The organism is Pseudomonas sp. NPDC090752, from assembly GCF_055584805.1.
Window position 1 is genome coordinate 1 of record NZ_JBVJLI010000018.1, and the last position, 109,537, is coordinate 109,537.

The window sequence follows — 109,537 nt, forward strand, 5'->3', positions numbered from 1 at the left end:
CGGGATAGAGGCTTTCCAAGGTTTTGTTGATCAGCATGGCCACCAGGTTGCGGTGGTGGAAATCGCGACTTTTGGGGCTCAGTTGTTGCACATCCAGCCCGTAGCACATGGGCACTTCGGCCTGCTCGGTACTCTGCAGCGGCTTGGTGTGTTCCAGTTGCTCGGCCGGTATCAGGTCGCGCAGCTGATGCTGGTAGGCCGAGACCGACAGGCTGAGGTCCAGAGCCATGCCTTCGGCGTCGCTGAGCACCACCACGGCAGGGATTTTTGGCTGGGTGCTGGGGTAATGCCGCGCCATGGCGCCAAGCCTGCCGATTGGCAAGATCTCGGTACGCGGCTGGCTGCTCCAGGCCAGCGACATGCGCTGATGTTCCGGTTTGAAGTCCTCGACCCAGCTCTTCAAAGCGCTGACCGGCAGTACATGGGGCTGGGAGGAGGGTGCCTGGTTGCCTGCCACCAGTTCGGCCATGTCGAGCCTACGCATGTGCCGCTGGCGCAGCGCGGCGGAGGCGGTGATGCGGGCGGTCATGGCATTGGTCCACAAATGCGGGCTGTAGCCGATCCAGACTTCCTGGGCGGTGTCCGAGCAGGTGTCGGCCCAGACCCAGCCCATCGACGGGCCGGACAGGTAGCCGTCGCGCTGCTGGTAGTTCTCCAGCCCCCGATAGCGCAATTGCTTGTAGCGGCCTTCGCCGTCGTGCTCGTGAATGACCAGCTTTTCGCCGTGGGTGCCTTGCATGAACACGTAGACGTAACCTGGGCGCAGGGCACGCAAGGTGTAGGACGAGTGCTGCAGCGGGGAGAAGCCTTGTTCCAGGTCGAAGCCCGAGTCGGCGTAGCGGCAGGCCGGCGCATCGGCCAGGCGCGGCACGATGGCATAGCGAATCGGCAGGATGGGCACGCGGGCACTGCAGGCAGGGATGGAGGTGGCGCGGCTCACGAAGGCGTCAGTCATGGGGCGTTCCTTGCTGTTGATCAGTGCTTGGTCTTCTTGCGCACTGATTGGTCTTTGCGCTTTCGAGGTGGAGCGGCTCCTTCCTCGTAAGCTTCTGGGGGCGGAGGTGCAGCGCGAACATTAAACAGGCGACAGATGGCGTACCAAGCGATGGCGACGGTCAGGTTGTAGGGGAACAGCACAGCCCAAACCGGTAAAAGCCAGTTTTTCTTGCCCTGCATTTCACCGGGCTCGCCGGTTCGCCACGGGGCGTAGTGCTGCCAGGCCTGTGCTGGGGTCAGGCAGATCTCGTGGAGGGGGCGGTAGAGCCAGTTGGGCTCGCCTGGGGGCGGTAGCTTGTCCGGGCCGTGGTCCATGAAGTGACGGAGGTATTCCCAGACTTCGGCGACGTACTGGATATCGGGTTCGGTGGGTTCGTTGCTGTCGATCCAGAGGCAGTCTTTTTGGTGGAGTGTGCCATCTTCGCGGCGAGGGGCGAATGCAAGGGCATAGCTGGTACTGAAAGAGGAACCGCCGAATTCAGTGCGTTTAAATAGGCCTCCAGTGACATTGTTCCAATCGAAGGTAATTAAGGTTTTCCCTTTCTGAAAGTAAACTTTCTTGGTTGCTCGGTTGAGGTAGAGACTTGATAGGCTTCTGATGCAATAAATTCGATAGGCTAGAAATGGGGTGAATATTAATGGGCTGATCAGATATTGAAATAAGGAGTGTGCATCCGATGTAAGTATATAGTAATATTCCATGTCTAGGGCGTCAGGGTATAATAACGTTGCAAAGCTTAGTGTTATTGCTGTATAAAGCTTCCCCATGAATACGGAATCGCTCACCCAAGGGTTGCGTAAGATTAAGTTGGTCTGTGTTACGCTTGTGGCTTGAGCTCTTATGCTTGGGCTATAATTGGTTTTTTGTTGTCGGGAAAATATCCATGCAGTTGCCATGCTTATTACTCAAGAGTGAATATGTTAAAAAGTTCAGCTTCTTGGTCTAATCCAATGGCTGGGCGATATTTGACCTCAAGGATTGCTTTATCACATTTCCCTATTTCGGCTTTAATATTAATTAGTAGTCCGCCTTGGAGCTTGTGGCAGGTTGGTGTTGGTAATGGGATGGCTTGGGGCTTGCTATCCAGTGCAGCGCTTAAAGTTGCATGCCATTCACTTTCCCCAATTATAAACTCCTTTAAGAAAAACGTGAATTCGGCAACTCTAGGCTTTAATTTAAGCTGTTGGCTAGTGATGGTGTTCCAATTGGGAGGTAGCCATGATCCGCTTGTCGTTAATTTGCTGTCATATTGGTTTAGTCCTAAGCTTCTTACAGTTTCAGATGATAGAAGCAAAGGGGAATAGTGATCGGCGTGCCAAGCTTTGACCTCCTGTGTGAGGTTTGTAAATGGCGGAAGCTTTTTTTCATAGTCTAGTTGTATCTCTTTCCTGTATTCCCCATCATTCAAACGGTTACCGAAAATTGATCTTGCGGCCCAAAGCTCTATTGGGTTATGTATGCGAGCAGCCGCCTTCGCGTGTAGATACAGCCCCCCGATAATCAACGCAGCGCCTACTAACACAATGGCCGCTGCGGCCAATCCTGCAAAAGAAATGAACAACGTCCGGCCGGCAATGGCTAGACTGCCCTCTAGCATTAAAATAGATCCAATGCCGGTTGAGCTGCCACCATAAAAGGTTAGATCGGCGGCTGCATTGCTGCCGTGTAATTTTTGTCGCCTGGATTTATTTAAGTCAGAGTATGCGCTTAGAACTATTGCAGGGTATCCCGATAGCCGCGCAAATAAATTACTACTTAGGAACTTTATAAGTCCATTGCCAAATGCCATCCCCGGCGCTGTAGAACTCAGCCGCAACATCACCGCCTTCTGCGTAGCCCGCACCCCCACCAACGTCGCAGCCGAAGCCCCAATCACGCCAAATATCGAGGCGGCAAACCCTGCCGTATATTCCGGCGCATGACTCTTCTGCAAATTGTTATAAGCCGATTTAAGTGCAATCACGTTGAACCACAGCATCCCGGCGTTCAAACCCGTCCCGCCGCCTGAGGTGAGCAATGCTTTGGGCTTGGGCATCACCCGTGTGGTCGTAGTCAACTCGACCGACACCGTTCGGCTCCCAGTAACCCTGAGCAGTTTCATCTCCTCGACCTGTGCCATCCCGGTCTTCAAGTAGTGCTCCACCTCCTGGCTAAACGGATTCCCCCGCACGCTCTGATCGGTGATCTGGTAACGCGCCGCCAACAGCCCGAGCGCTTTCTCGGCATTGGCCTCCTGCGCCGCCAGCAACACTTGCTGGCGCAGGTTATGACTGGCATCCCAGCGCGTGTGCCCACGCATGCGCTTGAGCACCACGGTGTTGACTGACTGGGCGGTGAGGTCAGTGATGTCGGCGATCGCCGGGAAGCGCCCGTACAGCCCTTCGATCACATTATCTGTGCCGCCCAAGAGTGTGCCGACCGCATCGGCCTTGTCCCTGAACGGATTGAACGGCGCCAGCGCCACGTACAGCGGGCTGTCGTGCTGGTCCAGCCACTGCTCCAGACGCTGGAGGCGGCGGTCGTCGTCTTCGGTGCCGGGCGCCGGCTGGCCCATCGGGTGAATCATCAGGGCCAGGGATATTTCCAGGCCACGGGCCGAGGTGCAGTCGTTGCGGTCATAGCAGGCCAAGGCCGCCGCCAGGCTGTAGGGGTCATCGATGTGCTGGGGTTCGGCGGTGGCCAGCCAGGCGTCGTGATCGTTGCTGGCTTGCAGAGCAAGCTCGCGCAGGGCGGCGATGCGTTTTTCCAGCGCCTCGCGCTCCTCGAGAAACTGCAGGTATTTGGCCGTGTCGAGCCGCTGCCCCAGGCGTGCACCGTTGGGGGAATAGTATTCATGGGTGAGCGCTCGAAAGCGTGCCGCAGCCGGGGATAGCATCGGGCTGCCAGCAGGCATGCTCAGGCGTTGCGCCGCCTGGCCCAGCGGGCGAGCGTCTGCGGGATAGAGGCTTTCCAAGGTTTTGTTGATCAGCATGGCCACCAGGTTGCGGCGGTGGAAGTCGCGGCTCTTGGGGCTCAGTTGTTGCACATCCAGCCCGTAGCACATGGGCACTTCGGCCTGCTCGGTACTCTGCAGCGGCTTGGTGTGTTCCAGTTGCTCGGCCGGTATCAGGTCGCGCAGCTGATGCTGGTAGGCCGAGACCGACAGGCTGAGGTCCAGGGCCATGCCTTCGGCGTCGCTGAGCACCACCACGGCAGGGATTTTCGGCTGGGTGCTGGGGTAATGCCGCGCCATGGCGCCAAGCCTGCCGATCGGCAAGATCTCGGTACGCGGCTGGCTGCTCCAGGCCAGCGACATGCGCTGATGTTCCGGCTTGAAGTCCTCGACCCAGGTTTTCAACGCACTGACCGGCAGTAAATGGGGCTGGGAGGAGGGCATCTGAGTACCGGCCACCAGCTCGGCCATGTCGAGCCGGCGCATGTGCCGCTGGCGCAGCGCGGCGGAGGTGGTGATGCGGGCGGTCATGGCATTGGTCCACAAATGCGGGCTGTAGCCGATCCAGACTTCCTGGGCTGTGTCCGAGCAGGTGTCGGCCCAGACCCAGCCCATCGACGTGCCGGACAGGTAGCCGTCGCGCTGCTGGTAGTTCTCCAGCCCCCGGTAGCGCAATTGCTTGTAGCGGCCTTCGCCGTCGTGCTCGTGAACGACCAGCTTTTCGCCGTGGGTACCTCGCATGAACACGTAGACGTAACCTGGGCGCAGGGCGCGCAAGGTGTAGGACGAGTGCTGCAGCGGGGAGAAGCCTTGTTCCAGGTCGAAGCCCGAATCGGCATAGCGGCAGGCCGGCGTATCGGCCAGGCGCGGCACGATGGCGTAGCGGATCGGCAGGATGGGCACGCGGGCGCTGCAGGCAGGGATGGAGGTGGCGCGGCTCACGGAGGCGTCAGTCATGGTTGGATTCCTTGCTGGCGATCAGCGCTTGCAAATCACGAAGTCTGCTTTGTGGCGAAGTTTGGAGGTTGGTGTAGATAGTCCCCGCCTCGTCACTGCTCATCAGCCACATGTGTTCTGCCGCCAGCAGAATGAATTGCCCTGCGACCTCTTCGTCATGGAAATTGAGCGTTTTCAGTTGGGGCAGCAGTTCCTCGATCCATTGACGGATTTCAGCCAGATTCCGTGGGGTATGCAGGGGCATGGCCAACACCTCATGGGTTAGGCTAAGTACGAAGTGCTCATGTATGCCGGCTTGCAACCGGAAAATTTCATCCTGTTGAATAGCAAGGGGTGCATCCGACCTTGAACGAAGCACAGTCGGGCTGCGCTCAAGCTGCTGCCACTCATGGGCAGGCCCCCATTTGACACGCCATATCAGCCGCGACATCGGTCCAAGCCAGGCTGTGCGATGGTCTTCATCGAGTGCCTCCAGCCACGCACCAAGGTGATCAGGTTTGAGCTGATGGGTCGCCGGCTGTTGGTCCTCAAGCGTGACTTCCACCAAGCTGGTGAAGTGCTCGGACAGCGCTGCAAGGCTGACATCGGCATCCAGCGCGATGACCGCTCCGATGGGCGCCCAATTCGTCAGGGCGTGGCGCTGCAGATCAGGAGCGTTGGTGATATCTACGAGCAAGGGACCGAACTCATGTTCGTCATCCATGGCTGTGTCTTTCCACACCCACGCATGTTCAATCCTGCCTGTAACCTCATCCATGAGTTCCAGGAGAGAAGGGGCATAGGCGGGTACCGGATGACCTCCCTGTGGTATCGGTCGGAATGCCCAGTGTTCGATTTCGCGGGCCATCAGCAACAGGAAGCGACTCTGGTAGAGCGCACTGGGCGGCCGGTGTTGGCTGGCAGGTGTCGATCCGTCCACATTCATAGTTCACGCCCTCGCAGGCAGCGACAGTCAGCCAAGGCGCAGCTGCCATCGGGACGGCGTCCGCAGAGACGATCCAATGGTTCGCCGCAGATTGGTGCGCTATTGATAGTGAAGGGGTTGCCTGCTCCGTCCGCATTCTTGAGCAAGTCGCCATTGACGCGGATAGTCGAGCCGTCCAGGGTGATGCCGGTCTTATCGATGCGGATGGATCCTCCAGGCCCTTGGATGACCAGCGCGTCTGCGACGCGAAGTTCGTAGCGGCTTGTGCGCCTGCGAATCTGTGCGCGAGCTTCCAGCGTTGCGTGGCCTTCGACTTGCTGTTCCAGGTTTCCGCCAATCGTTATCGAGTGATTGGCGGTAATCTGATCCTGGCGATGGTTGCCTACCGTCTCGACGCGGTCCTTGGCTATGTGGAGAGTCTGGTTACGCCCCACGTTGAGAAAGGCGTCCTGGCCGATGGTGACCCGTTCATCGTTGCCGACCGTTTCCCTACGGTCGTGACCGATGGTGATCGTCTCGTCATGATCGACGTTTTCACTGCGATCATTGCCAACCTGTGTGGTCTCATCGTGCTTGACCACATTGTTCTGGTCTCGCTCGGCATGGATAAACACCTCCTGCCTGCCCAGTTCATCCTCAAAACGCAGCTCATTAAAACCATTGCCCTTGTGGGTCTGGCTCTTGATAGTCATCCGCGTCTTGTGGTCAGGCAGGTCGTAGGGCGGCAGTTGGTTCCCGCAATAGGTGCGCCCGGTAATCAGCGGTTGATCGGGGTCACCGTTGACATACTGGATGATCACGTCCTGGCCAATACGAGGGATGGCCATCGAGCCCCAGCTTCCACCTGCCCAGCCCTGCGATACCCGCAACCAGCAGGAGCTGAACTCGTTGTTCTGGCTCTCGCGGTCCCAGGGGAAACTGACTTTGACCCTGCCCCACTCGTCGCAATAAATCTCTTCACCCGGTGGGCCGACAACGGTAGCCATGTGCGGCCCATCGACGCGTGGCTTTGCCAAAGGCGCAGGGCGCCATTCCGTTCTGCCGGGTACGAGTTGTGTGGTATGGGTATAACGTGTGCTCTGGTCGACGCCAGCGGCTTCCTCTTGCAGGCTGGTGAATTGGCTGCCTTCGTGAATAACCGTATTCACTCGCCAATGCACATTGAGGTCATCCCTAGGGTGACCTACAAGCGTGAAGCTGAGCCCAGGTTGCAGGCGAGTATCATCACCCTTGACCTCGGCGACACGCGCATCATGGCGTAGAGCGGTAATTCGGTTTTCGGTGAACGGCTTGCCCACGGCATCACGTTTGTAGCGGCCAGGGTAGTCGAAGCGTTCGTAGTCTTTGGATTGGTGCTCCAGATGCGGACCCGGGGCTCTGTGCTCCTGGCGGTAAGCCGGGTTGGTGAAGGTATGGTCGCGCTGAACTTGCCATGCTGTACGCACCTGTTCGCTGTAGCGCAAACGCCACAAGCAGGATCTGGCCTGGTCGCCTCCGCTGTTGGCCTGATATAGGACGTTGTTGGGGCCGATCAGCTCGTCAGCATCGACAAATCCCTCGTCTTCATCCTCGGTTTTGAGAGCACCTTGGCTGATTAGGCCGAATGATTGCAGTCGGTCAGTGATGATCAGTTTGTGGCGCTTTTCACTGTGTTCGAAGCGGTAGATGAAGCCTTCTTCTGCCGCCAGACGGGAGATGAACTCCAGGTCTGTCTCGCCGGCTTGCACGCAGAACTCGCGGACCTGGTGGTCCATGCTGGCGCGCAGTTCAAACTGGGTAATGCCTTGGCGCTTGAGCATCAGCTCGATTATTTGTGGGACGGTCTTGTGCTGGAAGATGCGCCAGTTCGAACGCAGCTTGGCACGGGCCAGTTGCGGTTCGACCACGGCGTGGTAATAGGTGCGGTAGAAACCGCTTTCGGCCTGGCTGAAGCTGCTGACCAGGCCGTGTACATAACGTACCGGACGCTCGTCCTCCCAGAGGGTGAACAGCACAGGTTTGTCGAGCAGATGGCCGAAGTCGATGTTGTTGTCGAAGCTGATCAGCTTAAGGTCCAGTTCGAAAGGCGTGCTGATGCCTTCCTTGAGCGTGAACGACACGACTTCGAACTGAGCGTTGCCCACCAGCGGCTGGAAGCTGTAACGCAGGTCAGATTGGCTAGGCATAAAATATCCTTTTCCGCCGTCTGAGTATTCGAAGCGCCCAGGCAGAAGCGGCCTGCCTGGGACGTTTCAGTTAGATCAGACGATCGGTTTACGCCAGTCGTCAGAGCCTTCGGTACCCGCAGTCACGTGGGTCCAGGAGATCTTGCGGTACGACATCGCCACCTCGACCAGTTGCGTGTAGTTCGCGTTCTTCGCATTCTGGGCGTGGGGCAGGACGGTGTTGATATCGACGATGGTGGCGTCTTCAAGCTTGGTGGTGAAGAAGTGCTCTTGCTTGCCCTCTACCGAAGTGCGATACCAGTTCACTTCAACGGTTGGCAACATTTCGCCGCTGGCCAGCGCTTGGTACATCAGCGGCGTGGCCTTGTTCAGCGAGCTGGTGAAAATGAACGGTTTGTGCACCCGTTGCCCGGCCGGTTGGCCGCTTTGCGGGTCGGTCGGAACGGTGACCTGGTGCTTGACTTCCTGTACCAGGATTTCGTCTTCATGGCCTTCGACAAACACGTTTCCGACCGAGTCGGAGGTGAAGGCACCGGCGGTGATGTTGCCTTGGGTTTGGCCTTCGATCTTGATGTAAGCGGGTGTTGGCATTGCAGTTACTCCTGCGTCCATGTGGGAAAAACACGCGCACCACAGGTGGCGTGGCCATCGGAAGCGATGGGCTTGTTAACGAGGCGATACCTCGATAATTCGTTGCATTCAGTGGTACCCGGTGTGGGCTGTTTATTGCTGCAAGATGACGTTGAGCGACTCCAGCACCTCGGTGGTAAGCAGGTGCAGGCGGTAGCTGTAGATCCCGTAGGCGACCGCCATGGCGATGGCTGATATGACTAACGGACTCCACCAAGGCCATATCCGGGTCATGCGGTAGTTGCGCGGGGCGACGTTGGTATAGGGGTCGCAGACTTCTTCGGGCGTGGGGCCGCGAAGTTCACGGATGATCCCGTGAAGCTGGTGGATCAGTGCATTCAGGGACTCTTCGCCCTTGGGGGCGATGGCGTACTTGCCCTTCAAGCCCAGGCAAAGCGCGAAGTACATGAACTCCAGCACGTCCTTGTACCGCTTGGGCTCCTGCATCAGCCGAGAAAGCACGGTGAAGAATTTCTCACCACCCCAGGTTTCATCGTGGAAGATGCTGAGCAGGGGCTCATGGCTCCAGCAACTGTTCTTGCCCCAGGGCCGCTCCATGACCGCTTCATCGATGTACAGGCACAGGCCGTAGGAGTACGCCAACAGGTGAGCGGGCTCATAGCCGTGCTGGCGTATTTCTTCGCGGATGTTGTCGATCTGATTGCGCACTTGTTGGTGCACGTCCTTGATGTTGGGCAGCGCATCCAATGTGCGTAGGCGCATGACCAAACCGAAAAGCGGCATTGCGGCATCCAGCATCAGGTTGGTGAGGCCGCCTCGTAGTTGAAAGTCTGGATCAGCTGGGTAACCTTCATAAAGGGGCGCAGGCTCTGGCTTCTCTGCGGGTTCTCCAGACGGTACGGCTGCGTTAGGGGCTTTTCCACGAAGCGTCGAGTTCAACGGTCGGGTCCCAGCACTCTGAGCATCGGTGAGCCCTGTTTTATTCTGATCCATGTCACTCACCCCTAATCGCCCAGAACTGCAGTTCAAGCCCTGGGAATTCACCCGCAACATGGAAGCCGAAGCCATTGGCCGACTTCATGCACGCCCAGGCCGGGTCGCGCTTGTCCAGCTCGAAATAGCTGAAGCCTGCATGGAACGGCAGGTCGCGTGGTGCGACAGGCAGGGGTAACAGCGGGATGCCAGGTAGTTGCAAAGGCACCAGGTCATTCAATGACTCAAGTGAGGTGACCTTGGCTTTCTGAATGAACATCTGACGCAACGTCTGCGGCGGCAGGTTGGCACGCACGGCGACGATGAAGTCGGCTTCGTCGGTCAGGCGACGGTCATCCAGCGTGGTCTTCATCACGCCATAGTCCAGCGTCTCCAGCGGCAACGACATGGCGCGTGGTTGCAGGACTGTGCTCAGTGCCCGACGCAGGGTGTCTTCCAGGGGCTTGAACGAGGTACGCAGGGCGGTGTGGTGATAGGCCGGGTATTCTTGCGGCAGTCGGTTCTCGTCGGTGAAGGTGACGAACTCACCGCAGGCCTGGCTCATGGACAGGTACAACTGTTCAGGATGCGTTTGCCCTTGCCTGGCCAGGTGGTTGAAGCAGGGCCACCAGCGGTTCATGGCCTGCAGCAGGTTGAAGTCGCGGATGTCAGCAATGCCGGACTGGCCCGATGCGCCAATGCGGACGGCAAGATTGCGTGCACGCTCGCGTAGGGTGTTGGTGATTTCTTCGAGGAAGCGTTGAAGCGCCGGCACGGCTCGCACCGAGACGCTGGTGGGGTAGAACGTTTCGTCCAGTTGCAGGCTGCCGTCGGGACGTCGTTCCAGGATGCGTGCCAGGGCCAGGCGGGTGTAGGCGCTGCTGTCCTCGGCTTTGCGTTTGAGCTGCAAGTTGGGCATGGCCAGGTCGACCTGCACCAGGTCACCGTCGGCGCTGTGGGTATCCTTGATTTCCTCCGCCTGGGCGTTGTAGCGGAAGTTGGCGGCATTGTCGGGCCAGCTGACTTCTCGGCCCCCCTCGGTACGCAGCGGCAGGCACAGAAATATCTCGCTGTCTTTCGAACCGTCGTCCTCGATTTCCAGGGGCGGCGGTGGTGGCAGATCGGCTGGAATGTCGAATACCGTGCCATCGGGCATGATGCCGCGTGCCTTGGTGATGGCGATCTTGCCCAGGCTCAGGTACTCATCGTTCAACTGCAGTTCGCTGAAGCCGTAGAACGCCGCGTTGAGGCTGCCAAGGCGTTGATGAAAGGCTGCTTCACTGGCACGTGCGGCTTGTTGGAAGTGCTGCGGTTTGACGAACAGGCCTTCGGGCCACAGGACGGGGTTACGTGAACTCATGAGCGCTCCGTGTCAGCGTGAGTAAGGGGGGAAGGGTGGAGAGGCGCTGTCATTCCTCCTCCTTGAGCAAGATCTGAGCGTCGTTGACCAGCACTGAAAGAATGATCTGGTGGCCGCGTGGCGGAATTCGCAGCACCTGCTGCCAGGTCGCGTTTTGCTGGTTTCGGTAGTCACCAATCACCGCGACGAAGCGGGTTTCGGGCTCGATGGGTTCAAGCGGAATGAACTTGAACTGGCCTGGGTTCAGCAGGTAATCGTCATCGCGGATGTAGGTACTGCGCAGGGTCTTGGCGGGGTCAGCGTCAAGCAGTTGGTACACGCTGTTGCGCAGCAGCGAGTCATCGCGCAGTTGCAGGATCTTGATTGCAATCGGTGTGGCGATAGGCGCGCTAGCTGCAGTCATGCTGTTTGGCAGCGTGAGGACCACCGTTGGGTCGTCATAGCTGCCGGGGGTGCTTTCTTCCATAGGGGAGCGAGCCAGGTCACCGTCGTCACCCTCGTCGGTCTCCACAGGTGACATCGCGGGGAATTGCGTCTGCAGGTACTCGAACAAGGTCCCGACTTTGTCGGTCAGCGTGTGTGGGTCTGCGGCGCTCAAGGTCACCGCGTAAGGGCTTGCTTCCAAGCTGCTCTCAGGTATGGCCGCTACGTCGACGCTGTTCGGATTGCCGTTGAGCGTTGGGCTGACGTTGATGCTGAACGCGACTTGAGTCGGGTGGTCCTTGGGCGGCCCGATCGGTAATGAATGATCCCTGATCACTTGAGTGGCTCTGTTCCAAGAGGTGCAGCCGGAAAGCCCAAGCAGCATGATCAGCAGTGGAGCAGTCAAGAAAGGTAGGCGGCTCATAGGCGTTCTCCCGCCGTCAGATGTTGCAGCGGATCCGCTGTTGATGGCGCTGCATCAGCCAGGGCGTCGAAGGCCGCCATTGGGTCTTTGCCCATGCACGGATCGAAGACGGAGCAAATCTCGATAACGAACTCGGGGCCAGGCGGCCTGTGCTGCCAAGCGTGGGCTGGTACTTCGGCAATCAGCCTATCGAGCACCCTGGAGTCTGGGTGGAACAGGTCTTCCAGCGAACGCGGGTGTGCGTGCTCATGGGCGTAATTGGCCAGCAGCTGATACGCACCGATTCGCAGCCGGTCACCTTCCAACAGACGCCGAGGGGGTAGCGACCCCAGGCAATCAATCCCATCGTTTACATAGGTATGGTGACAGTGATCGATCACGCAGAAGCTGCCCTCGATCCAGCGGATTTCGCAATGGACCGGCGCAACGCTGTAGTGCCGGTCGTTGATCACCCAGCTGGCACCTTCGCTGCCGATGGTGCCGCCCGTGCGGTCGAACCGATGACGCAGGGTGACGGTGTGGTGCACCTGGTCGAGATTGATGATGCTCAAGGTCAATGTGCTCATGACCGCCCCCGGAAGCGAACAACAGGACTAATTTCGCCATCGCGGTCATCGACAAAGCTGGTCCAGCCCAGGTAGGCGCCTTGGCTGCGGTGTAGGCAGAACGGCGATAGCGCGTTTTGCTTCAGGTGCAGCTCCAGGTCGTACGCCAGGCCATCGCGCAGCAGAAAGTCGATCAGCGCCCGCAAGCGACCAAAGTTGATGCCACTGGGCAGCAAGGCACGCAGTTGCGCCTGGTCGAGTTCGCTGATGACGATGGTGAATTTGCTGCTGCGGGTACGGGTGCGGCTGCCGACCATGAACGTGCTCCCCAGCTCGCCGTTACTGCGCCCAAGGCTTACCAGCTGTTTGCTTTTCGTCGGTACTGAGCGCGTTTCGAATTCGCGAATTCGCACATGCGTCAGGTCGAAGCAGTGGGCGATGATGCCGGCGACGGTTCCCGGTGCGCGGCTGCGGCTGGCGATAACTCCGGCAAAGCTGAGCAGTCGGCTCCAAGGCAGTGTCGTATCGCCGCGCAGCTGTTTGTCGTTCAGCCCTAGCAATGCAAACATGTACTGGGAGAACCCATCGCTGGCACCGGGTTGAAAACGGATGTAGTAGCGGTACTTGCGCCAGATCCGGTGCAGCAGGCTGAGCACGTAATGGTTGAAGAAATCGAAGAAGGCCGGCCGCACGCCTACACCCTGGGCATGCTCATAAGCCACCTGCTCCAGGTAGTAGGTTGGCAGCGGCGAGTCGGTGCCGTGCAACCCCATGAATGTGGTGCATACGCGATAGCGCTCGTCTTCCCCGGGCATACGCTCGGCTTTGTACACATCCGATACGGGAAAAGTCAGCCGTGGGTCGCTTGCCAGACGCACGCGCAGCCGGGTGGCCTCGTCCGGCCAGCGCGGTTCCAGGTCATCGCCATGCAGGCCATGCAGCCGCTCCAGCAACTGGAAGAAGTTGTACTGGTGGGCGTTGGCCATCAGCTTGTCGGCTAGATCAGCGGTTGCTTGCCGGTCTGGATGGGCCATGTGTAATGCTCGTTGTTGGTGGTGTTGATCACTTCCAGTTGATGGAAGGAGTTGATGCTGGCGTAGAGGGCGAAGAAGTGCGCGAGCACGCAGCCGAACAGGTACAGGTCGCCCTCGCAGATGAAGGCCGCCTGATCCAGCTTCAGCCGGGTGTGCAGGCCGCGAATGGGTTGCCCCTTGATCAACCAGTCCATGGGCTGCGTCTGTATTTCGCGGATCCCGTCGAGGCGTTTGCGGGTAGTGCGCGCTTGCTGGATGTCGTGCAAGGCGGCGAAGTCGTAGGCACGAATCACCGCCTTGAGCGGCTCCACCGAAAGCAGCGACAGGTAGTTGAGCGACATGTTGGAAATCAAGGCCCAATGCAACTGGCCGTCCAACACGGGTCGATAGGGGCGAGTGGGCGCGCAGATGTTGGTATAGGTCGCCAGGGGGGGCGTGACCTCAGTGAGGACGTTGATGTCATCCACGCCCAACGCGAGTGGTAAATCCCGATTGGTGCAGGTCAGGTCGATGGACGCTGTTTCCAGTTCGCCTATATAGCTGTTGGCATCGGCACGCACGAAGGCAATGCGGTGAGTGACGCCATCGCCGCGCAAGGATTCTTCGAGCTGGTAACGGTAGTAGAGTGCCGTGCGGCCCTGGACATGTTCGATTTCGTGGGCGAATGACTCAAAAGGGCGGAAAGTGCGCAAGTGCTCGCCCGTACTTCCGTCAGTGGTCGTTTGGGTGCTGATAACCTCATCGACGCTGAAGATTTCATAGGCGTACTGCTCTTCGCTTCTTGGCTTCAGCTCTACCTGAGCAGCCTCGCTGGCCAAATCGATGGGCTCGGCACTGTGCTTGAACAGGTTGACTGCCGGGGTGCAGAACAGGCTGAAATCTTCTGTGCCAACGCGCAGCGGTTCTGGCAATTGACGCGTGAAATGGAATTCAATGCCCACCTGCTGGCAGTCTTTTGCCGGCCAGAGCTTCTCCAGACCTTTAATGCTGAAGAAGTGGAAACGTTTCGGGAACACGAAGTATTCCTGCAGAATCCGGTAGCCATCGAAGACGTTCTGCGGGTAGGGGAGCAAGGCTTCGTCAGGGCTGAAACCTGGGAAGGCGATGCTGCTGGCCGGTAGCCGGCGCACCTCACCCTCTATCGTCACGCTGATGTGTTTGATGTACTGGGAAATCCATAGATAGAGCGTGCGGGCGGTGCGGTTATCGCCGCTCAGGTGAAAGTCCAGGCTGGAGCACCCCAACGTGTTCAGTGGCCGCTCGACCAAAGTTTGCAAGCCGATGCGAACCATCGAACTGTCGAGTGTCTGAGTTGCACTCACGGCATCGATTTCGAACGGATGAATGTTCACTGATGTGCAGGTGCGAAACTCACAGGGCACACCGTCCACGGGTTTCGAGAACAACCTTGCACCTTTGGGAATGCGCTGTGATTGGCTGAGCGATTGTTGGCGTGGCGTGAACTGTATGATCGTGGCACTGGGCAGCGGCCGCAGGTAGTTGGGCCACAGCAGCTGCAGCATGGGGTGCGTCAATTCCGGCAGGTCATCTTCCAGCTTCAACCGAAGTTTGGCCGTCAAGAACGCAAAGGCTTCCATCAGCCGCTCGACATCGGGATCGCTTCCCGCCTTGCCCAGCAGTCGAGCAAGTTGTGGGTTGTCCTTGGCGAAGTCGTTTCCCAACTCGTGCAGGTAACGCAGTTCTTCGCTGAATCTGTCCTTTAGTGACATGGTTCATCTCACTCGGGTATAGCGGTTGTGCCCGTTGACCAGCAGCTCCAGTTGCAACTGCTCCGCGTGGTTGTTGACCTGTACGTGGCAGTCCAGACGAAAATGCAACTCCAGCGGAGCGTGGCAATCGGGAACCGCTTTGAGCGCACGCACGTGGATGCGTGGCTCGAAGCGCTGAAGGGTGCGGCGGATATCGGCGCTCACTTGCTGCAGCAGGTCGCCACTGCTCACGTCATGCCCGTTGAAGTCGCGCAGGCCCAGCTCAGGGCTGCTCTGGGAGCAACCTTGGCGGGCATTCAGCAGCGTTTCGAGGTGGCGCTTGATGGCGGCGAACTTGTGCGAAGCGTTCTCCTGGCGAGACGGCTCCCGGACGGCAGACTGATCCGCCATCAAACGATCGAAAAACCCACTCATTGCGTGTCGAGCCGACCTACCAGAGAGATCTCGAAGTTGGCACCCATGTACTTGAAGTGCGGACGCACGGCGAGCGAGACCTGGTACCAGCCCGGATCACCGGCCACATCCGAGACCTCAACCTTGGCAGCACGCAGCGGCCGACGACTGCGCACGTCAGCCGAAGGGTTTTCCTGATCGGCGACGTATTGCTTGATCCATTTGTTGAGTTCGGACTCAAGGTCGCGGCGCTCCTTCCAGCTGCCGATCTGCTCGCGCTGCAGCACTTTGATGTAGTGGGCCAGGCGGTTGACGATGAACAGGTAAGGCAGCTGGGTGCCAAGCTTGTAGTTGGTCTGCGCCTGCAGGCCTTCGGGCGTCTTGGGGAAGTTTTTCGGCTTCTGCACCGAGTTGGCCGAGAAGAACGCGGCGTTGTCGCTGTCTTTGCGCATGGTCAGGGCAATGAAGCCCTCTTCGGCCAACTCGAATTCCTTGCGGTCGGAGATCAGCACCTCGGTAGGAATCTTGGCTTGCAGCTGCCCCAGGGATTCGTACAGATGCACTGGCAGGTCTTCAACGGCGCCCCCGGATTGCGGGCCGATGATATTCGGGCACCAGCGGTAGCGGGCAAAGCTCTCGTTGATGCAGCTGGCCAACAGGAAGGCCGAGCTGCCCCACAGGTAGTTCTCGTGCCGACCGTTGATGTTCTCATCGTAATTGAAGCTGCTGATCGGCTGATCCTGGTGGTGGTAGGCGGAGCGCAGCATGAAGCGCGGCCCGGTCAGGGCGGCATGGCGGGCATCTTCACTTTCGCGGAACGCGCGCCATTTGGCATGACGGGGGCCTGCAAAAATGTCTTTGATTTCCTTCAGATTGGGCAGCTCTTCAAAGCTGCTCAGGTTGAAGAACTCCGGGGAAGGCGCTGCAATGAACGGGGCATGTGACATGGCGCCCACAGATGCCATGTAGCTCAGCAATTTGATATCAGGCGAAGAGGGCCCGAAGTTGTAGTTGCCGACCATGGCGGCAACGGGCTCGCCACCAAATTGGCCGTAACCGGCGGTGTAGACATGTTTGTAAATGCCGCTGCAAGTGATATCTGCCGCGTTCTCGAAGTCGTCGAGCAACTCTTCTTTGCTGACATGCAAGACTTCAAGTTTGATGTTCTCGCGAAAGTCCGTGCGGTCGACCAGAAGTTTGAGGCTGCGCCACGAGGATTCGAGCTGCTGGAACTCAGGCTGATGCAGGATGGCATCCATCTGTTTGCTCAGTACCCGATCCAGCTCGGCGATCATCTGATCGACGCGGTGCTTGTTGATGAGTTGATCTGGGTCATTACTTTTGAGGATTTCGGCTATGAAGGCGGATACACCCTGCCGGGCAACTTGGTAACCCTCTTGCGCGGGAACCAATTTGGTTTCCGCCATGATCTGATCGAGCAAGGTGGCATTGTTCAACGTTTCGGACGTTGTTTCGACAGTGACGGTTGTGCTGCTTGGCTTTGGCATGGGGACGCTCCGTTGTCTCAGTCTTCTTTGGGCGCTTCAAGCACCAAGTCCAGCTCTTGGGCGAGTTGCTTGCGGGCATGCTCGTCGTTCAACAGATGTTGCAGCTGTTTGCGGAAGGTAGGCACGTTGCCCAGCGGGCCTTTCAGGGCGACCAGCGCTTCACGCAACTCCAGCAGCTTGTGCAGCTCGGGCACCTGGCGGGCGATGCGATCCGGCCCGAAATCCTGGATGGACTTGAATTGCAGGTTGACTGCCAGCTCGGCATCCGGGGTCGCGCTGAGCGCGGAGGGCACCGACATGCCCAGGCTGACATCGGCGTCGTTCAACACGTTGTTGAAGGTGTGTTTATCGATGCGCATGACCTGGCGGTCTTCGAGGGAGCGGCTGTCATCAAGGCCAAAGTCACCCAACACCAGCATCTTGTGCGGCAGTTCTACTTCGGCCTGCTCGTCACCGGTGGCGGGCACATATTTGATGTTTATACGCTCTTTTGGTGCGACGGAACCTGTGCTCTTTGACATCGAGAAATGTCTCCCTGTTGTAGGAAATATCCATTAAGTTGGTTGCGTTGCAAGTTACACTTGTAGGACTTTTCTCTAATATGTGTGCGACTAGTGTAAGTTGCTTGTCTGTTTGGACTCTCCTAAAAACCATGCATTGATTAGTGCTAAGTGGTCGAGCGCGAAAGTGTAATAAAATATTTATTTGTTATTTTTGATTTTAGTGGGCTAGTCTCTTGTCGGTTTTCGGCGATCAATTACCTGGTGGTGTTGAAAGCCTGTGGAATATTGAATGGAAACTTACAAGCGATGATGGGTAGAAATACGTATTGCGTAGGACTATCGCTGATGTTCTGCTGTTTGCCGATATCCGCGAACGCTGGTCAAGACTGCTCGAAAATCGAGTCGAATCTAGTGCGCTTGGCATGCTTCGATCAGGCTGCGGGCACTCCAGCGCATGTGAAGAGACGTCAGTGGTCAGCGCAGGAGCAGGACGCGCCGACAGTGTTACGCGTAATGGCCAATGAGGCCGCGCGGGCGGCTGATGATTTGACGTTTCGTATCGGCAATCCTGGTGACGGCAGTGCAGCTACACATGACCTTGTGATTTCGGCACCCGCGATCGCATCAATCGACGATCGCGCTTACCTGGCAATCAGTTGCATACAGAACATATCTCGCTTGCAGTTGATTGCCAGTCGGCCCATCGAGGGGAGTCGGGTTAACGTACGTTTGACGGGGGAGGGCGGTTCTACCAGCCAAACTCCCTGGCAAGTGATGGAGAACGGCCAAGTACTGGACGCTGGGCGCGGCCTTCCAGCGATCGAGCAAATCAAGAAACTGATCGGCGCTCAGCGCATACAGGTGCTCAGCGACAGCCCCGAGATTGATGGCCTGACGTTCGACGCCCAGGGCCTGGACCTGTTGATTCGCCAGGCACGAGGTATCTGCCGGTGGTAGCGCAGGTGTCAGGGGAAGACATCAATAGGCTGCTCGCACCGATTGACCCGGCAGCCCCTGCCGGACTGTTCGACGTCGAAGACGAAACCTACCAGGCCATTGACCAGGAGATGGTCAAGCTAGGCGGGCTGCAGGAGGCTTCAATCGACTGGAGCTATATCGAAGAAGCGTCTCGCCAGTACCTGGGCCAGCAGTGCAAACACTTGCGAATCGTCGCGCACCTGAGTGTCGCCTGGCTGCGCAGTGGTTGCTGGGAGCGCTGGGGGTTCACCTTGGCGCTGCTGGGTGGATTGATCGAAGGCTATTGGGAAACCGCTCATCCCAAGCCTGGCCCGAAAGGCTTCCTGGCCAAGCGCAAGCTCGTTGGCCTAGTGCTCAATCGCTTGATCGATGCGCTGCCTCGTCTTGATCGTTTCACGTATACACCAGCACACGCCTCAGCGGCGAACAGTGCGTTGGTTCGTTTGGCACATCAGCAGGAAGCCGCGCATCTTGACGCGGCTGTTCTGAATGAACTGGAGCGGCTGCTGCGCAAACACACCGATCTTGCCAATGGCGTTGGCGAGCCTTGCGCACCTGAAGAGACGGCCATCAAGCCTGCGCCGCTGGCGGATATCATCGCCTCGCCCAAGCCGCACGTGTTGGTCGGTAACGAGCGCGAGACGCGGCGGGCCGTACTGAGCATGGCCGAACTGATCAACCAGCAGGATCCCTACGACCCAACCGGTTATCAACTACGTCGCTTCGGCCTGTGGGCCCACATTCAAGCCGCACCGCAAACCCAGCAGGGCAACCGTACAGAGTTGATGGCGGTGCCACGGGATATTGCCTCTGACTACGAGGACGCCATCGCCGGCACGGTGATTGATGCGGTGTTGCTCCAGCGTATCGAAAAAAGTGTGACTGCCTGTCCCTACTGGATTCGCGGCAGCTTCCTCGCAGCCACTGCCGCCTCGCGGTTGGCGATGGGCGAAGTGGCTGAAGCCATCCGTGCGGCGACTGCTCGGTTCGTTCAGCGCATGCCAGCGCTGCAGCAGCTTTGTTTCAGCGACGGTCGGGTGTTTGTCGACGACCAATGCCTTGCCTGGCTCAAGGGAGCAGACGGGCAATCCGGGCAAGGCGTCGCCTCCCAAGAATTCGCCAACCTGCGCGAAGAGCTGGTCAGCCAGCTGGAAACCGCCGGCGTAGAACCAGTCTTGCTAAGGCTGCAAGGGATGCAGGCGGATTTTCGTGCCCCCCGCGAGCGCTGCCATACCACAGTCATCGCGGCTGACCTGCTGGCAGCACGGGGCGTGTCCTGGTTGGCCCATGACCTGTGCGCTGGGGTAGCGCGAACGATGCAGCAAACCACCGCCAGCGACTGGGAGCCCGAGGTCTTTCAGCGGCTTCAGCAATATGCGTCACCCCACGTGCTGGCCGACCGGAACAAGGAGCAGGAGCGTCGATGAATCAACTCTGGAAGTACCTCAAACGTTGGGGCTGGCCGCTGATGACCCGCATCGGTCTGGCGATGCCGCTGCTGCTCGGGCTTGGCGCTACACTGATGCTAGTTGCCATCTGGTGGCTCGGCCCGCAATGGACCTGGCGCGAGCAGCAGCCACTGGCCAGCGTGGCGCATCGCAGTGTGGCGAGCCTGGTACTCGTTCTGGTGCCGCTGTTGTGTTGGCTGTTTGTTTTGCGAGCACGCTTTCGCCGATTGCAAGCGGAACGTCAGCAGGCGGTGGCCGCTGAGATGGACCCCGCGCTGCCGTTTGTCCATGCGCAAGAAACGGCATTGAGCCAAGGGCTTGCACGCTACCTGGACAACGCTGGTGGGCGTCGGGCTTTGTACCGACTCCCGTGGTACCTGGTACTGGGCAGTGAACAGGCCGGTAAGAGCAGCTTTATCGATTGTACCGATCAAAGTTTTTCCCTGACCCGTATCGACAAGGTCCAGACACGAGGCCGACAAGCCCTAGCGCTTGCCTACCCAGTGGGATGGTGGATCAGTAATGATGCGGTGATCATCGACCCGCCCGGTGCCTTTATCAACCAAGACACCCCGGCAGGCTCGCCGAGCAGTGATTCAGCTGACGCTGAACCCTCCGTACCCTCTGGAACCCACGCGAAATTGTGGCAGCATCTGTTGGATTGGCTGCAGCGCAATCGAAGTCAGAGAGTCCTTAACGGCCTGGTGCTGGTTGTGGATCTACCCGCGCTGCTGCACGGTACCGCCGAGCAACGCACCGCACTTGCCCACGTGCTGCGCGCACGCCTTTACGAGGCGAGCAGCCAGCTGGGCTCGCGCTTGCCGCTGTATGTCGTATTGAGCAAATTCGATCTGCTGGATGGCTTCGAGCAGTTCTACGCCAAGCTCTCAGCCGCCAAGCGCAACAGCCTGTTGGGATTCACGTTCAAGCTGGATGCAGTCGACACCTTCGACGCTTGGCTAGACGAGTACGGTGAACACTACGATCGGTTGCTGAACCAGTTATTCGAGCAGGTGATTGATCAGCTGGACATGCAGAGTAGCCCTGCGTCGCGTTCACGTCTCTGCTCACTGCATGGGCAGTTGCTCGGGTTGCGTCCGATACTGTTGAACTTCCTGCGTGAGACCTTGGCAAGTGATCGTTTCACCACCCCGGCGCTCGTGCGCGGCGTGTATTGGTCGTCAGTCGTACAGCAAGGCGACATGCGCAATGCTTTTGTCCGCGAGGCTGCACAAGCTTACAAGACCAAACTCCCCTTGCTGGAAGGCAAGGCGCAAGGCAAGGCGTTGACCTATTTCATTCAGCAGGTCTTTGGGCGGGTCATCTACAAAGAGGCGGGCCTTGCCGGCGACAATGTCACGGTGGCACGCAGCAAGCGCCAATTGTTGTGGGTAGGTTCATCTGTCGGCATCCTGGCCTTCTGCGTCGCCATCGCCAGCTGGCATCGTTACTTCGACATCAATGGCATCAAAGCAGCAGGCGTGCTTGCCAAGAGCCGAGAGTACAGCCACTACGAAGTGGACCAGCGTCTGGACTCGACCGGGCGCAACTTGCTGGAGCCCCTGGACCAGATCCGCGCTGCGGTCGCAGTGTTTGGCGACTACCGCTCTGCCTGGCCGGGGGTTGCTGATCTGGGCCTGTACCAGGGGCGTGCCATTGGCCCAACGGTGGATGAAGCGTACCTGAGCTTGTTGTCCAAGCGCTTTTTGCCCGCCCTGGCCAGCGGCGTAGTCGATGCCATGAATGCGGCACCTCCGGGCAGCGAGCAGCAAATGGCTGCGCTCCGGGTTTACCGGATGCTCGAAGATCGCCAGAACCGCCGGCCGGAATGGGTCGAGGACTGGATGGCGCGGCAGTGGCAACAGGCCTTCCCCGGCGAAGGGCAGCTGCAACGTGATCTCATGCAGCACCTGAAATATGCCTTGGCCTATGCCGATACCGATCTGCCGCAGTATCGCCAGCGTGTCAACGACGTGCAGCAGTCGTTGCGCAAGGTACCGCTGCCACAGCGGGTGTATGCAGGCCTCAAGCAACAGGCCGAGGAACAACTGCACACAGGGTTGGATCTACGTCACCAGGTCGGCCCTGCTTTCGATGTCGTCTATCAGCCGTCTTCCGGATCAAACCAAGGAGACAATGGCATCTTGTTGGCCCCAATGCTGACCGCCAAAGGCTTCAACGAGTACTTTGAGCCGCGTAGCCGGCGCTTCGCCGAAATGGCAATGATTGACCAGTGGGCACTGGGGGAGCGGGCACAACTGGATTACTCCGATGCCGACCAGGCGGCGCTGACCGAGCGGCTGCACAACCTGTACAGCGCTGACTACATCGACAGTTGGCGGCGTGCCTTGAGTGCATTCTCCGTGGCCGACTTTCGTGATCTCGAACATGGGGTCGCGGTCCTGGAACAGTTGACTGGCCCTGCAGCGCCGTTGCACCGATTGTTGGAGACGGTTCGCGACAACAGTTCGCTGTTATCACCGGTGAACGTTGGCGCGGGGGATGAGACTGCCTCGCTTGTATCGGTCACCAGCAAGCCCGAACAACAACATGCGCTAGCGATTCAGCGAGCGTTTGCAGGCCTGAGCGCAATGCTGCAAGCCGCTGGTGAAAAGCCCAGTTACTACGATGAAACGCACGCGGCCATGGCCGCCGTGCATGACTATGCCAAGGCGGTGCAGGACAGCCCGGATCGAGGCAAGGCCGCCCTGCAAGCTGTGCATCAGCGCTTTTCAATGACAGGCCACGATCCAATCGCTACCTTGCAACGCGTGGCCAGGGGTTTGCCAGCGCCTATCAATCATCAGGTCAGAAAGGTGGCAGATCAAACGGCGCAAGTAATCAAGGTTGAGGCGCTGCGCGAGCTGGAGCGACGTTGGGATACTCAAGTCTACAGCTTCTTCCAGCAACGCCTGGCCGGGCGCTATCCCTTCGTAGTCAGAGCGCCCGATGCTTCGCTGGAGGACTTTGAAGCGTTCTTCGGGCCCAAAGGGCGACTGCAGCAATTTCAGGAACAGTACCTGGATGTCTTCCTCAAGGACAATCTCGAAGCCTTGCAGTCCGGTCTGCAAGGGCGTTCTCTGGTCCGTGGTGATGTGATCGAGCAGTTGGTGCTGGCCGATCGCATCCGCGAAACCTTCTTTGACCAGCGCGGCAACCTCAGCGTGCAATTCAGTATCGAGCCATTGGGGCTCAGTGCGAATCAACGCACCAGCCTGCTGGATCTAGATGGCCAGCTGATTTCCTATACCCACGGCCCAAGCCAGATCACCGGTATCGTCTGGCCCAATACCTTGGGGCAGCACGTGCGCAGCAACCTCACCCTGCTCAGGCAGAACGGCAACAGCAGCAGCCTGGAGTACCGAGGCCCGTGGTCGATGTTCAGGCTGCTTAGCCGCGGGTCGCTCAATGGGCGTACTGCAACTAGCGTGGACCTGAGCTTCCGGACCGGTGAGGGCGTGATGCGCTACCGGCTGAACGCGGAAAAGGCCTTCAACCCAATTACACAACAACCTTTCAAGGATTTCCGGTTGCCGCGAGGTTTGTTACAGCATTCATCCAAGATTGATCACGCCGGGCATCTGACCACTCAGGCATCTTCTGTCCGTTGATGACGTCACGCGCCTGTCACGCCCAGCTGCTACCGTCCGCGCTCCATTTCCCAGCACAAGGTGTGCAACAAGGTGTCTCCCAGCCCCACCCGCAAACCCTTCATGCTCCGGTCCGATAACATGCGCAGCGACGATTTCGCTGCGCTGTTCACCCAACTGCACGGCAACCTCTACGCCGACATGCCGAAGCTGGGTGAGGGCATCGTCATCGGCGGTGTCTACGGCCGCTTCGAAGGCATGAGCGTGCGGCGCATGCATTACCAGGGCGACTTCACCATCGCCTTGCCCGCGCCGCAGGACGAAATCACCTTCGTGCTGCCCACGGCGGGTAAGATCATCTTCGATCACCGTGGCGAGTCGATCGGCGGTGCTCAGGTCGGGCTGGCGGTCGACAAGCTGGACATCCGTTCGGTGCGCTTCGCCGAGGGCCATTCCCAGTGCGGCATGTCGATCCGCCGGGGGTTGTTTGCCGAGCGCCTGTCGGCATTGCTGGGGCGGCCGTTGGCAGCGCCAATCCGCTTTGCCCCGGTGGTGGACCTCAATGTGGCAGCCTTTAAAGGTATTCGCGCCTTGCTCGAAATGGCCACCGGCGCCGGGTTCGACCCACTGATCAATAGCGGCTTGCTGATGCCGGTGCGACTGCAGGAGATGTTGGTCGATGCCGTACTGGAAACCTGGCCGCACAATTACTGCGAGGCCTTGCGCAGCCCAGTTCCTTCGATTGCACCGAGGCATGTCAAGGCGGCGATGGCTCACATTCGCGAACAGCCCCTCAGCGTGATCAGTGGCAGCGAGCTGGCCGGGCGAGTGAATGTCAGCTTGCGTGCGCTGCAGGACGGCTTTCGGCGGTTTGCCGGTACTTCGATCGTCGGGTATCAGCGCCAGGTACGCCTGGAGCAGGCGCGGCAGGTGTTGGCGAAGGGCGAGGGTGGCTCGGTGGCCGAAGTGGCCTTGCAGCATGGGTTCAGCAATGCCGGGCGATTTGCTCAGTACTTTAAGCACGCATTTGGGTTGAACCCCGCCGATGTGCGGCGGGGCCCCCTTAACGTTTAAATGCTCAACCCAGTGCGCCGCTCAGACAACCGCCACGCTGGCTTCGCGGTTTGCAGGCGCTAATGCCCAGTCGCGCGATGCCAGTTGCTGCAACTGGTTAAAATGGGTGCAGATCGCTCCGAGCAGTGCTGCGTCAGCCTTCGAGTCCATGCCGGGGTAAGGCTTGCCGTGGTAGTCGCCCGAATAGGTAAGCACCGCTTCGACACTGCCTTCGCTGTCTTTGTACAGCTGCTTTATCCGCTGCGCTTCCCGGTCTTTGCCGTCAGCGCAAGCGAGCGCATAGTGAATGGCCAGGGCGGCGCCGAAGGCCAGGGCAGGCGTTTGGATGCCATGCTTGCGTGCCAGGTCGATGCTGCTGAAGATGCGCTCGTTGCGCTGAAGCTTGCGCAACGGGTCGCGCCCCACTCGGCTGCACGGGTCCTTGAACGACGTTTTGCAGCGTTCCAGAAAGGTTGCCGCAAACCCGTTGATGACGTCTGTCATCTGTGGGTTCTCCGCCGTCAGGGCCGGCGCGACCTCCTGGTTGATCAAGCGCTTGGCTAGCGCAGCCACCCGCGCATCGCCCATGCCCTGGCCTACCCAGTCATACCCCAGCAGGCTTGCGTACCAGGCGATGATGGCGTGCGGGCCATTCCACAGCCGATTCTTGATCAGCTGGATCTGCGCGATGTCAGTGACGGTTTTCACCTGGCGCAGGCGTTCCAGCAGGTCGCTGCCGCGCTCGACGTACAGCGGCATGTCGGGTTCGCTGTTGAACAGGATCAGGTGCAATTGGCTCATCGCGCTACTGGATTGCGCAAAAGGCCTGAACCGCCCGATCAGACGTTCGTACTCTGGTACCGGCGCGGAAGGTTTGCGGGCGAGCTCAGGCTCGCTTTCCAGGCTGTTCTGGAACATCTGCGACTTGATCCGCAGCTGTCTGAGCAACGCATCGTTGCTGATCTTCGAAACGATACGGCTGACCACGGTCTCAGCGAAGTGGGTCTTTTCCAGAATCTGTTGGCTGATCGCCTGCGGGCACAGTAATTCAAGCTCCGCTTGCACGTGCAGGCGCACGAACGCGGCGCCGCCGATCTTGTTCAGCACGGTCAGAATGGTCAGGGCGCGGCCACGGCGTTCGAAGCGACGCAGCAGACCCTTGGCGATCACCTTGGCCTGTTTGCGGATGGCCTGCTCAGGCAAGCTCAAACCGATGATTTCAGCGGCGGTGTACATCTCGATCAGCGCATCGTCATCGTCCATATCGATCATGCGCACGTTTTCGATGGTCTGGTCGAACGAGGTGGCGCCATAGCGCACGCTGTAACTGCCAAAGGCGCTGACAGTTTCCCTCAGCATGCGCGAGCGGGTGGCGGCGATGATCTCGCAAGGGCGGGTGTAACCATCCCAATGGGAGAACACCTGGGTCAGGTAGCCGCCGCCGATGGCCCCAAACCCATGGATGCCGACGCGGAACTGATTGAGTGAGGCAGGGAAGGGCTCATTCACCGCTGGCGTGCCCAGGTGCGGTACGCACTCGCTCAAGTCGGCCAGGAATTCGTGCATGCTGCGGTAGGCCTTGAACGCACCCGCCTTCACCTCGGGCGCGGGCGGCTTGATGTCTTCGATCAGAATCCCTTGCCCTTCGGCGCGTATGGCCGAGAGCAGACCATTTTCCGAGTCTTCGACCATGAAGCATTTGCTCGGCTCGGTATTGAGCGCACTGGCCGCGCGCAGGAATATTTCGGGGTGGGGCTTGCCTTGGCTGACTTCGTCGCCACAGACGGTTACGTCGAAGTATTTGAGCACGTTGGCGTTGATGAGGTACTCCTCGGCAATGGCTCGGCGGCTGGACGTGGCGACTGCCATCGTCAGGCCCGATTTGCGCAGGCGCTCCAGCACTTCCAACAAGCCAGCCTTGATCGGGACGCCGTGATTGCGTACGTACTCCAGCTCAAGCTGGTCAGCGCGCTGGCGAATCTGCGCATACGGGAAGCCTTCACCGTTGTGCGCCTTGGCCAGTGCCTCGGCCTTTTTCGCGCTGAGGCCCAGTGAGCCTATCAACGTCTGTTCGCTCAACGCCTTGCCGAAAATCTCCATGGAGGCTTGTTTCAGCGTTTTGAAACGCAAGCGCTCGGTGTCGAACATGGTGCCGTCCATGTCGAAGATGGCGCTGAAAATACGTTTGCCCTGAAAGAAAATCATGAGGTATGGTTATCCCTTTTATCCTGTGAACCCTGCCGCTTTGCCAATGGGCACAAGCGATGACTACGGAAAACTGCAGTGAGGTCCGTCAGGTGGGAGGTACACGATCGACAAGGGGGCGCTCAGGGGTGACGCAGAGGTAGGGTGGGACGGAGCGGGGTTTACAGAGGAGGGCTGCAAGCTTTGCTGTGAGGCGGGCTTTGCCTTTGATTTCACGCCCACTGGCTGCAGTTCGATGTGCAGGCAGTGAGCGCAAGTAGCGATGGATACGTGTGATTCCTAGCATGAGGTGAAGTGCTTCCTGTTCAGTAACGGGTAGTCCTTTTTCAGCCTTGCATGTATGCGTGATGACATGCAAGGCCTGGTCATGAATCAGAAGGCGTAGCTGGCCTTGAGGCTGCCGCTCGCGCCATGGCTGCCGCTGCCACCCAAGGCGGCCACTTCAGCGCCGACACTCAGGGCGCCGAGGCTGGCCATCAGGTTCGCGCCGACATTGAACTGGTCGCGGTTGTCGAAGGCTGAACGCTGATCGATGCTCAGTCCCAGCAAGTGGCCCTCGCTGTCGACCTGATGGTCGCCCAGGGCATGGTCGTAGCCCATTTCGACACCCGGCACCAGCTGCCAGCTGCCCATGGCGAGCGGGGCGAACGAGGCCTTGAGGTTGGCCACCGCGCTGCGCCGGGTGTCCTGCAGGTCGTCCACCTGCAGCGCCAGTTCGCTGCCTTTTTCGGTGAACCCGGACAGGTCGACACGGCTGACCCGCATACCCAGGCTTGGCTCCAGCACCACGCCACCGGCGTTCAAGCGATAGCCCAGCGCCAGGCTGCCACTGGCCAGGGTGCCGTGACTGTCACCCTTGGCGGTGCCCAGCCCACTCCCGAGTTCGCGTTTGCTGGTGTAGTCGAGGTAACCGGCACTGGCATCGGCGGCGATGAACAGGCCCTGTTCCAGGCTGCCTGGGGCGAAGCGGGCGCCGAGGCTGAGGAAGGTCAGGTCGGTGTCCGCTTCGCCCCCTGCGCCACCGACGTTGCCGTTGCTGTAGCCGAAGCCGGCATGGGCGCTGAGTTGTTCGGAGAAGCGCTGGGTCATGCCGATCATCAATCCTTGGCTGTGCTCATTGCTGCTGGCGGCGTGGGCCGAGCCGTCGGTGCCCAGATAGCTGGCCAGCGCGGTGCTCCACAGGCGCGACTGGCCGACCTTGAGGTCAATGCCGTCGGCGAACGGGGCGGCCGCGCGGTCGATCATCGCGCCCTGGCGCAGCAGATAGCTGGCGGCGTCTGCATGCACCTGGCCACCCACGGTCGACTCCACGCCACCCAGGGTGCCGGCGTCGATGGCCGACTGCAGGTAATAGTTGTAGGCGCTGTAGCTACCCGAAAGTGAAGTGTCCTGCAGCTGCCGGAGCAGTTGTGCACCCGCGGCGGCGTTGCCCACGAGGCCGACTTCACCCGGTAGCGTGCCGTAGCGCACCATCTTGCCGCGCAGCACGTAGAGCGTTTCCTGGCTTAGCCCGAGGCCTTGCTTGAGGTAGTTGTCCATGCTGCCGTATGCGGCCGTGACCTCGTCCAGGCCTGCCTGCAGGTAGCTGGCTTCGACGCCCAGCAGCGGCGCGTAGACCTCGGCCATACCTGCCGGCATGGCGGCCAGGGTCTCGGCGACGCGGGCGGCGGTGTAGTCGTTGGTGGCCAGGTAGTTGCTCATGATCGTCGCGTCGTCGACACCGGCGATGCTCAGCAGTACGGCGGCGGTCCAGCCGGTTCGGTCCTTGCCGGCGGTGCAGTGGAACAGGGCGGCACCGTCGGCGCTGGCCAGTTCGTTGAACAACAGCGAAAACTGCCCGCGCATGCCGGCATCGCTGACGAAGGCACGGTTGGTTTGCTGCATCATGGCCCGCGCTTGGGCGGCGCTGGAAAACGAGATGCTGGTGATGTTCGAGCCCGAGGTGGTGCTGCCGATGATGTCGATGTTGGTGTAGCTGGCACCGGCTGGCAGGGTGTCGGGCGTGGCGGCGATCTCGCTTGGCGTGCGCAGGTCGTAGACGTCGCTGATGCCCAGGCCGTTGAGCACGGCCAAGTCGCTGGCAGTCGGGGTGAGGGCATTGGCGCGATAGAACACCCCGGCACGCATCACGCCATCGTGATGGGTGGAATAGGCCGTGGTGGTGCCGGCGATGTCGCGGAAGTTGTCCATGCCGGCCAGGCGCGGGGTGTCGAGCGCGTCAGCGGCATGGGCGGCAGAGATGGCGAGGGTAAGCAGGGAGAGGGAGCAGAGCAGACGTTGCAACACGGAAATGGCCTCGGTGAAGTGCGTTGGTCTGGCCACTCTCCGGGGGCAAGATGAAACTCTGTGTTACATATTTCTTGGTGGCGCAAAAGCCAGCGGGAACTGTCCGCTGGCTGCGTTTTCTGTCTCTGGCGGTGAATTCCTTGGCCGGTTGTAGTGCCGTCGGATGACTGCTGGCGCGACTGGGGCATTTGTCAGCCGAATGTTTCAGCCGACGGCGAACCGCGCAACCCGCGCTGCTGCTGCTATGCCTAAAGATGACGCATTCACTTGCTCTCGGCCTCGGTGCCCCAAGGGTAAGCGTAACGCACAGGTACCGAGCGACTGGGAGGTGCCACATGCTGTTCATCATTCACTGGACCATCGCCCCGGAAAACCGCAACGCCGCCATGGCCCGTTTCGCCAAGACCGGCGGCGTTGCGCCAGCGGGCCTGAAAGTCGTGGGCCGCTGGCACGCTGTGGGGCAATTGATGGGTTTCGCCGTGGTTGAAAGCGATGACCTCAATCCCGTGTTGCAATGGACGCTGGACTGGAGCGACTTGATGCAGATGCATGTCTACCCGGCGATGACCGACGAACAGACAGGGCCACTGCTGATTGCCGCTGTTAGCAAGATGACCCTCTGACATGACCTGAGGATCATCAGCCAGTCGTGCCTGTCCTCGCCATCCACTTCAGCAGCGTTGCGATGGGTACCCGACGGTGCACTTCGTGACGCTGCACGTAGTTGCTGTCGCCATACTTTTCACGATAGCGGCTAACGATCAGGTGCTGGCCATCGTCCGAGACCCGGGCCTCAAGTTCGTGAAGCAGTTGTTGCTGGGCGTCCCCCTCCAGACGTCTGAATAGCACGACAGGGGCCTGGGGTTCACTCACCGGCGTGCTCCCCTGGGCAGCTCGTCGGCCGCTTGCCTAGCGCGCCAGTCTTGCCCTCGACTACCCGATCCGCACGTTGTTGGGCGGTGAAGTCGCGCACGGCTCGATAGTAATCGGGCTGGGTGCGCAACCTGTCAGTAATCGGCAACGCGTCGGCGCGGCCATCCACCACGCCGCCAGCTGTGGCCACGTTGCCCAGGGTGTCGACGGTGTCGCTGTTGTCGCCAAACGGGTCGAGCGCCATGCCCAGCAGCGTGCCACCTGCGTCGCGCAGGTTGTGGCTGCCCAGCAGCGGCAGCTCGACGATCGGGCCATCGGCGACGTTCCACACGGCGAAGGTCTGGCCGAAGTCCGAGGTGTGCCGGGCCAGTCCCATCTTCCCGGAGACATCGACCAGGCCTGCCACGCCCAGGGTGGTGTTGAAAATGAAGCGCGTCAGGCTGGTCATCGCCCGCTCGCCATTGCCTTGGAGCACATCGTTGACAAAAACTTTTGGCTCGCCGAAGTTAGCGGCGAAGTTGTGCACGCCTTGTCGCGCGAAATCAGGCAAGGCGCTATAGCCTCGCGCGACCGGCGCGAGCAAGTAGTCGTCGACACTGCGGTTCAAAGCGAACACGGCGCGGTTGGCGGGTTCGGCCGGGTCGCTGAGCTGATAGGTCACTGGGCCACAGGCACTGGCAGGTGGTCGCTGACTACAGCCTCCGGCAGCGAGCAGGGACAGGGCGAGCAGCGCGTTGCGGGCGGAGCACCAGGCAAAGGGAGGGGTAGGCATGAGCACATTCCTGACATGAACTGGCGCCGATGGTGCGGGTGCTTGTTTGCCTGGAAATGTCCGGTTTACTTCGCGGCTGACACTTTGTTTCCGTATTGAAATATATGACTGCAACCTAGGAATGGACTTACAGTTAGCGCTAATCGAACCTTAGTACGCGGTATCCAGGTGTGAGCCATTTGCTGATCGTCGACGATGATGTCGAAGTCCTTGACCTGTTGCAGAAATTTCTCCGGCAGCACGGCTACGAAGTCGATGTGGCCAGTGACGGAAAAGGGCTTTGGCAGGCCCTCGAACGGCGCGTACCGGATCTGGTGATTCTTGACGTGATGCTGCCCGGCGACAGCGGCCTGGTGCTCTGCCAGCGCTTGCGCGCCGAGTTTCCGGTGGCGGTGATCATGCTGACAGCCATGGGTGAACTGAGCGACCGTGTGGTCGGCCTGGAGCTGGGTGCGGACGACTACCTCACCAAGCCTTTCGCCGCTCGTGAGCTGCTGGCCCGGGTACGTGCAGTACTGCGCCGGGCAGGCGAGGCCGCAAGTGCCGAGGTCGCCAGCCCGCGGTCGATCCTTGAGTTCTCGGGCTGGCAGCTGGAGGTGGCACGGCGTGAACTACGTTCGCCCGAAGGTGTGATGATCCCCTTGTCCAACGGTGAGTTCGAGCTGCTGCTGGTGTTTGCCGAGCACCCGCGGCGAGTGCTCAGCCGCCAGCAGTTGCTGGACCTGGCGCGTGGTGAAGCGCACGAAGCTTTTGATCGCAGCATCGATGTGCAGGTGAGCCGGTTGCGTCGCAAGCTGGAAGCCGATGATGGCACTGAGCCGCTGATCCGTACCTTGCGCAATGTCGGCTACCTGTTCACCGCCACCGTGAACCGGAGATGAGCCTGCTCGCCTGGGCGCGCAGGGCCCTGCCACGGCCCCGCGTCACTATCGCCCGGTGGATCGCGCTCACCACCCTGGCAGCCATGCTCGGCCTGTTGCTGCTCAAATGGCTGTTCAGTTCGTTGCTGAGCGTGTGGGCGCAGCCGCCCTTGCTGGAAAGTGGTCTGATTGAGAAAACCGCTGCGGTCGCTCGCATCATCGATGCCGCGCCTGTGGCACAGCGGCCGAACCTCGCCAGTGCGGCAGGTGATGCATCGTACAGTGTGCAATGGCTGCGCCGGCATGAAGATTCGGGTTTGCCACGGCTGGTCGATAGCGAATTTCGCGAGGGCGCGCCAAAGATGCGTGCGTTGTTGAATCGCCCGGATGCGCAAATTGAGGTGTTCGAGCCTGCCGACCTGGCTGTCCAGGCGTCGCCGCGCGGTTACGCCCTGCTGGTCGAATTGACGGACAAGTCGTGGCTGCTGTATCGCGCCACCGACCGCAGTTGGGGGCTGGACGAGCTGCCGCGCAGCTTGATCATCCTGGCGCTGATGATCGTCTCCAGCCTGGCCGTTGCACTGTTCGCCACACGCTATCTCGCCCGCCCACTTGAGCGTTTTGCCGAGGGTGCGCGGCGCTTTGGCAAGGACTTCGATGCACCGCCTATTCAGGTGGTTGGCCCTTACGACCTTCGTCAGGCGATTCTCGCGTTCAACGCCACCCAGGCCCAACTCAAGCACTTTCTCAAAGACCGCACGCAGATGCTGGCGGCGATCTCCCATGACCTGCGTGCGCCATTGACGCGTATGCGTCTGCGGGGCGAATTCATCGAGGATGCTGAGCTGCAGGCCAAGCTGTTCAAGGACGTGGACGAAATGCAGGCAATGGTCGATGCGGCTTTGCAGTTCTTTCGAGATGACGCGCGGCTGGAGCCGGCCACGGCGTTCGACCTGGGCGAGTTGTTGATGACTGTGGTTGATGACTTCAAGGATGCGGGGGTTAGCATCGGTCTCAGTGGACCACACCGCTGTGTCTATGTTGGCCGGCCTATTGGCGTCAAGCGTGTGGTGGTCAATCTGATCGAGAATGCGGCCAAGTATGGCCGTGAGCCAGCGGTGCAGCTGGAGGTCGCTGCCGAACAGCTCGTCATTCGTGTACTGGATCGTGGTCCAGGTATCCCGGAGTCGTTGCAGGAACGGGTTTTCGAACCGTTCTACCGCATCGAAGGCTCGCGCAACAAGCAGACCGGTGGTGTGGGGCTTGGATTGCCAGCGGCGCGAGCCATCGTCCTCGAGCAGGGCGGTAGCGTGACCTTGAACAACCGCCCGGAAGGGGGGCTGGAGGTCAAGGTCACACTGCCTGTCGTTTGATCAGAGCCCCAGGTCACTCAGCCCAGGGTGGTCATCCGGGCGACGGCCCAGGGGCCAATGGAACTTGCGGTCCGCTTCGGCGATGGGCTGCTCGTTGATGCTCGAATGACGGTTCTGCATCAGCCCATCCTCGGCAAACTCCCAATTCTCGTTGCCGTAGGCGCGGAACCACTGGCCGCTGTCATCGTGGTATTCGTAGGCATAGCGCACGGCGATGCGGTTGCCGGTGAATGCCCAGAGCTCCTTGATCAGGCGGTATTCCAGTTCATGGTTCCATTTGCGGGTCAGAAAGGCCTGCACCTGGTCGCGCCCACGGGGGAACTCGACGCGGTTGCGCCAGACGGTATCGGGGGTGTAGGCAAGCGCCACTCTGGCAGCGTCGCGGCTGTTCCAGCCATCTTCGGCCAGGCGGACTTTTTCGAGGGCGGTTTCGCGGGTGAAGGGGGGTAATGGGGGGCGGGACATCGGCGTACTCCTCGTCGGTGATGGGCGTGAAACAGAGTAGTACGTCGCGGCATTTTGCAGAATGGCGGCATCCGGCAATTCATAATTGCGCTGGGTGGAAGCAAGGTCTCAGGCAGCCCTGCAACAGCGTTTCAGGGTAAGAGCCAACAGGGTCCTGTTGCTTTTTTACCTTTCTGTATAGGCCTTTTCTGAATCGTCCTTCTGCTGCGAATTTCCGCTTGGTGCTCGGCCTGGGCGGGAATAGTTTCATTGATTTCCCCGAGATAGCGAGTATGTGCAGAACGACATTCAGCATCCTGCTGTGCGCAAGCCTTGCCGCCACTGCGGCGGCTGGCGAGAGCGAGGATGACTACTGGTATGTGCAGACCAGTGTCCACACCGTGCACTGGAATTCCGACCCTGAGCACAACAACCGTCAGCAATTGATCGGCCTCGAGCGGGTGAATGCCGGTGGGCTGTTATGGGGTGGGGCCACCTTCAAAAACTCCTTCCACCAGCGCTCCCACTATGCCTACCTGGGCAAAGTCTGGGAAAACGAACGCTATCCGGTATACGCCAAACTCAGTGCCGGGTTGCTTCACGGCTACAAGGGGGAGTATGCCGATAGAATTCCGCTCAATGGCCTGGGCGTGGCACCGGTGATCATCCCCTCGTTCGGTGCTCATTGGGGACCAGTGGGGGCGGAGCTTGTCGTGCTCGGGACGGCGGCGGTCATGCTCAACATGGGGGTGAGGTTGTGAGGCGGGCGGCATTAGAACCTCTGCGTCCAGGCCGCGCCAGCCAGGCCCATGATCAGCCGATGGAAGATCAGTCCCAGGCTGGAGCCAAGCCATCCGGGCTGACTTCACGGCCACTGCGCTCGAGTGTGGCGATTCGCGCCATGTCGTCGGCATCCAGGCGCAGATCGCGGGCGAGCAGGTTGCTGGCCAGGTTCTCGCGCTTGGTCGAGGACGGAATCACTGCGTAGCCCAGCTGCATGGCCCAAGCCAGCGCCACCTGGGCAACCGTTGCCTTGTGCTTGGCGGCGATTTCGGCCAACACCGGGTCCTTCAGCACCTTGCCGTAGGCCAGGGTCATGTAGGAAGTAACGGCGATGCCCTGCTCCTTGAGGAAAGCAGCCAGCGTGCCGTTCTGCAGGTAGGGGCTGAGTTCGATCTGGTTGGTGGCGATCTCGCCTTTGCCGACCACGTCGATGGCCTGACGGGTCAGCTCGATGTTGAAGTTGGACACACCGATCTGGCGGGTCAGGCCGAGTTTCTTGGCTTCAGCCAAGGCGGTAATGTATTCGCTGAGCTCAACGCCATTGCCCGGCGCGGGCCAGTGAATCAGCAGCAGGTCGACATGATCGGTGCGCAGTTTGCCCAGGCTTTCGCGCAGGCTGGGGATCAGTTTGTCGGCAGCGTAGTTGTCCACCCAGATCTTGGTGGTGATGAACAGCTCGCTGCGCGGGACGCCGCTTTCGGCAATGGCCTGGCCGACCTCGGCTTCGTTCTTGTAGATCTGCGCAGTGTCAATGACCCGATAGCCCAAGGCCAGGGCGGACTTGACCGAGTCGATGACGGCCTGGCCGGTGAGGCGGAAGGTGCCGAGGCCGAAGGATGGAATGCTCATGGGGTTGCTCCTGCTGGATGATTGAGGGGACCAAGCACTTAGGCTATGTACGAAATCGCTTGAAACTTGGTTATGCTGCGTTGAAAAACTTGCTCGGAATGCTCATTGACAACCAGTCAACTCCGCTTCCTCGCCGGTTTTCGCCTTGCCTAATCTGCGTTTCAAACTATTTCGTACACAGCCTAGGTGGGCTTGTTCCAGACTCGTTCGAGTGCGGAGCAGTGTGAGGGTTTCGCAAGCGTTGATTAAGAGGGGGTGGGGCGAAGGTCCTTTGCCCTGAAATCACGAGTCCAGGCTTGGCTCGTGATTCCAGGCAAAGCCATGCAAATTACGCGGTAATCTGCCCCGGAACCGACTGCAGCAGCCACAGGTGGCGCAACCCCTGCAACTGGTCGTCCAACGTGGACTCAGCGCCTGCGCGGCGTGCTGCTCTATCCTGGTCAAGCAAGACATCGAGCATGTTTAGCAAGTCGCGCGACTGGTCCGCTGAAGCGTGGTTGGTCACATCCGTTTGCAGCTCACCCTTCTGATAAGTCCGCACGCGTTCCTGCTGGCTGGCCTCCTGGGTGGCGCTTGCTTCCACCAGCGAGTGGTTGGAGAAGCCCAGGCGGGTGGTACTGCGTGAGTAATCTTCGACCTCGTGATAGCGGTAGTTCTGCGATTCACTGTCACGTGTCAGTAACAAGTCCACCAAGGGGTTGGCGCCCTTGTGCCAGGCTGCCTTAAGGTTGGCCTGCTGGTCCTGCTGCAGCGTCAGGTTCGCGGCGCTGCCCTTGCGGGTGGTCGATTGCGAAACCTTGTAGTCGAAATGGTCGACTTCCTCGGGCCGCAGTGGATTGATCTTCTGCACGGCCTGGGTGATCGAGGCATCGAAATCCGCCAGGCCGCTCAACAGCAGGCGGCTGACTGTGCTCTGCGCGGTGTCATGGTGTGCAGGGCGGAGGCTGACGTCGTCGACACTGTTGAGTTGTCTGAAGGCATCCTTGAACAGTGCCATCAGCTGCTCATCCCCTTGACCGCGCTTCTGGGCGGCATCGAATTGGGTCAGATAGTTGGCAACCGCAGCCTGGCGCTGGGTCTGGCTGCCGAGAAGGGCGCCGCCCTGGGTATCGAAGTTCATCTTCACTTCGCCGCTCGGGCCTTGCAATGTCAGGCTGCGGGTATCCTGGTTCAGTTGCAGGTCGAAGGTTTGCTGTGCGCCGCTGGCGGTGTCCAGCCTGGCGTTCAATTGCAGGCCGGTGAACAGGCTCGGGTCAAGCTTGACCAGCGCGCCCAGTTGCAGGCGGGGAGGTTCCTGGGTCAGGCCATTGAGCGCGGACTGGAAGCTGTCCGCGAGTGCTGCCAGGCCCTTGAGCTCGTCGCGGGTCAACGTGCCGCCCTGTACGTCGGCGTCCACGGCCAGGCCTGCGTCGCTGCTGTACAAACCCAGCGTCACGGTGGCCCCCGAAGCACTGGTGAGGTTGAAAGTCACGCTATTGGTCGCATGCTCGCGCAACCGGGCTTGCTGCAGGCTCAACAGCAAGGGGTCGGTCGCGGGGCCATCGCTGATCGCCAACCCCGATTGAGCGATTCGCTGGCCGCCGGTGGCTGCCAGCTGCTCCAGCAAGGCCGCCCCCAGCCCCTGTAAGCGCACGCCAGTGGAGGATGACGGGATGGCGCTTGCCATGTACAGGCTGAGCTTGTCGAGGCCCTTGTGCTCCCACACGTACTGGCTTTGCGTCTCGGCGGTGCCTTTGGCGGTGTAGGTCTGGATGTCGGTGGTGGTCTGCTGGCCCAGGCTGACCACTGTGCTGGGGCGCACCGTAGACGGCTGCGGCTGGCGGGTGATGCCGACCTCTGGCGCGCGGGTGGCGACTGGTGCGATGGGCGTCAGGCGAAGCGCTGATGTGATAGTGGTCATTGCCAGCTTCCATACTGGGTACAGGTAGTGTCCTGGTTATCGGCAGGGCAGCCTCGAACCTGAATGTTGGCGCGGCTCGCCTTAATTGACTTAGTTAGTGCTGCGGGGCAGGCGAAGGCTGATTGACTCTGGGTTGGCTTAACCGGAGAACGTGCCAATGACCGCCCCATCGCTTCAACCCATTCTGGTGGACAGCCTGATCGCGAGCCGTTTGCCCACGTGGCTATCCGCCGCTTCAGTGGGATGCAGAACCAAGCTGCGAGAAAGTCTACTGGAACAGCAGCGCGCGCAGTACCGACTGTCCGGGCTGCTTTCCTACATTTTGCCACTGGATAGCTTTGCCCAAACGCTCCTCAACGAGGCATTGGCGGACCGCCAACTGCCTGCGCTGGATGTACGTCAGGTCAAATTACGGCGTACCACGCTCCTCCCCCTGGCCGGGGTGGCCCCTGGTGGCGCGGGCAGCTCGGTCAGCGATGTCAGCGAAGTGACGTTGCTGACCGCTGCGCTGCACAATTTTTCCGAGCAAGAAGCGTCGCCCGCCGGTGGCTGGCAAACCCGGGTAATCGTTGATGCCCGGGGAGAGCCCGAGACACTGAGCCCGGAGGCATTCATATCGCTGTGCCGCAGCGTGGATGTGGGCGGTCGCTATCAGCGTCATCTTGAATCGATCCTGCTGGTACCCGGGGGCGATGGCCAGCAGGTGTCATCACTGCTAGAGGAGAGCGCGAGCGCCAATCTGCGGGCCGATGTGTACGTTGCAGCGCTCAAGGGCGAAATAGACGAGCACACCTTTTCGCAGTTCCTGCCGTTGATCGCGCCAGCGCCCGGGATGGCATCCGATGCTGCCCAGTTGCTGCCATTCGACCTTCGCCTGCTAGGCAAGCGTCTGCATGGAGCGGTGGCATTCGAGGCGCGCGGTGATGGGCAGTCCCACGCGACGGTGGAGGCCGTGGTGCTGTGGATGCCTGACGACACCCATGGCCGGGTGCAGCGCTTCGCCAGCTGGGATGCGCTGTGGCAGAACCTCGGCTTGCGCTGCCGGTCAGCGGGTTACCCCGCCTACCTGCAACGCTTTATCAGTGAGGCTGACCGCTACGCCTTCACCCAGACGCTCGGGCGGTTGCTCCAGGCGGACGCGAGTGACGTGGCCATCCCGCTCGATGGTCGCCAACAGGCCATCACAGAACCGTTGTTCCAGCATCTGCGCAAAGACCGCCTGGCCACGATGATGGACGACGCGCGCGTACTGGCCGTACCGACCACCCAGGCAGAACAGGCCGAACGCGAAAGACGCATGAGCGGCTATGCCAGCGCAGGGCTTACCCTGCTCGGGCTGGCCAGCCTCTTCGCTCCCGCGCTTGCCCTGCCGATGTTGGGGATTACGGCCTTGCAGATTGCCGATGAGGTGTATGAAGGTTACGCCGACTGGCAGCTCGGCGATCGCGAAGGCGCGCTGAACCACCTGTGCAGCGTGGCTGAGAACCTGGCTGCTGGTAGTGCCTTGCTGGTCGTCGGTGCTGCAGTGGGCCGTATCCAGCGCTATGACTACGTGGATACGTTGGTACCGGTGCTGAACCAACAGGGTGAATTGCGCCTGATCGACCCGGCGCTGCCGGGATATGCAGTGCCCGACCAAGGCTTGGCGGTGGGCGAGTGGGGCCAGCGGGCCGACCAGGTCATCCTGCGCACGCATTTGGCGACTTACGCGGTCAGTGAAGACAGCCAGGGGATAGGCTTGCGCATCCGCCATCCACAGCGGCCAGAGGCCTATGCGCCTGTGATTGAAGACAATGGCGAGGGCGGCTGGCGCCACCAGCTGGAAACCCCGCAGCACTGGCAAGGTACTGCCAATCTGATGCAGCGGCTAAGCAGTACGTGGGCGGAGCTCGACGCAGAGCCAGCCGAGCGCACGCTGCACATCACGGGGTTGGATGAGCAGCAGTTACGCCGCCTGCACATTGAGCATGCGCCCGCGCCGGCACGGCTGCAGGATGCACTGGAGCGTTATCAACTGCATGCGCAGCAGCCGGCATTGCTCGATAGCGCCTTCGAACAGCACCTGCTCGGCCTGCAGCGCCCGTCGACACCCGCGGAGCAGTTGTTGCGCCGGGATTTTCCCAGCCTGACGAGTCGCTGTGCTCGGGAGATCATCGCGCATGCCCAGCCTGCATTGATCGAAGCGCTGCTGGCCAGCCAGCGGGTCCCTGTTGGTCTGGCCACCGAAGTACGCTGGCTGCTGCGCGACTGCCGCCTCGACCGTGCGTGCGCGGGGTTCTACCAGGCGACGGCGGTCAATGCCGACACCGAGCGGCTGGCGTTGGGGTTATTGGGTGATGCGGCCCCTTGGCCGAGCAGCCTGCGTGTCGAGTTGCGTAACGAAAGCCGGAGCGGTGTCTTGCTCGGGCACTTCGGCGGTGACTCCGCCCCGCAGCGTGCCTGTATCCTCAAGGGTGGCCAAGGCTACCAGGCGCTCTCAGCATCGGGCGAGGCACAGGCTGGGTCTGACGCGAGCGACAGCCTGTTCCAGGCCTTGTGGTTGCAGCTCGATGACGCGCAGCGCCGGGCCTTGGGCGCCCCTGGCCTGACCGCCGATGGCCTGGGGCCCGCCTTGGCCGTACGTGCCAGTGCTCAGCGCGAGCGCGCCGCGACCTTGCTGGGCATGGTCGCCAAACCAGGTGAAATACGCCCACCGGTACGCCTTGGCGATGGCCGTGTGGGCTACCCACTGAGTGGTGGTGAACCTCTCAGCCCGATTGGCGGCCAGGTAATGAGCACCGAGGACCTGCATGCCCGGCAATCGATTCGAGCAGGTTTGGTCCAGCTGTTCCCCCACCTGTCGGCGCGAGATGTGCTGTGGCTGGCATCGCAGTTGTCGCAGAGGCCCGGCCGCACGGTCTGGACCGCCTTCAGTGAGTTGGCCAGGCAGGTCGAGCAACTCGATGCCAGCCTGCGCACCTGGCGAGGCGTATCTACATGCTCCGCCTATCGCAGCCGGCGCCGCACCGCGCAGCTGTTTCGCGAGGCCTGGCAGCCCGACTACTTTGGCCCAGGTGGTGTGGCCGAGCTGGTGATACAAGGTGAGTCTGTCGACACGTTGCCCGCGCTTGCGCCTGGCATTCACTTCGGGCACCTGCGGCATCTTGGCTTGAGCAACTTGCGTCTGACTTCCCTGAACAGTGATTTTCTTGGTCGCTTCAGCAACCTGAGGTATTTGCAGCTCAGTGGCAACCGGTTGACCACGATCGAAGGGTTGCAGCACCTGTCGTCGTTAACCCAACTGGTGGCCCATGACAATGCACTCACCACGCTCCCAGAGCTGGAGACGTTGACCCGCCTTACACGCCTCGACCTGCAGCGTAACCGCCTGACGTCGGCTGAGGGGATACATCGGCTGACTTCGCTGACGCATCTGGACCTCAGCGACAACCAGCTGGAAACGGTACCGGCGGGCCTCGGACAACTGACAGCCTTGACGCAGCTGAATCTGGCAAGCAATCGTCTTCGCGACCTCCCCGAGGCCTTGCGCGGGCTGACCCGTTTGCTGCAGTTGCAATTATCGGACAACCAACTGAGCACGGTGCCTGCGGCTGTCGGCGACATGAGCGGCTTGCGCATCCTCAAACTGCGTGGCAACCAGCTTACGGTGATACCTACAGGCCTGGAGCGGCTGCGAGCGTTGCTCGAACTCTACCTGGAGGACAATCAGATTGTCGTCGACGTGCCCGGTGGGCAGCGGCTGGAAGCATTCAGTGCGCTGCGCACGTTGAACCTGCAAGGCAATCCGATCACGACGATCCCGCCGATCCGCAACCTGGACCATCTACTGTACCTGTCGTTGCGTTCGACCGGGTTGAGTGAGTTTCCGCTGGCGTTTTTTGAGCGCCATCCGAACCTTTACGTCGATCTGGCCGACAACCTGATTGTCGAGCTGAGCCAACGCGCCTTGGTGTGGGTGCGGCAGCACCCCAACAGGGTCAACCTCAACAACAACCCTATAGATGAGGCGATTATGATCCAGTGGCGCGCCGCGCGTGCGCAGTTCGACACCATCAGCCGGCGCGGCTGAAAGGTACCGTGGCCCACAGGGTGTGGGCCACGGTTGGCAACGATCAGCGGCGGCGGAACAGCGGCAGCGGTTCGTCAGTGGCGGCCTGGTAGGTCACCGAGAAGTCCTTCAACCCTTGCAGGGCATCTTCCGGGTCCTTGTCGGCACGGATGGCGAAGGCATCGAAACCGCAGCGGGCCAGGTAGAACAACTGGTCGCGCAACACGTCGCCAATGGCGCGCAGCTCGCCCTTGTACTGGTAGCGGTCGCGCAGCAGGCGCGCATTGGAGTAGTTACGCCCGTCAGTGAAGGCCGGGAAGTTCAGGGCGATGACCTGGAAGTACTGCACGTCTTCGCCGATTTCTTCCGCTTCTTCATCGCTGTCCAGCCACACGCCCAGGCCGCCGTCGCGGGCCTTGAGCACATGGGCGTGGTCACGCCACAAGTGCAGCGGGACAATGTAGTCGTCGCAGTTGGTCAGCTCGTCGAGGGTGGTTTCCTTGGGCAGCAGGTGCCAGGTTTCGTCGACGATCTGGTTGTTCTTAATGATTCGCTGCATAGACGCGTTCCTTGAAGGGGTCGATGCCGATACGCTGGTAGGTGTCGATGAAACGCTCTTCCTCGGTACGTTGTTCCACGTACACGGCGATCAGCTTTTCGATCACGTCGGCCATGGCGTCCTGGGCAAAGGACGGGCCGAGGATCTTGCCCAGGCTCGCGTCGCGCGCGGCGTTGCCGCCGAGGGACACCTGGTAGAACTCTTCGCCCTTCTTGTCCACGCCGAGGATGCCGATGTGGCCGACGTGGTGGTGGCCGCAGGCATTCATGCAACCGGAGATGTTCAGGTCGATTTCGCCGATGTCGAACAGGTAGTCCAGGTCGTCGAAACGGCGCTGGATGGATTCGGCGATCGGGATCGACTTGGCATTGGCCAGCGAGCAGTAGTCACCACCCGGGCAGCAGATGATGTCGGTCAGCAGGCCGATGTTCGGCGTGGCGAAGCCACCCTCGCGCAGCTCCAGCCACAGGGCGTGAAGCTGGCGCTGCTCGACGTCGGCGAGGATGATGTTCTGCTCGTGCGAGGTGCGCAGGTAGCCGAAGCTGTAGCGCTCGGCCAGGTCTGCCACGGCGTCCAGCTGCTTGTCGGTCAGGTCGCCGGGGGCAACGCCGGTGGGCTTGAGCGACAGGGTCACGGCGACGTAGCCAGGGCGCTTGTGGGCGCGGGTGTTGCGTGAGCGCCAGCGGGCGAAGCCTGGGGCTTCGGCATCCTGGGCGCTGTAGTCGACGTTGTCGAGGGCCAGGTACTCGGGGTCGACGAAGTGGCGCGAAACGCGCTGCACTTCGTCCTCGGTCAGGGTGGTGCTGCCGCCACGCAGGTGGGCCATTTCGGCCTCGACCTTCTCGGCGAACACTTCCGGAGTCAGCGCCTTGACCAGGATCTTGATCCGCGCCTTGTACTTGTTGTCACGGCGACCGTAACGGTTGTACACGCGCAGGATGGCGTCCAGGTAGCTGATCAGGTCCTGCCACGGCAAGAACTCGTTGATGAACGAACCGACCACCGGGGTGCGGCCCAGGCCACCGCCGACCAGCACGCGGAAGCCCAGCTCGCCGGCGGCGTTGCGCACCGGCTCCAGGCCGATGTCGTGCACTTCGATGGCCGCGCGGTCTTCCTTCGAGCCGTTGATCGCAATCTTGAACTTGCGCGGCAGGTAGGCGAACTCGGGGTGGAACGTGGTCCACTGGCGGACGATCTCGCACCAGGGGCGCGGGTCGATGATTTCATCGGCGGCAACACCGGCGAACTGGTCGGTGGTGGTGTTGCGCAGGCAGTTGCCGCTGGTCTGAATGGCGTGCATCTGCACGGTCGCCAGTTCGGCCAGGATGTCTGGGATGTCTTCCAGCGCCGGCCAGTTGTACTGGACGTTCTGGCGGGTGGAAATGTGGGCGTAGCCCTTGTCGTAGTCGCGCGCGATCTTGGCCAGTGTGCGGACCTGGCGGGCGTTCAGCTGGCCATACGGCACGGCAACGCGCAGCATCGGGGCGAAACGTTGGATATAAAGGCCGTTCTGCAGACGCAGAGGGCGGAATTCTTCTTCGCTCAGCTCACCGGCCAGGTAGCGGCGGGTCTGATCACGGAACTGCTTGACGCGGTCCTCGATGATCCGCTGATCGTACTCGTCGTATACGTACATAAAAGTCCTGTCTCAGGCTGCATGCAGCTATTCGCGCGCACGGCCGCGCACTCCGGTTCGGAGCCGGGGAACGATATCAGGTTGGGTTTATGCGCTAAAGTGATGTTTTTGCATATGAAAAGAACCAAACGGACTAAGTGAGACTGACTGGCATTTGTTCGTTATAGGGTGGGCCAGGTTTATACTCACGGGTTTGTTGAGAGGGTTGTAACCGCATGCTCAAGGCGCTGTGCCAAAGCTTGTGCCTGAGCCTGCCGCTGGCAGCGACGGCGCAGGCCGCTTCGGTGGTGTTCCTCAACCCGGGCCAACCCAGTGAAACCTTCTGGACCGACTACTCACGGTTCATGCAGGCGGCTGCGGACGATCTGGGCATGACCCTGCGTGTGCAGTACAGTGAACGCAACGCCGAGTTGGCGCTGACCCAGGCGCGGGCCATCCTCAAAGCCCCGCAGCGGCCGGATTATCTGGTGCTGGTCAACGAGCAGTACGTGGCGCCGGAGATCATCCGCCTGTCGAAGGGGACCGGGGTCAAACTGTTCATGGTCAATAACGGCCTTACGCCCAGCCAGCAAAGCAGCATCCAGGCGCAACCGGGCAAGTATGCCCAGTTGCTGGGTACCTTGACCGGGAATGACGAGCAGGCCGGTTACCTCATGTTGCACCAGATGGTGGCGTTGCTACCGCGCAGCAGCGAGCCGGTCGACCTGGTGGCGTTTGCCGGGGTCAAGACTACACCGGCTTCGCAGTTGCGCGAGCAGGGCATGCGCCGGGCCCTGGCTGATTTCCCCCAGGTACGCCTGCGCCAGGTGGTCTACGGCGGGTGGAATCGTCAGCGCGCCTTCGAGCAGGCGCAGCAGTTGCTGGAGCGTTATCCGCAGACTCAATTGGTATGGTCGGCCAATGATGAAATGGCTTTTGGCGCCATGCAGGCGTTCGAGGAGGCCGGACGCAAGCCGGGGCGGGATGTGGTGTTCAGTGCGGTCAACAGTTCACCCGAAGCATTGCGCGCTCGTATTGATGGGCGACTCGGGGTGTTGATGGGCGGGCATTTCAGCCTGGGTGGCTGGGCCATGGTCATGCTGCATGATGATGCCCGGGGAATGCCGATAGATCGGGACGGTCTACGAGAACATGTCGTGCCAGTTTTGCAGTCAGTAGACCAGGCCAAGGCGGCGCGTTGGCTCAATCTTCTTGAGAGAAACGACTATGGCGTCGACTTCCAGCGTTACAGCGCCGATGGGCGGTCGGCAGGTTATCGCTACCCCTTCCTGACATCGCCCATAGAATACTGACTGTGAATACTTAAATACGTCTGCCGGGGAACCTTGATTTGTTTCGATGACAGCTTCTGCCAGAGGAGTTGTCATGCTTCATTCAACCACCGATAGCCCGGTTTCGCCTGAAAACGACCCGGAAATCACGCTGTACCCCAGCACCCAGATGCCCATTCTGCTGACCGATGACGAACGTAATGGCGCTGAACTGGTCGCCAAGGCGCAACAGTGCGTGGGGACATTTTACGGGGCCTTGAACCCGGCCCAGCGCGCGAAGCTCGATACCCTTTACCAGACACCTCAGACAGGTGTCGAGGCTCTCGCGAAGATCATCGAAGATGCCAGGGATAAAGTGAATCAATCCCTCACTGCGCTCACAGGGTTCGAAGTGCGTGTGGATGAAGTGCGTATCCATACCAATCGCGCGCACCAGGCGCCCGCCAGCGGGCCGCTCTAGGCATGGCTCTGCGGCGGCACGCCGATTCAGCTCGCACCGCCCCGACTGACCAAAGACGCCAACGATTTTGTCGCCAATAGCTGGTTGACCTCGAGCGGCGCAGCGTTTGTAAAGGCCGATGGCTGCCCGGTGAGGATCGATGAAATCATCAGCATGGGGCGTGCGCTGGATATCGGGGCGTCGATTGCTAACCAGTGCGATGCCTGGGCCGCGCACGGAAAGCAGGTTGAGACGATCAAGCGTGAGTCGAATGCCAATTTCGAGATCGCACTGCTCGATGCGTTGAAAGACAGGCGCATCAACGCAACTGAATACCAGCAGCTGCAGGCTCGCTCGGGCCTGACCTTGCCAGGGGTTTTCAGCTACCGCATGCCGGCTGCCGGGCAGATGCTGCATCGAGGCCACTTCATGTTGAGAGTAGAGGGGCACGACCTGGCTGCATTCGCGTTGCAGACGCCCAGCGATACGTACATCTATGCAGGTACTTTTCCGACGGGTAGGCTTTTTGTCGCTGATTCGGTAAAAAACCTGACGGCCATGCAAGTGTTCACCGAAGTGTTTCGCGACGATCTCTGGAATACCCGCCGCGAGCGTTCAGGCTGGTCGTGGTCGATGCTCTCACCGTTGGCGCAACAGGCGGTTTTGGCGAGGTTCCCCCAGGTGCTGCCCCTGCGTAAAGCCTATCCGGCGGACGCCTTCTGGTCAGGCTCGGGCGTTTACGCCAGCCGGGAGGACTATGAGCGTCGCGCGAGCGAAGTCCGCTTCAATGCCCCCTATCCGTTGACGGGCAGCACCGTCGTTGACCGACTGGCATCCGCTTACGCAGCGTTGTTGGTGCAGCGGGTGAAAGCGCGTTTTACACCTAATGGTCAAAGCAGCCTGGATCATACGGCGCGCATCGGACTGGAGATGGTTGCGTTTGCACTTGACGTCATCTTGGTCGCGGTGCCGGGCAAGGTGAAGTTTCCGGGCCGGGGTTTAATGTTCAAGGCCATGTTCATCAAACAACTGGCCGTCGACTTGCCGCTGGCCGTTGCGCAGACCAAATGGGAGGAGGTGGGGCAAACCCTGGTGGACTTCATGCAGACCGTGCTGGAGATGGGCGCCGGCAGAGTGGGCGGCAAGCTCTTGAAATCGAGGCTGGATGCACTCAACCGCACGTTGTTGCCCGGACGTTCGCCTGGCTTGGTCCAACCGGGCGTTCAAGCTGAAACTGCAGCGCAGCGCCTGCGCCACATGCTGCCCCCGGCGCTGCAGACGCTTGACGATAGCGTGTTGGCGCAGATGCTGCGACAGGCGGGCATCGATAAGCCGGCACTCGACGCGATGGCTGCCGGCAAGGCGCGAATGGATATGGGGTTGAGTGCCGCGGCCAGCCAGGTATTGACTCGCATGCTGACCGCGCAAACGGTGCAGCTGCTCGGAACGCAGCGCTATACCGAATTGCCTGAAACCATCGAATGGCCGGTGGTTGCATGGCTGGCCCACACCCTGGACCTTCGCATCCAGGTGCTGGACATTGCAGGCAACCCACTCAAGACCTTCGAGCCTGACGTAGGCGCTGGCAATGCCGAGCACGTGGTCAGCCGCGAGGTTGTACTCACTCGCCATGCACCTTGGCAATACGGCTCTGCCGGTGCCAACGACGACGGGGCAGTGGCGAATTCGCTGTTCCTTTTCGTGCAGGACCTGGCACCAGGTCAGCCCGCCGACCGCAAGAAAGCGTTGGCGCTCAGGGAACGACTGGCTGACAAGCTCCTGCAACCGCAAAACCAATACCGATTGCATCGAGCCGTACATCACGACGGCCGGCAGCGCGCCAGCGTTCCCCCCGATGACGGGGTCCTGTTACCTGTGTCAGTGGAAGGGCGCCTTACGGTGCGTGGCAGCATTTTGCAGCGGGCGGACGCGCGCGATATCAGTGCACATTGCGAACGCTGCGTGCCGCAGCCCAATAGCCTGGCCAACCTGAGCAAAGCCAGGTACCAGGCCGATCTTGCGGCATTGGCGGGGGCGCCTGGCTCCTCTGGCCCTCAGACCCTGTCACCCAGCGCCGAATCGCTTTATTTTAGCGGTGTGATGCAGCTATTCAGGGACATGGGACAAGGTCTGGATGTGTCGATACGCGTCGTCCAGGCGGGTGATACTGTCGGCGCCTGGGGCTACGAACAGGCCGCGCAGGTGCTAGTGCTGCAACGCCATGACGTGCAGGGGGCTTTTACCTACTGGGCAAGGGGCGCCGGCCAGAATGTCATCACCGCGGCCCATGGCAGTCCCGTACCTGTCAGCGACGTTCTAGTGCGCCTGATGGGTGCGGGGGGCCGTGAGCGCTTGGGTATCGCTGTGGGCGACGCAGGGGTGTTCAACAACGCCGTTTTGGAAAAAGTCGTTGTCAGTAGGGCGGCGCTAGTGGGCCAAGGGCAGCTGCGGGGCGTGACGGTTCACGGTGATCCTGACCTGCGTGACTGCATACAGATGGTTACATTACGAGTAGCGCCTTCGCAGAGCGGTCTGGTCGAGCAAGACGGCACGCGCTGGCTGCCCTGGGGGCATGGCGCCATGAAGGTGAGTGAAGAGGGCCCATCCTGGCGTGTCATGCTACCTGACGATAGCAAGGGCCCCTTGTTACACCGCAGTTATGGAGAATGGCGGCGGTTGCAAGAGGCACTGGACGCCACCGAGATGGATGTCGGTCAGGTGACCGATGAACCTTTACTGAAACGGTTGATGACCCAGTATGTGCGTGAGCCGTTGGCGCGTCTTTACTACGACAGCGGCAGTGGTGTGGGCGACGATTACGGCGGCGGTACCTACATCGCGTTTCGCGGGTTGAACACGACGTTTTATCGGGTCAAGACTGGCCACCTTGGCGCGCAAGAGTTTGAGCTGGTTCGCCCTGCGGGCAGTGGCGGCGGGAGATGGGTGCGCCAGGAGGTGAGCGGCCTCTGGCAGCGCGCCCGAACCTTGCCTGGGGGAATGGACAACGCCAGCACGGCGGGTGGCGGGCAGCCATCGACCCGCTCGAATGAGCCGGGCATTCCTGCTTCCCTGGGGCTGATCGGGTCACGGTATGAACTGACCTTCAATGCCCACAGCGGCACGCACAAGGCCATCAACACGTTTTATCCTTTTGTCCGGCCTGTCAAAGACACCGCTGAGTACACTCGCCGCTTGGCGCAAGCCCCGCAAGCCATGCGGCAACCCACGGACAGTAGCAGCATCGCTGCAAAAGTCGATCTGTTCCATCGGCAATGGGGGCTACCCATCGACATCACTGCGCTTGGGTTCTTTCGCATGCCAGGCAGCATCGCGGCCGAGGTCAAGCATCTCAATGGCGCGCTGATCGTTGATCTGATCACTGCCAAACGTGCGGGGCAGCCGCTGATCAGGCGGGTCATGGAGCCAATGTCCGGCTCTGGCTTCTACTCGAATTTTGTCAGGGCCAGTGGGTTTCAGGGTGAGCTGCGGGTCAATGACCTGAACCCATTGATCAGCTTGACCCAGCGTGAAATCGTTCAGCAACCGGATCGTGTCAAGCACCATATAACCAGCATCAAGCAAAGCCTGGTCGACATGTGGCACGCGCAGCATGAGCCGGTGTTCGACCCACACCTCCTGCGCACCAAATTTAGCGACGGGGATGCTGCCAAACGCTTCGTCAAATCCCCAGAGGTTCAGCGTTTCCGCGAAGACGTCAGGCACTACCTGTACGCAACGGTGGAGCCCCAGTATTCGTTGGTCAACGGGCAAATCGAAATTGCGCCTGATTCAGCCTTCCTTGCCGACCCCCTGCGCGGCGAAGCGGAAGCCAGAGCGTTTGTCGCCGCAGCGTTTTACATCGCGCAGAACAACGCGTCGCGCAACAGCTCCCCGGTGCTCATCAATAACTACAATCGACTTAACTTGCCGATGGCCATCATGAACACCGACGGTAAGTTGGGGACAGTGGTGATGCTGAGCAGCCTGTCCAACCTCGAAGGGTTGAATTACTTGAGCTATCTGCAAACCCAGCAGGGGCAGACGACGTTTTCAACCGGGGACGGTTGGGACATGTTCACTGTGGCCCAGGGGCATAGCAATGAAGGCGATCTCGCTATCCTCAGTGGGCATTTCAGTGACGTGTACCTCAAGGAAGTACCGTTCATGGCCAAGATCAAAGAGCACGTCATGCCCTTCGTCAACAATGGCGGTCGAGTAATCATCACCAACGCCTATTCGCCGTATAAAGAGTTCGCCTACAGGATGCTCGATCTGCGCGTGTTCAAACAGGACGAGCGTTATCTACTGGTGATGAACGACGCCGTGGCCCGCGACGTGGGCTTGCCCAATTTCTGAGCAAACGGAGAAAAACCTTACTTGAGTAAAGGGCATTGCTCGTCTTAACTGCTGGTTGTGAAGTGCATTCCCATAACCACTACAAGAGGCAATGCAATGGGAAACTCTACCAAGGTCCGCAAAGCTGACAGCAGTGTCGACGCGTGGGCGATCCTCTGCCTGATCGTCCTGGTGGTGGTCACCGCCGTGTATTGGGTCAGCCACCAGTAGCGCCCTTACCTTCAGACCGTGATGCAACTTGAACCGCCCGCGCAAGGGAATTGCGCGGGCGGCCTGCGCTTCAGCGGGCAGTCAGGTGCATGGCCAGTTGTACCAGGCCCACCAGCACCAGGATGAACACCAGGGTGAACAGCGTACCCAGTGCTATGAAGTGGCTGGCCTTGCCATGGGTGAAGTCGCGCGCGCGGTTCTTGCCGCTCTGCACGCCAAAGGCGGCGGCGAGGATGCTGTGCAGCATCTGCCAGAAGGTGGGGGGCTTGCCTTGGCTTGAGTGGTCCATGGTGGCTCCTGGGTATTCGGAGGCAATCAGGGACAGTGTAGGCAATGGGATAGATGTTGCCTTCGCTGGCCTCTTCGCGGGGCAAGCCCGCTCCCACAGGTACCCCACTAATCCTGAAACCAGTGGGGTACCTGTGGGAGCGGGCTTGCCCCGCGAAGAGGCCAGAACCGTTTAGCTGTCGTAGCCCAGATTCGGCGCCAACCAGCGTTCACTCACACTGACGTCCTGGCCCTTGCGCGCGCTGTAGCTGTCAATCTGGTCCTTGTCGACCTTGCCCACGGCAAAGTACTGCGCCTGCGGGTGGGCAAAGTACCAGCCACTGACCGCCGCCGCCGGGAACATCGCAAAGTGTTCGGTCAGGAACACGCCGCTCGGGCCGGTTTCGCCAATCGCCGTGCCATCGAGCAGGCGGAACAGGGTTTCCTTCTCGGTGTGGTCCGGGCAGGCCGGATAACCTGGGGCAGGGCGGATTCCGCTGTATTGCTCCTTGATCAGCGCCTCGTTGTCCAGGTGCTCATCGCGGGCATAGCCCCAGTGCTCCTTACGAACCTGCTCGTGCAGCCACTCGGCGCAAGCTTCGGCCAAGCGGTCGGCCAGGGCCTTGACCATGATCGAGCTGTAGTCGTCGCCCTTGTCCTGATAGGCCTTGGCCACTTCCTCGGCGCCGATACCGGCGGTGGTGATGAAGCCGCCCACGTAGTCGGTGACGCCGCTGGCTTTCGGCGCCACGAAGTCGGCCAGCGAGAAGTTCGGCTTGCCGTCCGGCTTGATGGTTTGCTGGCGCAGGTGGTGCAGGGTCGCCAGGGGTTGGCCATTGTCGCCGTAGACCTCGATATCGTCATCGCCCACCTGATTGGCCGGCCAGAAGCCGAACACGGCACGGGCGCTGATCAGTTTCTCGTCGATCAGCTTGTCGAGCATCTCGCGGGCGTCGTTGTACAGCGATGTGGCCGCTTCGCCGACCACTTCGTCGGTGAGGATACGCGGGAACTTACCGGCCAGGTCCCAGGAAATGAAGAACGGGGTCCAGTCGATGTATTCGGCCAGGGTGCGCAGGTCGATGTTGTCCAGCACCTTGATGCCCGTGAAGGAAGGTACGGCTGGCTGGTAGCTGGCCCAGTCGTACTTCGGCTTGGCCGCCACGGACTGGGCGTAACTCAGGCGTTCGGTGCGGGCACTGCGGTTGGCAGTGCGTTCGCGCACTTCGACATAGTCCTGGCGGGTCTTTTCGACGAAGCCAGGCTTGAGTTCCTTGGACAGCAACTGGGTGGCCACACCCACGGCGCGCGAAGCATCGGTGACGTAGATCACTGCGTCGTTGTTGTACTTCGGCTCGATCTTGACTGCGGTGTGCGCCTTGGAGGTGGTGGCGCCACCGATCATCAGCGGCAGCTCGAAGCCCTGGCGCTGCATTTCGCGGGCAACGTGGACCATCTCGTCGAGCGATGGGGTGATCAGCCCGGACAGGCCGATGATGTCGCATTTTTCGTCGCGGGCGGTTTGCAGGATTTTCTCCGCTGGCACCATCACGCCGAGATCGACGATGTCGTAGCCATTGCAACCCAGCACCACGCCGACGATGTTCTTGCCAATGTCGTGCACGTCACCCTTGACCGTGGCCATGAGGATCTTGCCCTTGGCCTCCGGCTTGTCGCCTTTTTCGGCTTCGATGAACGGGATCAGGTGAGCAACGGCTTGTTTCATCACGCGCGCCGACTTGACCACCTGGGGCAGGAACATCTTGCCGGCACCGAACAGGTCGCCGACCACGTTCATGCCACTCATCAGCGGCCCTTCGATGACCTCGATGGGGCGTGCGCACTGCTGGCGGCACTCTTCGGTGTCCTCGACGATGTGCGCGGTGATGCCCTTGACCAGGGCATGCTCCAGGCGCTTGCCGACCGGCAGCGACCGCCAGGCTTCGTTCTCGATTTCCTTGGTGGCGCCGCCGCCTTTGAAGTCGTCGGCGATGGCCAGCAAGGCATCGGTACCTTCCGGGGTGCGGTTGAGTACCACGTCTTCGACCTTCTCGCGCAGTACGGCCGGGATCTCGTCGTAGATCTCCAGCTGACCGGCGTTGACGATACCCATGGTCAGGCCGTTGCGGATGGCGTGGAACAGGAACACCGAGTGGATTGCCTCACGCACCGGGTTGTTGCCGCGGAACGAGAACGACACGTTGGACACACCGCCCGAGCTCAGCGCATGCGGCAGGTGATCACGGATGTAGGCACAGGCCTCGATGAAGTCGACGGCATAGTTGTTGTGTTCTTCGATGCCGGTGGCGACGGCGAAGATGTTTGGGTCGAAGATGATATCTTCCGGCGGGAAGCCCACTTCGTTGACCAGGATGTCGTAGCTGCGCTTGCAGATTTCTTTCTTGCGTGCGGCGGTGTCGGCCTGGCCGACCTCGTCGAAGGCCATCACCACCACGGCGGCGCCATAGCGCTTGCACAGGCGGGCATGGTGCTTGAACTGCTCGACACCCTCCTTCATGGAGATCGAGTTGACGATGCCCTTGCCCTGGATGCACTTGAGGCCTGCCTCGATCACTTCCCATTTGGACGAGTCGATCATGATCGGCACGCGGGAGATGTCCGGCTCGCCGGCGATCATGTTGAGGAAGCGAACCATGGCAGCCTGGGAGTCGAGCATCCCTTCGTCCATGTTGATGTCGATCACCTGGGCGCCGGCTTCGACCTGCTGCAGGGCGACATCCAGGGCTTCGGTGTAGTTCTCTTCGCGGATCAGCCGGGCGAACTTGGCAGAGCCGGTGATGTTGGTGCGCTCGCCGACGTTGACGAACAACGACTGGCGGTCGATGGTGAACGGCTCCAGGCCCGACAGGCGGCAAGCTTTGGCGATTTCCGGTATTTCACGTGGCTTGTACTTGGCCACGGCCTCGGCGATGGCCTGGATGTGCCCAGGCGTGGTGCCGCAGCAACCGCCAATGATGTTGAGGAAGCCGCTGGCGGCAAACTCCTCGACCACAGCGGCCATTTCCGCCGGGGTTTCGTCATACTCGCCGAAGGCGTTCGGCAGGCCGGCGTTGGGGTGCGCGGAAACGTGGGTGTCGGCCTTGGTCGACAGTTCTTCGAGGTACGGGCGCAGGTCCTTGGCGCCGAGGGCGCAGTTCAGGCCCACGGAAATCGGCTTGGCGTGGCGCACCGAGTTCCAGAAGGCTTCGGTGGTCTGGCCCGACAGGGTACGGCCCGAGGCGTCGGTGATGGTGCCGGAGATCATGATCGGCAGCTCGATGCCGTCGTCCTCGAACACCTGCTGCACGGCGAAGATCGCCGCCTTGGCGTTGAGGGTGTCGAAGATGGTTTCGATCAGGATCAGGTCGGCGCCGCCCTCGATCAGGCCGCGGGTGGCCTCGATGTAGTTTTCCACCAGCTCGTCGAAGGTGACGTTGCGGTAGCCGGGGTCGTTGACGTCCGGGGAAATCGAGCAGGTGCGGCTGGTCGGGCCGAGCACGCCGGCGACGAAACGCGGCTTGTCCGGGGTCTCCAAGGTCTTGGCATCGGCCACCTGGCGGGCGATGCGTGCACCCTCGACGTTCAGCTCGTAGACCAGCGACTCCATGCCGTAATCGGCCTGGGAAATCTGCGTGGCGTTGAAGGTGTTGGTTTCGAGGATATCGGCGCCGGCGTCCAGATACGCCTTCTCGATGGCAGCGATGACATCAGGGCGGCTGAGCAGCAGCAGGTCGTTATTACCCTTGACGTCGCTTGGCCAATCGGCGAAGCGCGTGCCACGATAGTCGTGTTCCTCGAGGCGGTAACTTTGGATCATAGTACCCATGCCGCCGTCGAGGATCAGAATGCGCTCATTGAGTGCGTGCTGGAGTGCTTGGAGACGAGCGCTGCGGTCGGACATAGGAACTACCTGGTCGGGCGAATATCAGAAGGTGCGAATCATAACAAAGCTGCGCGGATTTTAGGCGCATCGGCCATTTCCATGAATTCTGTTCATGTTAAGCCACAGAGCACCCAAGGACGACCAGGCAATCGTGATGGCTTTCAAGAACCAGGACTTTCGGCACATGGTGCATCGCTTTATGGCTGCCGCCTTCGCCCTGCTGATCAGCGGCGTGGCGTTCGGGCAGGTCCCCCAATCGAGCCCGGCAATTTCCTACACCCGGGATATACAGCCGATCTTCACCGAGAAGTGCGTGGCCTGCCACGCCTGCAACGACGCTGCCTGCCAGCTCAAGCTGGAGAGCCCGGAGGGCGCGGTGCGCGGCGCCACCAAGGTGCCGGTGTACCAGGGCGAGCGCAGTAAGGCGGTGCCCACCACGCGGCTGTTCTACGACGCCCACAGCGAAGAGGCGTGGCGCAGGAAGGGCTTCTATTCGGTGCTCGACAACCAGGGCAGCCAGGCCGCGCTGATGGCGCGCATGCTCGAACTGGGGCACAAGACGCCGCTCACCCCCAATGCCAAGTTGCCCGAAGAGATCGTCTTGGGGCTGAACCGCAACAACATGTGCCCGCTGCCCGGTGAGTTCGACGCCTACGCCGGCGCTCACCCCAAGGAAGGCATGCCGCTGGCGGTCACCGGGTTGACCGACCAGGAATACCACACGATGCAGCGTTGGCTGGCGGCGGGTGCGCCGGTCGAATACCAGCCGCTTCAACCAAGCGCGGCTGAAGCCAAGCAGATCGCCGAATGGGAGGAACTGCTCAACCGCCCGGGTTCTACCGAAGCGCTGGTTGGCCGCTGGCTGTACGAGCACCTGTTCCTGGCGCACATCTATTTCGTCGGCGGTGAGCAAGGCCACTTCTTCCAATGGGTGCGCTCGCGCACGCCCAGCGGCCAGCCGGCCGACATCATCGCCACGCGCCGCCCCAACGACCCGCCCGGTACCGATTTCTATTACCGCCTGATCCCTGTGCAGGGCGTGATCGTGCACAAGACCCACATCACTTACCCGATGGGGCCGCAGAAACTCAAGCGGGTGAAGCAGCTGTTCTATGCCGGCGACTGGCATGCCTCGGCGCTGCCGGGCTACGGCCCACGCCATCGGGCCAACCCGTTCGAGACCTTCGAGGCGATCCCGGCGGTGGCGCGCTACCAGTTCATGCTGGATAACGCCGAATACTTCGTGCGGACCTTCATCCGTGGCCCGGTGTGCCGCGGGCAGATCGCCACCGACGTGATCCGCGACAACTTCTGGGCATTGTTCCAGGAGCCGGCCCACGACCGTTACATCACCGATGCCAAATACCGGGGTGAAGCCACGCCGCTGCTGGCCATGCCGGGGCAGATCGACGACGTAGGCAGTGTGTTGTCGCTGTGGCATGCCTACCGCGACAAGCGCAATGAATATGAAAAACTGCGGCGGGAAGCCTATGCCGACATGCCGGCACCGGGCTGGGCGACGCTGTGGGCCGGCAACGACAACGCGCTGCTGAGCATCTTCCGCCACTTCGACAGTGCGGCGGTGACCAAGGGCCTGGTCGGCGATGTGCCGCTGACCATGTGGCTGTTCGACTACCCGCTGCTGGAGCGTACCTACTACCAACTGGCGGTCAACTTCGACGTATTCGGCAATGTCTCGCACCAGTTGCAGACGCGCTTGTACTTCGACCTGATCCGCAATGGCGCCGAGGTCAACTTCCTGCGCCTGATGCCGGCCGACCAGCGAGGCGCGATCCTCAGCGACTGGTACCAGAGCGGCGGCAAGGTAAAGATGTGGCTCGACTACGAGGACATCGACACCGACACGCCGAGCGGTATCAAGCTCGACCCGCGCGATGCCAAACGCGACTTCGGCCTCAAGTTGCTGCAGCGCACCGGTAGCCTGAATGCCGCCCCCGACCCGATCAACCGCTGCCAGGGCGCCTACTGCTCACGGCCACAGATGAACGAGGAATTTCGCGACGTCGAGCAGTCGCTGAGCCGCCTGGCGTCTCGCCCGGCTGCGGGGCTGAAGGTGATCAATCAACTGCCCGAGGCGACGATGCTGCGCATCGAAGGGCAGGGCGGCCAGCGCCAGGTCTACAGCCTGCTGCGCAATCGTGCGCACAGCAACGTCGCTTTCCTGCTGGGCGAAGCCTCGCGCTACCAGCCGGGGCTGGATACCCTGACCTTGTACCCGGGGGTGCTCAGCAGCTATCCCAACTTCATCTTCAACATTCCAGCTGCGGATGTGCCGGAATTTGTCGAGGACATGGAGTACGCACGCGACGATGCGGCCAAGTTCGAACGGATCGTCCTGCGTTGGGGGGTGCGTCGCAGCCACCCGGAGTTCTGGCGTTACTTCCATGACCTCACCACCTTCATCCAGGAAACCGAACCGGTGGAGGCGGGGGTGCTGGACATGAACCGCTACGAGAACCTCTGATCGGTCGAGCTGACCTTTCCGGCGCACCTGCGGTCGGAAACGGTGGGCGGCCTTTGCCAGCAACTGCGCTGGCAAGGGCCTCAATGCACCGGCAAGCGCAGGGTATTCCATGCTGTATTCGCTTCAGGCACTGCGGGCGTTCGCCGCCTGGGTGGTGGTCTGTCACCATTTCATGCAGATCTTCTTCGACTTCCATGCCAGCGGGCCTATTGGCCAGTTTCTTACCGATCGCGGCGCAGTCGGTGTCGACATCTTCTTCGTCATCAGCGGGTTGGTGATCTACCTATCGACCCGTGACAAAGCCATCGAGCCACGCCGCTTTCTGCTTAACCGAGCGCTGCGTATCGTCCCTGCCTACTGGTTCTATACCGCGCTCATGGCGGCGCTATTGCTTGCCTTCAGCCAATGGATGCCGCACCAGGAATTTGACTGGCGCCATTTGCTCCTGTCGCTGCTGTTCATCCCGGCCGAGAACCCCGGGGGTTATGGCCTGTATCCAACGTTGAACGTGGGCTGGACGCTGAACTTCGAAATGTTTTTCTACTTGCTGTTCGGCTTGGCGTTCCTGGTCCGTCAACGCCATCACCTGTTGCTGGTAACAGCGGCATTGCTGCTGGTCAGCGAAGTGCTGGGCCGTCTGGGCGTGCTCAGCCGCTTCTACAACAACGACATCATCTACGAGTTTCTGCTGGGTATCGGTATCGGCGTGCTGTATCGCCGTGGTGTGGTGCGTGAGGGGCTGTGGTTACCCTTGGCGGTGCTGGGCGTGGCGGGTTACGCGATCTATCACCTGGACGCGTCCGAGCGACTGCTGCATTGGGGATTGCCAAGTGCCTTGATGGTGCTCGCGTTCGTCTCCCTGGAGCCGTACTTCCAGGGCAACCGGATCCTCAAGGCGCTGGGTGACTGTTCGTACTCGGTGTACCTGATTCACGTGCTGGTGCTGTATGCCGGCTGGTTCGCCAGCCAGCGCCTGCACCTTAACCCGTATCTGGTCTTCGCCCTGTGTGTGCCGTCCATTGGACTAATGTCGTGGTTCAGCTACCAGTGGCTGGAGCGCGGCCTGTATCGGCGCATGCAGGCTTGGGTAGCGGCGCCGCGGGAGAAAACCCCGGCATTTGCGTTATCCCGAGTCAAATGCTAGGACTTTGTTCAAGGGCCAGGTTGGCGTACACTTGGCCGCAAGTCTGTGAGGAACTTCCATGAGCGCTATAACCATTACTGACGCCGCCCATGATTACCTGGCCGATCTGCTTTCCAAGCAGAACACGCCTGGCATTGGCATTCGCGTTTTCATCACCCAGCCGGGCACCCAGTACGCCGAGACGTGCATCGCCTACTGCAAACCGGGTGAAGAGAAGCCCGACGACGAACCGGTCGGTCTGAAAAGTTTCACCGCTTACCTGGATGCGGTCAGCGTACCGTTCCTGGAAGACGCGCTGGTCGACTACGCCACCGACCGCATGGGCGGCCAGCTGACCATCAAGGCACCGAACGCCAAGGTGCCGATGGTCAATGAAGACAGCCCGGTCAACGAGCGCATCAATTACTACCTGCAGACCGAGATCAACCCGGGGCTGGCCAGCCACGGTGGCCAGGTGAGCCTGGTCGACGTGGTCGACGACGGCATTGCCGTGCTGCAGTTCGGTGGCGGTTGCCAGGGCTGTGGCCAGGCCGACGTCACCCTGAAGGAAGGTATCGAGCGCACCCTGCTCGAGCGCATTCCGGAACTCAAGGGCGTGCGTGACGTGACCGATCACACCCAGAAGGAAAACGCCTACTACTGACCGGTAGTATTTCGTGCGCCTAGCAACAAACTGTTACGGATTCAACCCCTGCGACAACAGGCCGCAGCCCATGTTTAAAGGGCTGCAGGCCATCACCGCCTTCGTCGGGTAGAAGCACCAGGGGTGTCATGCCAGAATGCCCCGGTTTTTCGGCCGGCCCGTCCCGAGGGCCGGCACCTTCCCTCTAAAGGATGGTTCCATGAATGATCTGTTGACCCGGCGCGCAGTTGTCGCCGGGATGGGCGTTCTCGGGCTCGGCCTGCTGGCAGGCTGCAACCCGGCCCGGGGGCTTGAGTTCAAGTACGGCAAGAACATGAGCAACGAAATCCTCGGGCGCAAGTTTCGCCTCAAGGATACCCAAGGCAACGACGTCACCCTGTCGAGCTTCTACGGCAGCATGCCGATGATCTTCTTCGGCTTCACCCAGTGCCCGGCGGTCTGCCCGACCACGCTGGCGCGGGCGGCGCAAATCAGAAAGCTGCTCAGAGGCCGTGACCGCGAGTTGTTCCGCGTGGTGTTCATTACCCTTGACCCGGAGCGCGACACCCCTGAAGTGCTCGACGCCTACGTCAAGGCCTTCGACCCGACGTTCGAGGCGCTGACCGGTACACCGGAAGAAATTGCCGAGGTGGCCCGGGAGTTCAAGGTGTTCTACGAGAAAGTCCCGGCTGGTGACACCTACACCATCTCTCACTCGTCTACCAGCTACGTCTACGATACACGTGGCACCCTGCGCCTGAGCCTGGGCCATTCGCTGAATGCCAAGGAATGCGCTGAAGACCTGCTTACACTGATGGAGATCTGCTAATGGCTGTTTCACTGCAACCGATCAAGCGCGGCCTGGCCGCCATGGCCCTGCTGAGCCTTGCCCTGCCAGCGCTGGCACAGACCACCGTGAGCGATGCCTGGGTGCGTGCCAGCGTGCCGCACCAGCAGTCCACCGGTGCCTTCATGACCCTGACCGCCAGCAGCGACAGCAAGCTGGTCGGCGTAGCATCGCCCGTGGCCAAGATTGTGCAGGTGCACGAGATGACCATGAACGGTGATGTGATGGGCATGAAGCAAGTCGATGCCGTCGCGTTGCCTGCCGGCAAACCGGTGAACCTGGACCCGAACGGTTATCACGTGATGCTGATGGGGCTGACCCAGCAGGTGAAGGAAGGCGAGAAAGTGCCGCTGACCCTTACCGTCGAAGATGCCAAGGGCGCGAAGGAAACGTTGCAAGTGCAGGCAGAAGTCCGTGCGCTAAACGCCGAGGCTGGCGGCGGGCATGACCACATGCACATGAGCCACTGACCGACGAAAGGGCCGCATCTGCGGCCCTTTTTCATGCTGCGGTGCGCTTCAGCTACGGAAGCGGGGCAGCGGCCTTTCGAGGGTCAGCGAGGTCAAGGTCTTGCGTACCTGGGCTTCGTCGGCCTCCAGGGCCTTGAGGCTTGCGCGGATCTTGCCGGCGGCGGGCACATCGCCCTGCCGGTCGATCCAGTCGGCAATTTCCTTGCAGGCGCTGCTCAGGCAGGCCTGACGCTGGTTCATCAGCGATATGAGGGTGGTGAGCTCTCTTTCAGACATGGCAGGATCCTCCGCTTAGCCCCCTCAGTGTAGCAGTGGCCGGCGTAATTGCCTGACGGCTAGCCGTGCAGGCAGGCGGTGCGGTAGGCGCCTGGAGTAACGCCATAGGCCTGCTTGAACTGCCGACTGAGGTGGCTCTGGTCTGCGAATCCCAGGTTGAACGCCACTTCGGTTGCCGCCAGGCCGCTCTTCAACAGCTCCCGGGCACGGACCAGACGGCGTTGCTTGAGCCAGGCGTGGGGCGGCAGGCCGGTGGCCTGGCGGAAGACGCGCGCGAAGTGAAAAGGCGAGAGGTTGACCGCCGATGCCAGAGCTTCCAGCGAGGGTGGATTCGCCAGCGTGCTCTCAAGCAGCTCACGGGCACGTGCCACGGCCAGCGGCTCGTTGCCAGGGGCGCTGGGCGCTGGGCCGTGGCCGTGGCGCTGGACCAACGCCAGCACCGCCTGGCGCCAGGCGGTTTGTTGCTCCAGGGCGCTGGCGCCGGCCTCCGACAACTGGTGCAACTGGCTGAAGGACTGCGCCAGGGCGAGGTCGTTGATCACACTGTCTTTGAACAGTGGCATGCCGTGGTGCCCCAGCTCCAATTCATCCAGCACCCCGGTCACCCGCTCATGATCCGGGTAGAAGCCGCGGTAGCGCCAACCTGCTTCATGCGCAGTAGCCCCGGTATGCAGTTCATCCGGGTTGATCAGTACCATGCTGCCGACCGGCGCCATGTGCTCGCTACCACGGTGCCAGAAGCGCTGGGCGCCGGACTCGATCACAGTGAACACATAGCCCTCATGCACGTGCGGGGCAAAGCGTTGCTGGAAATAGCGCGCATGCAGCATCTCGACGTCGCCCAAGGCGGGCGCTTGCCAGAGGTGGGTCTGTTCGCGCAGGAGCGTGCTCATGCCAGCCAGCTGCGCAGCAAGAAGAAGATGAACATGCTCACCAGCATGCTCAGCAATACGCTGCGGGTCAACAGCACCAGGGCGATGGCCACCACGGCGCCAAGCAGGTAAGGGTTGAGCGGACTGAGGTCGAGCTGGTGGCCGGGTAGGAAGATGATCGGCCCGCAGATCGCGGTCAGCATGCCCGGCACTGCGAAGCCGAGGAATTGTCGTGCATTGGAACTCAGGCGCAGAGGCAGGCGCGGTTCCAGAAAGGCGTAGCGGTTGAGGAACACCACGGCGCCCATGGCGAAGATCAGCAACCAGGTCATGTGCGTGCCCCGGAGAATTTCTGGCAGATGAAGCCGGCAGCCATGCCGAGCAGGCCGGCAGCCACCAGCGCGGTTTCCCAGTGCCAGTAGCTGAACAGCACGGAGCAGAACAGCGACACCGCCACGCACACCACGGTAGGGAGGTTGCGTACCAGTGGGGCGATCAGCGCGACAAAGGTGGCGACGATGGAAAAGTCCAGGCCCAGTTGGTCGAGGTGCGGGATGTTCTGACCCAGCACGATGCCCGCCAAGGTGAACAGGTTCCAAGCGACGTAGAAGGTCAGGCCGACCCCCAGTGCGTACCAGCGGTTGAACTGCTGCTGGTCGTAATGGCTGGTCAGGGCGAAGAACTCATCGGTCAGCAGGAAGCCCAGGCCAAGCCGCCAGCGCAGCGGCTGACTCGACAACACCGGACGCATGGACAGACCGTAGAGCAAGTGCTGTGACGTCAGCAGCAGAGTGGTCAGCAGGATCGACATCAGGTTGGCACCACCCTTGAGCATGCCGATGGCCACCAGTTGCGCTGCGCCAGCGAAGACGATCGCCGACAAGCCCTGGCCCTCCCAGGGGCTGAGATTGGCCTCGATGGCCATCGAGCCTGCGAGCAGGCCCCAGGGCGCTACGGCCAGGGACAACGGAACGATGGCGATGGCACCGTGCAGAAACGCTTGGCGGGCAATGGCAGGGTTGGTGGACATGGTGGCTGCGACACTGTTGTTTGGTAGAACAGCATGCCAGACGGCGCAGGCGACTGGCTTGAACGATCTTGCTGGTTTGCCGCAGGCCCAATCACTCTCAGCGCTGGCTGGTCAGCCTTCGTTGCGCTGCAACGCAACCATTGATCTCCACGGCTTTGTGCAGCAAATCCTGGCGGCGTTGCGGGTCAAGGTCGCCCAGCAACCGGTACACCTCGGCCTGGTAGTCGCGTTGACGCCCCCACTGCATCTGCAACCCTTGTGGCTGACTGCGGGCGCAGGCCAGCCTTGCGGCGGGTTGCGGGTAGTAGGGCGCGTACAGCGTGGCCATGCTGGGGATCGCCTCGAGCGCTTCGCGATACCGGCGGCTGGCATTGTAAGGCGGGCACCAGGTAGCAATCGCCGTGGCAGGCGGGGCGAAGCCTTGTTGCAGGCTTGCCTCCAGCAATGGGCAAGCGGCAGCGGTAATTTGCGCTGCGGGCAGGTAGGTCGTGTAGTACAGCGCCAGACGATATTGGGCTACGGGGTGGCCGAGCTCCACTGACTTTTTCAGCAAGGCCACCGCTGTCGGCAGGGTGCGGGCCATGGCTTGCCCTTGGCGGTTGAGCTCTGGGTCGCTGCCAATGGCTGTACGCAGCGTGCTGCCGCTATCGTCCTGATTATCGGCCTGCTCCAGCAGCGGCAGGGCTTGGCGGTAGAGCAGGTCGGCGTGCGGGTCGATGCGCACTTCGAGTGCTTGCGCGGCAAGTGGAACCAGCGTGGCGAACAGTGCAGGCACAAGGGCAGCGCGGCTCACGGACGCGCCTCGCAAGCGACGCATGCAGGGCTGGCAGCCAAGTACGGGTGGACGGCAGGAATGTTCATCACAGGTACGCGTGCGCCTCAGGCGAATCGGAACGACCCCCTATTCTAGCCAAGCGTGGGGGGTGACCGAAAGGGCGACACCCAAGCTTCAGACGAGCTTGATCGGCGTGACTTTGCGCTGGGCGTGTTTTTCCTGAGCCAAGCCCAGTTTGGCGGTGATGACCTTGGCCAGTGCGTTGTTGCCCAGATCATTAAAGTGCAGACGGTCGATGAACAAGTCGGCGCCGAACACCGGGGAGCTGCTGAGCATGCTGTTCATGTCATAGCAAGGCACGGGGTCGGCCTGATGCTTGATGCGCCTGAAAAACGCCGTGTGCAGCTGGCTGTCGAAAACGCCGTCGAGCAGGCGGTCGATGTTTGCCGGTTGTCGCTCCAGTGTCGCCAACATGGCCTGTTCGCCGGCCGGCAGGGACTCCCGGCACCAAGGCAACAGCGGTTGCAGGATGAAGGTGAGGGTGGCATGGCTGTCTGCCAGCATGCGGTCCCACTGCAGCAAGGTTCGGCCTATGCTGTCGGCTGCACCTGCCAAGCGCTTTTCGGCTGGCGACAGCGGGCAGGAAGGTGCGGGCACCTGGCGACGCGGGGCCAGCGCCTGACACAGCCGTTGCCACAAAGATTTCTGGCGCACTGGGTGGGTGCGCGGCATGTCCTCGTCGAAGCTGTTGAGGAAGGCTTGCTGTCGCTGAAACGGCTCCAGGCCATCCGCGCCGGCCAGTACATCGTTGAGAGCCTGGTGGGCCACTGTATTGATGCCGCTGAGAACCACCACATGGCCAATTTCACCGAGGCGATGCTGGTGGGTGAGGAACATCAACAACTCCTGGCTCGCATTGAGCCCGCACCCCGCGAGATTCAGCCACACCTCCCCGGTCAGCATCGACAGGTGCGAGGCCACGGTATGCTCATCGCAACTGGCTCCGATACCCAGCGCGGTCGAACCGCCGACCAGCAGGTTGACCCGCTGGCCACTGCCGCGTTCGCCGGCCGAGAAGCGCTTGCCGGCAAAATGACTGTAACGCAGGCCGAGGGCATCGGTGTTGATGGTGCCGGAGCGGTAGCCACGCTCGTTGACATGCAGCGTATGCGGGGCACGACGGCTGCCCAGTTGCAGAAAGCGCTGGTAGTCCTGTGGCAGTGTCGATGGCGATGGCAAGCCCTGACCGTGCGTTGCGGTGGTGGACAGTGTCATGGCGCTCCTTGTCTGTCGTCTGGCCTGGCAGGTCGTGACGGGTGCCGGGGTCAGCCCGCCAGTTCCTTGAAGTTGTACGCCAGTCCGCCGACCGCGATCAGCAGCAGGGCGGCTCCCGAGGCCAGGGAAATCAAGCGATTGCTACGTTGCGAGGCGATTTTGCCGATGGCGAAGATGTACAGGCTGAGCACGGCGAAATCGATGACCACCCACAGCAGCGACAGCACCACCATGCTTTTGCCGAACGATTCGGTAATCTGGATGAATTGCGGGAAGAAGGCGATGAAGAAAATGATGTCCTTGGGGTTGGAAATACCCACCATGAAGCCTTGCCACAAGCCGCCGCGCCCGGCTTTCGGCGGTTGTTCCTCGGCGTGTGCGGCAGGCGCCTGCAGGCACTCGCGCAGGGTGCCTACGGCGATATAGCCGATGAACAGGCAGCCGAGCAGGCTCATGCCACTGAGCCAGGCCTTGTCGATGGCTGCGCTGGTGAGGATGACCCAGGCGGCGGCGCCGATCAGCACCAGCGATGCCCAGTTGGTGCCGACGGCGGTGAACATGGCCTTGCGTGAGCCAGATGCGGCGGCGGTGTTGACGATCAATGCCACCACGGGGCCGGGCGTGGCAATCAGCAGCAGGACGGTCAGTGCATAGGTAGCAGTCAGTGCGGTATTCACGGTCAGTTCTCGATCAGTGTGTCGGGTGTCGCGTGGACGTTGGCATGAAAGGGGCAGCGCGACGGTTTGAGCGAGCCTGCTTCCTGCAGTTGGTATTGCTTCCATTCGAAATTGTCGTCCTGGCCGAAAAAGCCCAGGCTGTCGGGCATCACGCCGTCGTTGTAGTGGCGCACCCGTTCGCGGATGCGCGCGCGTATGCGTCGGCCGCTTTCGGTGCCAGCGTTGGCCACTTCGTCGAAGTTTTCCCGTGGGTTGATGACGAAGGTGATGTGGTTGCCTAGGTTGCGGCTTTTCATCTGCTGGTGGCCGGGGAAGTTCATGTTGATGAACAGCGGCATGCCGGCGTAGCAAAACGACCAACCGCTGTCCTGAGGATCATTCGGGATTGCCTGGGGCCACGGATGCGGGTCGCGCGCATGTACGCCACGCAGTACTTTCCAGGCCAGTGCCTGCTGTTCGGCGAGGGTGCTGCCGGCCGTGGTTTCGAGAAACACCACCAGCGGGCTGCCGATGCGTTGCTTGATAGGGGTGGGTGTGATTGTGCGGATATAGTCAGCCAGCCCTTGAGCGATGTCATCGGCCAACTGCTCTGCACGGGCGAAGAGGATGTGGCAGGATTCACCGGCCACCGCCTTGCGCCCGAACAGGCACGGAAATTCGGGATTGGCGAGGATGCTGCGAAAATGTTGTAGAGTGGTGTGCGTCCAATGTTGCGTATTTCGCACATGTCCAGCGGCCAGCTCTAGCGCGTCCAGGCGATAGCAGTTTCCATAACCCGTAAACATGTATTTCCCCAGGCGTTTAATTAACAGAAAGATGCAGGCACATGCAGGCAGGTTGTTGGCTTATCGTTGTTATTTACCTGCATTTTCTGAGACGCAGTTAACGTTGTAAAACGCGTGGAACTATGACCTACTATTAGTCTCACTCATGCTTCGGGGGCTTCATGTCAGAACGGATTCAGGCCTTGCACGCGTTACGTGCCTTCGAAGTCGCCTCGCGTTACGGGTCGTTCACCCGTGCGGCCGAAGAATTGGCGCTGACACAAGGCGCGGTCAGCCACCACATCAAGACCCTGGAGGGCCTGTTCGGCTGCGATCTGTTCGAGCGCCGCGGCCCCAAGCTGAGCCTCACCGAGCATGGGCGGCTACTGTCCCAGGAGCTCAAGGTCGGCTTCAAGATCATCGAAAACGCCTGCGCACTCCTGCGTCAGGACCGTTACGGGCTACGCCTCAAGGCGCCCTCGACGCTCACCGTGCGTTGGCTGCTGCGGGCACTGGATGCGTTCAAGAAAATCGACGACAGCTGCAGCGTTCAGTTGTCGAGCGTGTGGATGGATATTGACTCGGTGGATTTCTACTCCGAGCCCTACGATTGCGCCTTTCTTCTGTCCAATGGCCGCTTTGCCACCGATGTCGAGAGTTTCAAGCTGTTCGATGAGTGGCTGATCCCGGTGTGCCACCCTGACTACATGAAGCATGAGCAGCCAGCGCTGGGCGACTTGCGACACTGTGAGCTGCTGCACCCCTCACCGGACCGTCGTGACTGGCGGCGTTGGTTGGCGCGCATGGACGCGCAGGACATCAGCATCGACCAGGGCCAGGTGTTCGATACCCTCGACCAGGGGATTTCTGCGGCCCAGCAAGGCCTGGGCATCTCGGTCGTGGATCTGGTGCTGGCCAGTGCCGACCTGGGCGCAGGGCGCCTGGTGACGCCGTTCAAGCATGCGGTGGCGACCGGCGATGGGTATTACATGACCTGGCTCAAGTCCAGCCCCAAGGCACGGCAGATGCAAAAGCTGCGTGACTTCCTGGTCGGCCAGGTGCCGCCCCTGGCCTACAAGGACATCAACTACTTGTACGGTTGATGGCCCGCACAGCGGTAGAATTGACCCATCCGAAACATCGGTCACACCGAGGACAACGCAGTGAAGTTGCAGCAGGGCTTTGTCCTGACCCGGCATTGGCATGACACGCCCGAAGGCACCTGCGTGGAGTTCTGGCTGGCCACCGATCACGGGCCGCGCTTGTTACGCCTGGCCCCGCAAGACTCGGTGATGTTCATTCTGCAGGCGCAGGCGGAACACGCGCGGCTTTTGCTGGCTGGGGAAACCGGCGTCGAACTCAAACCTCTGCGCCTGCGCGATTTCGAGCATCGACCGGTGCTGGGCGTATATTGCCGCCAACACCGCCAGCTAATGCAACTGGAGCAACGCCTGCGCAGTGCCGGCATCGAAGTGTTCGAGGCCGATGTCCGCCCGCCGGAACGCTACCTGATGGAGCGGTTCATCACCGCTGGGGTGCAGTTCGCCGGCCAGCCGGAGGCCCAAGGGGTGATCTGCGCTGCCCAGCTCAAACCGTCGGCGCACTACCGTCCACCGCTGCGCCTGGTGTCACTGGATATCGAGACCAGCGAGCGGGGTGAACTCTACAGCATTGCCCTTGAGGGCTGTGGCCAGCGCCAGGTGTTCATGCTCGGCGCTGCCGATGGCCAGGCCGCCGACGTGGATTTCGACCTCCAATATTGCAACGACCGCGTTGAATTGTTGCACTGCCTCAACCAATGGATGGCCGAACACGACCCGGATGCGATCATCGGCTGGAACCTGGTGCAGTTCGACCTGCGCCTGCTGCATGAACACGCCAAGCAACTGCAAGTACCGTTAACCTTGGGGCGCAACGGCGCAGCCATGACCCTGCGTGCCCAGGCCAACCGCGGGCATGTGTTCGCCGATGCGCCCGGTCGGCTGCTGATCGACGGCATCGAAGCGTTGCGTTCGGCGACCTGGAGTTTCCCCTCGTTCAGCCTGGAGAACGTTGCCCAGGCCCTGCTGGGGGAGGGCAAGGCGATCGACACGCCGTACCAGCGCATGGATGAGATCAACCGCATGTTCGCCGAGGACAAGCCCGCGCTGGCCCGTTATAACCTCAAAGACTGCGAGCTGGTGACGCGGATCTTCGCCCACACCCGGCTGCTGGAGTTTCTGCTCGAACGATCTTCCGTCACCGGGTTGGCGGTGGATCGCAGCGGCGGTTCGGTGGCCGCGTTCTGTCACCTGTACATGCCGCAGATGCATCGGCTGGGTTTCGTGGCCCCTAATCTGGGCAGTCGCCCGGAGGAGGCCAGCCCCGGTGGTTTTGTCATGGACTCGCGCCCGGGCCTGTATGACTCGGTGCTGGTGCTTGACTACAAAAGCCTGTACCCCTCGATCATTCGCACCTTTCTCATCGACCCTGTGGGCCTGGTCGAAGGTTTGCGCCAGCCGCAAGACGCGCACTCGGTCGAGGGCTTCCGTGGTGGCCGCTTCTCGCGCAGCGTGCATTGTCTGCCGGCCATCGTCGAGCGTGTGTGGCAGGGCCGGGAAGCTGCCAAACGTGAGGGCAATGCGCCGTTGTCGCAGGCGCTGAAGATCATCATGAATGCTTTCTATGGCGTGCTCGGTTCAAGCGGTTGCCGCTTCTTCGACCCCCGTCTGGCATCCTCGATCACGATGCGCGGTCATCAGATCATGCGCCAGACCCGCGCGCTGATCGAAGCGCGGGGTTACGACGTGATCTACGGCGACACTGACTCCACCTTCGTCTGGCTCAAGGGCGCACATGGGGAAGAGGCTGCTGCGCGCATTGGTCGCGAGCTGGTGCTTGAGGTCAACCAATGGTGGCGTGAACATCTGCGCGAAACCATGGGCCTGGAAAGCGCCCTGGAGCTGCAATTCGAGATTCATTACCGACGCTTTCTGATGCCGACCATTCGGGGGGCCGACGAAGGCAGCAAGAAGCGCTATGCGGGCTTGGTGCAGCGCGCCGATGGCAGCGAGGACATGGTCTACAAGGGGCTGGAGTCGGTGCGAACGGACTGGTCGCCGTTAGCCCGGCAGTTCCAACAGGCTTTGTACGGTCGCGTCTTTCGCGGCCAGCCGTACCGCGACTATGTGCGCGGTTTCGTGCAGCAGACCCTGGCCGGTGAAATGGACGAATTGCTGATCTACCGCAAGCGACTGCGTCGCCCGTTGGCCGACTACCAGCGCAACGTCCCGCCCCATGTGCGCGCCGCACGCCTGGCCGATGAATACAACACCCGCCTGGGGCGCGCGCGGCAGTACCAGAATGGCGGTTGGATCAGCTACGTCATTACCACGGCGGGCCCCGAACCGATGGAAAATCTGCAGTCGCCCATCGACTACGACCATTACCTCAGCCGCCAGCTGCAGCCGGTGGCCGACGCCATTCTGCCCTTTGTCGGTGATGACTTCGCGGCGTTGACCGACCGTCAACTGCTCTTGTTCTGAGCGCGGGCGTTAGCTATCTAGCGCCTCGACAAGACTGTCCTGCCTACGCTGGCCTCTTTGATTTTTTGGAGGCATCGAGCATGGGTACTGAACTATCGCCGGCGCAACGCAGTCACCAGACATTGCGGCTGGCCAGCGAGGCATTTCAGGATGGCATCATTGGCAAGCGCCTGCCGCAATGGCTACGCAAGGTCCCCGTCGCGCAGATGCCCGCGCTGAGTCACGCACTGGCCAAGAGCCTTGAGTCTCGCAAGCTCTTGGCCGCATTGTTGGCACGCATCGACGGTATCGACGACTTCGTGGCGCCGGCCCTGGAGCATGCACTGATTCAGCATTACGGCCTCAGCGGCAACGTGCGCCGCTTGAAATTTCTCAAAGGCCACCACGAGCCGGTCATCAACGCCCAACCTGTGGGCGCTCACCTCACGGAAGTGGTGTACGTCGAAAAGGCGCTGCTCGATGTGGTACTGCGCAACTTTACCGCCGATGAAGCCAGGCCTGGTGGGCAACCAACAGGCAATCGCCTGCTGATGCCACGGCAGGGATCGGTCAAGCCCCCCACCGCCACCGAGCTTGCCCAGCTGTGCCGAACGCTGGACCTTGGGGAGGGCTATCAGCGTCATCTCGATGGGATTCTGCAACCTGCCCACGACGCGCCGCGCGTGGCCGCTCTGCTGGGTGATAGCTACCGCTACGCCATGCTCGTGGATGCTTACAAGGCCAGCGTGAGCAATAGCCTGGACGCCAGCGAGCTGGAGTGGATCGTAGCCCTGTGCGTAGACGGCCAACGACTGCCTCTGGCGGGTGATCGGGTGGTGGCCAAGGGCATGACTCTACTGGGCTGTACGATTGAGCAGGTGGTGGTATTCGATGTAATCGAGCAGGGGACCTTGTTCAATTCCACGCGGCGCCTGTTGCTGTACGTGCCCGGTGACCCGGTGGCCCCCTGGAGTGCTTTTAAAAGCCTGAGCGACCTTGACCGTGCGCTGGGTCATCGCCTGCGCATCAAGGCCTACCAAGGTTTCTTCAGCCGGTTCGTGCTACGCAAGGACAGCCAGGCGTTCTTCTCCAGGGTGGTACCGGTATTCGACGACCTTCCGAAGTGGGCGTTCTACGAACTCAATCCGCACTTGAGGTGCTATCCCGAGCCGCTCTTCAACAGCCTTGCACAGGCGCGCATCCGCCAGATCAAGGAAGACGCGGCGATGATCGTGATGCCGGTGGCGCGGCTCGACCGGGACCTGCAGCGCGCCCATGACCAGCGGCTTGCCGCCGAAGGCTGGGCGTTGCTCAATCTTGCCGGCCTGTTTGTACCGAGCATTGGCCTGGCGCTGTTGGCGGTGACCGCCTGGGAGTTGCTGGGCGAGGTCTACTACGGCATCGAGGCTTGGCAGGACGGCGATCACCAGGAGGCGCTCGATCACTTGACCCATGTCGCCACTGAGCTTGCTGTGCTCGCAGCCACGGCGGCGGGCGTCACGGCGGCACGGCGCATTTGGACGCGCTCCGCTGTGGTCGATGACATGCTGCCGGCGCGGCTTGAGGACGGCAGCACCAAGCTCTGGCAGCAAGACCTTGCACCCTATCGCAGCCTGGCCCCCGGCGCGGCGGCACTGCCGGATGCATTAGGGGTCCGGCGCCTGAATGGCGACGCCTGGGTCGAAATGGACGGTCACCACTATGCGGTGGTCGAGCCGGCCGGCGCTGGCCAGTGGCAGCTCCGTCCGCGTGACGGGCATGGCCCTGCGCTGCGCAACAACGGGGCCGGCGCCTGGCGCGTGTGGAGCGAACAACCCGCTGACTGGGAAGACGCCCAGCGCATGTTCCGCCGCCTCGGGGAACCTTTGCAGGGCATGAGCGACGAGCAGATCGATGACGTATTGAGTATCCATGGCCTCGACGCAGACCACCTGCGTGCGTTGCATGTCTATGCCCGGGCGCCGGAGCCCGGGATGCTCGACAGCGCCGAACGCTCCAGGCTCGATCGCCGTATTCGCCAGATGATCAGCCGCTTGCGCAGTGGGGAACCGGTCGAAGACATTACCGTGCTTGAGCATGCCCAGCGGCTACCGGGGGCAGCCGGTTTGTCCGACCAGGCGCTGGCAGAGCTGGCATGGGGCCGGCGGCGGGATCTGCTCGGTCACTTGTATGACGCGTTGCAGCCGGCTGATAGCCCTGGAAGCGCGGTGCTGCGCAACGTTTTTCCGGGTTTGCACTCGCGTGCCGCGCAAGCCTTGCTGACCAGCGCCAGTGGTGATGACCGACTGCGCCTGCTGCAGACTGGCCGTGTGCCGTTGGGTCTGGCCGAAGCCGCCCGGCGCAGCGTCATCGATATCCGCAAGGCGAGAGTATTTGAGGCGATGCACCTGGACACGCCTCAAAACGCTGACCTGGCACGCGTCGTATTAGGTCTGCTCAAATATTTGCCGGGTGCTGAGCAAGGTGTCCGCTGGCGTCTGTTTGAACGGCGCATCGACGGGCCGCTACTGGTATCGACCGAGCAGGGGGCGCGAACCTTCGACCTGTTGCACCTGGACGGTAGCTTCCAGTTGCTTGATGCCCAGGGGGCACCGCAGGGTGAGGCTGGGGAGTTGTTCGAGGTCATGGCTGCGGCCTATGCCCCGCCTCAGCGCGAGGGCATGGCCGTTGGCGATCCCTTCGCGCACAACCTCCGGGTGCTGCTGAGCCGTGAGGCTCGGCAGCGTCGCGCCGAACTTGGCCCCCTGCTCGGTGTTCAGCAGCCAGGTGCATTGCGCGCCCCACAACGTTTGCCCGATGGCAGGCTCGGTTACCCGTTGGGAGGCCAGAACACAGGTGGATTCAGACGCTCCAGGCCATCACTGCCGGCGACCCTGCGTGACATCTACCCAGCCTTCAGCGACGACCAGGTGGCGGCATGGACCGAAACCGTCGTGCGCTCGGGGCAGGAGGTCGACGCGGTGCTGGTGGCCCTGCGTGAACAACTCAGATCCCTGCACAGCCGATTGAATGCATGGGTGGGCGAGGCCAGCGGTGAGCTGCGCGAAGATCGAAGCAGCGTGCGCCGGACATTGCTCGAGTGTTGGCAGCGGGTTACCAGTGCCGGAGACCTGCTGTCCAATACGGAAGACAACTACCGGTTGGTCATCTACAACACCCGGCCGCAGACGCTGCCAGAGCTGCCTGCCCAGGTGAGCTTCACCCATGTTTCCGACCTGTCGTTCCTGCGTATGGGGTTGTCCACGATCCCCCAGAGTTTTCTCCTCGCCTTCCCGCGGTTACGGGTGTTGGACCTGGGCGGGAACAATCTCACCCGACTCCCTGAGCCCTTGCTGCAGATGCTGCATTTGCGTCAGCTCACCTTGACCAGCAACGAGATCGTGCTGACCACTAGCCAGGCCGCCACGCTGGCGAGTGCCACTTCCCTTGACTACATCGATCTGTCGCACAACCCGTTGGGGCGCACCTTCACGCTGAGCGGGTTGACTTCGTTGCGCTGGTTAAGCCTGCGTAATACAGGCATGACGGACTTCCCCCATGGCCTGAACAACCGCCCAGGGTTGGTCTACGTGGATATGCGCGAGAACCGCATCCGCCAGGTTCCGCAGTGGTTCTATCAAGCGCCTCTGAGCTTGCGACGGCGTGTCCGGCTGGCCGGCAATCCATTGCCAGGGGATGAGCGACTAAGGCTGCACGCGTCACTGATGCGGCCTTCCGAACTGATGGATGAGGCGCTGATGAGAGAACGCCTCAGTCATGCCCGTGAGGTCTGGGGAGATGCAGTGGGGCCGCGCAATCGAGGACTGTTGATTGCCGCGTGGGAAACGGTGGATGTTGGCGAGGCCTCGGACCGGTTTTTCCGGGTTTTGCAACAACTGCTGTTGTCGGCGGATTTCCGCATCAATGCCGAAGCCCTGGGGTCTCGGGTACTGGCATTACTGGAAGCGATGGGTGAGGACTCCGCTTTACGCGAGCAATTGCTGAGCGTGGCCAACGATGAATGGGGATGCCAGGACGGTGCTACCTGGTGTTTGAGCAACCTGGAGGTGAATGCATTGGTCTGGCGCGCACGTTCAGAGGGCCCAGCCAACTCGGAACAGGCACTGCTCAGGCTAGGGCGGCGCTTGTGGCGCCTGGATGAAGTCGACCGTATTGCCGTGCGGGATATCATCGACCGCGGCGGCAACCCGGACGAAAGTGAGGTAGGCCTTGCCTATCGGCTAGGGTTGCGTCTGCGTCTGGACCTGCCCATCGAGGTGGGCGACATGAGCTTTCGTCCGCTTGCAGGGGTCGATGAACTGCGCCTGGAGCGCGCAGAAGCGGCTGTTCGCAGGGCGGAGACGGAGGAAGAAGTGGCCCGCTCGCTGGTGGACCGGTCGTTTTGGCAGGCCTATCTGGAGCGCACCCATCCCAGCCGTTTCACGCAGGTGGATGGGCCATTTCAGCGCAGGCTCAGTGCAGTGCTGGATGATCAGTCACTGAGTGACGGGGTCCGCTCGGCGCGATCGGATGCGATCCTGGGCGAGCAGCGCGCCGCGCGGCGTGGGTTGATGCTTGATTTGACCCTGGAAGCCCTGGAAACCGGGCCTGTCGATCAGCCCATCGACGTGCGTTAATACCTGCCCTGCCGCCAATGGCTTTGGACTATGCTCAGTCAGGGTGACGGCCGGTTGCTTCAAGGTTGTCATGCCAGGCTGACGCAGCACCGGAAACTGCCAGTTACTTTTCCCTGGCCCTCTGATGCGCGAAGTAGTTTAGGCTCCGGATCGGATTTTTCTCCGTGATCTGTAGTCTTTGGTTTATCGGAAATTAAGGAGATGCGTATGCTCGTCCGGTCACTGACCCTCGCCACCTTGCTCGCCCTCACTACGCCTTCGTTCGCCGCCGACAGCGACGCGCCGCTGGCCAAGGAAGTTGGCAAGGCACGACCTTTGGTGATCATCGCGCCGAGTTCGGCCGACCCGACGTTGCGGGGCTTGAACGAGGCGCTGAAGGACCCTGCCACTCAGGCGGCCTTCAAGGAGCGTGGCCTGGTGGTGTACAGCGTCGCCAACATGATGGGCAAGCGCGAGGACAAGAACCTCGAGCAACAGGCCACCATGGCCCTGATCCGGGAACTCAAGCTCGGCGCGAGCAAGGGCACCAAGGTTATCCTGGTGGGCAAAGACGGCGAGCGGCATATGCTCAAGGATGACGACTCGGGCGAAAAGCTCGACCCGCAGGCCATCCTCAAGGCGGTTGACGAACTGCCAGCGAGCGAGAAGGCGGTCGCCGCACCTGAGCCTGTTGCTGCTGTGCCGGAACCTAAAGCCAAGGACAGCAAGCCAGCGAAGCCTGCCAAACCCGCCGCACCTCCTAAACCGCTGGAAGACTGATATCGCAGAGCATCAGGCGCGTGCAGCAATGCGCGCGCTGATCCAGTGATCGATGCTCAACCGGCCTGCGCCCTTGAGCAGCAGGGGCAGCAACGCCACCAGGTAGATCAGCGGCAACTTGAAGTTGCCAAAGCCCTGGTCAGTGATGGCGTAGCCCTGCGCCAACTCTGCAAGGCTCGACCAGTGCGCGGGCCAGTGCACGGCGGCTATTGCCACCACGGTGATCACAGTCAGTCCCGCGGAGGCCAGCCTTGTGCCAAGGCCCAACAGCAGCAGCAGCGGCAACAGCAACTCGGCCCACATCGACAGCTCCCAATTCAGTGTTGGCGGCAGCACGTTGAAGGGGAACGGGAAGCTTTCCTGCAAATCGCCGAACCAGTTGCTGCCATTGAATTTCTCGAGGCCCGATTCGAAGAACTCCCAGGCCAGGAAAAGGCGCAGGGGCAAGTCGGCGCTCCAACTGCCGAAACGGTCGACGCGGGTGAAGGTACGGGGCAGGGTGGTCATGGTGTTTTCTCTTCTTCAGGAAAGGGCGGTGGCATTGCGGCGCTGGTGCAGAGCCAGTTTGGCGGTGAGCTTGAGGCCGATGGCGGCGAACATCAGGGCGAACGCCAGCGGGTACCAGCCGCCCATGGGGATGCGCTTGTAGAACGATAGGCAGAACACCCCAGCCAATACCCACATGCCGGTACTGTGCAGGGCCTTCCAGTTGCGGCTACCCAGCAGGCGCATGGCGGGTTGGAACGAGGTCAAGGTCAGCAACACCAGGAATACATAGCCGATGCTTCCCGGCAGGCTGGAGGTGACGGTGCGGCCAGCCCAGAACAGCTCCGGAAACTGTTGCGCGTAGCGGTAGATCAGCAGGCCATGCACCGTGTGCGAAAAGGCGAAGGCCAGGCCCAGGTAGCGTCGTTCGCGCACGATGCGCCGAGTTGCCGGACTGGGCAGTAAAGCCACCAGCGAGGACGCCAGGAACGCTAGCAGGAACAGCGCAAAGGAGCTGCGCGCGGTAGCGCGGATGGCGCTGCGCAGGCCATCGGAGCCGACTGGGTGGGCGGCCAGGACCACCACGGTCATGAACAGCGTGAGGCCGGCGAGGGCGGTAAACAGCCTCCAGCCGGAGGGTAGGGTGATAGGTCTCATCGACAAGCTCCCGGGGGTGTGGTTGTGTGACCGGGAGTGTGTGGGGATGAGTTATCTGCAGTGTGTCGAGCCCTGTTGCTTTATGTATCCGACTGTAGCTATTGCAACTCGATCTGGGCGCACAACCCGCCGCCCTGGCGGTTGCTCAGGGTCAAACGCCCGCCCATGGCCTGGGTCAGTTGCTGGGCGATGGCCAGCCCCAGCCCCGTGCCACCGGTGCTGCGGTTGCGCGAGCTTTCCACTCGATAGAACGGCTTGAGCACTTCATTGAGCTCTTCTTCCGGGATCCCCGGGCCCTCGTCGAGCACACGGATAAGAATCCGGCCCTGTCCACGGCTGACTTCGAGCTGCGCTTTACCCGCGAATTTCAAAGCATTGTCCAGCAAATTCACCAGTACCCTGCGTAACGCGTGCGGGCGGGTTTCCAGCAAACTGTCGGTGCGCCCACAGCGCTCGACCTGGGCACCGCTGTCCTGGTAGTCGAACGCCACGCTGTCGAGAAACGCATCGAGGTTGATTCGGCACGCAGGCTCGGTATTGATATCCATGCTGCGGGCATAGGCCACCCCTTCGCGGACCAGATGCTCCATGGCATCCAGGTCATGCCACAACTTTTCTTTTTCGACGCCTTCGTCCATCACCTCGACGCGCAGTTTCATGCGCGTGATGGGTGTTTGCAGGTCATGGGAAATCGCCGCCAGCAACTGCATGCGTTCCTTGAGATAGGCGGCGATACGCGCTTGCAGGGCGTTGAAGGCGATGGCGGCGTACTTCACTTCGCGCGGGCCGCTCTCGTCCAGCAACATGCCAGGCTTGTCCGGGTCGAGGTCGTCCAGGGCCTTGATCAGGCGGGTCAGCGGGCCGATGGCCAGGCGCACGGCCAGCCAGGTACAGAACAACAGCACGGCAAGCTGGACCAACAGCACCAGCGGCAACCATTTGGCCACCGGTACCGGTGCCGGGGTGACATCGATGGTCAGTGGCGCACCGTCGGCCAGTCGCAGGTGGGCCTGGAAGTGTGCGTTTGGCCCGGGGATTTCCAGGAAGGTCAGGGGGTAATGATGACCGATGGCCTTGACGATCGACTCGGCGGCCATGGGCGGGTCGTTGCTCGGCATTGCCTCACCGGCGAGGCCTGCATCCAGCCGGTAGCGGTAGGTGCGCCGCTCCAGGCGCGGCAACCAGCTGGCGCGTTCGGCCGCAGGCAGGCGGTCGAGAATGGCCACCGAGGTGGCGACGTCCAGTTCCAGGTTGCTGAGCATCATCGAGCGGCTGCTGATGTAGCGCTCATAGGCCTGCAGGCTGAAGGACAGCCCATACGCCAGCACCAGGCCGGTGAAGAAAATCAGGGCCAGGCGCGAGGCCAGGGTACGGGGCCACTTCATGACGGCGACTCGAGCAACTGCACCGGCAACGAGAACACATACCCCTCGCTGCGCACGGTCTTGATGCAACTGGGTTCGCGGGCGTCGTCACCCAGGCGCTGGCGCAGGCGGCTGACCAGCAGGTCGATGGAACGGTCGAAAATGTCGGCCTCGCGCCCCTGGGTCAGGTTGAGCAACTGTTCGCGGCTGAGCACCCGTTGCGGGTGATCCAGGAATACCCGCAGCAAACGGTACTCGGCGCCGCTGAGGGCCACCAACGTACCTTCGTTGTCGAGCAAGTGGCGTGCGGTGGTGTCCAGGCGCCACTGGCCGAAAGCGAGCAGGCGGCTGCTCTCGCTGATGGTCAGGTTGGGTGGCAGCATCCGGGTGCGGCGCAGCACCGCGTTGATGCGGGCCAGCAGTTCGCGGGCGGAGAACGGCTTGGTCAGGTAGTCGTCGGCGCCCATCTCCAGGCCAATGATACGGTCGGTCTCGTCGTTGCGTGCGGTCAGCATCAGCACTGGCGTGTTGCGGTGCTTGCCGGCGCGCAGTTCGCGGCACAGCAGCAGGCCGTCATCGCCCGGCATCATGATGTCGAGGACGATCAGGTCGACGCTGTTGGCTTCGAGGAAGGCGCGCATCTGCCGACCATCAGCGACGATGCTTGTGCGCAGGCCGTTCTTTTTCAGGTAGTTACCGACCAGTTCGCGGATTTCGCGGTCGTCGTCGACGATCAGGATGTGATCGACATGTTCCATTGCTGGCGTCCTGTGCGAGGGGAGTGGGCGCAGTGTACCGAGCAAGCGGGGGCTTGCCTTCAGGCGTTTGTATTGCAGTGTATCTGGCCTCGGCGCTGATACAGCAGGAAGCACTTCACAGCTTCTGCGACACATGCGCAATACCTGGCGGGAGTGAAATGGCTCTCGACCGGGGAGCAATCCTCCCCACCTCTCGAAGATGCACAGGAGCGACACCATGAACGTGAAAACCTTTGCCAGCGCCAGCCTGTTCGCCGTGCTCAGCCTCGGCACCCTGGCCGCCCAGGCGTCTACCTTGCCGATGAGCGATGCCGGCGTCATGCAGTACCGCTACGGCGATCACCTGGATGTGAAGAAAGTATTGTCGGTGAAGGATGACCAGAGCAATGGCTGTGGCCTGGTCAACACCCGCATGGATTACCTGAATTCCAAGGGTCAGCCCGAAAGCGTCGAATACCGCACCTATGCCACGAGCGGTTGCCATGACAACTAACCGTCGCCGGCTATTGAAAGTGGGTGGCGTGGCCCTGGCGCTGGTCGGTCTGGGCCTGGCCGGTCATCTAATGGCCCGCGACAGCTACGGCGCCATGCCCGCGCTGGCGGGGGCCAACGCGTGGCTCAACTCGCCGCCGCTGGATGCCCCGGCGCTCAAGGGCAAGGTGGTGCTGGTGGACTTCTGGACCTGGGACTGCATCAACTGCCAGCGCAGCCTGCCGCATGTGAATGACTGGGCCCGGCGTTATGCCGACCAGGGGCTGGTGGTGGTGGGTGTGCATACGCCGGAGTACGACTATGAACGCGATGTCGGAGTGCTGAAAAGCAAAGTGGCCAGTCTGGGCATTGGGTATCCGGTGGCGGTGGACAACGATAAACAGGTGTGGAATGCCTGGGGCAATCAGTTCTGGCCCGCGCACTACTTTGTCGATCGCCAGGGGCAGGTGCGGCATGTGCACTTTGGCGAAGGCGATTATGACGGGCAGGAGCAGGTGATAAAGGCGTTGCTGGATGAAAAGGGGTGATGTCAGTGCCGGCCTCTTCGCGGGCAAGCCCGCTCCCACAGGCCTCACGCTGACCTCAAGTGCAGTGTAATGGCTGTGGGAGCGGGCTTGCCCGCGAAGAGGCCGGCACTGTCTCAGCTGAAGCTGGCGAAATGCGCCTGCATCCGCCCTGCATCCGCCTCGCGCCCACTGAACAATTCAAACGCTTTCACCGCCTGGAACACCGCCATGTTGCTGCCATCCAGCGTCTGGCAGCCCAAGGCCCGTGCGGCCCGCAGCAGTTCGGTCTGCAGCGGGAAGCAGATGATCTCTGCCACCCACAGCCGCGCATGCAGCAGTTCTACCGGCAGTGGCGTCCCGGGCAATTTGGCCATGCCGACCGGCGTGGTATTGACCAACCCGTCCGCCTCGACGAGCTCACCTGCCAAGTCCGTTCCGAGCACAGCGCGACCCGCGCCGAAATGGTCGTTGAGATTGTCGACCAGCGCCTGGGCACGCGCCGCATCCACTTCGAACAGCACCAGCCGCTCGATCCCTTCACCCAACAAAGCGTGGGCCACTGCCGAACCGGCACCACCCGCGCCCATCTGCACCACCCGGCGCCGAGCCACATCAGGCAGGCCACGGCGCAGGCCCTCGGCAAAGCCGAGGCAGTCGGTGTTATGGCCCACGCGCTTGCCGTCCTTGAGCACTACGGTGTTCACAGCGCCGATCCCTCTGGCCTCATCGGACAGTTCGTCAAGCAGTGGCAGGATCGCCTGCTTGAACGGGTAGGTGATATTGAGCCCGGTAAAGCCGGTGTGCTGGGCGGCGTCCAGTAACTGAGCCAAGGCGCTGTCGTCCAGTTGCAACTGATCGGCATCGATCAGGCGATAGAGGTAACGCAGGGCTTGGGCATCGCCTTCGTGTTCGTGCAGGGCAGGGGTGCGCGACAGCTGGATGCCGCGGCCAATCAGGCCGGCAAGAATGGCTGGCTGAGTCATGCGGCCTGCTCCCGGAACCGTTCAGCGAAGTGGCTCAGGGCCATGCGATAACCCTGGCTGCCCAGGCCGCAGATCACACCCACGGCGATCGACGAGACAAACGACAGGTGGCGGAACGGCTCGCGCTTGTGCACGTTGGACAGGTGGACTTCGATCACCGGCAGTTCGCAGGCCACCAACGCGTCGCGAATGGCAACCGAGGTGTGGGTCCAGGCACCTGGGTTAATGACGACACCGCTGCAGCGGCCACGGGCAGCGTGGATCCAGTCGATAAGTTCGCCTTCGTGGTTGGTCTGGCGGAATTCGATATCAAGGCCGAGCGCTTGCGCGGTGTCGGCGCAGCTCTGGGCGAGGTCGGCAAGGGTTTCGTGACCGTACTGGGTGGGCTCGCGGGTCCCCAGCATATTCAGGTTAGGGCCGTTGAGCACGAGGATAAGGGGCTTCATGGCGGGCATCGCTTTGTTGTTGTTGGATGCGCTTATGTTTGTACCACCTGGTTAGTTTCGTCAATTGGACAAGCCGCCGCATGCGGGATAGTGGGCGATTATCGAACTTGATTACAGAATTGTAATGTTGACGCCACCGCCTCGATATCCCGCCCTCCCTACAGTCCCTCGCCACCGCTTGCCGACGAGGACTTCCGAAGTGCCCACCCCCCGCAAGATCGTCATGCTCTGCCTGTTGCTGGCGGCCAGCGCCAGTGCCCAGGCTGAGCAGGGCCCAAGCCTGCCCGAAGCGCTCGCCGCTGCCTTTGCCAACAATCCCGAACTGGCGGCCGCCGGCCGCGAGATCGGCATTGCCGAGGGCGAGCGCCGCCAGGCCGGGCTGATCCCCAATCCTGAACTGTCCTGGGAAGTCGAGGACACTCGCCGCGACACCAGCACCACCACCGTCACCCTCAGTCAACCCTTGGAGTTGGGTGGCAAGCGCGCTGCCCGCATCGCCGTCGCGGGCGGTGGCCAGGTCATCGCCCAGCTCGAACTGGAGCGCCAACGCAATGCCTTGCGCGCCGATGTGGTTCAGGCTTTCCACGCCGCCCTGCGCGCGCAGACTGCAGTGGAACTGGCGCAGCAGTCGCAGGCGCTGACCGAGCGCGGCTTGCGCGTGGCACAAGGGCGCGTCAGCGCGGGCCAGTCGTCCCCGGTGGAGGCCACCCGCGCCCAGGTGCAACTGGCCCAGGCGCAAGCCGAAGTGCGTCGCGCCGAAACCCAGCAGGTGGTGGCTCACCAAACCTTGGCACGGTTGACCGGTAGCCCTTTGGCGACATTTGACCGACTGCCTTCTGGCGAGCTGTCACCAGGCGCGGCGCCCGCTACCGATGCCCTGCTCGACAAGATCGAACACACCGCCGACTGGCGTCTGGCAGCCGCCCAGATCGAGCGCGGCGAGGCCTCGTTGGGCTCGGAGAAAGCCCAGCGCATTCCCAACCTGACCGTCAGTGTCGGCAGCCAGTACAGCCGCGAGGACCGCGAACGGGTCAACGTGGTGGGCCTGTCCATGCCCCTTCCGCTGTTCGACCGCAACCAGGGCAACGTGCTGGTTGCGGCACGCCGCGCCGACCAGGCACGTGACCTGCGCAATGCCGTCGAATTGCGCCTGCGCAGCGAAACCCGCAGCGCCGTCAACCAATGGCGCACGGCAATGCAGGAGGTGGATGCCTATGACCGCGCCATCCTGCCGTCGGCGCAGCAGGCCGTAGATACCGCCACCCGTGGTTTCGAGATGGGCAAGTTCGCCTTCCTCGATGTCCTCGATGCCCAGCGCACGCTGATCGAGGCGCGCGGGCTTTACCTCGACGCACTGGCCACGGCGACCGATGCCCGCGCGCAAGTCGAGCGCCTCTACGGCGACCTTGACGGTTTGAACCCATTATCGAGCAGCAGGAGCACCCATGAATAATCCCCGCAAGTTAGCCCTCCTGGCTGCCGCCATCGCCGTGCTCGGCCTCGGCGGCTTGGCCTGGACCGGCAACCTTGGCCAGGCCAGCAGTGGTGAGGTGCATCACGACGAGCATGGTGAGGGCGGCCACAGCCACGGTGAAGCAGGCGGTGATGGGCACGAACAGGAAGAAGGCCAGTTGCACCTGACCGCTGACCAGATCAAGGCCGCCGGCATCCAGCTGGCCACCGCCGCGCCGCGCGAGCTGGGCACCGCCATCAGCTTCCCCGGAGAGATCCGGTTCGATGAAGACCGCACCGCGCACGTGGTGCCGCGCGTACCCGGTGTGGTCGAGGCGGTGCACGCCGACCTCGGCCAGGCGGTCAAGCGCGGCCAGGTTCTGGCGGTGATCGCCAGCCAGCAGATTTCCGACCTGCGCAGCGAGCAGCAGGCGGCCCAGCGCCGCCTCGAACTGGCGCGCCTGACCTTCCAGCGCGAGCAGCAGTTGTGGCAGGAACGCATCAGTGCCGAACAGGACTACCAGCAGGCCCGCCAGGCCCTGCAGGAGGCTGAAATCGCCTTGGCCAATGCCCGGCAGAAGGTCGCCGCGGTCGGCCCGGCTGGTGCGGGCAACCGTTACGAACTGCGGGCGCCGTTCGACGCGGTGGTGGTGGAAAAGCACCTGACGGTGGGCGAAGTGGTGAGTGAGACCAGCAATGCATTCACCCTCTCTGACCTGAGCCGGGTCTGGGCCACGTTCGCCGTGGCCCCGCGCGATCTGGCCAAGGTCACCACCGGGCGCAGCGTCACCGTCAGTGCTCCGGACCTGGATGCCGAGGTCGAGGGCAAGGTCAATTATGTCGGCAGCCTGCTGGGCGAGCAGAACCGCGCTGCCACCGTCCGCGCCACCCTGGCCAACCCCAACGGCGCCTGGCGCCCTGGGCTGTTCGTCAACATCGCGGTCAGTGTCGAGCACTTCAACGCCGCCGTGGTGGTGCCCGAAAGCGCCCTGCAGACCTGGGAAGACCAGACCGTGGTGTTCGCCCGTACCGAAGAAGGCTTCGAGGCACGCCCGGTGAAGGCGGGCCGGCGTGATGCGGGCCAGGTGGAAATTACCGAAGGCCTGGCCGCTGGAGCCCAAGTGGCTGCTGCTGGCAGCTTCGTCCTCAAATCGGAGCTCGGCAAGGGCTCCGCCGAGCACAGTCATTGATCACGGGGACGCTTGCATGTTCGAACGCCTGATCCAATTCGCCATCGAGCAGCGCCTGGTGGTGATGCTCGCCGTGGTGCTGATGGCCGCCGTGGGTGTCCACAGTTACCAGAAGCTGCCCATCGACGCAGTGCCCGACATCACCAACGTCCAGGTGCAGATCAACACCGCCGCCCCTGGTTACTCACCACTGGAAACCGAGCAGCGCATCACCTTCGCCATCGAAACGGCCATGGCTGGCCTGCCGGGACTAAAGCAGACCCGCTCGTTGTCGCGCTCGGGCCTGTCCCAGGTGACGGTAATCTTCGACGATGGCACTGATCTCTTCTTTGCCCGGCAACTGGTCAACGAACGTCTGCAGGTGGCCCGCGCGCAATTGCCCGACGGTATCGAGGCCGGCATGGGGCCGATCTCCACGGGCCTTGGCGAGATCTTCCTGTGGACGGTCGAAGCGCAGGAGGGCGCGCTCAAGGACGACGGCACGCCGTACACCGCCACCGACTTGCGGGTGATCCAGGACTGGATCATCAAGCCGCAGCTGCGCAATGTGCCGGGGGTGGCTGAAGTCAACAGCATCGGCGGCCACGCCAAGCAGTACCTCATTGCCCCTGAGCCCAAACGCCTGGCGGCCTACAAGCTTACCCTCAACGACCTGATCGCGGCCCTGGAACGCAACAACGCCAACGTCGGCGCGGGTTATGTCGAGCGCAACGGTGAGCAGCTGCTGATCCGCGCACCGGGGCAGTTGGCGTCGGCTGAGGATATCGCCAATATCGTCATCTCCAGCGCCGATGGTACGCCGATCCGCGTCAGCCATGTCGCCCAGGTCGGCTTGGGCCAAGAACTGCGCTCTGGCGCGGCCACCGATAACGGCCGCGAAGTGGTGCTGGGCACGGTGTTCATGCTGATCGGCGAAAACAGCCGCACGGTGTCCCAGGCCGTTGCGGCCAAGCTCGTCGAAATCAACCGCAACCTGCCCAAGGGTGTGGTCGCGGTGACGGTGTATGACCGTACCCATTTGGTCGAGAAGGCCATCGCCACGGTCAAGAAGAACCTGATCGAGGGCGCGATTCTGGTGATCGCCGTCCTGTTCCTGTTCCTGGGCAATATCCGCGCCGCGTTGATCACGGCCATGGTGATACCGCTGTCGATGCTGTTCACCTTCACCGGTATGTTCAGCAACAAAGTCAGTGCCAACCTCATGAGCCTCGGTGCGTTGGACTTCGGCATCATCGTCGACGGCGCCGTGGTGATCGTCGAGAACGCCATCCGCCGCCTGGCCCACGCCCAGCAGCGCCATGGCCGCATGCTGACCCGCGCCGAGCGCTTCCACGAGGTCTTCGCCGCCGCCCGCGAAGCTCGCCGGCCGTTGATCTATGGCCAATTGATCATCATGGTGGTGTACCTGCCGATCTTTGCCCTGACCGGGGTCGAGGGCAAGATGTTCCACCCCATGGCCTTTACTGTGGTGATGGCGTTGCTCGGTGCCATGATCCTCTCGGTGACCTTCGTGCCGGCGGCCATTGCGCTGTTCGTCACCGGCAAGGTCAAGGAGGAAGAGGGCGTGGTGATGCGCACCGCGCGCAAGCGCTATGCCCCGGTGCTGGCCTGGGTACTGCGCCGCCATAGGCTTGCCTTTGCAGGCGCAACGCTGCTGGTGCTGTTGTCGGCAGGTATGGCCAGCCGCATGGGCAGCGAGTTCATCCCCAGCCTCAGCGAGGGTGACTTTGCCTTGCAGGCCTTGCGCGTGCCGGGTACCAGCCTGTCGCAGTCGGTGGACATGCAGCAGCGCCTGGAGCGGGCGATCATCGCCAAGGTGCCCGAAGTGCAGCGGGTGTTCGCCCGCACTGGCACTGCCGAGATCGCCTCCGACCCGATGCCGCCGAACATCTCCGATGCCTACGTGATGCTGCACCCGCGCGAGCAATGGGCAGACCCGGACAAGCCGCGCGAGGCACTGATCGCCGAGGTGCAACGCGCCGCCGCCAGCGTGCCAGGCAGCAACTACGAGATGTCGCAGCCGATCCAGCTGCGCTTCAACGAGCTGATCTCCGGCGTGCGCAGCGACGTGGCGGTAAAGGTGTTCGGTGACGACATGGACGTGCTCAACCGCACCGCCGCGCAAATCGCCAGCAGCCTGCAGCAGGTGCCGGGCGCTTCGGAAGTGAAGGTCGAGCAGACCACTGGCCTGCCGGTGCTGACCATCGACATCGACCGCGACAAGGCCGCCCGCCATGGCCTGAACGTGGGCGATGTGCAGGACGCCATTGCCATTGCCGTGGGCGGGCGCACGGCAGGCACGCTGTACGAAGGCGATCGCCGCTTCGACATGGTGGTGCGCCTTGCCGAAACCTTGCGCACCGATGTCGATGGCTTGTCCAGTCTGCTGATTCCGGTGCCGGCGAACGCGGCAGGCGGCGCTGCCCAGATCGGGTTTATCCCCCTTTCGCAGGTCGCGACACTGAACCTGCAACTGGGGCCGAACCAAGTGAGCCGAGAAGACGGCAAACGCGTGGTGGTGGTCAGTGCCAACGTGCGCGGGCGTGACCTGGGCTCGTTCGTCAAAGAAGCCGAGCAGACCCTGCTGCAACAAGTGCAGGTGCCGCCAGGTTACTGGACCCGTTGGGGTGGCCAGTTCGAACAGCTGCAGTCGGCGGCCGAGCGCCTACAGGTGGTGGTGCCGGTGGCGTTGCTGCTGGTGATGGGCTTGCTGCTGATGATGTTCAACAACCTCAGGGATGGCCTGCTGGTATTCACCGGTATTCCCTTTGCCTTGACCGGTGGCGTGCTGGCGCTGTGGCTGCGGGACATTCCCTTGTCGATTTCGGCGGGGGTGGGCTTTATCGCGCTTTCCGGTGTTGCGGTGCTCAACGGGTTGGTGATGATTGCCTTCATCCGCAGCTTGCGCGAAGAAGGGCGCAGCCTGCGCGTGGCAGTTGAGGAAGGTGCGTTGACGCGATTGCGGCCGGTGCTGATGACCGCGTTAGTGGCATCGCTCGGGTTTATCCCGATGGCGCTGGCCACGGGTACCGGGGCTGAGGTGCAACGGCCGCTGGCCACCGTGGTGATTGGTGGGATTCTGTCATCGACGGCGCTGACCTTGCTGGTGTTGCCAGCGCTGTATCAGTGGGCGTATCGGCGGGAGGAGGCTGACGAAGGTTGAGAGTGTTTTTCTGGACTGCATAACCTGTGGGAGGGGCTTCAGCCGCGAAGCAAACGACGCGCTGGATGGCACCGGCTTAGCCGGTGTTCGCGGCTAAAGCCGCGCCCACAGCGGCCCAGAAAACTCAAACGGTGCTGCGTGCGGCCTGCTGCCCAGAATCCCCAGCTGGTTCTTCATGCAACGAAATCCGCGAAGTCTCCGGCAACGCCAACCCCCCGACCAACGCCACCAAGGCAATCACCACCAGGTAAAACGCCGGCGCCAGGCTGCTGCCGGTCTGTCCGATCAGCCAGGTCGCCACCAACGGCGCAGTACCGCCAAACAGGGTGTAGGCCACGTTGTAGGTAATCGCCGACGCTGTATAGCGCGTACGGGTCGGGAAACTCTCCGACAGCAGCGCCGCCGTCACCACCCCACTGCACAACGCCCCCACCGCCAACAGGATCACCCCCAACAGCGCGCCGGACATCGAGCCGGAACTGGCCAGCCAATAGGCCGGGAACACGCAGACCATCACCCAAAGGCAGGTAAACCCAATGGTCTTGCGCCGCCCGACCCGATCCGAAAACGCTCCGGCCAGCGGGCAACCGATGGCAGCGAACAGCAGCGCCACGGTGGTCACCAGCAGCGACTGCGCGCGGGTCAGGTTGCCGACCAGTTGCAGGTAGGTGGCGAAGTAGGTGGTGAACATGTAGAACGACAGCGCCGTGAGCGAGATGAACGCCCCCAGGTTGCGAATGGCCCGTCCATGGTTGCGCAGGGTGTCCTTGAGCGGTGAATGCTCATGCACCTTGCCCTGGGCGATGGCTTGACGGAACGCCGGTGTTTCTTCCATGCGCCAGCGCAGGTACAGCCCCACCAGGCCCAACGGCGCCGCGATCAGGAACGGGATGCGCCAGCCCCAGGCCGCCATCGCCTCGGCCGACAGGCTCGCTTCCAGGCCGTAGGCGATCACTGCCGCGCAGGCGAAGGCCGAGAAGGTCGAAACCGGCACGAAGCTGCCGTAGAAGGCACGCCTGTTGCGCGGCGCATGTTCCATCAGGTAGGCACAGGCTCCGGCATATTCTCCACCGGCCGAGAACCCCTGCAGGCAGCGCGCCAGGGTCAGCAGCGCCGGGGCGGCGAGGCCAATGCTGGCGTAGGTCGGCAGCAGGCCGATCAGCGTGGTGGAGCCGGCCATCAACAGGATGGTCAGCGACAGGATGCGTTTGCGCCCGAGCCGGTCACCCAGCGCGCCGAATACGATACCGCCCAGTGGCCGCAAGGCGAAGGCCACAGCGAACACTGCAAAGGTCTTTAGCAAGGCCACGCTAGGATCACCGCTGGCAAAGAACTGGCTGGCGATGAGAGTGGCGAGAAAACCGTAGACGGCAAAGTCGAACCATTCGACGAAGTTGCCGATGGCCGAGGCGGCGATGACCCGGCGCAGGGTGGCGGGAGATACCTCATAAGTTGCGGACATGTGGGAACGCTCCGGTTTCCAAAGGCAGCCTGGAGGAAAGTGAGGCGGTCGGGGCCGCATCATCGTTGTTGTTACCGGCAGTAGACCGGTGTGGGTGAGCGGATGCTTCGTCGAGGGCGACACTGAGATATCTGTTTTGACCACGTCGGCCGCTTCGCGGGCATACCCGCTCCCAGAGATAACGCCGTCGACCGAGGCAATGGATTAAAGTCTGGGTCTACCGTCTTTCGCAGGAGCCTATCCATGGCCCAGAACATCTACGACAACCCCGCCTTCTTCGCTGGCTACAGCCAGCTCCCCCGGCAGATGATGGGCCTTGACGGTGCGCCGGAGTGGCCGGCAATCCGCGCCATGCTTCCCGACCTGCGCGACAAACGTGTGGTCGACCTGGGCTGCGGCTTCGGTTGGGCCTCGCGCTGGATGCGTGAGCAGGGTGCCGCGTCGGTGCTGGCCCTGGACCTGTCGCAGAACATGATCGAACGTGCCCGCCGCGATACCTGCGACCCGGCCATCGAGTACCGCATCGCCGATCTCGACAGCCTGCAGTTGCCAGCCGCTGCCTATGATCTGGCCTATAGCGCACTTACCTTCCACTATGTCGAAGACTTCGCCCGTCTTGTCGCGACCCTGGCACAGTCATTGGCACCCGGCGGCCGCCTGGTATTTACTATCGAGCACCCGATCTATATGGCTGCTGCGCAACCGCAGTGGGCCAAGGACGCGCACGGCCGTCTGAGCTGGCCGGTCAATGGATACTCAGTGGAAGGCGAACGGCGCACCGACTGGTTCGCCAAAGGTGTGCTCAAACATCACCGCACCCTGGCTACCACGCTCAATACCTTGATCGAGGCGGGCCTGCAGATCAGCCGGGTCGATGAATTCGCGCCCACGCCCGAGCAGATCGCGGCGCTGCCGGCACTGGCTGAAGAGCTGGAGCGGCCGATGCTGCTGCTGGTATCAGCGCGACGCTGAACTGGGCGCGGTAGCGTCAACCTAAGCTCAGGGCCGGTGGACCCGCCACGGGGCGTAGTTCATTTCGCTGTAGCCCGTCGCCAGGCCCTGCGCATCGACATTGAAGCCGGGCAGCTTGCTCAGGTCCAGTGCCATGCAGCGGCTATTCAATTGCGCTTGCAGGTTGCCATCGAGTTTGAAGGCATCTTTGCGCAGTGGATGTGGGTACAACTGCACCAGGCAGCCTTCGACCTTGCCTTGGGCGTTGGCCTGGTAATACAGCGATGCGGTGCCGATGCTGGTCACCGGCTGATCGCGCAGCAGGTGCTGCCAGAAAAAGTCGCGTTGAGCATACGCCTTGCGTCGCAGGGTGTCGGGCGCCTGCTCTGCGCGCGGTAGCACGATGTACAGCGGCGCGAGCACTTCCACGGTGCCGTCTGCTTCGCGAACTGCGGCGGGCGCTACGGGATAGATGGTTTTCCAGCATTGCGCTTCAACCATGCGGGTCAGGGCATTGATGTCCGTTGCCATGACACCGGCCGGTAGCGCCATCTGGTATTTGACTGGCGCGCGCACGGCCTTGCAGCTGGTTGGAGCAGATTGCTGGTCCAGTTTGACTTCGAGCAGCACCGCACCGATCTGCTCGCCCGTATCGGCTGTTGCCATGCTGTGTATAAGCGTTCGTTGCATGTCGTTGATGAAGGTTTGACGCGCTTGTTCATCCTCCTTCGCAACGGGCGCTGACTGGCAGCCGGCCAGGGCGATGAAAGCAGTGGCAAAGAGAGCGGGGGACAGCGATTTGAACACGTCGACTTCCTTGATAAGCTGTAGCCGGGGCTTCATGTACCGGCAGTTGTGATGAGCGCAGATTATCACTGAATGTGGCTTGGGATTTGGACGGTTAAAGGGTAGGGAATTTCTGTCGACTGTGCCGGCCTCTTCGCGGGGCAAGCTCGCTCCCACAAGTTTGCGAGCAACTCGGTATCCGTGGGAGCGGGCTTGCCCGCGAAAGGGCCGGCACAGTCAGCGATCAGAAGCGCATATCCACCGCTACCTCAAACGTCCTCGGCGCACCCATGTAGTACTGCAACCCATACGCCTGCTTGGCGTACACCTCGTCCGTCAGGTTGCGTACCCGCCCGGTGACTGTGGTGTGTTTGTCCAGTCGGTAGCGAGCGAAGGCGCCGAACAGGGCATAGGCCGGCGCCTTCAGTGTGTTGGCGTTATCCGCATACACCGACCCCACATAACGCCCGTCCACCCCCGCCGACCACGCCGGAGTAAAGCTGTAGGTCAGCCACAGGTTAGCGACATTGGCCGGCACATTAACCGGTGCATTGCCCTTACGCGACACCGATACGCCGTTGACCGCCTCATTGAACTCATCGTACTCGGCATCGACATAGGCATAGTTGGCCTCGGCCAACAGCTTAGAGGTGACCTGCATGCGCCCCGATAGCTCGATGCCGCGCGAGGTCTGCTGGCCGGCTTGCACCGTCAGGTTGGGGTTGTTCGAATCGCGCACGGCAAAGTCCTTGCGCACGATCTGGTACAGCGCCACGGTCGCTGCGCCGCGACCTTCGAGGAAGTCGAACTTGCTGCCGACTTCCCATTGCTCGCCTTTGGACAGGTCGAAGAGGCCAACGTTGGAGTAGGTCGCCGCGGCCAGCGAGCCGGCGGGCAAGTCGGCGGAGCTGCTGTATTGCGCGTAGAGGCTGGCTGACGAAGTCAACTCATAGGTCAGGCCGATGCGCCCCGACAGCGGTTCCCAGCGCCGTTGGAAATAGGCGGGGGAGGTGGGCGTGACGGCGCCGTAGTTGGTGACCTGCATGTCCAGGTAGTCGTAACGTAATGCCGTCAGAAGGGCCAGTCGATCGGTAAGCTGCAGACGGTTTTCGGCGAACACGGCGCGGTTGGTCACCTCATGGCGGCGCTGCTTGGTCAGGCCGGCGTTCACGCCCGGAATGTCGTCGAAGCTGCCGGGATCGAAGTGGTCAGGGTCGACCACATCGTTCCAGCTGCCCGAAGTCGGGTACAACGTCTGGCGCATGCGCGAATTGTCCAGGCCCAGCGACCACTGGCTGGCCAGGCCGAACAGCCGGTTGTCGTGGCGCAGTTCGATGCGGTCGCCCAGTACGTTCTGGTCGTGACGTTGCAGGTAGGGGCTGGCGCGCAGCACCTTGCCGTCGCTGGTGTAGCTGTAGCGCTCGACGTTGCGGTAATCGCGCTGAGCGTTGTAGTGGTAGAGGGTGTTCTGCACGCTGGTGCTGTCGCTGATCTGGTAGTCGAGGATCGAGCGCAACCAGCGCACGCGCTGCTCGTATCGACCGTCGGCGACGTTGTAGTTTTCGAAGCGGCGGCTGTTGTCGATCTTCATGGTGCTGCGCCCAGGCAGGATCGGCGAGCCCCAGTAGGGGCTGTCCTCGGTGTCTTCCTGGTACTCCAACGCCAGGGTGTGGGTGAAGCCTGGCGCCAGGTCGCTCAGCAGCGAGAACGCCAGGCTGTCGGTTTGGCGTTCATTGCGGTCGATGTAGCCGTTGCCCCGGCCGTGGCTGTAATCCAGGCGCATGAAGTGGCGAGCGTCGGCCGGATTACTGGCCAGGGCCTGGTTGATGCCGAAGGCCACTTCCGAATCGTCGAAGCTGCCATAGCGGATGCGCCCGTCGAGGATTTGCTGATCGCGGCTGGCGAGCTTGGTGATGTAGTTGATCGAGCCACCGACCGCGCCTGCGCCATGCAGGAACGAGGACGGCCCGCCAATCAGCTCGACCCGGTCCAGCACCCAGGCGTCGATCGGCCGGGTAGCGCTGCTGTAGCCAAGGTTGATGCCGTTGTATAGCTGGGTCACCTGGTTCTGGGTGAAGCCGCGGTAGCTGACGAAACCGCCATAGCCGGGGTTGGCCGAGGCGTTCACGCCGGTCATGGCGTTGATCACGTCCTGGCTGTCCTTGGCACCGCGTTCCTCGATGACGCGGCGGTCGGAAACGCTCACCGACGCGGGTGTTTCGCGGGCGGTCAGGCCCAAGCGCGAGCCGGTGCGGATCGGCTCGTCCAGCTGCACGCCAGAAGGCGCCTCGCGCTGGCCGTCGATGGTGGTGGCGGTGAGTTCAACGGCGGTGTCGTCCGCCCAGGCGTAAGTGCAGGCGCTCATCAGGAGCACCAGAGAGGTATTGCGGAGCATGTTGTTATGTCTTCCACGCAAAGGTCATGGCTGACCACGCGCACGCAGGCAGGCGCGCCGGGTCAGGCGAAATGATCGGCAGCTGCGGGGAAGGCGACGGGGGAGGCGCGGGGGTTGAGGGCAGGGCGTTGATAACGTGGGGGCGGTTGCGCCCAGCTGCGCACGACGATCGGTGAGGTGGCAATGGTGTTCGAGGTAGCGAAGGACCAGCCGCCGCTGCTGAGCGGCACCGCCAGGCCGAACGATGAACACACTGGGCAGTCGAGCTGGGCCATGTGCTGGTCGCCGCCGGCGCCATCCAGGTCGATGGCCACACCGTGCTCACTGTTGATCGAGCAAAAACCACCTTCCAAGCCGGCCAGGCGCAGGCCGCCCATCTGGCCATGATGCAAACCGCACAGCAACAGGCTGAACAGGACGCTGGCATAGAGCGTCCAGGCAGTCAGCGAGCGAGTGTGCCGGGTGATTTTCATGCCGGCGAATCTATCACCCGGATGAACGGTAGGGTAGTCGCGCTCGGCCTACGTGCAGCGCGACAGGTTGTCGCAGGTCAGGCGGCGCGTTCCAGCGCATCCAGCAGGTTGACGAACTCCAGGGCCAGTTTGTGCTTTGGCGCCAGGTGCACCAAGGGCACCGACGCCTGGTGCGATTCGCGCATCTTGATCGAGCTGCTCAGGTACACCGGCAGCACCGGCATGCCCTCGGCGCGCAACTGATCGACCAGGGTCTGGTGCAACGCAGTGCGTCCGGCGAACTGGTTCACCACTACACCTTCCACCTGCAGCGCCGGGTTATGGTCCTGGCGCAGCTCCTCGACCTCGGCCATCACACAGTGCAGCGCCTGGCGCGAGAAGCTGTCGCAGTCGTACGGGATCAGCAGGCGTTGCGCGGCCACCAGTGCGCTGAAAGTGTAGAAATTGAGCGCAGGCGGGGTATCGATATAGATCCGCTCGTAGTCCTCGCCCAGCTCCACCAGCAGCTTGCGCAGCTTGTTGATCTTGAACTTGCTCTCCAGCTTGCTCTGCAGGTCGCTGAGGTCGGGGCTGGCGGTGATCAGGTGCAGGTTGCTGTAGCGGGTTTCGGTGATGGCCACGCGGTGCTTCTTGCCCGAGGCGGTAACCGGCGACAAGGTCTGGCGGAAGAAATCGGCGATGCCGGCGGGGATGGCGTCGTGGGTCAGGCCGGTGAGGTAGTAGGTGGCATTGGCCTGGGGATCGAGGTCGACCAGCAGCGTGCGATAGCCCTCGGCGGCACTGGCTGCGGCCAGGTTGCACGCGATGCTCGATTTGCCGACGCCACCTTTCTGATTGAAAACCACACGACGCATGAGACGCTCATCCATGAAGAAGGGAAATGTCAGGTTGGGGTCAATCCTATGACCGAAAGACGACAGTTTTATGACAAGGCTTGTTACAAACTGCTTTCTAGCCCTCTAGCACGGCTATTTGATGTAGCGCTCGTAAAAATTTAGCGTGGCGAGGTTCTTGTCCTTGGCCTCGAACATGATGTCGAAGCGGTCGCTGAACTGTAGCGCATAGCGGTTGGTCCAGTCGTTCCACATCTGTGCGCTGTGCGCGTACAGGTCGCGCTTGTTCACTTTTTCCAGCAGGGCGGGGATGGTCAGCTTGGCTTCGGCATCGAAACCCAGGGTCTGAAGATGCTCAGGGGGCTGCGAGTAATGCATGGTCGGGCGTACATCGCGCCAACTGTCGATGACCCTGTCGACGCGAGGGTCGTTCGGATCAATGTAGTCGCTTTCGTGGATCCAGCAATGGTGGATATCCAGCACTACCGGCGCCAGGTCTGCCAACGACAGGCAGTCATCGACGCCGTAGGTCTTTTCGTCGTTTTCGAACGTGATCACATTGCGCGCCACTTGCGAAAGCCTTGGCCACACGTGGCGAATGCCTGGCGCGCCCAGGCGCCCGGCGATGTGGATATTGCACTTGAAGTCCTGGAAGCGTTGGCCGAACCCCATCATGCGGATCATGTCGGCGTGGTACTCGAACTCGGCCAGGCTGTTTTCCACCACGTCAGGACGGTCTGAACCGAGCACGCAGTACTGACCGGGATGCATGGACAGGCGGATGTCCGTGTTGCGGGCGAAATCACCTATGGCCGAAAAGCCTTTGATCATCAGCGCCTGGAATTCGCTGTCTTGGTAGACAGGCGCAACGCTGGGGTGGCTGTACAGCGGCAGCAGGTCGCTGCTCAGGCGCACCATGCGCAGCATGGCGGGAAGCTCGGCAACATACCCCAGCAGACGTAACTGGGCATCGAGGTTGTGCTGTACCAACTCGAAGAGCTTGGCGCGGGCCGCTTCCGAGCTTGCCCCGGACAACCAGCGCAGCGTCGTGGTACGCGGGTTGAACGTACGCTCGATGGTTTCCAGCGCCTTGATCGACAGGCTGCGGTGCGGGTGGCGGTACATGCAGGCAAAGCCCAGGCGGGGCATGGTGGTCTCCGGGAGCGGGTATGAGCGTTGGACTGCGCATGCAACCGAACGATCAATCAAACGTCAGGATCCGGCGCTTTCCAGTACGTTCAGCTCGTCTTCCACCTGTTGCAGACGTTGCTTGGCCAACGCCTGGGCCTTTTCATCGCGCGCGGTCTCGCGCATCAGCCGGGTGAGTTTTTCACTCAAGCGTTGCCCGTCTTCGGTCTCTTCCAGTGCCTTGGCCTTGGCCGGGTCGCGGGTGACCTCGACGATGGTGGCGAACTCGGTGTCGCTGAAGTTCTTCTCGCTATAGAGCTTGAACAGGTCCTGGCGCTGGTCCTCGACCGTGAGGTGCTTGCGCAGGACGCCACGGATGGTGTCTTCGGCCAGTTGTGGGTGAGTGCGGGTGAGCAGCGATGCCATGCGTTCGATGTTGTGCTCGTAGGCTTCCTGCAACGGCAGGTTGGCCAGGATCTGCTCTTCGCGGCTGGGCTTCTGGTCGCAGGCGGTGAGGGCGGCGGTGAACAGCAGGGGCAGCAGCAACTTCGGGATGCGGGGCATGGGGTGGCCTTGGGCGCGCGATTCAGGTGGGGATTATAGCGAGGTCGGGCCGATGCCCGCGAGCCATACCAGCACTAAGAAATGTGCTGTAGGGTAGGGGCACCTTTGCCTACGCCATGCTGACAGCCCCATGCCGAACTGGATCATCCAATCGCCCCGCCGTGAGGCCGTGGCCGAAGTCGTAGACTTCGTCGACAGCGCCCGCCGTGCGCTTTTCCCCTTGCTCGCCAACTCGCCGTTGCCCAAAGACCTGAGCCATTTCGAGGCAACCTATCTGGATGGCGAAGGGCACTTTCTCGAAGCCCGTGATCAAGGCCGATTAGTCGCTGCCATCGGTTACCTGCCGTACGACCATCGCTTTTGCCAACTCGATTACCACGGCAAGCGTGTAGTCGAAATCGTGCGCCTGTTCGTGCTTCCCGAATACCGCCGCCACGGCTTGGCCGCTGCACTGTTTGCAGCGTTGCGTGAACATGCCGTGGGGGCCGGCACCGAATGCCTGTACCTACACACGCACCCTTTTCTGCCTGGGGCGATCCGGTTTTGGGAACGGCAGGGGTTCGTGGTGACCGATATTGAAGATGATCCTGTGTGGCGCACTACGCACATGGAGCAGTGGCCGGTGGCGTAGGAATTTTCCAGTTGTTCAGCCGCTAGCCTGGACACCCTGTTCATTTCCAACAGCCGACCATTTCCTTACCTTCGGGTCTTTGGCGATGACGAAGAAGGAATCCACATGGCCCATCTTGCACTGTACAAACTGCAACTGCTCGATGAGTTCGAGTGCCGAACCGACAGCTGGAGCTTCGGCGATTTTGAACGGCGATTAAGCGAGTTATGGCCCAAGTCGTCCTACCACGATGCCAAGGGCATCATCAATGCGGCGCACCACGAGCGCAAGTGGCCGAGGACGGTGAAGCGGTATCTGCTGACCAACTATCAGGAGCATAGGAATGTCAGTTCGGAATTCAACGATACCTTTGCTGATGTGGTGGCGGCGATGAGTGATCAGGAACGGCGGGAGTGGGGGGTGGCTTAGTACTTAAGTGCCTGGCCTGAATTGAGCTGTAGGAGCGGCTTCAGCCGCGAAGCTGGCGACACGGTGGATGGCACCGGCTTCGCCGGTGTTCGCGGCTGAAGCCGCTCCCACAGGTTTTATTTAGCTTCAAAAACCGCCCGTCAACGGCCACTCCACCGCCAACCGGATCTGATCCCCATCCAGCTCCGCCTGCGCCGTATCCCCGCGATGCACGTTATGCCTGATCGAGAACGTGGTCCCCTTGGCCTTGCCGCTCTGCACCACATACCGCGCCTCAAGGTCCCGCTCCCAATGCTTGCCATCCTTGCCATACCCCAGGTACGCATACCCACCAGTGGGGTCCACATGCGTCCCATCAATATCGAACCCGCGCACATACAACGCCGTCAGGTTCAGCCCCGGCACGCCATACGCGCCCATGTTCAAGTCATACCGCGCCTGCCAGGACTTCTCGTTCGGCGCATTGAAGTCGGACATCTGCACGGCGTTGGCAATAAAGATCGCGCCACGCGTCACGTAGTCGAACGGGGTGTTGCCATCCACCTGCTGCCAGCCGAGGCTGAAACTGTGCGGGCCTTGGCTGTAACGCGATACCAGGCTCCAGGTGGTGTTGTCGATACGCCCGGACAGGGCCTTGCCAGTGTCGGTGGTGCGGTACAGGTTGAGGTCCAGGCTCAGGCTGCGGCGGTCGTCCAGGGCGTGGGTGATCGTGCTGCCGAGGTAGTGCTGGTTCCAGGTGTCCTCGTAGCGGGAGGAGTACAGGCTGCCACTGAAGGCGGCGCTGGGGTTCCACACCACGCCGGCGAGGTCGAAGGTGGTGCCCTGGCGGCCGTTGGAGTAGTTCACCACGAAGCCCTGGTCGTGGCTCGACGCGTTGCGGTCTGTGCTTTCGTTGAAGTGCCCGGCCACCAGCTTGACCTTGTCGATTTCGTTGCTGGTGAGGAAGAACCCCGTCGCTGTTTCAGGTAGCAGGCGGCTATCGGACGAACTGAACACCGGTGTTTTTACCCGCTGTTCACCATAAGACAGCACGGTGTTGGACAGGCGCAGCTTCAACGCCGCGCCACCGCGGCTGTATTCGTTCTTCGGATGACCGTCGTTATCCACCCCGAGCAAACGGGCCTTGCCGGCACGACCGCCACCACTGTCGAGCTGTACGCCAAGATAGGCGTGGGCATCCACGCCCACTCCGATCGGCCCCTGGGTGAAGCCGGACTGGAAAGTACCCATCAGGCCGTAGGCCCATTCCTCCGCCAGGCCATTGCGTTCGCTGCGCGGTTTGTAGGCATTGCGCGCAGCGCTGTTGCGCCCACCGTGTTTGTAGTCACGTTGGTCGAACACCGTGCGGTTGAGGATGCTCCAGGTGCTGTCTTCGAGCAGGCCATTGCTTTGCGACTGCGCCGACTCGGCCATCGCCAAGGGGGCGAGGCTCAGCAGCGGCAGGGCCAGCAGCAGACGACTCATTGCCCGGCCTCCAGTTGCTGCAGTTGCGCCGCGAAGCGCGCTTGCGCCCGTGCCGGCAACGCTGAAGGTAGTGCGGTCGAACCGGTTTCGCCCACCTGGATCAGCATCACCATGCCCATCGCCAGGTGCGGAATGCACTGGATGCCGTACAGCCCTGGCACCGTGAAGGTGTGCTCGTACGGCTGGTTCAGTTTGCTCTTGAACACCTCGGCGCCGTTTGGCAGCAACCCAGGCACGCTGGCCGCGTTGTGGCCGCTCTGGGTCGGCACGAAGCGCACGGTATCGCCCGCTGCGATGCGCAAGTGATCCGGTTCGTAGACCATGGCGCCCGCCGTGCCGCGGTTGAGCATCTTCACTTCATGCACTTCGGCCAGGGCGGCAAAGGGCAGCAGGGCGCTGGCGAGCAGCAGGGCGGTGGAGCGCAACAGCATGACGGGAACTTCCTGGTTCAAGGGGCGCGAAAGCGCAGGATGCGCGCGCCGTCGAAGGGGTCGGTGAGGTAGCGGGCGTGCACGCCGAAGGTGCTCAGCAGGCGTTCGGGAGTGAGGACTTCCAGCGGCTTGCCGAGCGCAACCAGGCGGCCTTGATCGAGCACCGCCACGCGGTCGCAGGTGAGCGCCTGGTTCAGGTCGTGCAAGGCCACCAGGGTGGTCACCGGCAGCGCCTGCACCTGCTGCAGCAGGCTCAGCTGGTGCTGGATATCGAGGTGGTTGGTCGGCTCGTCCAGCAGCAGCACTTGTGGGCGCTGGGCCAAGGCACGGGCGATGTGTACGCGTTGGCGTTCACCGCCGGACAGCGAACCCCAGATGCGCGTGCGCAGGTGCGCGGCATCGAGGTCGGCCAGGGCCTGCTCGACGATGGCGTGGTCGTCTTTGGAAAACGGTGCCAGGGCCGACAACCACGGCGTGCGGCCGAGGGCTACGGCGTCGAATACGCTGATCGCGTCGAGGGTGTCGGCCTGTTGTTCGACCAATGCCAAGGCTTGGGCGATACGTCGGCGTGGCAGGCGTGCGAGAGGTTCGCCGAGCAGCTGCACGTTGCCGCTATGCGGCGTGCGCAACCCGGCCAGAAGTTTCAGCAGCGAGGATTTGCCCGAGCCGTTAGGCCCGACGATGCCGAGGGTTTCGCCTGTGATGACCATCAGGTCGATACCGCGCAGCACAGGGTTGCCCGACAGTTGCAGGCTTAGCCCCTGGCAGGCCAGCGGGGCAACGTGCAGGGTTGTCATGGCTGTCATGCGCGCCCCCTGCGGCTAACCAGAATTAGCGCGAACACGGGGGCGCCGATCAATGCCGTGACGACACCGACGGGAATCACCTGCCCGGGGATCAGCGTGCGCGACAGCATGTCGGCAGCGATCAGGAACAACGCACCGCCCAGGGCACTGGCCGGCAGCAGGCGGCTATGGGCGGGCCCCAACAACAGACGCAAGGCATGTGGAATGACCAGCCCGACGAAACCAATGGCGCCGACGATGGACACCATCACCGCCGTCACCAACGCCGCACAGCTGATCAGCAGCAACTGGCTGCGGCGCACCGGGATGCCCAACGATGCCGCCGAATCGGCGCCGAAGGTGAAGGCGTCCAGCGTACGGCGGTGCCACAGGCACACCGCCAGCCCGAACAGCGCCACCGCCACTGCCAGCCACACCGACGGCCAACGCACGCCGCTGAGGTTGCCCAGCAGCCAGAACAGAATGCCGCGCGCCTGCTCGGCGGTGGCCGACTTGGTGATGAGGAAGGCGGTCAGGGCGTTGAACAGTTGCGAACCGGCGATGCCTGCCAGGATTACCTGGGCGTTGTTGCTGCTCGGGCCGGCCGCGCGGGCCAGCACCAGCACCAGACCGAAAGCCGCCAGGGCACCGACGAAGGCGCCGCCAGACATGCTCAACGCCGCGCTACCCAAGCCCAGCAGGCCGACCAGCACGGCGCCGGTCGAGGCCCCGGCCGAGAGGCCCAGCAAGTAAGGTTCCGCCAGTGGATTGCGCAGCAGCGCCTGCAGGATCACCCCGCAGGTCGCCAGCCCCGCGCCGCAGGCCGCGGCGACCAAGGTGCGGGTCAGGCGGTAGTTCCAGATGATGCCAGCGTCGATCGGGTCGACCGGGTAACCGGCCTGCCAAAGGTGATTGGCCAGTACCTGGAAAACCACGCGCAGCGACACCGTGGTTTCGCCAATCGCGGTGCCTGCCAGCAAGGCGGCGAGCAGGGCGACCAGGGCCAGGGCGGTGCAGGGCAGCAGTCGCTTCATCACTGGGCCGCTTTACCGCTGGCGAAGGCCGTCGACAGGGTCTGCAGGCCACGGAACAGGCGGATGCCGGCCTGCATGGCGTCGGCGTCGAGGATGATGATGCGGTTGTTCTTCACCGCATCCATGTGCTGGGTGACCGGGTCGCTGTGGAGGAATTCGAGCTTCTTCTGGTAGTCGTCGGCCGGGAAGCGGCGGCGGTCCATGCGGGCGATGATCAGCCAGGTCGGGTTGGCCTTGGCGAGGGTTTCCCAACCCACGGTCGGCCATTCTTCGGTGGACTTGACCACATTGCGCACGCCCAGGGTACGCAGCATGAAGTCGGCGACACCCTGCTGGCCGGCGACGTAGGGGTCGATGTCCAGGTCGGCGCTGGAGAACCAGAACAGCGCTGAGGTATTGCTCAGGTCCTTGCCGGCCAATTGCTGCTTGGCAGCGTCCAGGCGGGCTTCGAGATCGGCGTTCAGCGCGGCGCCACGGTCCTGTACGTCGAAGATTTCAGCCAGCTGGCTGACGCTTTTATAGATGCTGTCGACCTGGAAGGCCTGCAGGCGCGTGCCGTCGGCACCGACCAGGTTGTCCTTGCCTTCGCAATCCGAGGGCAGCAGGTAGGTGGGGATCTTCAGTTCGGTGAATTGTTCGCGGGTCGCAACCACGCCCTGGGCGCCGACCATCCATTCGAACTGCACGGCCACCAACTGCGGACGCTTGCCGACCACCGCTTCGAAGCTTGGGTCGTTGTCGGCCAGGCGCGGCACCTTGTCGTTCAGTGCCTTGTACTCGGGCAGCACGTTGTTGAACCACAATGACGTGCCGGCCAGCTTTTCGCCCAGGCCCAACGCATAGAGCATCTCGGTACCGGCCTGGCCGATGGTCACCGCACGCTCGGGGGCGTGGGCGAAGGTTTGCGGCGCGCCGCAGTTGTCCACGGTCAGCGGGTAGTGGGTGGCGGCGGCCTGGGCCACACCGGTGAGGCTCAGGCCGGCGAGCAAGGTGAAGAAACGAGGCAGCATGCGGGGCGATCTCCTATCGGACAGTTCACGGAAGAACGCACGGACAGGCATCGCCGAGCCCCTGCAGGGCGCAGGGGCAACACTGATGGCCAATCCCGGACACCCCGCCGGTTGGTGAATGTTGGCCGGCAGGTCTCCTGACTGGTGCGTCGTCGTCCGGCTCCAGCCTTCCCGGATCAGTCATCCAGTGGCATCGATGGAGCGAACTCGGCACTTACAGTTGCGGGGGCAGTTCCCTTTGGCGCGCCTGGGCGGCCTGGGATTCCCTATTATTTCCGTGGTGGAAACCGGCGGCCCGCATGGTAGACCATCAGGCGCCGGGTGAAAACGCTAAATCAGAAGTACTTGAGCCAGGTAATGTCGCGACGGCGCGCCTTGAGCCGGGCGAACCATTGCACCGGCAGGTACAGCGCCAGCGCCAGCAGCACCGCGCTCAGCCATACCGCGCCGATACCATCGAAGCCGAAGTAGTCACCGTGATTCAGACCGAACAGGGCGACGCTGGCCAGGTACAGCAGTTTCAGTACGTACAGGTGCAGCAGGTAGAAGAACATCGGCGCCGCGCCAAACACCGCCAGGGCGCTGATCCAGCGTGCCTGCCCGGCGCGTTCGAAGGCCCGCAGCAACAGCAGGCCGCAGCTCAGGGTCAGGGTAAGGAACAGCAGTGAAGGCGGGTATTTGGTGATGTTGAAGAAGCTCATCAGCGTCTGCGTGAAGGTTGGGTAGCCGCTCCACGGCGCCTCGCCATAGCCGTTGAGCATGCGCAGTACGACGAAGCCCAGCAGGGCGATCACGCCCCCCAGCAGCAGTCGATTCTGGCGTTTCTGCGCATCTGTGCCGCGGGCAAACCATGGGCCAAGGCCATAGCCCAGGGCAATGACGCCGATCCAAGGCAATACCGGGTAGGAAGTACGCAGGCGCAGGCTATCGGAAAACTCCAGCCAGCCACGGTCATGCAGGATCGCCCACGGCACATGCATGGCCGACTCCACGCCGAAGTGCAGGCCATCGAGCAAATTGTGGCCAGCGATGATCGCGGCACCAACGGCCAGCAGGGCAGGGCGTGGCAACCACACCAGCAGTGACAGGGCGATCATGCTCACGCCGATGGCCCAGATCACTTGCAGGTAGATCACGCTGGGCGGCAGCTGGAAGGTCCAGGCGAAATTGACCAGGGTGAACTCCAGCACCACCAGGAACAGGCCGCGCTTGAACAGGAACGCCGAGACATCGCTGCGGCCCTGGTACTTCTCGCCGTACAGCCAGGCCGACAGGCCGGTCAGCAGCACGAACACCGGTGCGCACAGGTGGGCCAGGGTGCGGCTGGCGAACAGTGTCGGGTCGGTGGCGTCGATGGTCATCGGGTCGCTGACCTGGCGGTGCAGGAAGAACGTCTCGCGAACGTGATCGAGCAGCATGAACAGGATCACCAGGCCGCGCAAGGCGTCGATGCTCTGCAGGCGCTGGGTGAGCAGGGTGGGGGTGGCGGCGGCGCTTGTCATGGAAGAGGGTCGCAGGCAGGAATGAATGTCAAATGAAACGTTATCTTATAACTATTTCATTTGAGTATGAAAGTTGTTTTTGTGTTGTTCATATTGGCCCTTTCGCGGGCAAGCCCGCTCCCACAGGATCTCCACTGTCTCGCGTTCAGTGATGAACCTGTGGGAGCGGGCTTGCCCGCGAAGAGGCCGGTAAAGGCAACCTACATCAGAAGCTGTAATCCACCGTCGCAAAATAGGACCGCGGCACGCCCATGATCCACTGCGTACCGCTGAAGGCCGACGCCACATACTCCCGGTCAAACAGGTTGTTCACCTGCAACCCCATGCGCACATCCGGCAATACCTGCCAACCGATACTGGCATCGACTACGGTATACCCCGGCGCACGCTGGGTGTTGGCGGTGTTGGCATAACGCTCGTCCACATAGCGCGCGCCAATGCCAGCCTCGACCTGCTGGCCGAAGCCCTTGCTCAGCCACAGGTTGGCTGTACGCCGTGGCACGTTGGCTGGGCGGTTGCCGGCGCGGTCCTGGGGCACGCCGCCGACCAACTCGTCGAAGTCGTCATACTTGGCACGCACCAGCGAAGCATTGGCTGAGACCTGCCACTGTTGCGGCAAGGCCAGTTCCAGAGTCGCCTCCAGGCCATCGGAAGTCTGCTGTCCAGCCTGCTGTTTCTCGTGGGTCAGCGGGTCGTCCACCAGCAGCTTCTTCTTGACGATATGGAAGGCGGCCAGCGTCCACTCGCCGCGACCGTCCCAGAAGCGCTGCTTGAGGCCCAGCTCAGTCTGCTTCGACTCGGTCAGGTCGTAGTTCATCTGCGTCGGGCTGAGGCTGACCAGGTTGTTCACCCCGTCCTCGCTGGTGGAATACTGGCCGTACAGCGACAGGTTGTCGGTGGCTGCGAACACCAGCCCGGCGCGCCAGTTGCCGCCGTTCAGGCTGCGGTCGCTGCGGGTGTCGTTGATGAGGTTGTCGCGGTCGATGTGGTTCTGGTCGCGCCGCACGCCGGTCACCAGCGACAGGCGTTCGGTCAGCTGCAGGCGGTTTTCGGCGAACAGGGCGAAGGTGTGGGTAGTGGACAGGGTTTGCGGGCGTGTCGGCGAGTCGCTGTGGAAATACCCGGGTGCCGGCTGCCACGGGTCGATGTAGTCGCCGCCAACATCGTTGTATGGCGAGTTGCTGTCGACGTTGAAACGCACCTTGTTGTACTCGGCGCCGACCACGGTCTTGCTCGCCAGGCCGAACAGCGAATGGTCGAAGGTGAAGGTCTGGCGGTCGCCGATCTGCTCCTGGTTGTGCTTGATTTCCAGGTAACTCTGGCGCAGCAGCTGCTCGCGGTCGGCGTCCCAGCTGTAGTCCTCGGCGTTGCGCCAGTGACGGCGGCTCTTGATGTAGTAGAGCTGGTTGCTGGTGCTGAGTTGGTCGTTGATCGTCCAGTCGGTGGTGAAGCGGGTCCACTCGTCATGGTAGCGCTGCACATCGTTTTGAATGTTGTAGTTCTTCTTGCGCAGGCTGCTGCGGTAATGGCCATCGATCAGTGGCGTGCCATAGTAATTGGCCGGCTCGGCATCGCCGCGCTCGTGGGCCAGGGTGAAGCTGAGGTCGTCGCTGGCGTCGAAACGCAGTGCGGCGCTCAGGGCCAGGCTGCGCGAGTCGGTGCGGTCGACCCAGCCGTTGCCGGCCTGCTGGTTGAGGGTGAGGCGATAGCTCAGGCGTTCGCTGAGGCTGCCGCCGCTGTCCAGGCCCAGTTGCTGGCGGTCCCAGGAGCCGTAGCCCAGGCGCAGGTGGTTGCGGATGTCGCCGCTGAAGGGCTTTTTCGGGATCACGTTGATCACCGCACCGGTGGCGCCTTCGCCATACAGCACCGAAGCCGGGCCGCGGATCACATCGATGCGCTCGACCATCCACGGGTCGACCGGGAAGGTCTGGGTGCCGGCACCGGTATACAGGCGCGCGCCGTCGAACAGCGTCATCACCGAGCCATGCCCGGTAAAACCGCGTGCCGAAAGGCCGGTGCCGCCATCGCCGGGGCTGCCGACGAAGGTGATGCCCGGCGAGCGGGTCACGGCGTCCTGCACGGTGAGGTTGTTGCGTTGCTGGATCTGCTCGGCAGTGATCGTGCTGGTGCTGGCCGGTGTCTCCAGGGCACTGAGGTTCAGCCGTGAGCCGGCCTGGGTCGGCGTGGCAAGGTCGACCTGGTGTGCATCGAGGGTGTCGGTGATGGCCGTGGAAGGCAGCGCCAGCACGGTGTTGTCATGGTCATCGGCCAGGGCTGGCAGGGCGACGGCCAGGCAGGCCGCCAGGGGGTGGAGCTTGAGGGAACGGGACATGTCTTTCCACTAACAGCAGGAATGAATGGATCCCGGTGGAAAACACGCAAAGGCACAACCACGCACGCAGGCGCGCACGCGGATACCGGCCTGCGCCCGCCCACCGCGGGTTGCCAAGTGAAGCTTCAGGCCGGTCTCCGGGCTTGCGAGGGTCAGGACGCCTTCACCTTCCCATGCAGGCGCACAGTGGTGTGTCGAAGGCCTCACTCGCTTACCGTTGCGGGGGCAGCGCCGGACTTGTCGTGAACCACGACGCACCGGCTTCCCGTTTCACCCTGCGCACGGCGGCGCAGGACACCTGAAACTGGCGCGCATCTGACCATTGGTCGGGGCGCGCGTCAATCATTTACCTGCCGTGACGGTCAGTGTGCGCCGGCCGACTTGCTCAGGTCGCTTTCCGCCCACTCGGTGTAGATGCACGCATCGGCCACCGCCCAGCGGACCTTCACGGTATCGCCAGGCTGCATCGGCATGCCGGCAGCCGACAGTGCTTTCACCGTCAGTTCGGTGCCGCCTGGAGTCATCACGTGGCAGGTCTGGCTTTCGCCGAGGAACAGCACTTCGCCGACCTTGGCGACGACTTCGTTCCAGCCCGCGGGCAACGGTTCGCGCGCGGCCTGCTCGGTGGTCAGGGCCAGGGCCTTTTCCGGGCGCACCATGATCAGCGCGTCCTGCCCGGCCGCCAGGCCTGGGGTCAGGCGGATCGCCACCGGTTGGCCTTCAAAGCTGCCGGCACCATGACTGCTGGCCTTGATGCGCAGGAAGTTCGAGTTACCCAGGAACGAGGCGACGAAGGCATTCGGCGGGTTCTGGTAAAGGTCGTAACCGGTACCCAGGCCAACGATCTTGCCGTGGCTGAAGATGGCGATGCGCTGGGACAGGCGCATGGCTTCTTCCTGGTCGTGGGTCACGTAGACGATGGTGATGCCCAGCCGGCGGTGCAGCTGGCGCAGTTCATCCTGCAGGTCTTCGCGCAGCTTCTTGTCCAGCGCGCCGAGCGGCTCGTCCATCAGCAGGATGCGCGGCTCGTACACCAGCGCTCGGGCAATCGCCACGCGCTGCTGTTGGCCACCGGACATCTGCGAGGGCTTGCGGTGGGCGAATTTCTCCAGTTGCACCAGCTTGAGCATGGCGTCGACCCGCTTGTTGATCTCGGCGGCGCCGAGCTTGCGGATGGCCAACGGGAATGCGATGTTGTCGCGCACGTTCAGGTGTGGGAACAGCGAGTAGCGCTGGAACACCATGCCGATATCACGCTTGTGCGGCGGCACGTTCACCAGCGACTGGCCTTCGACCAGGATCTCGCCGCTGCTGGGGGTTTCGAAGCCGGCCAGCATCGACAGGGTGGTGGACTTGCCCGAGCCGCTGGAGCCGAGGAAGGTGAGGAACTCGCCGTCCTGGATCTCAAGGTCCAGGTTGTCCACGGCGGTGAAGTCGCCGTAGTGCTTGTTCAGGCCGCGCAGGCTGACTAGGGTCTGGCTATGCGCGTTGTCTTTGATCACTGCACTCATTGTTGTTTTCTCCGCGCAATCAAGCGTTGACTTCGGTGCGCCGGCGTAAGGCGGCGGCAATGACCATGACCAACAGCGACAGGCCGATCAGCAGCGTCGAGGCGACGGCGATTACCGGGCTCAGGTCCTGGCGCAGGGTGGTCCACATTTTCACGGGCAGGGTTTGCAGGTCGGGGCTGGCCATCATCACGCTGAGCACCACCTCATCCCACGACACCAGGAAGGCGAACAGGCCGCCGGCGATCATCCCCGGGCGAATCGCCGGGAAGGTCACCTTGAAAATTGCCTGCAGGCGCGAAGCGCCGCAGATCACCGCGGCATCCTCGATCGACTGGTCAAACAGCTTCAGCGAGTTGATGATCGAGATGATGGTGAAGGGCAGGGCGACGATCACATGGCTGACCACGAAGGCGAACAGCGTGCCGGTGTAGCCCAGCTTGAGAAACAGCGCGTAGACCGCAACGGCGATGATCACCAGCGGCACGATCATCGGCATGGTGAACAGCCCGTAGAGCATCTCGCGGCCGGGGAAACGGCCACGCACCAGGGCAAATGCGGTAGGCAGGCCCAGCAACACGGCGGCGATGGTCGTCAGCACGGCCACCTTGAGGCTGGCCAGCGCAGCATCCATCCACTCAGGGTTGGCGAAGAACTGCACATACCACTTGAAGGTCCAGCCCGGTGGCGGGAATACCAGCCACTGCGACGAGCCGAACGACAGCAGGATGATGAATACCACCGGCAGCAGCAGGAACGCCGCGATGACCCCGGTGGTCAGGTACAGGCCCGTGCGCAGCGGGCGGCCCATGGCATTGGGAGACAGAAGCATGGCGGATTACCTCGCGTTGCCGACCGGGGATTCCGGCTGCAGCTTCAGGTACAGGTAGAAGAGCACCAGGGTGATCACCACCAGCAGTGCGGCGGCGGCGCTGGCCAGGCCCCAGTTGAGGAACGACTGCACCTGCTGAATGATGAATTCGGGCAACATCATGTTCTGCGCGCCGCCGAGCAAGGCCGGGGTGACGTAGTAACCGAGCGACATCACGAACACCATCAGCGCACCCGAGAACAGCCCCGAGCGGCACAGCGGCAGGAACACCTTCCAGAAGTTGGTCCATGGGCTTGCACCGCAGATCGAGCCGGCCTGCAGCACCATTGGGTCGATGGCGTGCATGGTCGCCTGCAGCGGCAGCACGATGAACGGGATCATGATGTAGCTCATGCCGATCACCACGCCGGTCAGGTTGTGCACCATTTCCAGCGGCGCATCGATGATGCCCATGGCCATCAACGCCTTGTTGATCACCCCCGAACTCTGCAGCAGCACCAGCCACGAGTAGGTGCGCGCCAGCAGGCTGGTCCACATCGACAGCAGCACGATGTTCAACAGCCAGCGGCCCCAGCCGTTGGGCACCAGGGTGATCGCCCAGGCCAGCGGGAAGCCCAGCAGTACGCTGATCAGGGTGACCACACCGGCCACCGAGAAGGTGTTGAACAGCACCCGTGCATAGGCCGAGTTGGCGAACAGCTGCTCGTAGTTGCCCAGCCCCGGCACCGGCTCCAGCACCCCGCGCAGCAGCAGGCCAATCAGCGGGGCGAAGAAGAACAGGCCAAGGAACAGCAGGGCCGGCAGCAGGTTACGGCTGCCTTTCCAACGCCGGCTCATGGGTTCGCGCCGGGGTGCGGTTTGCGGGGCGCCGGTGCCCGTGGGGGCACCTTGCGCGTTCTGCAGGGCGTTGATGGCGACTTTCATTTGACCAACCACTCATTCCAGCGCGCAGCGATGGCTTGGCCGTTCTTCGCCCAGTAGGCGAAGTCCAGCGTGACCTGGTCCTGGGCGTAGGCGGTCGGCAGGTTCTGCGCCAGGTCCTTGTCGAGCTTGGCGACGCTGTCGACGTTGACCGGGGCGTAGGCGGTCTTGTTGGCGAACTCGGCCTGGCCTTCGGCACTGCTGGCATTGGCCAGGAACTTCATGGCCGCGTCCTTGTTCTTGGCGCCTTTGGGGATAACCAGGAAGTCGGCCATGACCAGGTTCTGCTTCCAGCTCACGCCCACCGGCGCGCCATCTTGCTGCAGGGCATAGACGCGGCCGTTCCAGAACTGCCCAAGCGAGGCTTCACCGGAGGCCAGCAGTTGCTGCGACTGGGCGCCACCGCCCCACCAGACGATGTCTTTCTTGATGGTGTCGAGCTTCTTGAAGGCGCGGTCCAGGTCCAGCGGGTAGAGCTTGTCGGGCGTCACGCCGTCGGCCAGCAGGGCCAGTTCCAGCACACCGGGGCTTGGCCATTTGTACAGGGCGCGTTTGCCGGGGTAGGTCTTGGTGTCGAACAACGCGGTCCAGTCCACCGGCTTGTTGGCGCCGAGCTTGCCTTCGTTGTAGCCGAGCACGAACGAGAAGAAGAACGAGCCGACGCCGTGGTCGCTGACGAAGCGTGGGTCGATCTTGTCGCGTTTGATCTGGTTGAAATCGAGGGGTTCGAGCAAGCCTTCGCTGGCGGCACGCAAGGCAAAGTCGGCTTCCACGTCGACCACGTCCCACTGCACGTTGCCGCTCTCGACCATGGCTTTGAGCTTGCCGTAGTCGGTCGGGCCGTCCTGGACGACTTTGATGTCGGTCGATTTAGTAAAAGGTACGGCCCAGGCTTCTTTCTGGGCGTCCTGGGTGGTCCCGCCCCAGCTGACGAAGTTCAGGCTGTCGGCGGCCTGCACGGCCTGACAGGCCAGGGTCAGCAGGCTGGCGGACAGCACTGCGGTTACACGTTTGCTCAACAGCATGGTTACGCCCTCGTTGCTTTTGTTATTCGAGGCGGGGCTTTTTGGGCGCGCCCGCCAACAGTATTCGGGGAGCAGCTAAAACAAAGTGTCAGTGGCCGTTCTTGAGTGTAGGTGCCGGCCTGCAATTTTAAGGTCTACGGGATATCATATTATGGTATTCCAAACTTTTGGCAAGAGGATAAGGCGACCGGCCATCACTAATCTCTCGACCCTGCTTGGCACACTGTGGGAGCGGGATTGCCCGCGAAGGCGTCGGTGGATTCACTGCCGCCTTCGCGGGGCAAGCCCGCTCCCACAAGTGCCCCGTTTCAGCTCAACATCCCGGGCTCGAACGGGATGCTTTGCACCACCTCCAACTCATACCCCGCCAACCCCGCATACTTGAGCGGCGGCCCCAGGTGGCGCAGCTTGCCCACACCCAGGTCCTGAAGAATCTGCGCGCCGGTACCGACTTCCGAGTACACCTTCGACTGCCCGCGCTGGTAAGGCCGCACGGGCTGAGTCAGCTGCGGTACACGCTCGAGCAGCGCCTGGGAGGATTCGTGGTTGGCCAGAATCACCACCACCCCGGCGCCTTCCTCGGCAACCCGCTGCAGCGCCGCCCACAATGTCCAGTTGGCCGGCCCGGCATATTCGGCGCCGACCAGGTCGCGCAGTGGGTCGATCACATGCACGCGCACCAGGGTGGGCTGCTCGCGGCGGATATCGCCCATGACCATGGCCATGTGCACGCCGCCTTCGATACGGTCCTCGTAGGTGACCAGGCGGAAGGCGCCATGCACCGTCGGCAACTCGCGCTCGCCGATGCGCTTGATGGTCTGCTCGGTGCTCAGGCGGTAGTGGATCAGGTCGGCGATGGTGCCGATCTTGATGCCATGTTGCGCGGCGAACACTTCCAGGTCCGGACGGCGGGCCATGGTGCCGTCATCGTTGAGCACTTCGACGATCACCGACGCCGGGGCGAAGCCGGCCAGGCGCGCCAGGTCGCAACCCGCTTCGGTGTGGCCGGCGCGGGTCAGCACACCGCCTTCGCGGGCGCGCAGCGGGAAGATGTGGCCAGGCTGTACCAGGTCTTCAGGGCGGGCGTCAGCCGCCATCGCCGCCGCCACGGTGCGCGCCCGATCGGCGGCGGAGATACCGGTGGTGACGCCAGTGGCGGCCTCGATCGACACGGTGAAGGCGGTGCTGAACACGCTGCCGTTGGCCGGGACCATCTGCTCCAGGCCCAGGCGCTGACAGTGGTCGTCGGTCAGGGTCAGGCAGATCAGGCCGCGCGCTTCGCGGGCCATGAAGTTGATGGCCTGGGCGTCGCAGCGCTCGGCGGCGATCAGCAGGTCGCCTTCGTTTTCCCGATCCTCGTCGTCCACCAGCAGGACCATCTTGCCTTGCCGGTAGTCCTCGAGGAGTTCTTCGATGCTGTTGAAAGCCATGCTGCACGCTCACTGTGGTCGGGTGATTATTATGGTATACCATCATACATAAATAATTCGGCAACAGGAGAGCAGCGGATGAAAGCGTATTGGATCGCCCACGTGGATGTGACCGACCCGGAGCAATATCAGCAGTACACCCAGCGGGCGCCTGCTGCATTCGTGGCATTTGGCGGGCGCTTTCTGGCGCGGGGCGGAAGGAGCGAGGCGATGGAGGGGCGGCCGACGCCGCAGCGCAGCGTGGTGATCGAGTTCGAATCGTATGAGCAGGCTGTGGCTTGCTACAGGTCCGATCTGTATCAAGAGGCGTGCAGCCATCGCCAGGGTGTGGCGAAGGCTGAGGTCATCATTGTTGAAGGTTTCGAGCCTTGAGCTGATCAATACCGGCCTCTTCGCGGGTGTACGACCGGAGACATCGTTTACATAGTAAACCGGGGACATGGTTTACACATTTGAGGCTTGGACGCGGTTTTCGCCT

The 109,537-nt window shown here is 61.9% G+C and carries 89 protein-coding genes and 2 riboswitches; of the genes, 30 read left to right on the forward strand and 59 right to left on the reverse strand.

Annotated features, from left to right (window positions below; translation table 11 throughout):
• The 15 genes from ACZ6YA_RS21035 to tssB all read right to left on the reverse strand — a co-directional run.
• Positions 1-955: T6SS effector BTH_I2691 family protein (locus tag ACZ6YA_RS21035; protein WP_465899084.1), on the reverse strand; the 955-nt coding region annotated here is incomplete at its 3' end.
• A 20-nt stretch (positions 956-975) separates the two neighbouring features.
• Positions 976-1,893 carry a DUF6708 domain-containing protein gene (locus ACZ6YA_RS21040; protein ID WP_465899086.1) on the reverse strand — a complete coding sequence of 306 codons (918 nt, stop codon included), beginning with the start codon at positions 1,891-1,893 and terminating at the stop codon, positions 976-978.
• A gap of 5 nt (positions 1,894-1,898) precedes the next feature.
• Positions 1,899-4,886 carry a T6SS effector BTH_I2691 family protein gene (locus ACZ6YA_RS21045; RefSeq protein ID WP_465899088.1) on the reverse strand — a complete coding sequence of 996 codons (2,988 nt, stop codon included), beginning with the start codon at positions 4,884-4,886 and terminating at the stop codon, positions 1,899-1,901.
• Complete coding sequence (locus tag ACZ6YA_RS21050) at positions 4,879-5,733, reverse strand: DUF4123 domain-containing protein (protein ID WP_465899238.1); 855 nt, start codon at positions 5,731-5,733, stop codon at positions 4,879-4,881. The genes ACZ6YA_RS21045 and ACZ6YA_RS21050 overlap by 8 nt, the downstream gene beginning before the upstream one ends.
• Positions 5,734-5,807: 74 nt before the next feature.
• Positions 5,808-7,976: a type VI secretion system Vgr family protein gene (locus ACZ6YA_RS21055; RefSeq protein WP_465899090.1), complete on the reverse strand. Its 2,169-nt coding sequence runs from the start codon at positions 7,974-7,976 to the stop codon at positions 5,808-5,810.
• Positions 7,977-8,051: 75 nt separating this feature from the next.
• Entirely contained in the window at positions 8,052-8,567 is a 516-nt protein-coding gene (locus ACZ6YA_RS21060) for an Hcp family type VI secretion system effector (protein ID WP_465899092.1), read from the reverse strand.
• Positions 8,568-8,699: 132 nt separating this feature from the next.
• On the reverse strand, positions 8,700-9,560 hold the full coding sequence (gene icmH / locus ACZ6YA_RS21065) for a type IVB secretion system protein IcmH/DotU (protein WP_465899094.1): 861 nt from the start codon (positions 9,558-9,560) through the stop codon (positions 8,700-8,702).
• Position 9,561: 1 nt separating this feature from the next.
• Entirely contained in the window at positions 9,562-10,899 is a 1,338-nt protein-coding gene (gene tssK / locus ACZ6YA_RS21070; protein ID WP_465899096.1) for a type VI secretion system baseplate subunit TssK, read from the reverse strand.
• Between the two features lie 49 nt (positions 10,900-10,948).
• A complete protein-coding gene (tssJ, locus tag ACZ6YA_RS21075) occupies positions 10,949-11,746 on the reverse strand; it encodes a type VI secretion system lipoprotein TssJ (protein ID WP_465899097.1) in 798 nt (265 codons plus the stop codon).
• The gene (locus tag ACZ6YA_RS21080) at positions 11,743-12,312 is read right to left on the reverse strand and encodes an FHA domain-containing protein (protein ID WP_465899099.1); all 570 of its coding nucleotides are present in this window, start codon (positions 12,310-12,312) and stop codon (positions 11,743-11,745) included. The genes tssJ and ACZ6YA_RS21080 overlap by 4 nt, the downstream gene beginning before the upstream one ends.
• The gene (gene tssG / locus ACZ6YA_RS21085; protein WP_465899101.1) at positions 12,309-13,325 is read right to left on the reverse strand and encodes a type VI secretion system baseplate subunit TssG; all 1,017 of its coding nucleotides are present in this window, start codon (positions 13,323-13,325) and stop codon (positions 12,309-12,311) included. The genes ACZ6YA_RS21080 and tssG overlap by 4 nt, the downstream gene beginning before the upstream one ends.
• Positions 13,289-15,055 (reverse strand): type VI secretion system baseplate subunit TssF, encoded by a 1,767-nt coding sequence (tssF, locus tag ACZ6YA_RS21090; RefSeq protein WP_465899103.1) that lies wholly within the window; start codon positions 15,053-15,055, stop codon positions 13,289-13,291. The genes tssG and tssF overlap by 37 nt, the downstream gene beginning before the upstream one ends.
• A gap of 3 nt (positions 15,056-15,058) precedes the next feature.
• Positions 15,059-15,469 carry a type VI secretion system baseplate subunit TssE gene (tssE, locus tag ACZ6YA_RS21095; protein WP_465899105.1) on the reverse strand — a complete coding sequence of 137 codons (411 nt, stop codon included), beginning with the start codon at positions 15,467-15,469 and terminating at the stop codon, positions 15,059-15,061.
• Entirely contained in the window at positions 15,466-16,956 is a 1,491-nt protein-coding gene (gene tssC / locus ACZ6YA_RS21100; RefSeq protein ID WP_465899107.1) for a type VI secretion system contractile sheath large subunit, read from the reverse strand. The genes tssE and tssC overlap by 4 nt, the downstream gene beginning before the upstream one ends.
• Before the next feature lie 17 nt (positions 16,957-16,973).
• Positions 16,974-17,477 carry a type VI secretion system contractile sheath small subunit gene (tssB, locus tag ACZ6YA_RS21105; protein WP_465899109.1) on the reverse strand — a complete coding sequence of 168 codons (504 nt, stop codon included), beginning with the start codon at positions 17,475-17,477 and terminating at the stop codon, positions 16,974-16,976.
• A 150-nt stretch (positions 17,478-17,627) separates the two neighbouring features.
• Between tssB and vasI the strand changes: the two genes are divergently transcribed.
• From vasI to ACZ6YA_RS21125, 4 genes are all read left to right on the forward strand, one after another.
• Positions 17,628-18,416: a type VI secretion system-associated protein VasI gene (gene vasI, locus ACZ6YA_RS21110; protein WP_465899111.1), complete on the forward strand. Its 789-nt coding sequence runs from the start codon at positions 17,628-17,630 to the stop codon at positions 18,414-18,416.
• On the forward strand, positions 18,404-19,864 hold the full coding sequence (gene tssA / locus ACZ6YA_RS21115) for a type VI secretion system protein TssA (RefSeq protein ID WP_465899240.1): 1,461 nt from the start codon (positions 18,404-18,406) through the stop codon (positions 19,862-19,864). Before vasI ends, tssA begins: the two co-directional genes overlap by 13 nt.
• Entirely contained in the window at positions 19,861-23,496 is a 3,636-nt protein-coding gene (gene tssM, locus ACZ6YA_RS21120) for a type VI secretion system membrane subunit TssM (RefSeq protein ID WP_465899112.1), read from the forward strand. The genes tssA and tssM overlap by 4 nt, the downstream gene beginning before the upstream one ends.
• A 120-nt stretch (positions 23,497-23,616) precedes the next feature.
• Entirely contained in the window at positions 23,617-24,549 is a 933-nt protein-coding gene (locus ACZ6YA_RS21125; RefSeq protein ID WP_465899114.1) for an AraC family transcriptional regulator, read from the forward strand.
• Between the two features lie 21 nt (positions 24,550-24,570).
• Here the strand turns inward: ACZ6YA_RS21125 and mtlD are convergent, their stop codons facing one another.
• Positions 24,571-26,733, reverse strand: a complete 2,163-nt coding sequence (mtlD, locus tag ACZ6YA_RS21130; protein WP_465899116.1) for a bifunctional mannitol-1-phosphate dehydrogenase/phosphatase — start codon at positions 26,731-26,733, stop codon at positions 24,571-24,573.
• A 372-nt stretch (positions 26,734-27,105) separates the two neighbouring features.
• Positions 27,106-29,019, reverse strand: coding sequence for a tyrosine-protein phosphatase (locus ACZ6YA_RS21135; RefSeq protein WP_465899118.1), 1,914 nt, complete (start codon positions 29,017-29,019; stop codon positions 27,106-27,108).
• A 335-nt stretch (positions 29,020-29,354) separates the two neighbouring features.
• On the opposite strand from ACZ6YA_RS21135, the gene ACZ6YA_RS21140 reads away from it, so the two are divergent.
• Positions 29,355-29,642 carry a DUF3303 domain-containing protein gene (locus tag ACZ6YA_RS21140; RefSeq protein WP_465899120.1) on the forward strand — a complete coding sequence of 96 codons (288 nt, stop codon included), beginning with the start codon at positions 29,355-29,357 and terminating at the stop codon, positions 29,640-29,642.
• Positions 29,643-29,658: 16 nt separating this feature from the next.
• On the opposite strand, the gene ACZ6YA_RS21145 is transcribed toward ACZ6YA_RS21140, so the two are convergent.
• Positions 29,659-29,892, reverse strand: coding sequence for a hypothetical protein (locus tag ACZ6YA_RS21145; protein ID WP_465899122.1), 234 nt, complete (start codon positions 29,890-29,892; stop codon positions 29,659-29,661).
• Positions 29,885-30,664, reverse strand: coding sequence for an MlaA family lipoprotein (locus ACZ6YA_RS21150; protein ID WP_465899124.1), 780 nt, complete (start codon positions 30,662-30,664; stop codon positions 29,885-29,887). The genes ACZ6YA_RS21145 and ACZ6YA_RS21150 overlap by 8 nt, the downstream gene beginning before the upstream one ends.
• Positions 30,665-30,834: 170 nt before the next feature.
• Between ACZ6YA_RS21150 and ACZ6YA_RS21155 the strand changes: the two genes are divergently transcribed.
• Positions 30,835-31,545 carry a response regulator gene (locus tag ACZ6YA_RS21155; RefSeq protein ID WP_465899125.1) on the forward strand — a complete coding sequence of 237 codons (711 nt, stop codon included), beginning with the start codon at positions 30,835-30,837 and terminating at the stop codon, positions 31,543-31,545.
• Positions 31,542-32,897, forward strand: coding sequence for an ATP-binding protein (locus ACZ6YA_RS21160; protein ID WP_465899127.1), 1,356 nt, complete (start codon positions 31,542-31,544; stop codon positions 32,895-32,897). The genes ACZ6YA_RS21155 and ACZ6YA_RS21160 overlap by 4 nt, the downstream gene beginning before the upstream one ends.
• On the opposite strand, the gene ACZ6YA_RS21165 is transcribed toward ACZ6YA_RS21160, so the two are convergent.
• Complete coding sequence (locus tag ACZ6YA_RS21165; RefSeq protein ID WP_465899129.1) at positions 32,898-33,362, reverse strand: nuclear transport factor 2 family protein; 465 nt, start codon at positions 33,360-33,362, stop codon at positions 32,898-32,900.
• A 272-nt stretch (positions 33,363-33,634) separates the two neighbouring features.
• Here ACZ6YA_RS21165 and ACZ6YA_RS21170 point away from each other — a divergent pair, with 272 nt between their 5' ends.
• Positions 33,635-34,102: a sn-glycerol-3-phosphate transporter gene (locus tag ACZ6YA_RS21170; RefSeq protein WP_465899131.1), complete on the forward strand. Its 468-nt coding sequence runs from the start codon at positions 33,635-33,637 to the stop codon at positions 34,100-34,102.
• 67 nt (positions 34,103-34,169) lie between these two features.
• Here the strand turns inward: ACZ6YA_RS21170 and dkgB are convergent, their stop codons facing one another.
• Entirely contained in the window at positions 34,170-34,973 is an 804-nt protein-coding gene (dkgB, locus tag ACZ6YA_RS21175) for a 2,5-didehydrogluconate reductase DkgB (RefSeq protein ID WP_465899133.1), read from the reverse strand.
• A 328-nt stretch (positions 34,974-35,301) separates the two neighbouring features.
• Positions 35,302-36,873, reverse strand: coding sequence for a hypothetical protein (locus ACZ6YA_RS21180; RefSeq protein WP_465899135.1), 1,572 nt, complete (start codon positions 36,871-36,873; stop codon positions 35,302-35,304).
• Positions 36,874-37,030: 157 nt separating this feature from the next.
• On the opposite strand from ACZ6YA_RS21180, the gene ACZ6YA_RS21185 reads away from it, so the two are divergent.
• Positions 37,031-40,942, forward strand: coding sequence for a dermonecrotic toxin domain-containing protein (locus ACZ6YA_RS21185; RefSeq protein ID WP_465899137.1), 3,912 nt, complete (start codon positions 37,031-37,033; stop codon positions 40,940-40,942).
• A gap of 43 nt (positions 40,943-40,985) precedes the next feature.
• Here the strand turns inward: ACZ6YA_RS21185 and ACZ6YA_RS21190 are convergent, their stop codons facing one another.
• Together ACZ6YA_RS21190 and ACZ6YA_RS21195 are read right to left on the reverse strand one after the other, a co-directional pair.
• Positions 40,986-41,480 (reverse strand): DUF934 domain-containing protein, encoded by a 495-nt coding sequence (locus ACZ6YA_RS21190; RefSeq protein WP_465899139.1) that lies wholly within the window; start codon positions 41,478-41,480, stop codon positions 40,986-40,988.
• The gene (locus ACZ6YA_RS21195) at positions 41,464-43,116 is read right to left on the reverse strand and encodes a nitrite/sulfite reductase (RefSeq protein ID WP_465899141.1); all 1,653 of its coding nucleotides are present in this window, start codon (positions 43,114-43,116) and stop codon (positions 41,464-41,466) included. The genes ACZ6YA_RS21190 and ACZ6YA_RS21195 overlap by 17 nt, the downstream gene beginning before the upstream one ends.
• 215 nt (positions 43,117-43,331) lie before the next feature.
• Here ACZ6YA_RS21195 and ACZ6YA_RS21200 point away from each other — a divergent pair, with 215 nt between their 5' ends.
• The 3 genes from ACZ6YA_RS21200 to ACZ6YA_RS21210 all read left to right on the forward strand — a co-directional run bounded on the left by ACZ6YA_RS21200 (position 43,332) and on the right by ACZ6YA_RS21210 (position 49,182).
• Complete coding sequence (locus tag ACZ6YA_RS21200; protein ID WP_465899142.1) at positions 43,332-44,408, forward strand: ABC transporter substrate-binding protein; 1,077 nt, start codon at positions 43,332-43,334, stop codon at positions 44,406-44,408.
• A 73-nt stretch (positions 44,409-44,481) separates the two neighbouring features.
• Positions 44,482-44,847: a hypothetical protein gene (locus ACZ6YA_RS21205; protein ID WP_465899144.1), complete on the forward strand. Its 366-nt coding sequence runs from the start codon at positions 44,482-44,484 to the stop codon at positions 44,845-44,847.
• A 129-nt stretch (positions 44,848-44,976) separates the two neighbouring features.
• A complete protein-coding gene (locus tag ACZ6YA_RS21210; RefSeq protein ID WP_465899146.1) occupies positions 44,977-49,182 on the forward strand; it encodes a hypothetical protein in 4,206 nt (1,401 codons plus the stop codon).
• A 280-nt stretch (positions 49,183-49,462) separates the two neighbouring features.
• Here the strand turns inward: ACZ6YA_RS21210 and ACZ6YA_RS21215 are convergent, their stop codons facing one another.
• On the reverse strand, positions 49,463-49,681 hold the full coding sequence (locus ACZ6YA_RS21215; protein WP_465899148.1) for a DUF2970 domain-containing protein: 219 nt from the start codon (positions 49,679-49,681) through the stop codon (positions 49,463-49,465).
• A 171-nt stretch (positions 49,682-49,852) separates the two neighbouring features.
• A complete protein-coding gene (gene metH, locus ACZ6YA_RS21220; protein WP_465899150.1) occupies positions 49,853-53,560 on the reverse strand; it encodes a methionine synthase in 3,708 nt (1,235 codons plus the stop codon).
• 166 nt (positions 53,561-53,726) lie between these two features.
• Here metH and ACZ6YA_RS21225 point away from each other — a divergent pair, with 166 nt between their 5' ends.
• The 5 genes from ACZ6YA_RS21225 (at position 53,727) to ACZ6YA_RS21245 (ending at position 59,110) form a co-directional block, all read left to right on the forward strand.
• On the forward strand, positions 53,727-56,027 hold the full coding sequence (locus ACZ6YA_RS21225) for a fatty acid cis/trans isomerase (RefSeq protein WP_465899242.1): 2,301 nt from the start codon (positions 53,727-53,729) through the stop codon (positions 56,025-56,027).
• A gap of 109 nt (positions 56,028-56,136) precedes the next feature.
• Positions 56,137-57,171 (forward strand): acyltransferase family protein, encoded by a 1,035-nt coding sequence (locus ACZ6YA_RS21230; protein ID WP_465899152.1) that lies wholly within the window; start codon positions 56,137-56,139, stop codon positions 57,169-57,171.
• Between the two features lie 58 nt (positions 57,172-57,229).
• Entirely contained in the window at positions 57,230-57,814 is a 585-nt protein-coding gene (gene nfuA / locus ACZ6YA_RS21235) for a Fe-S biogenesis protein NfuA (protein WP_400802117.1), read from the forward strand.
• 199 nt (positions 57,815-58,013) lie between these two features.
• Positions 58,014-58,622 (forward strand): SCO family protein, encoded by a 609-nt coding sequence (locus tag ACZ6YA_RS21240; protein ID WP_465899154.1) that lies wholly within the window; start codon positions 58,014-58,016, stop codon positions 58,620-58,622.
• Entirely contained in the window at positions 58,622-59,110 is a 489-nt protein-coding gene (locus ACZ6YA_RS21245; protein WP_465899156.1) for a copper chaperone PCu(A)C, read from the forward strand. Before ACZ6YA_RS21240 ends, ACZ6YA_RS21245 begins: the two co-directional genes overlap by 1 nt.
• A gap of 48 nt (positions 59,111-59,158) precedes the next feature.
• On the opposite strand, the gene ACZ6YA_RS21250 is transcribed toward ACZ6YA_RS21245, so the two are convergent.
• From ACZ6YA_RS21250 to ACZ6YA_RS21285, 8 genes are all read right to left on the reverse strand, one after another.
• Positions 59,159-59,386 (reverse strand): hypothetical protein, encoded by a 228-nt coding sequence (locus tag ACZ6YA_RS21250; RefSeq protein ID WP_012313790.1) that lies wholly within the window; start codon positions 59,384-59,386, stop codon positions 59,159-59,161.
• 59 nt (positions 59,387-59,445) lie between these two features.
• Positions 59,446-60,279: a helix-turn-helix transcriptional regulator gene (locus ACZ6YA_RS21255; protein WP_465899159.1), complete on the reverse strand. Its 834-nt coding sequence runs from the start codon at positions 60,277-60,279 to the stop codon at positions 59,446-59,448.
• Complete coding sequence (locus ACZ6YA_RS21260) at positions 60,276-60,590, reverse strand: AzlD domain-containing protein (protein WP_465899160.1); 315 nt, start codon at positions 60,588-60,590, stop codon at positions 60,276-60,278. The genes ACZ6YA_RS21255 and ACZ6YA_RS21260 overlap by 4 nt, the downstream gene beginning before the upstream one ends.
• Complete coding sequence (locus ACZ6YA_RS21265; protein ID WP_465899162.1) at positions 60,587-61,288, reverse strand: AzlC family ABC transporter permease; 702 nt, start codon at positions 61,286-61,288, stop codon at positions 60,587-60,589. The genes ACZ6YA_RS21260 and ACZ6YA_RS21265 overlap by 4 nt, the downstream gene beginning before the upstream one ends.
• A 97-nt stretch (positions 61,289-61,385) precedes the next feature.
• Positions 61,386-62,081 (reverse strand): SEL1-like repeat protein, encoded by a 696-nt coding sequence (locus ACZ6YA_RS21270; protein ID WP_465899163.1) that lies wholly within the window; start codon positions 62,079-62,081, stop codon positions 61,386-61,388.
• Positions 62,082-62,237: 156 nt separating this feature from the next.
• Positions 62,238-63,338: a hypothetical protein gene (locus ACZ6YA_RS21275; RefSeq protein ID WP_465899165.1), complete on the reverse strand. Its 1,101-nt coding sequence runs from the start codon at positions 63,336-63,338 to the stop codon at positions 62,238-62,240.
• Positions 63,339-63,388: 50 nt separating this feature from the next.
• Positions 63,389-64,015: a LysE family translocator gene (locus ACZ6YA_RS21280; RefSeq protein ID WP_465899167.1), complete on the reverse strand. Its 627-nt coding sequence runs from the start codon at positions 64,013-64,015 to the stop codon at positions 63,389-63,391.
• A 2-nt stretch (positions 64,016-64,017) separates the two neighbouring features.
• Positions 64,018-64,800: a YqcI/YcgG family protein gene (locus ACZ6YA_RS21285; protein ID WP_465899169.1), complete on the reverse strand. Its 783-nt coding sequence runs from the start codon at positions 64,798-64,800 to the stop codon at positions 64,018-64,020.
• A gap of 161 nt (positions 64,801-64,961) precedes the next feature.
• Here ACZ6YA_RS21285 and ACZ6YA_RS21290 point away from each other — a divergent pair, with 161 nt between their 5' ends.
• The 4 genes from ACZ6YA_RS21290 (at position 64,962) to ACZ6YA_RS21305 (ending at position 73,657) form a co-directional block, all read left to right on the forward strand.
• A complete protein-coding gene (locus ACZ6YA_RS21290; RefSeq protein WP_465899170.1) occupies positions 64,962-65,882 on the forward strand; it encodes a LysR substrate-binding domain-containing protein in 921 nt (306 codons plus the stop codon).
• Between the two features lie 60 nt (positions 65,883-65,942).
• Complete coding sequence (locus tag ACZ6YA_RS21295) at positions 65,943-68,303, forward strand: DNA polymerase II (protein WP_465899172.1); 2,361 nt, start codon at positions 65,943-65,945, stop codon at positions 68,301-68,303.
• 80 nt (positions 68,304-68,383) lie between these two features.
• On the forward strand, positions 68,384-72,898 hold the full coding sequence (locus ACZ6YA_RS21300; protein WP_465899174.1) for an NEL-type E3 ubiquitin ligase domain-containing protein: 4,515 nt from the start codon (positions 68,384-68,386) through the stop codon (positions 72,896-72,898).
• A gap of 207 nt (positions 72,899-73,105) precedes the next feature.
• Positions 73,106-73,657 carry a DUF4174 domain-containing protein gene (locus ACZ6YA_RS21305; RefSeq protein WP_465899176.1) on the forward strand — a complete coding sequence of 184 codons (552 nt, stop codon included), beginning with the start codon at positions 73,106-73,108 and terminating at the stop codon, positions 73,655-73,657.
• Positions 73,658-73,669: 12 nt separating this feature from the next.
• Here the strand turns inward: ACZ6YA_RS21305 and ACZ6YA_RS21310 are convergent, their stop codons facing one another.
• The 4 genes from ACZ6YA_RS21310 to ACZ6YA_RS21325 form a co-directional block, all read right to left on the reverse strand.
• A complete protein-coding gene (locus ACZ6YA_RS21310) occupies positions 73,670-74,164 on the reverse strand; it encodes an HvfX family Cu-binding RiPP maturation protein (RefSeq protein ID WP_465899177.1) in 495 nt (164 codons plus the stop codon).
• 15 nt (positions 74,165-74,179) lie between these two features.
• Complete coding sequence (locus tag ACZ6YA_RS21315; RefSeq protein WP_465899179.1) at positions 74,180-74,800, reverse strand: ferric reductase-like transmembrane domain-containing protein; 621 nt, start codon at positions 74,798-74,800, stop codon at positions 74,180-74,182.
• Between the two features lie 98 nt (positions 74,801-74,898).
• Positions 74,899-76,185: a sensor histidine kinase gene (locus ACZ6YA_RS21320; protein ID WP_465899181.1), complete on the reverse strand. Its 1,287-nt coding sequence runs from the start codon at positions 76,183-76,185 to the stop codon at positions 74,899-74,901.
• Positions 76,182-76,922, reverse strand: coding sequence for a response regulator (locus tag ACZ6YA_RS21325; protein ID WP_465899182.1), 741 nt, complete (start codon positions 76,920-76,922; stop codon positions 76,182-76,184). Before ACZ6YA_RS21325 ends, ACZ6YA_RS21320 begins: the two co-directional genes overlap by 4 nt.
• A gap of 217 nt (positions 76,923-77,139) precedes the next feature.
• Here ACZ6YA_RS21325 and ACZ6YA_RS21330 point away from each other — a divergent pair, with 217 nt between their 5' ends.
• Both ACZ6YA_RS21330 and ACZ6YA_RS21335 read left to right on the forward strand, forming a co-directional pair.
• Positions 77,140-77,415: a DUF2790 domain-containing protein gene (locus ACZ6YA_RS21330; RefSeq protein ID WP_465899184.1), complete on the forward strand. Its 276-nt coding sequence runs from the start codon at positions 77,140-77,142 to the stop codon at positions 77,413-77,415.
• A complete protein-coding gene (locus ACZ6YA_RS21335; RefSeq protein WP_465899186.1) occupies positions 77,405-77,941 on the forward strand; it encodes a thioredoxin family protein in 537 nt (178 codons plus the stop codon). The genes ACZ6YA_RS21330 and ACZ6YA_RS21335 overlap by 11 nt, the downstream gene beginning before the upstream one ends.
• Before the next feature lie 113 nt (positions 77,942-78,054).
• Here ACZ6YA_RS21335 and ACZ6YA_RS21340 read toward each other — a convergent pair whose 3' ends face one another.
• Together ACZ6YA_RS21340 and aroQ are read right to left on the reverse strand one after the other, a co-directional pair.
• The gene (locus ACZ6YA_RS21340) at positions 78,055-78,903 is read right to left on the reverse strand and encodes a shikimate dehydrogenase (protein ID WP_465899188.1); all 849 of its coding nucleotides are present in this window, start codon (positions 78,901-78,903) and stop codon (positions 78,055-78,057) included.
• The gene (aroQ, locus tag ACZ6YA_RS21345) at positions 78,900-79,349 is read right to left on the reverse strand and encodes a type II 3-dehydroquinate dehydratase (protein WP_465899189.1); all 450 of its coding nucleotides are present in this window, start codon (positions 79,347-79,349) and stop codon (positions 78,900-78,902) included. Before aroQ ends, ACZ6YA_RS21340 begins: the two co-directional genes overlap by 4 nt.
• Positions 79,350-79,572: 223 nt before the next feature.
• On the opposite strand from aroQ, the gene ACZ6YA_RS21350 reads away from it, so the two are divergent.
• Genes ACZ6YA_RS21350 through ACZ6YA_RS21360 form a run of 3 tightly spaced genes read left to right on the forward strand, consistent with a single transcriptional unit; the run spans position 79,573 to position 85,154 of the window.
• The gene (locus tag ACZ6YA_RS21350; RefSeq protein ID WP_465899244.1) at positions 79,573-80,802 is read left to right on the forward strand and encodes a TolC family protein; all 1,230 of its coding nucleotides are present in this window, start codon (positions 79,573-79,575) and stop codon (positions 80,800-80,802) included.
• The gene (locus ACZ6YA_RS21355; RefSeq protein ID WP_465899191.1) at positions 80,795-81,991 is read left to right on the forward strand and encodes an efflux RND transporter periplasmic adaptor subunit; all 1,197 of its coding nucleotides are present in this window, start codon (positions 80,795-80,797) and stop codon (positions 81,989-81,991) included. The genes ACZ6YA_RS21350 and ACZ6YA_RS21355 overlap by 8 nt, the downstream gene beginning before the upstream one ends.
• A 16-nt stretch (positions 81,992-82,007) precedes the next feature.
• Positions 82,008-85,154 carry an efflux RND transporter permease subunit gene (locus ACZ6YA_RS21360; protein ID WP_465899193.1) on the forward strand — a complete coding sequence of 1,049 codons (3,147 nt, stop codon included), beginning with the start codon at positions 82,008-82,010 and terminating at the stop codon, positions 85,152-85,154.
• Between the two features lie 124 nt (positions 85,155-85,278).
• On the opposite strand, the gene ACZ6YA_RS21365 is transcribed toward ACZ6YA_RS21360, so the two are convergent.
• A complete protein-coding gene (locus ACZ6YA_RS21365) occupies positions 85,279-86,616 on the reverse strand; it encodes an MFS transporter (protein ID WP_465899195.1) in 1,338 nt (445 codons plus the stop codon).
• Positions 86,617-86,859: 243 nt separating this feature from the next.
• On the opposite strand from ACZ6YA_RS21365, the gene ACZ6YA_RS21370 reads away from it, so the two are divergent.
• Positions 86,860-87,588 (forward strand): class I SAM-dependent methyltransferase, encoded by a 729-nt coding sequence (locus ACZ6YA_RS21370; RefSeq protein ID WP_465899197.1) that lies wholly within the window; start codon positions 86,860-86,862, stop codon positions 87,586-87,588.
• 27 nt (positions 87,589-87,615) lie between these two features.
• On the opposite strand, the gene ACZ6YA_RS21375 is transcribed toward ACZ6YA_RS21370, so the two are convergent.
• The 6 genes from ACZ6YA_RS21375 to ACZ6YA_RS21400 form a co-directional block, all read right to left on the reverse strand.
• A complete protein-coding gene (locus ACZ6YA_RS21375; protein ID WP_465899199.1) occupies positions 87,616-88,374 on the reverse strand; it encodes a hypothetical protein in 759 nt (252 codons plus the stop codon).
• 223 nt (positions 88,375-88,597) lie between these two features.
• Positions 88,598-90,748 (reverse strand): TonB-dependent receptor, encoded by a 2,151-nt coding sequence (locus tag ACZ6YA_RS21380; RefSeq protein ID WP_465899201.1) that lies wholly within the window; start codon positions 90,746-90,748, stop codon positions 88,598-88,600.
• Between the two features lie 62 nt (positions 90,749-90,810).
• Complete coding sequence (locus tag ACZ6YA_RS21385) at positions 90,811-91,221, reverse strand: DUF2946 family protein (protein WP_465899203.1); 411 nt, start codon at positions 91,219-91,221, stop codon at positions 90,811-90,813.
• A 77-nt stretch (positions 91,222-91,298) separates the two neighbouring features.
• Positions 91,299-92,075, reverse strand: a complete 777-nt coding sequence (locus ACZ6YA_RS21390) for a ParA family protein (RefSeq protein WP_465899204.1) — start codon at positions 92,073-92,075, stop codon at positions 91,299-91,301.
• A 114-nt stretch (positions 92,076-92,189) separates the two neighbouring features.
• Entirely contained in the window at positions 92,190-93,203 is a 1,014-nt protein-coding gene (locus ACZ6YA_RS21395) for a UV damage endonuclease UvsE (protein WP_465899206.1), read from the reverse strand.
• A gap of 63 nt (positions 93,204-93,266) precedes the next feature.
• Positions 93,267-93,746, reverse strand: a complete 480-nt coding sequence (locus ACZ6YA_RS21400) for a hypothetical protein (protein ID WP_465899207.1) — start codon at positions 93,744-93,746, stop codon at positions 93,267-93,269.
• A 130-nt stretch (positions 93,747-93,876) separates the two neighbouring features.
• On the opposite strand from ACZ6YA_RS21400, the gene ACZ6YA_RS21405 reads away from it, so the two are divergent.
• Both ACZ6YA_RS21405 and ACZ6YA_RS21410 read left to right on the forward strand, forming a co-directional pair.
• Positions 93,877-94,377, forward strand: a complete 501-nt coding sequence (locus ACZ6YA_RS21405) for a GNAT family N-acetyltransferase (protein ID WP_465899209.1) — start codon at positions 93,877-93,879, stop codon at positions 94,375-94,377.
• Positions 94,378-94,482: 105 nt separating this feature from the next.
• Positions 94,483-94,785: a hypothetical protein gene (locus ACZ6YA_RS21410; RefSeq protein WP_465899211.1), complete on the forward strand. Its 303-nt coding sequence runs from the start codon at positions 94,483-94,485 to the stop codon at positions 94,783-94,785.
• Positions 94,786-94,911: 126 nt separating this feature from the next.
• On the opposite strand, the gene ACZ6YA_RS21415 is transcribed toward ACZ6YA_RS21410, so the two are convergent.
• The 12 genes from ACZ6YA_RS21415 to ribBA form a co-directional block, all read right to left on the reverse strand.
• Positions 94,912-96,249, reverse strand: a complete 1,338-nt coding sequence (locus ACZ6YA_RS21415; RefSeq protein WP_465899213.1) for an OprD family porin — start codon at positions 96,247-96,249, stop codon at positions 94,912-94,914.
• On the reverse strand, positions 96,246-96,680 hold the full coding sequence (locus ACZ6YA_RS21420) for a pseudoazurin (RefSeq protein WP_465899215.1): 435 nt from the start codon (positions 96,678-96,680) through the stop codon (positions 96,246-96,248). The genes ACZ6YA_RS21415 and ACZ6YA_RS21420 overlap by 4 nt, the downstream gene beginning before the upstream one ends.
• Before the next feature lie 17 nt (positions 96,681-96,697).
• Positions 96,698-97,486 (reverse strand): ABC transporter ATP-binding protein, encoded by a 789-nt coding sequence (locus tag ACZ6YA_RS21425; protein ID WP_465899216.1) that lies wholly within the window; start codon positions 97,484-97,486, stop codon positions 96,698-96,700.
• Positions 97,483-98,499: a FecCD family ABC transporter permease gene (locus tag ACZ6YA_RS21430; protein WP_465899218.1), complete on the reverse strand. Its 1,017-nt coding sequence runs from the start codon at positions 98,497-98,499 to the stop codon at positions 97,483-97,485. The genes ACZ6YA_RS21425 and ACZ6YA_RS21430 overlap by 4 nt, the downstream gene beginning before the upstream one ends.
• Positions 98,499-99,509 carry an ABC transporter substrate-binding protein gene (locus tag ACZ6YA_RS21435; RefSeq protein WP_465899220.1) on the reverse strand — a complete coding sequence of 337 codons (1,011 nt, stop codon included), beginning with the start codon at positions 99,507-99,509 and terminating at the stop codon, positions 98,499-98,501. Before ACZ6YA_RS21435 ends, ACZ6YA_RS21430 begins: the two co-directional genes overlap by 1 nt.
• 110 nt (positions 99,510-99,619) lie before the next feature.
• Positions 99,620-99,816, reverse strand: a riboswitch (cobalamin riboswitch).
• A gap of 28 nt (positions 99,817-99,844) precedes the next feature.
• Positions 99,845-101,011: an acetyltransferase domain-containing protein gene (locus ACZ6YA_RS21440; protein ID WP_465899222.1), complete on the reverse strand. Its 1,167-nt coding sequence runs from the start codon at positions 101,009-101,011 to the stop codon at positions 99,845-99,847.
• A 205-nt stretch (positions 101,012-101,216) separates the two neighbouring features.
• A complete protein-coding gene (locus ACZ6YA_RS21445; protein WP_465899224.1) occupies positions 101,217-103,343 on the reverse strand; it encodes a TonB-dependent receptor in 2,127 nt (708 codons plus the stop codon).
• A 111-nt stretch (positions 103,344-103,454) separates the two neighbouring features.
• A riboswitch (cobalamin riboswitch) is annotated at positions 103,455-103,660 on the reverse strand.
• 45 nt (positions 103,661-103,705) lie between these two features.
• Complete coding sequence (locus ACZ6YA_RS21450) at positions 103,706-104,854, reverse strand: ABC transporter ATP-binding protein (protein WP_465899227.1); 1,149 nt, start codon at positions 104,852-104,854, stop codon at positions 103,706-103,708.
• A gap of 19 nt (positions 104,855-104,873) precedes the next feature.
• Positions 104,874-105,683, reverse strand: coding sequence for an ABC transporter permease (locus ACZ6YA_RS21455; protein WP_387528195.1), 810 nt, complete (start codon positions 105,681-105,683; stop codon positions 104,874-104,876).
• Between the two features lie 6 nt (positions 105,684-105,689).
• A complete protein-coding gene (locus ACZ6YA_RS21460) occupies positions 105,690-106,607 on the reverse strand; it encodes an ABC transporter permease (RefSeq protein WP_465899230.1) in 918 nt (305 codons plus the stop codon).
• Complete coding sequence (locus ACZ6YA_RS21465) at positions 106,604-107,629, reverse strand: ABC transporter substrate-binding protein (RefSeq protein WP_465899232.1); 1,026 nt, start codon at positions 107,627-107,629, stop codon at positions 106,604-106,606. The genes ACZ6YA_RS21460 and ACZ6YA_RS21465 overlap by 4 nt, the downstream gene beginning before the upstream one ends.
• Before the next feature lie 308 nt (positions 107,630-107,937).
• Positions 107,938-109,059: a bifunctional 3,4-dihydroxy-2-butanone-4-phosphate synthase/GTP cyclohydrolase II gene (gene ribBA, locus ACZ6YA_RS21470; protein ID WP_465899234.1), complete on the reverse strand. Its 1,122-nt coding sequence runs from the start codon at positions 109,057-109,059 to the stop codon at positions 107,938-107,940.
• Between the two features lie 78 nt (positions 109,060-109,137).
• Here ribBA and ACZ6YA_RS21475 point away from each other — a divergent pair, with 78 nt between their 5' ends.
• A complete protein-coding gene (locus ACZ6YA_RS21475; protein WP_465899236.1) occupies positions 109,138-109,431 on the forward strand; it encodes a DUF1330 domain-containing protein in 294 nt (97 codons plus the stop codon).
• The last annotated feature ends 106 nt before the right edge of the window (positions 109,432-109,537 follow it).

Excerpts from the sequence above, each read along its gene's own strand:
- ACZ6YA_RS21325 (WP_465899182.1), bottom strand. The coding sequence starts at position 76,922 with ATGGAACATGTCGATCACATCCTGATCGTCGACGACGACCGCGAAATC.
- ACZ6YA_RS21355 (WP_465899191.1), top strand. The coding sequence starts at position 80,795 with ATGAATAATCCCCGCAAGTTAGCCCTCCTGGCTGCCGCCATCGCCGTG.
- ACZ6YA_RS21195 (WP_465899141.1), bottom strand. The coding sequence starts at position 43,116 with ATGTACGTATACGACGAGTACGATCAGCGGATCATCGAGGACCGCGTC.
- tssK (WP_465899096.1), bottom strand. The coding sequence starts at position 10,899 with ATGAGTTCACGTAACCCCGTCCTGTGGCCCGAAGGCCTGTTCGTCAAA.
- ACZ6YA_RS21190 (WP_465899139.1), bottom strand. The coding sequence starts at position 41,480 with ATGCAGCGAATCATTAAGAACAACCAGATCGTCGACGAAACCTGGCAC.
- ACZ6YA_RS21310 (WP_465899177.1), bottom strand. The coding sequence starts at position 74,164 with ATGACCACCCTGCCCCGTACCTTCACCCGCGTCGACCGTTTCGGCAGT.
- ACZ6YA_RS21160 (WP_465899127.1), top strand. The coding sequence starts at position 31,542 with ATGAGCCTGCTCGCCTGGGCGCGCAGGGCCCTGCCACGGCCCCGCGTC.
- ACZ6YA_RS21465 (WP_465899232.1), bottom strand. The coding sequence starts at position 107,629 with ATGCTGTTGAGCAAACGTGTAACCGCAGTGCTGTCCGCCAGCCTGCTG.
- ACZ6YA_RS21400 (WP_465899207.1), bottom strand. The coding sequence starts at position 93,746 with ATGCCCCGCATCCCGAAGTTGCTGCTGCCCCTGCTGTTCACCGCCGCC.
- mtlD (WP_465899116.1), bottom strand. The coding sequence starts at position 26,733 with ATGATTTTCTTTCAGGGCAAACGTATTTTCAGCGCCATCTTCGACATG.
- ACZ6YA_RS21150 (WP_465899124.1), bottom strand. The coding sequence starts at position 30,664 with ATGCCTACCCCTCCCTTTGCCTGGTGCTCCGCCCGCAACGCGCTGCTC.
- ACZ6YA_RS21320 (WP_465899181.1), bottom strand. The coding sequence starts at position 76,185 with ATGAAGTGGCCCCGTACCCTGGCCTCGCGCCTGGCCCTGATTTTCTTC.
- ACZ6YA_RS21265 (WP_465899162.1), bottom strand. The coding sequence starts at position 61,288 with ATGTCCACCAACCCTGCCATTGCCCGCCAAGCGTTTCTGCACGGTGCC.
- ACZ6YA_RS21245 (WP_465899156.1), top strand. The coding sequence starts at position 58,622 with ATGGCTGTTTCACTGCAACCGATCAAGCGCGGCCTGGCCGCCATGGCC.
- ACZ6YA_RS21305 (WP_465899176.1), top strand. The coding sequence starts at position 73,106 with ATGCTCGTCCGGTCACTGACCCTCGCCACCTTGCTCGCCCTCACTACG.
- ACZ6YA_RS21040 (WP_465899086.1), bottom strand. The coding sequence starts at position 1,893 with ATGGCAACTGCATGGATATTTTCCCGACAACAAAAAACCAATTATAGC.
- ACZ6YA_RS21200 (WP_465899142.1), top strand. The coding sequence starts at position 43,332 with ATGCTCAAGGCGCTGTGCCAAAGCTTGTGCCTGAGCCTGCCGCTGGCA.
- tssJ (WP_465899097.1), bottom strand. The coding sequence starts at position 11,746 with ATGAGCCGCCTACCTTTCTTGACTGCTCCACTGCTGATCATGCTGCTT.
- tssM (WP_465899112.1), top strand. The coding sequence starts at position 19,861 with ATGAATCAACTCTGGAAGTACCTCAAACGTTGGGGCTGGCCGCTGATG.
- ACZ6YA_RS21350 (WP_465899244.1), top strand. The coding sequence starts at position 79,573 with ATGCTCTGCCTGTTGCTGGCGGCCAGCGCCAGTGCCCAGGCTGAGCAG.
- ACZ6YA_RS21165 (WP_465899129.1), bottom strand. The coding sequence starts at position 33,362 with ATGTCCCGCCCCCCATTACCCCCCTTCACCCGCGAAACCGCCCTCGAA.
- ACZ6YA_RS21340 (WP_465899188.1), bottom strand. The coding sequence starts at position 78,903 with ATGACTCAGCCAGCCATTCTTGCCGGCCTGATTGGCCGCGGCATCCAG.
- ACZ6YA_RS21080 (WP_465899099.1), bottom strand. The coding sequence starts at position 12,312 with ATGAGCACATTGACCTTGAGCATCATCAATCTCGACCAGGTGCACCAC.
- metH (WP_465899150.1), bottom strand. The coding sequence starts at position 53,560 with ATGTCCGACCGCAGCGCTCGTCTCCAAGCACTCCAGCACGCACTCAAT.
- dkgB (WP_465899133.1), bottom strand. The coding sequence starts at position 34,973 with ATGAGCATTCCATCCTTCGGCCTCGGCACCTTCCGCCTCACCGGCCAG.
- ACZ6YA_RS21255 (WP_465899159.1), bottom strand. The coding sequence starts at position 60,279 with ATGAGCACGCTCCTGCGCGAACAGACCCACCTCTGGCAAGCGCCCGCC.
- ACZ6YA_RS21055 (WP_465899090.1), bottom strand. The coding sequence starts at position 7,976 with ATGCCTAGCCAATCTGACCTGCGTTACAGCTTCCAGCCGCTGGTGGGC.
- ACZ6YA_RS21260 (WP_465899160.1), bottom strand. The coding sequence starts at position 60,590 with ATGACCTGGTTGCTGATCTTCGCCATGGGCGCCGTGGTGTTCCTCAAC.
- ACZ6YA_RS21250 (WP_012313790.1), bottom strand. The coding sequence starts at position 59,386 with ATGTCTGAAAGAGAGCTCACCACCCTCATATCGCTGATGAACCAGCGT.
- ACZ6YA_RS21430 (WP_465899218.1), bottom strand. The coding sequence starts at position 98,499 with ATGAAGCGACTGCTGCCCTGCACCGCCCTGGCCCTGGTCGCCCTGCTC.
- ACZ6YA_RS21385 (WP_465899203.1), bottom strand. The coding sequence starts at position 91,221 with ATGAAAATCACCCGGCACACTCGCTCGCTGACTGCCTGGACGCTCTAT.
- ACZ6YA_RS21335 (WP_465899186.1), top strand. The coding sequence starts at position 77,405 with ATGACAACTAACCGTCGCCGGCTATTGAAAGTGGGTGGCGTGGCCCTG.
- ACZ6YA_RS21230 (WP_465899152.1), top strand. The coding sequence starts at position 56,137 with ATGCTGTATTCGCTTCAGGCACTGCGGGCGTTCGCCGCCTGGGTGGTG.
- ACZ6YA_RS21205 (WP_465899144.1), top strand. The coding sequence starts at position 44,482 with ATGCTTCATTCAACCACCGATAGCCCGGTTTCGCCTGAAAACGACCCG.
- tssE (WP_465899105.1), bottom strand. The coding sequence starts at position 15,469 with ATGAGTGGGTTTTTCGATCGTTTGATGGCGGATCAGTCTGCCGTCCGG.
- ACZ6YA_RS21450 (WP_465899227.1), bottom strand. The coding sequence starts at position 104,854 with ATGAGTGCAGTGATCAAAGACAACGCGCATAGCCAGACCCTAGTCAGC.
- ACZ6YA_RS21300 (WP_465899174.1), top strand. The coding sequence starts at position 68,384 with ATGGGTACTGAACTATCGCCGGCGCAACGCAGTCACCAGACATTGCGG.
- ACZ6YA_RS21455 (WP_387528195.1), bottom strand. The coding sequence starts at position 105,683 with ATGCTTCTGTCTCCCAATGCCATGGGCCGCCCGCTGCGCACGGGCCTG.
- ACZ6YA_RS21180 (WP_465899135.1), bottom strand. The coding sequence starts at position 36,873 with ATGACCACTATCACATCAGCGCTTCGCCTGACGCCCATCGCACCAGTC.
- ACZ6YA_RS21225 (WP_465899242.1), top strand. The coding sequence starts at position 53,727 with ATGGTGCATCGCTTTATGGCTGCCGCCTTCGCCCTGCTGATCAGCGGC.
- ACZ6YA_RS21045 (WP_465899088.1), bottom strand. The coding sequence starts at position 4,886 with ATGACTGACGCCTCCGTGAGCCGCGCCACCTCCATCCCTGCCTGCAGC.
- ACZ6YA_RS21290 (WP_465899170.1), top strand. The coding sequence starts at position 64,962 with ATGTCAGAACGGATTCAGGCCTTGCACGCGTTACGTGCCTTCGAAGTC.
- tssB (WP_465899109.1), bottom strand. The coding sequence starts at position 17,477 with ATGTCAAAGAGCACAGGTTCCGTCGCACCAAAAGAGCGTATAAACATC.
- ACZ6YA_RS21185 (WP_465899137.1), top strand. The coding sequence starts at position 37,031 with ATGACCGCCCCATCGCTTCAACCCATTCTGGTGGACAGCCTGATCGCG.
- ACZ6YA_RS21390 (WP_465899204.1), bottom strand. The coding sequence starts at position 92,075 with ATGCGTCGTGTGGTTTTCAATCAGAAAGGTGGCGTCGGCAAATCGAGC.
- ACZ6YA_RS21425 (WP_465899216.1), bottom strand. The coding sequence starts at position 97,486 with ATGACAGCCATGACAACCCTGCACGTTGCCCCGCTGGCCTGCCAGGGG.
- ACZ6YA_RS21415 (WP_465899213.1), bottom strand. The coding sequence starts at position 96,249 with ATGAGTCGTCTGCTGCTGGCCCTGCCGCTGCTGAGCCTCGCCCCCTTG.
- ACZ6YA_RS21125 (WP_465899114.1), top strand. The coding sequence starts at position 23,617 with ATGCGCAGCGACGATTTCGCTGCGCTGTTCACCCAACTGCACGGCAAC.
- ACZ6YA_RS21475 (WP_465899236.1), top strand. The coding sequence starts at position 109,138 with ATGAAAGCGTATTGGATCGCCCACGTGGATGTGACCGACCCGGAGCAA.
- ACZ6YA_RS21140 (WP_465899120.1), top strand. The coding sequence starts at position 29,355 with ATGCTGTTCATCATTCACTGGACCATCGCCCCGGAAAACCGCAACGCC.
- ACZ6YA_RS21365 (WP_465899195.1), bottom strand. The coding sequence starts at position 86,616 with ATGTCCGCAACTTATGAGGTATCTCCCGCCACCCTGCGCCGGGTCATC.
- nfuA (WP_400802117.1), top strand. The coding sequence starts at position 57,230 with ATGAGCGCTATAACCATTACTGACGCCGCCCATGATTACCTGGCCGAT.
- tssG (WP_465899101.1), bottom strand. The coding sequence starts at position 13,325 with ATGGCCCATCCAGACCGGCAAGCAACCGCTGATCTAGCCGACAAGCTG.
- ACZ6YA_RS21285 (WP_465899169.1), bottom strand. The coding sequence starts at position 64,800 with ATGTTTACGGGTTATGGAAACTGCTATCGCCTGGACGCGCTAGAGCTG.
- ACZ6YA_RS21460 (WP_465899230.1), bottom strand. The coding sequence starts at position 106,607 with ATGAAAGTCGCCATCAACGCCCTGCAGAACGCGCAAGGTGCCCCCACG.
- ACZ6YA_RS21330 (WP_465899184.1), top strand. The coding sequence starts at position 77,140 with ATGAACGTGAAAACCTTTGCCAGCGCCAGCCTGTTCGCCGTGCTCAGC.
- ACZ6YA_RS21395 (WP_465899206.1), bottom strand. The coding sequence starts at position 93,203 with ATGCCCCGCCTGGGCTTTGCCTGCATGTACCGCCACCCGCACCGCAGC.
- ACZ6YA_RS21420 (WP_465899215.1), bottom strand. The coding sequence starts at position 96,680 with ATGCTGTTGCGCTCCACCGCCCTGCTGCTCGCCAGCGCCCTGCTGCCC.
- ACZ6YA_RS21445 (WP_465899224.1), bottom strand. The coding sequence starts at position 103,343 with ATGTCCCGTTCCCTCAAGCTCCACCCCCTGGCGGCCTGCCTGGCCGTC.
- ACZ6YA_RS21275 (WP_465899165.1), bottom strand. The coding sequence starts at position 63,338 with ATGACACTGTCCACCACCGCAACGCACGGTCAGGGCTTGCCATCGCCA.
- ACZ6YA_RS21050 (WP_465899238.1), bottom strand. The coding sequence starts at position 5,733 with ATGGCCCGCGAAATCGAACACTGGGCATTCCGACCGATACCACAGGGA.
- ACZ6YA_RS21410 (WP_465899211.1), top strand. The coding sequence starts at position 94,483 with ATGGCCCATCTTGCACTGTACAAACTGCAACTGCTCGATGAGTTCGAG.
- icmH (WP_465899094.1), bottom strand. The coding sequence starts at position 9,560 with ATGGATCAGAATAAAACAGGGCTCACCGATGCTCAGAGTGCTGGGACC.
- ACZ6YA_RS21405 (WP_465899209.1), top strand. The coding sequence starts at position 93,877 with ATGCCGAACTGGATCATCCAATCGCCCCGCCGTGAGGCCGTGGCCGAA.
- tssC (WP_465899107.1), bottom strand. The coding sequence starts at position 16,956 with ATGCCAAAGCCAAGCAGCACAACCGTCACTGTCGAAACAACGTCCGAA.
- ACZ6YA_RS21215 (WP_465899148.1), bottom strand. The coding sequence starts at position 49,681 with ATGGACCACTCAAGCCAAGGCAAGCCCCCCACCTTCTGGCAGATGCTG.
- ACZ6YA_RS21240 (WP_465899154.1), top strand. The coding sequence starts at position 58,014 with ATGAATGATCTGTTGACCCGGCGCGCAGTTGTCGCCGGGATGGGCGTT.
- ACZ6YA_RS21370 (WP_465899197.1), top strand. The coding sequence starts at position 86,860 with ATGGCCCAGAACATCTACGACAACCCCGCCTTCTTCGCTGGCTACAGC.
- aroQ (WP_465899189.1), bottom strand. The coding sequence starts at position 79,349 with ATGAAGCCCCTTATCCTCGTGCTCAACGGCCCTAACCTGAATATGCTG.
- tssF (WP_465899103.1), bottom strand. The coding sequence starts at position 15,055 with ATGTCACTAAAGGACAGATTCAGCGAAGAACTGCGTTACCTGCACGAG.
- ACZ6YA_RS21360 (WP_465899193.1), top strand. The coding sequence starts at position 82,008 with ATGTTCGAACGCCTGATCCAATTCGCCATCGAGCAGCGCCTGGTGGTG.
- ACZ6YA_RS21440 (WP_465899222.1), bottom strand. The coding sequence starts at position 101,011 with ATGACAAGCGCCGCCGCCACCCCCACCCTGCTCACCCAGCGCCTGCAG.
- ACZ6YA_RS21315 (WP_465899179.1), bottom strand. The coding sequence starts at position 74,800 with ATGAGACCTATCACCCTACCCTCCGGCTGGAGGCTGTTTACCGCCCTC.
- ribBA (WP_465899234.1), bottom strand. The coding sequence starts at position 109,059 with ATGGCTTTCAACAGCATCGAAGAACTCCTCGAGGACTACCGGCAAGGC.
- ACZ6YA_RS21435 (WP_465899220.1), bottom strand. The coding sequence starts at position 99,509 with ATGCTGCCTCGTTTCTTCACCTTGCTCGCCGGCCTGAGCCTCACCGGT.
- ACZ6YA_RS21060 (WP_465899092.1), bottom strand. The coding sequence starts at position 8,567 with ATGCCAACACCCGCTTACATCAAGATCGAAGGCCAAACCCAAGGCAAC.
- ACZ6YA_RS21170 (WP_465899131.1), top strand. The coding sequence starts at position 33,635 with ATGTGCAGAACGACATTCAGCATCCTGCTGTGCGCAAGCCTTGCCGCC.
- ACZ6YA_RS21380 (WP_465899201.1), bottom strand. The coding sequence starts at position 90,748 with ATGCTCCGCAATACCTCTCTGGTGCTCCTGATGAGCGCCTGCACTTAC.